This is a genomic window from Ancylobacter gelatini (assembly GCF_022601675.1).
Taxonomy (GTDB): domain Bacteria; phylum Pseudomonadota; class Alphaproteobacteria; order Rhizobiales; family Xanthobacteraceae; genus Ancylobacter; species Ancylobacter gelatini.
On the sequence record NZ_JAKVIL010000005.1, the window covers coordinates 1 to 113,769 of the forward strand.

General features: G+C 66.0%; 100 protein-coding genes, 2 tRNA genes and 3 pseudogenes (1 of these 105 only partly in view). 39 read left to right on the top strand and 66 right to left on the bottom strand.

What is annotated here, in order from left to right:
- The 8 genes from MKI84_RS10190 to MKI84_RS10225 all read right to left on the bottom strand — a co-directional run.
- On the bottom strand, positions 1 to 305 hold a 305-nt coding region (locus MKI84_RS10190; RefSeq protein WP_241619227.1), incomplete at its 3' end, for an NAD(P)-dependent oxidoreductase.
- Positions 306 to 352: 47 nt separating this feature from the next.
- Positions 353 to 1,138 (bottom strand): hydroxypyruvate isomerase, encoded by a 786-nt coding sequence (hyi, locus tag MKI84_RS10195; protein WP_241619229.1) that lies wholly within the window; start codon positions 1,136 to 1,138, stop codon positions 353 to 355.
- Positions 1,139 to 1,297: 159 nt separating this feature from the next.
- A complete protein-coding gene (locus MKI84_RS10200; protein ID WP_241619231.1) occupies positions 1,298 to 2,026 on the bottom strand; it encodes a transporter substrate-binding domain-containing protein in 729 nt (242 codons plus the stop codon).
- A gap of 52 nt (positions 2,027 to 2,078) precedes the next feature.
- Positions 2,079 to 3,212 (bottom strand): GntG family PLP-dependent aldolase, encoded by a 1,134-nt coding sequence (locus MKI84_RS10205; RefSeq protein WP_241619233.1) that lies wholly within the window; start codon positions 3,210 to 3,212, stop codon positions 2,079 to 2,081.
- Between the two features lie 59 nt (positions 3,213 to 3,271).
- Positions 3,272 to 4,978, bottom strand: a complete 1,707-nt coding sequence (locus MKI84_RS10210) for a GMC family oxidoreductase (protein ID WP_241619235.1) — start codon at positions 4,976 to 4,978, stop codon at positions 3,272 to 3,274.
- A gap of 4 nt (positions 4,979 to 4,982) precedes the next feature.
- A complete protein-coding gene (locus MKI84_RS10215) occupies positions 4,983 to 6,536 on the bottom strand; it encodes a hydantoinase B/oxoprolinase family protein (RefSeq protein ID WP_241619237.1) in 1,554 nt (517 codons plus the stop codon).
- A complete protein-coding gene (locus tag MKI84_RS10220) occupies positions 6,533 to 8,608 on the bottom strand; it encodes a hydantoinase/oxoprolinase family protein (protein WP_241619239.1) in 2,076 nt (691 codons plus the stop codon). The genes MKI84_RS10215 and MKI84_RS10220 overlap by 4 nt, the downstream gene beginning before the upstream one ends.
- 9 nt (positions 8,609 to 8,617) lie before the next feature.
- Positions 8,618 to 10,075: an NAD-dependent succinate-semialdehyde dehydrogenase gene (locus tag MKI84_RS10225; RefSeq protein WP_241619241.1), complete on the bottom strand. Its 1,458-nt coding sequence runs from the start codon at positions 10,073 to 10,075 to the stop codon at positions 8,618 to 8,620.
- Between the two features lie 171 nt (positions 10,076 to 10,246).
- On the opposite strand from MKI84_RS10225, the gene MKI84_RS10230 reads away from it, so the two are divergent.
- Complete coding sequence (locus tag MKI84_RS10230) at positions 10,247 to 11,113, top strand: GntR family transcriptional regulator (protein ID WP_241619243.1); 867 nt, start codon at positions 10,247 to 10,249, stop codon at positions 11,111 to 11,113.
- Between the two features lie 64 nt (positions 11,114 to 11,177).
- Here the strand turns inward: MKI84_RS10230 and MKI84_RS10235 are convergent, their stop codons facing one another.
- From MKI84_RS10235 to ccoN, 12 genes are all read right to left on the bottom strand, one after another.
- The gene (locus MKI84_RS10235) at positions 11,178 to 12,149 is read right to left on the bottom strand and encodes an ABC transporter substrate-binding protein (protein WP_241619245.1); all 972 of its coding nucleotides are present in this window, start codon (positions 12,147 to 12,149) and stop codon (positions 11,178 to 11,180) included.
- 17 nt (positions 12,150 to 12,166) lie between these two features.
- Positions 12,167 to 13,000: an ABC transporter permease gene (locus MKI84_RS10240; RefSeq protein WP_241619247.1), complete on the bottom strand. Its 834-nt coding sequence runs from the start codon at positions 12,998 to 13,000 to the stop codon at positions 12,167 to 12,169.
- Between the two features lie 5 nt (positions 13,001 to 13,005).
- Positions 13,006 to 13,791 (bottom strand): ABC transporter ATP-binding protein, encoded by a 786-nt coding sequence (locus tag MKI84_RS10245; RefSeq protein ID WP_241619249.1) that lies wholly within the window; start codon positions 13,789 to 13,791, stop codon positions 13,006 to 13,008.
- A gap of 318 nt (positions 13,792 to 14,109) precedes the next feature.
- Complete coding sequence (locus MKI84_RS10250; RefSeq protein WP_241619251.1) at positions 14,110 to 15,615, bottom strand: GGDEF domain-containing protein; 1,506 nt, start codon at positions 15,613 to 15,615, stop codon at positions 14,110 to 14,112.
- Positions 15,616 to 15,787: 172 nt separating this feature from the next.
- Positions 15,788 to 16,096, bottom strand: a complete 309-nt coding sequence (locus MKI84_RS10255) for a hypothetical protein (protein ID WP_241619253.1) — start codon at positions 16,094 to 16,096, stop codon at positions 15,788 to 15,790.
- 146 nt (positions 16,097 to 16,242) lie between these two features.
- Positions 16,243 to 16,389: a cbb3-type cytochrome oxidase assembly protein CcoS gene (gene ccoS, locus MKI84_RS10260; protein ID WP_342593625.1), complete on the bottom strand. Its 147-nt coding sequence runs from the start codon at positions 16,387 to 16,389 to the stop codon at positions 16,243 to 16,245.
- A complete protein-coding gene (locus MKI84_RS10265; protein WP_241619254.1) occupies positions 16,386 to 16,778 on the bottom strand; it encodes an HAD family hydrolase in 393 nt (130 codons plus the stop codon). Before MKI84_RS10265 ends, ccoS begins: the two co-directional genes overlap by 4 nt.
- Positions 16,775 to 17,608: a DUF2189 domain-containing protein gene (locus tag MKI84_RS10270; protein WP_241619257.1), complete on the bottom strand. Its 834-nt coding sequence runs from the start codon at positions 17,606 to 17,608 to the stop codon at positions 16,775 to 16,777. The genes MKI84_RS10265 and MKI84_RS10270 overlap by 4 nt, the downstream gene beginning before the upstream one ends.
- A gap of 225 nt (positions 17,609 to 17,833) precedes the next feature.
- Entirely contained in the window at positions 17,834 to 18,700 is an 867-nt protein-coding gene (gene ccoP, locus MKI84_RS10275; protein ID WP_241619259.1) for a cytochrome-c oxidase, cbb3-type subunit III, read from the bottom strand.
- A complete protein-coding gene (locus tag MKI84_RS10280; RefSeq protein WP_342593626.1) occupies positions 18,697 to 18,867 on the bottom strand; it encodes a cbb3-type cytochrome c oxidase subunit 3 in 171 nt (56 codons plus the stop codon). The genes ccoP and MKI84_RS10280 overlap by 4 nt, the downstream gene beginning before the upstream one ends.
- Positions 18,864 to 19,595, bottom strand: coding sequence for a cytochrome-c oxidase, cbb3-type subunit II (gene ccoO, locus MKI84_RS10285; protein WP_241619261.1), 732 nt, complete (start codon positions 19,593 to 19,595; stop codon positions 18,864 to 18,866). The genes MKI84_RS10280 and ccoO overlap by 4 nt, the downstream gene beginning before the upstream one ends.
- A 4-nt stretch (positions 19,596 to 19,599) precedes the next feature.
- The gene (ccoN, locus tag MKI84_RS10290; protein ID WP_241619263.1) at positions 19,600 to 21,255 is read right to left on the bottom strand and encodes a cytochrome-c oxidase, cbb3-type subunit I; all 1,656 of its coding nucleotides are present in this window, start codon (positions 21,253 to 21,255) and stop codon (positions 19,600 to 19,602) included.
- Positions 21,256 to 21,804: 549 nt separating this feature from the next.
- Here ccoN and MKI84_RS10295 point away from each other — a divergent pair.
- Positions 21,805 to 22,269 (top strand): RrF2 family transcriptional regulator, encoded by a 465-nt coding sequence (locus tag MKI84_RS10295; protein WP_241619264.1) that lies wholly within the window; start codon positions 21,805 to 21,807, stop codon positions 22,267 to 22,269.
- 23 nt (positions 22,270 to 22,292) lie between these two features.
- Here the strand turns inward: MKI84_RS10295 and hmpA are convergent, their stop codons facing one another.
- From hmpA to MKI84_RS10335, 8 genes are all read right to left on the bottom strand, one after another.
- Positions 22,293 to 23,507 carry an NO-inducible flavohemoprotein gene (gene hmpA, locus MKI84_RS10300; protein ID WP_241619265.1) on the bottom strand — a complete coding sequence of 405 codons (1,215 nt, stop codon included), beginning with the start codon at positions 23,505 to 23,507 and terminating at the stop codon, positions 22,293 to 22,295.
- 23 nt (positions 23,508 to 23,530) lie between these two features.
- Positions 23,531 to 24,214 (bottom strand): TehB-like domain-containing protein, encoded by a 684-nt coding sequence (locus MKI84_RS10305; RefSeq protein WP_241619266.1) that lies wholly within the window; start codon positions 24,212 to 24,214, stop codon positions 23,531 to 23,533.
- A gap of 318 nt (positions 24,215 to 24,532) precedes the next feature.
- Entirely contained in the window at positions 24,533 to 25,573 is a 1,041-nt protein-coding gene (locus MKI84_RS10310; RefSeq protein WP_241619267.1) for an FAD-binding oxidoreductase, read from the bottom strand.
- Positions 25,573 to 26,814, bottom strand: a complete 1,242-nt coding sequence (locus MKI84_RS10315; RefSeq protein WP_241619268.1) for an aromatic ring-hydroxylating oxygenase subunit alpha — start codon at positions 26,812 to 26,814, stop codon at positions 25,573 to 25,575. Before MKI84_RS10315 ends, MKI84_RS10310 begins: the two co-directional genes overlap by 1 nt.
- Before the next feature lie 35 nt (positions 26,815 to 26,849).
- On the bottom strand, positions 26,850 to 27,938 hold the full coding sequence (locus tag MKI84_RS10320; protein WP_241619269.1) for a GlxA family transcriptional regulator: 1,089 nt from the start codon (positions 27,936 to 27,938) through the stop codon (positions 26,850 to 26,852).
- Between the two features lie 45 nt (positions 27,939 to 27,983).
- Complete coding sequence (locus tag MKI84_RS10325) at positions 27,984 to 29,177, bottom strand: NAD(P)/FAD-dependent oxidoreductase (RefSeq protein WP_241619270.1); 1,194 nt, start codon at positions 29,175 to 29,177, stop codon at positions 27,984 to 27,986.
- Positions 29,164 to 30,753, bottom strand: a complete 1,590-nt coding sequence (locus MKI84_RS10330; RefSeq protein WP_241619271.1) for an FAD/NAD(P)-dependent oxidoreductase — start codon at positions 30,751 to 30,753, stop codon at positions 29,164 to 29,166. Before MKI84_RS10330 ends, MKI84_RS10325 begins: the two co-directional genes overlap by 14 nt.
- The gene (locus MKI84_RS10335; RefSeq protein WP_241619273.1) at positions 30,750 to 32,153 is read right to left on the bottom strand and encodes an MmgE/PrpD family protein; all 1,404 of its coding nucleotides are present in this window, start codon (positions 32,151 to 32,153) and stop codon (positions 30,750 to 30,752) included. The genes MKI84_RS10330 and MKI84_RS10335 overlap by 4 nt, the downstream gene beginning before the upstream one ends.
- Positions 32,154 to 32,453: 300 nt before the next feature.
- On the opposite strand from MKI84_RS10335, the gene MKI84_RS10340 reads away from it, so the two are divergent.
- The 4 genes from MKI84_RS10340 to MKI84_RS10355 are packed head-to-tail and all read left to right on the top strand — an operon-like array spanning position 32,454 to position 35,887.
- Positions 32,454 to 33,107 carry an ABC transporter permease gene (locus MKI84_RS10340; RefSeq protein WP_241619274.1) on the top strand — a complete coding sequence of 218 codons (654 nt, stop codon included), beginning with the start codon at positions 32,454 to 32,456 and terminating at the stop codon, positions 33,105 to 33,107.
- Between the two features lie 13 nt (positions 33,108 to 33,120).
- On the top strand, positions 33,121 to 34,227 hold the full coding sequence (locus tag MKI84_RS10345; RefSeq protein WP_241619275.1) for an ABC transporter ATP-binding protein: 1,107 nt from the start codon (positions 33,121 to 33,123) through the stop codon (positions 34,225 to 34,227).
- Positions 34,227 to 34,976, top strand: a complete 750-nt coding sequence (locus MKI84_RS10350; protein WP_241619277.1) for an ABC transporter permease — start codon at positions 34,227 to 34,229, stop codon at positions 34,974 to 34,976. Before MKI84_RS10345 ends, MKI84_RS10350 begins: the two co-directional genes overlap by 1 nt.
- A 23-nt stretch (positions 34,977 to 34,999) precedes the next feature.
- On the top strand, positions 35,000 to 35,887 hold the full coding sequence (locus MKI84_RS10355) for a glycine betaine ABC transporter substrate-binding protein (protein WP_241619279.1): 888 nt from the start codon (positions 35,000 to 35,002) through the stop codon (positions 35,885 to 35,887).
- A gap of 92 nt (positions 35,888 to 35,979) precedes the next feature.
- On the opposite strand, the gene MKI84_RS10360 is transcribed toward MKI84_RS10355, so the two are convergent.
- Positions 35,980 to 36,771, bottom strand: a complete 792-nt coding sequence (locus MKI84_RS10360) for a nitrilase-related carbon-nitrogen hydrolase (protein ID WP_241619281.1) — start codon at positions 36,769 to 36,771, stop codon at positions 35,980 to 35,982.
- A gap of 542 nt (positions 36,772 to 37,313) precedes the next feature.
- Here MKI84_RS10360 and MKI84_RS10365 point away from each other — a divergent pair.
- Both MKI84_RS10365 and MKI84_RS10370 read left to right on the top strand, forming a co-directional pair.
- Complete coding sequence (locus tag MKI84_RS10365; RefSeq protein WP_241619283.1) at positions 37,314 to 38,195, top strand: glycine betaine ABC transporter substrate-binding protein; 882 nt, start codon at positions 37,314 to 37,316, stop codon at positions 38,193 to 38,195.
- A gap of 13 nt (positions 38,196 to 38,208) precedes the next feature.
- Positions 38,209 to 39,564: an MmgE/PrpD family protein gene (locus MKI84_RS10370; protein WP_241619285.1), complete on the top strand. Its 1,356-nt coding sequence runs from the start codon at positions 38,209 to 38,211 to the stop codon at positions 39,562 to 39,564.
- A gap of 18 nt (positions 39,565 to 39,582) precedes the next feature.
- Here the strand turns inward: MKI84_RS10370 and MKI84_RS10375 are convergent, their stop codons facing one another.
- Positions 39,583 to 40,599: a GlxA family transcriptional regulator gene (locus MKI84_RS10375; protein ID WP_241619286.1), complete on the bottom strand. Its 1,017-nt coding sequence runs from the start codon at positions 40,597 to 40,599 to the stop codon at positions 39,583 to 39,585.
- Between the two features lie 403 nt (positions 40,600 to 41,002).
- Between MKI84_RS10375 and MKI84_RS10380 the strand changes: the two genes are divergently transcribed.
- The gene (locus MKI84_RS10380) at positions 41,003 to 41,824 is read left to right on the top strand and encodes a RibD family protein (protein WP_241619288.1); all 822 of its coding nucleotides are present in this window, start codon (positions 41,003 to 41,005) and stop codon (positions 41,822 to 41,824) included.
- Complete coding sequence (locus MKI84_RS10385; RefSeq protein ID WP_241619290.1) at positions 41,808 to 42,380, top strand: cytochrome b; 573 nt, start codon at positions 41,808 to 41,810, stop codon at positions 42,378 to 42,380. The genes MKI84_RS10380 and MKI84_RS10385 overlap by 17 nt, the downstream gene beginning before the upstream one ends.
- A 4-nt stretch (positions 42,381 to 42,384) precedes the next feature.
- Here the strand turns inward: MKI84_RS10385 and MKI84_RS10390 are convergent, their stop codons facing one another.
- Genes MKI84_RS10390 through MKI84_RS10405 form a run of 4 tightly spaced genes read right to left on the bottom strand, consistent with a single transcriptional unit; the run spans position 42,385 to position 45,661 of the window.
- On the bottom strand, positions 42,385 to 43,218 hold the full coding sequence (locus tag MKI84_RS10390) for a class I SAM-dependent methyltransferase (RefSeq protein ID WP_241619293.1): 834 nt from the start codon (positions 43,216 to 43,218) through the stop codon (positions 42,385 to 42,387).
- On the bottom strand, positions 43,215 to 44,261 hold the full coding sequence (locus tag MKI84_RS10395; protein ID WP_241619295.1) for a glycosyltransferase family 4 protein: 1,047 nt from the start codon (positions 44,259 to 44,261) through the stop codon (positions 43,215 to 43,217). The genes MKI84_RS10390 and MKI84_RS10395 overlap by 4 nt, the downstream gene beginning before the upstream one ends.
- The gene (locus MKI84_RS10400; protein ID WP_241619296.1) at positions 44,258 to 44,659 is read right to left on the bottom strand and encodes a 6-pyruvoyl trahydropterin synthase family protein; all 402 of its coding nucleotides are present in this window, start codon (positions 44,657 to 44,659) and stop codon (positions 44,258 to 44,260) included. Before MKI84_RS10400 ends, MKI84_RS10395 begins: the two co-directional genes overlap by 4 nt.
- 18 nt (positions 44,660 to 44,677) lie before the next feature.
- Entirely contained in the window at positions 44,678 to 45,661 is a 984-nt protein-coding gene (locus MKI84_RS10405; RefSeq protein WP_425353830.1) for a zinc-dependent alcohol dehydrogenase, read from the bottom strand.
- 157 nt (positions 45,662 to 45,818) lie between these two features.
- Between MKI84_RS10405 and mdoH (MKI84_RS10410) the strand changes: the two genes are divergently transcribed.
- Positions 45,819 to 47,600 (top strand): glucans biosynthesis glucosyltransferase MdoH, encoded by a 1,782-nt coding sequence (gene mdoH, locus MKI84_RS10410; protein WP_241619300.1) that lies wholly within the window; start codon positions 45,819 to 45,821, stop codon positions 47,598 to 47,600.
- Positions 47,601 to 47,704: 104 nt separating this feature from the next.
- On the opposite strand, the gene mdoH (MKI84_RS10415) is transcribed toward mdoH (MKI84_RS10410), so the two are convergent.
- Positions 47,705 to 49,843, bottom strand: coding sequence for a glucans biosynthesis glucosyltransferase MdoH (gene mdoH, locus MKI84_RS10415; protein ID WP_241619302.1), 2,139 nt, complete (start codon positions 49,841 to 49,843; stop codon positions 47,705 to 47,707).
- Positions 49,831 to 51,363, bottom strand: coding sequence for an OpgD/OpgG family glucan biosynthesis protein (locus MKI84_RS10420; protein WP_241619304.1), 1,533 nt, complete (start codon positions 51,361 to 51,363; stop codon positions 49,831 to 49,833). Before MKI84_RS10420 ends, mdoH (MKI84_RS10415) begins: the two co-directional genes overlap by 13 nt.
- A 657-nt stretch (positions 51,364 to 52,020) precedes the next feature.
- On the opposite strand from MKI84_RS10420, the gene MKI84_RS10425 reads away from it, so the two are divergent.
- The 4 genes from MKI84_RS10425 (at position 52,021) to MKI84_RS20660 (ending at position 54,201) form a co-directional block, all read left to right on the top strand.
- Complete coding sequence (locus MKI84_RS10425) at positions 52,021 to 52,320, top strand: hypothetical protein (protein WP_241619305.1); 300 nt, start codon at positions 52,021 to 52,023, stop codon at positions 52,318 to 52,320.
- Positions 52,321 to 52,562: 242 nt separating this feature from the next.
- On the top strand, positions 52,563 to 53,375 hold the full coding sequence (locus MKI84_RS10430) for a transglutaminase-like domain-containing protein (RefSeq protein WP_241619310.1): 813 nt from the start codon (positions 52,563 to 52,565) through the stop codon (positions 53,373 to 53,375).
- A gap of 278 nt (positions 53,376 to 53,653) precedes the next feature.
- Positions 53,654 to 53,866: a cold-shock protein gene (locus MKI84_RS10435; RefSeq protein WP_241619312.1), complete on the top strand. Its 213-nt coding sequence runs from the start codon at positions 53,654 to 53,656 to the stop codon at positions 53,864 to 53,866.
- A 206-nt stretch (positions 53,867 to 54,072) separates the two neighbouring features.
- Positions 54,073 to 54,201 (top strand): hypothetical protein, encoded by a 129-nt coding sequence (locus MKI84_RS20660; RefSeq protein ID WP_281063217.1) that lies wholly within the window; start codon positions 54,073 to 54,075, stop codon positions 54,199 to 54,201.
- 99 nt (positions 54,202 to 54,300) lie between these two features.
- On the opposite strand, the gene MKI84_RS10440 is transcribed toward MKI84_RS20660, so the two are convergent.
- Positions 54,301 to 54,984: a GntR family transcriptional regulator gene (locus tag MKI84_RS10440; RefSeq protein WP_241619314.1), complete on the bottom strand. Its 684-nt coding sequence runs from the start codon at positions 54,982 to 54,984 to the stop codon at positions 54,301 to 54,303.
- Positions 54,985 to 55,089: 105 nt separating this feature from the next.
- On the opposite strand from MKI84_RS10440, the gene MKI84_RS10445 reads away from it, so the two are divergent.
- From MKI84_RS10445 to MKI84_RS10460, 4 genes are all read left to right on the top strand, one after another.
- On the top strand, positions 55,090 to 55,665 hold the full coding sequence (locus tag MKI84_RS10445; RefSeq protein WP_241619316.1) for a TRAP transporter small permease: 576 nt from the start codon (positions 55,090 to 55,092) through the stop codon (positions 55,663 to 55,665).
- Positions 55,662 to 56,948 carry a TRAP transporter large permease gene (locus MKI84_RS10450; RefSeq protein ID WP_241619318.1) on the top strand — a complete coding sequence of 429 codons (1,287 nt, stop codon included), beginning with the start codon at positions 55,662 to 55,664 and terminating at the stop codon, positions 56,946 to 56,948. Before MKI84_RS10445 ends, MKI84_RS10450 begins: the two co-directional genes overlap by 4 nt.
- A 26-nt stretch (positions 56,949 to 56,974) precedes the next feature.
- Positions 56,975 to 58,123, top strand: a complete 1,149-nt coding sequence (locus tag MKI84_RS10455) for a mandelate racemase/muconate lactonizing enzyme family protein (protein ID WP_241619320.1) — start codon at positions 56,975 to 56,977, stop codon at positions 58,121 to 58,123.
- Positions 58,124 to 58,188: 65 nt separating this feature from the next.
- Positions 58,189 to 59,154 carry a TRAP transporter substrate-binding protein gene (locus MKI84_RS10460; RefSeq protein WP_241619321.1) on the top strand — a complete coding sequence of 322 codons (966 nt, stop codon included), beginning with the start codon at positions 58,189 to 58,191 and terminating at the stop codon, positions 59,152 to 59,154.
- Positions 59,155 to 59,279: 125 nt separating this feature from the next.
- On the opposite strand, the gene MKI84_RS10465 is transcribed toward MKI84_RS10460, so the two are convergent.
- The 5 genes from MKI84_RS10465 to MKI84_RS10485 form a co-directional block, all read right to left on the bottom strand.
- Positions 59,280 to 60,191, bottom strand: coding sequence for a LysR family transcriptional regulator (locus MKI84_RS10465; protein WP_241619323.1), 912 nt, complete (start codon positions 60,189 to 60,191; stop codon positions 59,280 to 59,282).
- A gap of 17 nt (positions 60,192 to 60,208) precedes the next feature.
- Positions 60,209 to 61,246, bottom strand: coding sequence for a YeiH family protein (locus tag MKI84_RS10470; RefSeq protein ID WP_241619325.1), 1,038 nt, complete (start codon positions 61,244 to 61,246; stop codon positions 60,209 to 60,211).
- A gap of 95 nt (positions 61,247 to 61,341) precedes the next feature.
- Positions 61,342 to 62,403, bottom strand: a complete 1,062-nt coding sequence (gene selD / locus MKI84_RS10475; RefSeq protein WP_241619326.1) for a selenide, water dikinase SelD — start codon at positions 62,401 to 62,403, stop codon at positions 61,342 to 61,344.
- A 99-nt stretch (positions 62,404 to 62,502) separates the two neighbouring features.
- On the bottom strand, positions 62,503 to 63,645 hold the full coding sequence (locus tag MKI84_RS10480) for a transglutaminase-like domain-containing protein (protein ID WP_241619328.1): 1,143 nt from the start codon (positions 63,643 to 63,645) through the stop codon (positions 62,503 to 62,505).
- Positions 63,642 to 64,217, bottom strand: a complete 576-nt coding sequence (locus MKI84_RS10485; RefSeq protein WP_241619330.1) for a TlpA disulfide reductase family protein — start codon at positions 64,215 to 64,217, stop codon at positions 63,642 to 63,644. The genes MKI84_RS10480 and MKI84_RS10485 overlap by 4 nt, the downstream gene beginning before the upstream one ends.
- A gap of 290 nt (positions 64,218 to 64,507) precedes the next feature.
- On the opposite strand from MKI84_RS10485, the gene fdnG reads away from it, so the two are divergent.
- The 7 genes and pseudogenes from fdnG to MKI84_RS10520 all read left to right on the top strand — a co-directional run bounded on the left by fdnG (position 64,508) and on the right by MKI84_RS10520 (position 73,877).
- Positions 64,508 to 67,594, top strand: coding sequence for a formate dehydrogenase-N subunit alpha (gene fdnG, locus MKI84_RS10490; RefSeq protein ID WP_241619332.1), 3,087 nt, complete (start codon positions 64,508 to 64,510; stop codon positions 67,592 to 67,594).
- A 12-nt stretch (positions 67,595 to 67,606) separates the two neighbouring features.
- On the top strand, positions 67,607 to 68,590 hold the full coding sequence (fdxH, locus tag MKI84_RS10495; protein WP_241619334.1) for a formate dehydrogenase subunit beta: 984 nt from the start codon (positions 67,607 to 67,609) through the stop codon (positions 68,588 to 68,590).
- Entirely contained in the window at positions 68,587 to 69,294 is a 708-nt protein-coding gene (locus MKI84_RS10500) for a formate dehydrogenase subunit gamma (RefSeq protein WP_241619336.1), read from the top strand. Before fdxH ends, MKI84_RS10500 begins: the two co-directional genes overlap by 4 nt.
- 123 nt (positions 69,295 to 69,417) lie before the next feature.
- On the top strand, positions 69,418 to 70,341 hold the full coding sequence (gene fdhE, locus MKI84_RS10505; RefSeq protein WP_241619338.1) for a formate dehydrogenase accessory protein FdhE: 924 nt from the start codon (positions 69,418 to 69,420) through the stop codon (positions 70,339 to 70,341).
- 12 nt (positions 70,342 to 70,353) lie between these two features.
- A complete protein-coding gene (gene selA, locus MKI84_RS10510; protein WP_241619341.1) occupies positions 70,354 to 71,784 on the top strand; it encodes an L-seryl-tRNA(Sec) selenium transferase in 1,431 nt (476 codons plus the stop codon).
- Positions 71,781 to 73,625 (top strand): annotated as a pseudogene (selB, locus tag MKI84_RS10515) (selenocysteine-specific translation elongation factor); the annotation flags it as partial. The gene selA and the pseudogene selB, both read left to right, overlap by 4 nt.
- 156 nt (positions 73,626 to 73,781) lie before the next feature.
- Positions 73,782 to 73,877: transfer RNA gene (locus MKI84_RS10520), tRNA-Sec, on the top strand.
- A 118-nt stretch (positions 73,878 to 73,995) separates the two neighbouring features.
- Here MKI84_RS10520 and MKI84_RS10525 read toward each other — a convergent pair.
- From MKI84_RS10525 to MKI84_RS10540, 4 genes and pseudogenes are all read right to left on the bottom strand, one after another.
- A pseudogene (locus MKI84_RS10525) lies at positions 73,996 to 74,634 on the bottom strand (endonuclease/exonuclease/phosphatase family protein); the annotation flags it as partial.
- A complete protein-coding gene (locus MKI84_RS10530) occupies positions 74,601 to 76,763 on the bottom strand; it encodes a VTT domain-containing protein (protein ID WP_241619343.1) in 2,163 nt (720 codons plus the stop codon). The pseudogene MKI84_RS10525 and the gene MKI84_RS10530, both read right to left, overlap by 34 nt.
- 183 nt (positions 76,764 to 76,946) lie before the next feature.
- Positions 76,947 to 77,171, bottom strand: coding sequence for a hypothetical protein (locus tag MKI84_RS10535; RefSeq protein ID WP_241619345.1), 225 nt, complete (start codon positions 77,169 to 77,171; stop codon positions 76,947 to 76,949).
- Positions 77,172 to 77,192: 21 nt separating this feature from the next.
- Positions 77,193 to 77,405, bottom strand: coding sequence for a hypothetical protein (locus tag MKI84_RS10540; protein WP_241619347.1), 213 nt, complete (start codon positions 77,403 to 77,405; stop codon positions 77,193 to 77,195).
- Between the two features lie 149 nt (positions 77,406 to 77,554).
- Here MKI84_RS10540 and MKI84_RS10545 point away from each other — a divergent pair, with 149 nt between their 5' ends.
- Together MKI84_RS10545 and MKI84_RS10550 are read left to right on the top strand one after the other, a co-directional pair.
- On the top strand, positions 77,555 to 78,415 hold the full coding sequence (locus MKI84_RS10545; RefSeq protein ID WP_241619349.1) for an SDR family oxidoreductase: 861 nt from the start codon (positions 77,555 to 77,557) through the stop codon (positions 78,413 to 78,415).
- Between the two features lie 47 nt (positions 78,416 to 78,462).
- A complete protein-coding gene (locus MKI84_RS10550; protein ID WP_241619350.1) occupies positions 78,463 to 78,702 on the top strand; it encodes a hypothetical protein in 240 nt (79 codons plus the stop codon).
- An 18-nt stretch (positions 78,703 to 78,720) separates the two neighbouring features.
- On the opposite strand, the gene MKI84_RS10555 is transcribed toward MKI84_RS10550, so the two are convergent.
- From MKI84_RS10555 to MKI84_RS10575, 5 genes are all read right to left on the bottom strand, one after another.
- Positions 78,721 to 81,420 (bottom strand): bifunctional diguanylate cyclase/phosphodiesterase, encoded by a 2,700-nt coding sequence (locus MKI84_RS10555; protein ID WP_241619352.1) that lies wholly within the window; start codon positions 81,418 to 81,420, stop codon positions 78,721 to 78,723.
- Positions 81,421 to 81,449: 29 nt separating this feature from the next.
- A complete protein-coding gene (locus tag MKI84_RS10560; RefSeq protein ID WP_241619354.1) occupies positions 81,450 to 82,553 on the bottom strand; it encodes a TRAP transporter substrate-binding protein in 1,104 nt (367 codons plus the stop codon).
- Between the two features lie 115 nt (positions 82,554 to 82,668).
- A complete protein-coding gene (locus MKI84_RS10565) occupies positions 82,669 to 83,835 on the bottom strand; it encodes an ABC transporter permease (protein WP_241619356.1) in 1,167 nt (388 codons plus the stop codon).
- A gap of 2 nt (positions 83,836 to 83,837) precedes the next feature.
- Positions 83,838 to 86,612, bottom strand: a complete 2,775-nt coding sequence (gene rbbA, locus MKI84_RS10570; protein WP_241619358.1) for a ribosome-associated ATPase/putative transporter RbbA — start codon at positions 86,610 to 86,612, stop codon at positions 83,838 to 83,840.
- Complete coding sequence (locus MKI84_RS10575; RefSeq protein ID WP_241619638.1) at positions 86,609 to 87,562, bottom strand: HlyD family secretion protein; 954 nt, start codon at positions 87,560 to 87,562, stop codon at positions 86,609 to 86,611. Before MKI84_RS10575 ends, rbbA begins: the two co-directional genes overlap by 4 nt.
- Positions 87,563 to 88,422: 860 nt before the next feature.
- Here MKI84_RS10575 and MKI84_RS10580 point away from each other — a divergent pair.
- From MKI84_RS10580 to MKI84_RS10615, 8 genes are all read left to right on the top strand, one after another.
- On the top strand, positions 88,423 to 89,385 hold the full coding sequence (locus tag MKI84_RS10580; protein WP_425353831.1) for a Bug family tripartite tricarboxylate transporter substrate binding protein: 963 nt from the start codon (positions 88,423 to 88,425) through the stop codon (positions 89,383 to 89,385).
- Between the two features lie 233 nt (positions 89,386 to 89,618).
- Positions 89,619 to 90,119 carry a tripartite tricarboxylate transporter TctB family protein gene (locus tag MKI84_RS10585; protein ID WP_241619362.1) on the top strand — a complete coding sequence of 167 codons (501 nt, stop codon included), beginning with the start codon at positions 89,619 to 89,621 and terminating at the stop codon, positions 90,117 to 90,119.
- Positions 90,120 to 90,166: 47 nt separating this feature from the next.
- Entirely contained in the window at positions 90,167 to 91,678 is a 1,512-nt protein-coding gene (locus MKI84_RS10590; protein WP_241619639.1) for a tripartite tricarboxylate transporter permease, read from the top strand.
- 304 nt (positions 91,679 to 91,982) lie between these two features.
- Entirely contained in the window at positions 91,983 to 92,708 is a 726-nt protein-coding gene (locus MKI84_RS10595) for a GntR family transcriptional regulator (protein WP_241619364.1), read from the top strand.
- A 295-nt stretch (positions 92,709 to 93,003) separates the two neighbouring features.
- Positions 93,004 to 93,474: a tellurite resistance TerB family protein gene (locus MKI84_RS10600; RefSeq protein ID WP_241619366.1), complete on the top strand. Its 471-nt coding sequence runs from the start codon at positions 93,004 to 93,006 to the stop codon at positions 93,472 to 93,474.
- 166 nt (positions 93,475 to 93,640) lie between these two features.
- On the top strand, positions 93,641 to 93,967 hold the full coding sequence (locus MKI84_RS10605; protein WP_241619368.1) for a hypothetical protein: 327 nt from the start codon (positions 93,641 to 93,643) through the stop codon (positions 93,965 to 93,967).
- 125 nt (positions 93,968 to 94,092) lie between these two features.
- Positions 94,093 to 94,182, top strand: a tRNA-Ser gene (locus MKI84_RS10610).
- A gap of 161 nt (positions 94,183 to 94,343) precedes the next feature.
- Positions 94,344 to 94,913, top strand: a complete 570-nt coding sequence (locus MKI84_RS10615; RefSeq protein ID WP_241619370.1) for a tyrosine-type recombinase/integrase — start codon at positions 94,344 to 94,346, stop codon at positions 94,911 to 94,913.
- 98 nt (positions 94,914 to 95,011) lie between these two features.
- Here the strand turns inward: MKI84_RS10615 and MKI84_RS10620 are convergent, their stop codons facing one another.
- The 3 genes from MKI84_RS10620 to MKI84_RS10630 all read right to left on the bottom strand — a co-directional run bounded on the left by MKI84_RS10620 (position 95,012) and on the right by MKI84_RS10630 (position 97,822).
- Positions 95,012 to 95,827 carry an oxidoreductase gene (locus MKI84_RS10620; RefSeq protein WP_241619372.1) on the bottom strand — a complete coding sequence of 272 codons (816 nt, stop codon included), beginning with the start codon at positions 95,825 to 95,827 and terminating at the stop codon, positions 95,012 to 95,014.
- Between the two features lie 113 nt (positions 95,828 to 95,940).
- Positions 95,941 to 96,942 (bottom strand): NADP-dependent oxidoreductase, encoded by a 1,002-nt coding sequence (locus MKI84_RS10625; protein WP_241619374.1) that lies wholly within the window; start codon positions 96,940 to 96,942, stop codon positions 95,941 to 95,943.
- Positions 96,943 to 97,033: 91 nt separating this feature from the next.
- Complete coding sequence (locus MKI84_RS10630) at positions 97,034 to 97,822, bottom strand: SDR family NAD(P)-dependent oxidoreductase (RefSeq protein ID WP_241619375.1); 789 nt, start codon at positions 97,820 to 97,822, stop codon at positions 97,034 to 97,036.
- A gap of 110 nt (positions 97,823 to 97,932) precedes the next feature.
- Here MKI84_RS10630 and MKI84_RS10635 point away from each other — a divergent pair, with 110 nt between their 5' ends.
- A complete protein-coding gene (locus tag MKI84_RS10635; protein WP_241619377.1) occupies positions 97,933 to 98,508 on the top strand; it encodes a TetR/AcrR family transcriptional regulator in 576 nt (191 codons plus the stop codon).
- Positions 98,509 to 98,578: 70 nt separating this feature from the next.
- Here MKI84_RS10635 and MKI84_RS10640 read toward each other — a convergent pair whose 3' ends face one another.
- From MKI84_RS10640 to MKI84_RS10670, 7 genes are read right to left on the bottom strand one after another with little or no spacing between them, the layout of a single operon-like run.
- Complete coding sequence (locus MKI84_RS10640) at positions 98,579 to 99,391, bottom strand: phosphate/phosphite/phosphonate ABC transporter substrate-binding protein (RefSeq protein ID WP_241619378.1); 813 nt, start codon at positions 99,389 to 99,391, stop codon at positions 98,579 to 98,581.
- Entirely contained in the window at positions 99,388 to 100,332 is a 945-nt protein-coding gene (locus tag MKI84_RS10645) for an ABC transporter ATP-binding protein (protein WP_241619380.1), read from the bottom strand. Before MKI84_RS10645 ends, MKI84_RS10640 begins: the two co-directional genes overlap by 4 nt.
- Positions 100,329 to 100,988 carry an ABC transporter permease gene (locus MKI84_RS10650; protein ID WP_425353826.1) on the bottom strand — a complete coding sequence of 220 codons (660 nt, stop codon included), beginning with the start codon at positions 100,986 to 100,988 and terminating at the stop codon, positions 100,329 to 100,331. The genes MKI84_RS10645 and MKI84_RS10650 overlap by 4 nt, the downstream gene beginning before the upstream one ends.
- Before the next feature lies 1 nt (position 100,989).
- Positions 100,990 to 101,613: an ABC transporter permease gene (locus MKI84_RS10655; protein WP_241619642.1), complete on the bottom strand. Its 624-nt coding sequence runs from the start codon at positions 101,611 to 101,613 to the stop codon at positions 100,990 to 100,992.
- Between the two features lie 2 nt (positions 101,614 to 101,615).
- Complete coding sequence (locus MKI84_RS10660) at positions 101,616 to 103,130, bottom strand: HAL/PAL/TAL family ammonia-lyase (protein ID WP_241619382.1); 1,515 nt, start codon at positions 103,128 to 103,130, stop codon at positions 101,616 to 101,618.
- A gap of 28 nt (positions 103,131 to 103,158) precedes the next feature.
- Positions 103,159 to 104,040 (bottom strand): glycine betaine ABC transporter substrate-binding protein, encoded by an 882-nt coding sequence (locus tag MKI84_RS10665; RefSeq protein ID WP_241619385.1) that lies wholly within the window; start codon positions 104,038 to 104,040, stop codon positions 103,159 to 103,161.
- Positions 104,041 to 104,087: 47 nt separating this feature from the next.
- Positions 104,088 to 105,092, bottom strand: a complete 1,005-nt coding sequence (locus tag MKI84_RS10670) for an ornithine cyclodeaminase family protein (protein WP_241619387.1) — start codon at positions 105,090 to 105,092, stop codon at positions 104,088 to 104,090.
- Between the two features lie 741 nt (positions 105,093 to 105,833).
- Between MKI84_RS10670 and MKI84_RS10675 the strand changes: the two genes are divergently transcribed.
- Complete coding sequence (locus tag MKI84_RS10675) at positions 105,834 to 107,024, top strand: LysR family transcriptional regulator (protein WP_241619389.1); 1,191 nt, start codon at positions 105,834 to 105,836, stop codon at positions 107,022 to 107,024.
- 205 nt (positions 107,025 to 107,229) lie between these two features.
- Here the strand turns inward: MKI84_RS10675 and MKI84_RS10680 are convergent.
- From MKI84_RS10680 to MKI84_RS10695, 4 genes and pseudogenes are all read right to left on the bottom strand, one after another.
- Positions 107,230 to 107,573, bottom strand: a pseudogene (locus tag MKI84_RS10680) (transposase domain-containing protein); the annotation flags it as partial.
- Between the two features lie 92 nt (positions 107,574 to 107,665).
- Complete coding sequence (locus MKI84_RS10685) at positions 107,666 to 108,922, bottom strand: cytochrome P450 (protein ID WP_241619390.1); 1,257 nt, start codon at positions 108,920 to 108,922, stop codon at positions 107,666 to 107,668.
- A gap of 96 nt (positions 108,923 to 109,018) precedes the next feature.
- Positions 109,019 to 109,783 carry a winged helix-turn-helix domain-containing protein gene (locus MKI84_RS10690; protein WP_241619392.1) on the bottom strand — a complete coding sequence of 255 codons (765 nt, stop codon included), beginning with the start codon at positions 109,781 to 109,783 and terminating at the stop codon, positions 109,019 to 109,021.
- A gap of 56 nt (positions 109,784 to 109,839) precedes the next feature.
- A complete protein-coding gene (locus tag MKI84_RS10695) occupies positions 109,840 to 111,453 on the bottom strand; it encodes a GMC family oxidoreductase (RefSeq protein WP_241619394.1) in 1,614 nt (537 codons plus the stop codon).
- Between the two features lie 124 nt (positions 111,454 to 111,577).
- Here MKI84_RS10695 and MKI84_RS10700 point away from each other — a divergent pair, with 124 nt between their 5' ends.
- Entirely contained in the window at positions 111,578 to 112,690 is a 1,113-nt protein-coding gene (locus MKI84_RS10700) for a GAF domain-containing protein (protein WP_241619396.1), read from the top strand.
- 334 nt (positions 112,691 to 113,024) lie between these two features.
- Here MKI84_RS10700 and MKI84_RS10705 read toward each other — a convergent pair whose 3' ends face one another.
- On the bottom strand, positions 113,025 to 113,769 hold the 3' portion of the coding sequence (locus MKI84_RS10705) for an alpha/beta fold hydrolase (protein ID WP_241619398.1). The gene runs 50 nt beyond the window's last position; the window shows 745 of its 795 coding nt (coding positions 51–795); its start codon lies beyond the right edge, outside the window — the gene reads right to left on this strand; it ends in the stop codon at positions 113,025 to 113,027.

A 113,769-nucleotide genomic window follows, 5' to 3' on the forward strand; every position in this document is an offset into this window, starting at 1 on the left:
TTGGTCTCCACCGGAGCGATCGAGGACATGTCCACGACGATCTTGCCCGCGCTCAGACCCGCCGCGATCCCGTTCTCGCCGAACAGCGCCGCGTTCACGTGGGGGGTATCCGGCACCATGGTGATGATGATGTCGGCATTCTTGGCCACTTCCGTGCCGTTGGCGCAGGCGACGCCGCCCTTGCCCGTGAGTTCCGCCGGGACCGGCTTCACGTCGTACAGATAAAGTTCATGACCCGCGTCGATCAGGTGCCCCGCCATCGGCGCACCCATGATACCCAGACCGACAAATCCAACCTTAGCCATTATCTTTTCCTCGTTTTCCCAGACGTTGTTTTCTTGGAAGCGACCGATCAGGCCGCGCCGGTGAGCGTCTTCAGCCAGCCGAGGCCGGCCGCGGTGTCGCCCTTCGGCTTGTACTCGCACCCGACCCAGCCGGCGTAGCCGATCGAATCGAGGTAGCGGAACAGGAATTCGTAATTGATCTCGCCGGTGCCGGGCTCGTTGCGGCCGGGATTGTCGGCGAGCTGGATATGCGCGATCTGGCCGAGATTGGCCTCGATGGTGCGGGCGAGGTCGCCCTCCATGATCTGCATGTGATAAATGTCGTACTGGATGAACAGATTATCCGAGCCGACCTCTTCGATGATCGCCTTGGCCTGCTTGGTGTAGTTCAGGAAGAAGCCGGGAATGTCGCGTGTGTTGATCGGCTCGATCAGCAGCTTGAGGCCGGCTTCCTTGATCTTCGGCGCGGCGAACTTGAGATTGTTCACGAAGGTGTTGTGCAGCACTTCGCGATCCGCCCCGGCGGGCACGATGCCGGCGAGGATGTTCACCTGCGGGCAGCCCAGCGCGGTCGCATAGGTGATCGCCTTGTCGACGCCGGCGCGGAATTCGTCCACGCGCTCGGGGAAGATCGCGATGCCGCGCTCCCCGGCACCCCAATTGCCGGCCGGCAGGTTGTGCAGCACCTGCTTCAGGCCGTGGGCCTTCAGCTTGGCGACGAGTTCCTCGACGGGGAAGTCATAGGGGAACAGATACTCGACACCGGCGAAGCCGGCCTCGGCGGCCTTCTCGAAGCGATCGAGAAAGGGCACCTCGTTGAAGAGCATGGTCAGATTGGCGGCGAAACGGGGCATGGACCGCTCCTGAAATGTGAGGACTTTCCTCGCTTGCCATTCATTCCACCGAACGCCGCCACCCACGAGAAAGCTGCACCGAAGGCGTCGCCCCCGACCCACGCACTGGATCGCTGGAAAGAAGACGTCGCGCGCGAAGCGGGCGACGTCTTCAGTCGCTCAGAGCGCTGCCGGCGGCGCAAGCAGCACGTCTGGATGGCCGCTGCGATCAAGCGACGCGCGGACGAAACCGCTCGACTTCAGCTCTTCAATCAGTTCCTCCACGAAGAGCGCCGCGCGCGCGCGACCGACGGGAAGGGCGATCACCTGATGGATTTCCATGAAGCGGCCGGGCAGCACCCACACGTCGCTATGAGTCGCCGCGTAACTGTTCAGGGCCTGCCGAATGCCGGCTACGGCCTCTGCCTCATTTGCCCGGAAGGTCGCGAAGGCATCGTCCACCGCGAGGAGTTCGGCGCTTTTCAGCGCTCGCGCGAGATACTGCGCATAGGCCGTCCCTTTGTTGGCGGCGATCCTGCGGGAGGCCTGATCGACATCGTCCGCCTGCGCGAGCGCGGATGGCGCGCCAACCAGATAGGCGCCCTCGATCAAGAAATAGGCTGGACTGAAGTTGAAATCGCTTGCGCGGGCCGGGTCGGAGGCCATGAAGGCAACGTCGCATTCGCCACTCTTAAGCGCCTCGACAACCTTGCCCGCGGCGTTGAACGCCACATACTCCACCTCCACGCCAAGCCGACGGCCTATTTCCGCGGCCAGATCGATACTGATGCCGCGGGGCGCTTCCGCCGTGCCCTGTGCGAGCAACGGATTGGCAAGATTGATGGCGGCACGCAGCCGCTTCTTCGGGGCGATCTCGGCACGCAGCGTGTCGTCTACACTGATAGACATGGGCTCTCCTTGTGGTGAGCCGTCCTGGGACGGAAATGACGTTGGGGGCGCGTCAGGAGGGAATGCCAGCCTCGCGCTCTAACACCCGACGGAAGCCCGCAACCACGGCGTGAGCGGCCTCATCGTCGATATGGCGGTGGGTCACCATACGCAGGCGAGTTTTGCCGTAGGAACGCACATCGATCTCAAAGGCGGCGAGGCGCGCGATCCATTCATGGACCGTCAGCGACGTGCAGGCGACATCGGCCATGACGATGTTGGTCTCCACCTCCGCCGGATCGACCAGGCGCGGATCCAGCGCGTGCAGGCCGCAGGCAATAATCTGCGCGCGGCGATGGTCGTCCACCAGCCGCTCGACCATTGAGGTAAGGGCAACAATGCCGGCTGCAGCGACTACGCCGCCCTGCCGCATCGCGCCACCGATCATCCTGCGGCACAGCCGCGCCCGCGCGACGAATTCGGCGGAGCCGCACACCATAGAGCCAAACGGCGCGCTCAGGCCCTTGGAGATGCAGAATGTCACACTGTCGGCGTGCTGCACGATCTCCGAAGCTGGCACGCCGAGCGACACTGCGGCATTGAACAGCCTGGCGCCGTCGATATGTAACGGCACGCTGGCGTCCCTCGTCATCGCCCGCAACTCGGCCATGTCACTCAGTGGCATAACCGTGCCGCCCGCGTTGTTGTGCGTCGTCTCGATGCAGACGAGCGCGGTCTTGAAGGAACTGCCTGTCGCACGCGGGCGCAGAAGGCTGTTCAACGCATCCAGAACAGGAAAGCCCCGACGCGCCGGGTAAAGCCGCGGCGCGAGACCGGCGACATGCACGGCACCCGACACTTCGCTGCGCATGAGATGCGCGTCCGGATCCACCAGAATCTCACCGCCACGCCCGGTATGTGCCAGCATGGAAACGAGGTTACCCATGGTGCCGCTGGTCACGAAGAGCCCAGCCTCGGTCCCCGTCATGCGCGCGGCCAGAGCTTCCAGCTCCACCACGGTCGGATCACGCTCGCGCATATCGTCACCGAGCGGAGCCTGCGTCATCGCCTCCAGCATCTTGGGCGTCGGCAGTGTGATGGTATCGCTTCGAAGATCGATCTTTAGCGTCCCCACCCCGATAGCGGACGGCGATGGGTTGGAGCGGAAGGCTCCCTCGTCAATCGTCCCTGTCATTTGCTTGTCCATGGGGTGATATCCGGTGTCTGGAAAAGTCGAATGAGATGCTTGATCTGCATCAGCCGAAATCAACTCGCGTTAGCCGCGCGCAGCACGTGATCTGCCACTTTCTCGCCAATCATCATCACCGGGACGTTGGTGTTAGCGCGGGGCACGAAGGGCATCACGGAGGTATCAGCCAGCCGAAGGCCGACAACGCCACGGACCCGGCATTCCGGATCGGTTACGGCCATCGGGTCGTCGTCGGAGCCCATGCGGCAGGTACAGGAGGCGTGCCAGGCACCGATGGCGCTGTCCTTGACCCAGCCCTCAAGCGCAGCATCATCGTTAAGCAGATCGGAAAGCCGCACACCTTGCGTGACAAGGCCATCGATCAGCTGTTTACGCAGAAATGGCAAGGTCTTCAGCAGAGTGGCCAGCGCCAGGGTTTGAGCATAGTTCCATGCGGTGACCTGCCCGACCCTACGGACCCGCTCGCTGTAGCTGGTGGGGAAAACGTAGTCGACAGTCTTCGCGATCTCGTTCTCGCGAAACAGTCCGGCAAGCAAATGCACGGTTTGCTTCATGCGGGCGAGGTCGCGTTCGTCGCTGAGGAGATTGAACTCGACCCGGGGCGAAGCCTCAAGCGCGCTGCCACTGAGCTTGACCGTGCCAGTGGAATAAGTCCGGTTCAGCCAGACCATCAGCGAGCCGAGATGCTTGCCGAGCGGATGCCAGCCCGCTCGGTTGATGCACACCATGTACATGTCCAGCGGATCGCATCCCGCAACCCCGGACGAATAGCGCATGGCAAGGAACATCTGCCGGCGCAATTCAGGGCTGATGCGCGCGTCCGGCTTGAGATGGCCGGTCATGGAGATCGCCGGATGGTCCTGAAGGTTTTCGCCCACCCCCGGAAGATCGACCACGGGCACCATTCCCTGCATGCGTAGATGCAGTGCCGGTCCGATGCCGGATTTCATCAGGAGCGCAGGCGTATGGATGGCGCCGCCGCAGACGATGGTCTCCCGCGCCAGGATGTCCTGCTCACCTGTCTCACGGCGAACCCGGGCACCAACGACCCGCGTGCCTTCGGTAAGCAGCTTCAGTGTCACCGTACACGGCCAGATGTGCAGATTGGGACGCCGACGAACCTCAGCGCTCAGATACCCGATCGCCGCCGACACCCGGCGGTTCTCCGCATTGGAGATCGCAATCGGAAATTGCTCTTCGCCAAAGGAGGCGTTCTGATCCTCCGCATAGGAGAAACCGCGCCGCGTCAGCGTCTCGGCAACGGCGCGCGTAAAGCCGGGCCACACATTGCGCGGCAGGCGGCGTATGCGGATCGGCCCGTCCTTGCCGTGCAACGGACCATCAAAATCGAGATCGGTTTCCAGCCGCCGGAAATAAGGCAGCACCTCGTCCCACGACCAGCCCTGCGCACCTAGTTGGGCCCATTCGTCGTAGTCGGCCGGGATGCCGCGATTTGCCATCATGCCGTTGATCGACGAGCCACCACCGACAAGGCGCGCCTGCTCATAGCGTCGCGGCGCCGGGCGATCCGGATCGCTATGCGGCACAGGCTGGAGATGGACCCGCAGATCCTGCCACGTGTAGAGCGGATTGTAATAGGCCTTGCCGGCGAGGCTATCGAGGATATCCGCCGGCTCGACACCAGGCGGATAGTCTGGCCCCGCCTCGACCAGCAACACCTGATGACGCCCGCTGGCCGAGAGCCGGTTGGCGAGCACACAGCCCGCCGATCCGGCCCCGATGATGATGAAGTCGTAATTCATCGCCTTACGCCCCAATGGGCCCATAGCCACCGCCGCCTGGTGTCTCCAGCCGCAGCACGGTTCCCGGTGCCAGCACGCTGACGAGGCGCGGGTCGAGCGGCGCGCCATCGGCCAGCATCACGCCAACCTGCCCCGGCTCGCCGCCCCGGGCACCGGGCGCGGGAAAGCTGGTGCGGTTCGCCATGAACGAGATGGTGACCGGGCTGTCGGCCGCGATGCGGAACTCGAAGATCTGGCCGTCGCCGCCGCGATGGGCGCCCGCCCCGCCGGTGCTGCGGCGGATTTCCTTGCGTAGCACCTTCACTGGGCAGCGCGACTCCAGAACCTCGATCGGGGTGTTGGCGAGATTGCTGGGAAAGCTCAGCGCCGGCAGGCCGTCGCGGTCGTGCAAGGCGCCCTGCCCACCGTTGAGGAAAAAGGTGGTGGCAAAGCCGCGCCCGTCATGCGTGCCGGCAAGCTGCACCGCCCAGAGCGGCGAACCGGGCGCGCCCTGCACCTGCTCGGGAAGCACCTCGGCCAGCGCGCCCATGATGAGTGGCGGCAGCAGATGCCCCGTCATCGCCCGCGCGCCGACCGATGCCGGGAAGCGCGGATTGAGGATCGAGCCAAGCGGCGCTGTAGTAGCGATCGACAGGAAGCTGCCGTCATTGTTGGGGATTTCGGGCGCGAGCAGACACTTCAGCGCATAGGCGGAATAGGCGAAGGTGTAAGCCGGCACGACGTTGATGGCCTGCGCCACCTGCGGCGAGGAGCCCTCATAGTCGATCGCGATTTCCTCGCCCCGCACCGTCAGGCGACATTTCAGGCGAATATCGCCCTCGCTACCCTCGATCAGCAGTTCGTTTTGATAGTCGCCATCCGGCAGCGCCTTGGTCGCAGCGCGCATCGCGGCATCCGCGCGCGCAAACATGATGGTGCCAAGGCGATCGAGATCCAGCTGTGTTTCGTCGAGGAAATCGATCAGGCGCTGGGCAAGTGAGCGATTGCAGCTCACCTGCGCCCAGATGTCGCCCATCACCTCGGCGTTCACGCGGACATTGTCCTCGATCAAGGTCACCAACGTGTCGTTGGTCACGCCATCGGTCACCAGTCTCGCGGGAGTGATGCGCAGCCCTTCCTCATAGACCTCACGATTGCTGGGCGAGCGCAGTCGTCCGCCAATGTCCGGCACATGCGCAACGCTGGCGGCAAAACCGACAAGCTTGCCCTGATGGAACACAGGCACAGCGATGTTCACATCCGGCAGATGTCCAGTGCCGAGCCAGGGATCATTAGTGATCATCACATCGCCGGGCTTGAAGCTGTCCGCACCGAACTTCGCGATGAAATGACGGACGGTCAGTGGCAACGTGCAGATGAACGAAGGGATGGAATAGCTCGACTGGGCCAGCAGTCGGCCCTGCGCATCCGTCAGCACCACCGCATAGTCGTTGCATTCGCGCACGATGGTGGAAAAAGCGGCGCGAACCAGATTGGCCGCCGCTTCGTCGACCATGCTGACGAGGCGGGTCCAGCAGATTTCCAGTGTGATCGGATCGATATCGCGGGGGGCGGTCACGCGTCTAGCTCCACGAGAATGGCACGGTCGGCGAGCACCCGCACCTGTGCGGGCAGCGGGATGGCGAGCGTGCTTTCACGCTCTTCGATGATGGCCGGGGCAGCGATGGCCGCGCCAGGCGGCAGCCGGTAGCGGTCATAGACCGGCACGTCGCCCATAACCCCGGTTTTCGGCAGATAGATCGAGCGCCAAGCCTTGGGCGCGACAATTTCACCAGCGTCCAGCGGCCAGTGGAAGCTGCCATGAGCCTCGCCACCCACCGCGATCACCCGCCAGGTCACGACCTCGGGACGAGCTGATGGCACCACGCCGCCAAATAGCGTGGCATAGCGACGGGTAAACAGCTCGACGAGTTCGCCGGCGAACTCGTCGCCTGGCAGTCGATAAGGCAGGCTCACCGGAATAGTGGTGCCTTGTCCGCCGAAGCGCATCTCCGCCACCACCGACCACTGACACGCCGCCGCGTCGCTGCCGGCCTGGGTGAGCTCGGCTTCGGCGTCCGCCCGCATCGCAGTCAAGCGCCGGCCGAGTTCCTCCCAATCCATGCCGGCGAGCGGCGAGATGCGCGACCAGGCGCGGTCCGCCCGGGCCGGCGCGGCAAGGAAACCGAGGCAGGAGCCGGCCCCCACCGCGATCGGGAACACGATACGGCTGACACCCAGGCGCTGCGCCACGGAGACGGCATGCAGCGGGCCGGCGCCGCCGGTCGCGACCAGCGTGAAGCTCCGGGGATCGTGCCCCTTCTCGGCGATGTGGACCCGCGCCGCTGCGGCCATGCTCTCATTGACGATATCGATGATGCCGGTCGCGGTCTGGAGGGCATTGAGGCCGATCCGCGCCCCGACATGAGCCAGCGCCTCGCGCGCCTTGCCGACATCGAGCGCCATCTCGCCGCCGAGGAAATTGGCGGGATCGAGATAGCCGAGCACCAGATCGGCATCGGTCACGGTCGGCTCGGTACCGCCATTGCCGTAGCAGGCGGGACCGGGCACCGAGCCGGCGCTTTCGGGACCGACCTTCAGCAGGCCGAGCGCGTTCACCGCCGCGATGCTGCCCCCGCCGGCGCCGATCTCGATCAGATCGATGCTGGGGATGAGGATCGGCAGTCCGCTGCCGCGCTTGAAACGGTGCACACGCGCCGTCTCGAAGGAATGGGCGACGCTCGGCTCGCCATCGATCACGACGCAGAGCTTGGCGGTGGTGCCTCCCATGTCGAAGGCCAGCACATTGCGCAGTCCCGCCGCTTTGCCGGCATGGGCCGCGCTGATGACGCCGCCCGCCGGCCCGGATTCCAGCAGTGCGATCGGCGTGTCCGCCGCCGCCGCCGCCGAGGTGAAGCCGCCGCTCGACACCATGATCAGAACCGGCGCGACAACGCCGAGCGCCTGCAGCCGGCCCTCCAGCTCGCGCAGATAGGTTTCGACTAACGGCTGGACATAGGCGTTCGCCGTGGCGGTGGTGGTGCGCTCATATTCGCGGATTTCACCCGCGACGTGGGAGGACACGCTGATGGCGATGTCGCTCCCGAGCCGCGCGCGCAGCCCCTGCGCCATCGCCACCTCGTGGCGGTCCGAGACGTTGGAGTGCAGGAACGCAATCGCGACGGACTGCGGGCGCAGCGCCCGCAGTTCGGCGGCGACGCGCTCAATCTCGGCCTGGACAAGCTCGGTATCGCTGGTGCCGTCGGCGGCCATGCGCTCGTTCGCGCCGAGCCGCAGTTCGGCAGGCACCAGCGGCGGCGGCAATTCGAGGTGCAGATCATAGAGATCGTAGCGCACCTCGCGCCCCATCTCGATGAGATCGGTCATGCCTGCCGTGGCCACCAGCGCGGTGCGCACGCCGCGCCGCTCGATCAGTGTGTTGGTGACGATGGTATTGCCATGGACGACGTCCACCACGTCCTCGGCCGAGGCGCCGGACTTCTCCAGCAGGTCGGCGATCACCCGGCTGACCGCGTCACCCGGGCTGGCCGGCGTGCTGAGGCTCTTGGCGATCCAGATCCGGCTGGTCTCGGTGTTCTCAATAACGCCATCGGTGAAGGTGCCACCGATGTCGACCGCAATGCGATACATGTCGATTTCCTAGATTCCGGCGAGGCAGACGTATTTGGTCTCGAGAAACTCTTCGATGCCGTAGCGCGAGCCCTCGCGGCCGACACCCGATTCCTTGCGCCCGCCGAGAGGGGCCACCTCCGATCCGACCACGCCCGCGTTGATGCCGACGACGCCGACCTCCAGCGCCTCGGCCACGCGCCAGACCTTCTGGATGTCGCGCCCGAACACATAGGCGGCGAGGCCGTAGCGGCTCTCATTGGAAAGGGCGATCACCTCCTCGACCTCCGAGAAGCGGTAGAGCGGCGCGACCGGCCCGAATGTTTCCTCGTCATCGAACGAGGTGCCGATGACGACCTCCGAAAGCACTGTCGGCTCGAAGAAGTTGCCAGTGCGCCCGTGTCGTTCCCCGCCACACAGCACCTGCGCGCCATGCTCGAACGCCACGCGGATATGCGCCTCGACCTTGGCGATCGCCGCCTCGTTGATCAGCGGCCCCTGCTCGACGCCCTCCTCCGCACCGTCGCCGATGCGCAGGTCCCTTGCCGCCTCGACCAGCCGCTGCGCGAAGGCATCGTAGATCGTCTCGTGAACGAAGATGCGGTTCGCCGCGACGCAGGCCTGCCCCATATTGCGGAACTTCGAGCGCACGACCTCGGCAACCGCATTGTCGAGATCGGCATCGGCCAGCACGATGAAGGGCGCGTTGCCGCCGAGCTCCAGGCTGACCTTCTTCACCGTGGACGCAGCCTGCGCCATCAGCCGCTTGCCGACCGCGGTGGAGCCGGTGAAGCTGACCACGCGAACATCCGGGTGTGTCGCGAGCTGCGTTCCGACGTCGGCCACATGTTCGCGGTCGCAGGTCACGAGCCCGAAAACGTCGGCCGGGATGCCGGCCTCGATCGCGAGGTTCACCAGCGCAACCGCCGACAACGGCGTGAAGTCGGACGGTTTGAGCACGACCGGACATCCTGCCGCCAGCGCGGTCGCGGCCTTGCGCGTCACCATGGCCGCGGGGAAGTTCCACGGCGTGATGAGGGCGGCAACGCCGGCCGGCTCCTTGAGCACGAAGGTGCGCCAGCCCTGCTGCGGCGAGGGGATGACGTCGCCATAGACGCGCTTGGCGTCCTCCGCACACCATTCGACGAAGCGTGCCGCAAAGCCGATCTCCCCGCGCGCCTCCGCCAGCGGCTTGCCCTGTTCGGCGGTCATGATCGCGGCGAGATCTTCCTGATGTTCGAGGATGAGGTCGTGCCAGCGCCGAAGCAGCCGGGCGCGCTCCTGCGCCAGCAGAGCGCGCCATGCGGGCCAGGCGGCATTGGCGCGCTCGATCGCGGCCGCCGCATGCCCACTATCCATGTTTGGCAGCGAGGCGAGCACGGCGCCGGAGGCCGGATTCTTGACCGTGAAACGCCGCGTCTCCCGAGCAATTCCACCCGCCCCGGCATAGGCCTTCTCATCAAGCAGCTCGCTGCGTGATAGCTTCATAAGCGACACTCCAATTTCGTATAATTTCATCATATTATACATTCATGTGTCAACCACCTTGTTTTCACAGGCCCGATTTTTATTATGTCTTTTGGATGAGACTGTTCTAAAATTGGAGCCATCGACGGTCGCATCTGGTTCAAAATGAGTGCAAACGACGAAGAGATCCGTTTGACCGCCAAACAAGCGGAACTCGCCGCGCGGATGGCGGGCTATCTTGTGGCGACGCGTTTCCCACCGGGCCAGCGGATCACGGAAGAGCAGTTGTGCAAGGAATTCCGCGTGTCGAGGTCCCCGGTGCGCGCGGTAATGCAGTTTCTCGCGACGCGCGGTTTTCTGAGCCAGGCGGAACGGGGCTATTTCATCCCGGACAAGATGCCGGAGTTCGGCGCCTCCAGCACGCTGATCCCCAAATCGCTCGACCAGCAGTTGCTCGACGGCATCGCACGGGACCGCGCCCGGAATCTGGTGCCCGAGCAGTTCACCGAGGCCGAATTCATGCGGCGCTACGACGTGCCGCGCTCGCAATTGCTGCGGGTGCTGAACCGGCTGTCGCTCGACGGCGTCGTCGAGCCGGCGCCGGGACATGGATGGTATTTCCTGCCGACGCTGAACAGCCCGGAGACGTACCGCGACAGCTACCGTTTCCGCATATTGATCGAGCCTCAGGCCTTGCTTGAACCGACCTTCGCCGCCAACAAGCCGTTGCTGCGGCAGATGCGCGAGGATCAGATGAGCATGGCCGCCTCGACCGATCCGCGCCAGCTCTATGAGCTCAATGCGTCCTTTCACGAGATGCTTGCGGGCTTCTCCCACAACTCGTTCATCATCGAGGCGGTGCGCCGTCACAGCCGGTTACGGCGCCTAAACGAGCAGCTCGTGCTGGATCGCGCACGAATCCGCAAACGCATCGGCGAGCATGTCGCCATCATCGACGCCGTGCTGGAAGATCAGCGCGAATGGGCCGCCTCGCTGCTGAAGCACCATCTGGAAATCGCCAGCCAGATCGCACCGGCCTTCGCCGCGCCCATCGATTAACCCAAAACCAAGGCCGGGCACACACCGAGGGTGCCCGGCCTTCACCTGCCACGACGTGCCTCACTCACTGCGGGGCCGTGAAATTCACCTTGTCGGGAGCCACGGAACGCAGCAGCTCGGGCTTCACGAATTGCTGCCAGTCCACCGGCTTGCGCAGCTTCTTGGCGGCTTCAAGCTGCTTCGCGCCGATCACCAGATTATCGATCGACTGCTGATCGAGGCGGACGTCGAAGCGGATCTTCTTCATCATGCCCGACAGCATTTCCTCGTCGAGCTTCAGAAACGAGGCGATGATCCGGGTCGCTTCCTCAGGCTTGTCATTGATCGCCGCCGTCGCCTCCACCAGCGACTTGGTGAAGCGCTTGGCCGCCTCGGGGTTAGCTTTCACCCAGCCGTCGTTCACGTAGAAATAGACGCGCCCTTCGATGACGCCTTCATTGTCGCGCAGGATCTTGGTGTCGGGGATCGCCGCGAGCCCCTTGGACACCCACGGCTCCCAGGCGCTGTAGGCATCGATGTCGCCGCGTTCGAGCGCGGCGATCATCTCCGGCGCGTCGACCTGGATGACGTCGTAGTCCTTGACGTTCAGGCCGAGCTTGTCGACAAGGGCGAGCCAGAAGATCTCGCTGCCGGTGCCGCGGGCAACGCCGATTCTCTTGCCCTTCAGGCTGTCCAGCGACTCAAGGTTCCTGCCCACAATGGCAAACCAGCGCTGCAGCGCGGCGCCCTCGGCGATGACCGACACGTTCGGGTCCAGCGTCGAGTTGAGGATGCCCGCCTGCTCGGCTCCGAAAGCTCCCTGCATCTGGTTCTGGATCAGCAGCCCGACCATGGCCGAACCGCTGGGGCCGGTCTTGAGATCGACGTCGAGATCGTTCTTTTTGAAGATACCCATCTTGTCGGCGACATAGAACGCCGAGAAGGCGGGATCGACGCCGGTGCCGATCGTCATCTTGTTGGTTTCCGCATGCGCGGAAGGTGCCGAGACCGCCCCCAACAGGAGTAGTGTCGCAACGATCTTCTTGAAGATCATCATCTTGTCCCCTCTTTGTTTTAGATGATGGGTGAGTAACGGCCGGCAAACTTGACGATGCCGAAGCGGAAGATGCGGTCGGTCACGAAACCGAGGAAGCACAGCGCCAGCAGGGACACGAAGATGTCCTCGACCTGCATGAACAGGCGGCCGTTCCAAAGCATCACGCCGAGCCCCGCGCTCGCCGCGACCATTTCCGCCGCCACGATCGTGGTGAAGGAGTTGGCCATCGCGATGCGCATGCCGGTCAGGATGTAGGGAACGGTTGCCGGCAGCGCGACATAGATGAAGCTCTGCCAGCGGCTGGCGCCCAGCATCTGCGCCGCACGGATCTTGTTGGGAGTGATCGAGGCGACGCCCGCCGCCGTATTGAGAATCACGATGAAGATCGTCGTGTAGATGATCAGGAAGATCTTCGAGTTCTCGCCGATGCCAAACCATATCACCGCTATGGTGATCATCGCGACCGACGGAATGAAGCGCAGCAGCTCGGTCCACGGCTCCACGATCTTGCGGACCGTGATGAAGGTGCCGATGGCGAGGCCGATGGCGACGCCGGCCACCGAGCCCAGCACGAAGCCGATCAGGATGCGCTGGAGGCTGATCGCCATGTTCTCGATCAGCGACCCATCGGCGATGAGCTCGATCGTGCGATGGAATACCGCCAGCGGCGGCGGAAACAGGGCTGATTTCAGAACATAAACCGCGAACACATGCCAGGCGAGGAACAGGCTCGCGAAGCCGATCACATAAGGCAAAAGACCGGAGAGCGCGGCGGCGATGCGCAGGCCGTCGATACGGGCCGGCTTGGCCGCGGCACGCGGATGCGAAGGAGTCGTGGAGGAACCGGCCATGTCGATCACCGCAAATCCGCGCGGCGGGATTTCTCAACCTCTTCCCGCACGATGGTATGGATGCGCTCATAGAGGCGCGTGTATTCGGGATTGGTGCGCGAGCGATCGCTACCGAGCGTGACGTCGAACTGCTCGCGCAGATGCGCCGACGGGCCGGCGGTCATCACGGCAATACGCGTACCGAGAATGATCGACTCATCGATATCGTGAGTGATGAAGACAACCGAGGTTCCGGTCTTCTCCCAGATGCGCCGCAGTTCGAACTGCATGACCTCGCGGGTCTGAGCGTCGAGAGCACCAAGCGGCTCGTCCATCAGCAGGATCTTTGGCTCACCGACCAGTGCTCGCGCGATTTGAATGCGCTGCTTCATGCCGCCAGACAACTCACTGGGGTAGCGATCCTTCGCCCGCATCAAGCCGACCATGTCGATATATTTCAGGGCGCGCTCACGACGTTCCGCTTTTGGAACGCTCTGTATTTTCAGCCCAAATTCGACGTTCTCTAGCGCGGTAAGCCACGAGTAAAGAGAATCGTCTCCCTGAAAAACGACAGCACGATCACGGCCGGGAGCGTCAATGGGACGACCGGCGAGCAACAGCTCGCCCCCGGTCGGCCGCTCAAAGCCGGCAAGCATGGTCAGCACCGTGCTTTTGCCGCAGCCGGAAGGGCCCAACAGACAACAAAACTCACCATTTTCGATGGAAAGATCAAGTCCTTCGATGGCGAAAAGCGGCGACCGCCCTCGCGTGACGAATGACTTCGACAGGTTCCTAATATCGATCAAGCTCATGAACTGCCCTTCTGGGAACACGGGCGCCGACAACGAAGTAAGCGTGCAGCAGCACACCCACTCCGCCGCTCGCTTGCAAGCGTTTACGATCGGTCATTGAATGAACAATATCATTAAATAATACATTGTCAAACAACCAATTCGCGTCGAGGGTCCAGAAAATGGTCTCGGATCAGGAAGGCGACGCGATGTGGCGACTGCTCGGCGACGTCGAAGGCGCGGCGAACTTCCTGCCGCTGAAATGGACACTCGACATGATGGACACGCCGTCGCACCGGACCGCGCGGGGTTCCAGCGAACGCGGGGCGGGCGGGCGCTTCAGGTGCCGGTGGCAGGGGCTAAGTCGAGCACGACATGACGGTCGCGGCCAGCCTGCTTGGCTTGGTACAGCGCCTTGTCGGCGGCGGCCATCAGAGCCGAGGCATCGTCTGGCGCCTGCGCGGCGACGGCGGCGCCGATGCTCACGGTCGGGGAGAGCACGCTGCCGGCGACGTCGAGGCGAAGGGCGCGCACGGCATCGCAAAGGCGATCCGCCAGCGTCTCGGTCGCGCCCTGTCCCGAGACGCCCAGCAGCACGCAGAACTCCTCGCCGCCAACCCGCCCGAACACGTCGCCCGCGCGCATATGGCCCCGCAGCGCGCAGGCGACCGCCCGCAGCACCTCGTCGCCGGCGGGGTGGCCATAGCTGTCGTTGACCGACTTGAAATGATCGATGTCGATCATCAAGGCAGCGACCGGCGCCTGCCGGGCGTGCAGCCCGGCGAGCAGGCCGGCGCCCTGCTGGAAGAAGCCGGTTCGGTTGAGAATACCGGTCAGATAGTCGGTTACGGCGAGCGACTGCAACCTGCCTAGCAGCTCGTTACGGGAGGCCATCACGCTGGCGACCACGAGCGGCGCCAGGGCGATCAGCATCACCCCGGTCCGCAGCGACAGTAGGTAATGCGTATCGTTGAGATCGAGGCCGATGGAGATGAGCCCTCGCGATACCGCGATCAGGGTCCAAGCAGTGAAGAGCAGCGCCAACAGCGCGTTGGCGAACATGCCGTAGGTCACGGCGGCCCACAGCAGTGCGGGGACGGGGAATGCGATAGCGCCCGGCCCGCCGACGAAGACGCTGGCCAGCCCCGACAGCAGCACGGCGAGGAAAGGCGCGAAGCGGCCTGGATCAACATCGACGCGCCGCATCCGCAGCGAGATGAGGCCCGCTGTTGGCTCGCGCGATAGCATCGGCAGGGTCAGCATCACCGGCAGGATGGCGACATAGTTGCCCAGCTCGGTTACAAACCAGAAGACGAAGCCGTCGATGTAAGGCTGGCCGAACAGGTGGTTGCCGATGACGGTGCCGACCGCGCCGCAGGCGACTGCACCGAACACCAGCGCCCCCACCATGATCGGTACGGAGAAAGGCCGGGACAGCGCGACATGCTCCGTCGGCACGCGCCGAAAGGCGAGGAGGCAGGCGGCTACGCTGATGAGGTTGGCGAAGGTGAGCAGCGCGGCCTTGTCCAGGGAACTGCCGGTGGCGATGTCTGCCGCCAGATAGCCGAGCACCGCGGCGGACCAGCCGCGCGGTCCGGCAAGCTCCGGTAGCCTTATGAAGAGACCCAGCAGTACCGCATTAGCCGGCCAGAAGGCGGCGAGATGGCCGCCCATGGGTCGGGTCAATATGCCGAACAGCGACCACAGCGCGACGATAAGGAAGACGAGGCCAACCCATCGCCAGCCAATGGCGCCGCGCGCCTCGCTCCCAGCCACGTAGCCCATCGCGCCCGTTTCCCGCTGCGCCCGCGAAACGCCGACCAGAGGGTGCCGGCGTCGATCCATGCAACCATCGTGGACTTCGGCGGTGCTGGCAAGCGGGGCATGGCCGATGAGGATGACGCCCCTGTGGCGGGCGAGCCCGTCGAGGCGGAGAGCGCTGCGGCGACCAGGGCGCGGGCGCGTGACAGGGCGGCATGTCCACGAGATCGCAGACTAGTGCCGGATTTCCGCACCTCTACACGGCCACTTCCAGGGAGTGTCGGCATCGGTGACTGCGCACCCCCGCAACCACTGATACCGACAAACCCGCAGCCTCGGCTGCGGGTTTTGTTGTTTTAGCGGCTTTCCCATGGCCTGTCGCGCCGTCCATTCGAGGGCGCAGCGCCGCGAACAGCGCGCCGCGATCATTGCCGGGCGTCAGCACGATCCGCTCGATCAGCAGCCGCAAAGCTTCCGCTGCCTGAGGCCTTTCTTCCGGCCTTTTCAGCGCGTGGGTCAGAGTCGCGACCTTGCTCGCAGAGATGACCGCGGCCCTCGCCAGCATGTCCGGAACGTCGTTGGGAACATCGACCGGGAGCGCTGAACGCTCCTTCGTTCCAGCTCAGGGGTGTTTTCCGGCCAAGCTGGCCGCCTGCGATCGCGTGATCGAGGTCATCGAACGGCTCTCCCGAGCAAGCCCTGCGGCGTGCGTCAATCCGGCCGGTCTTCATGGAACAGCACCCGCTCGGCGGCGCCGTCCACATCGTCATACTGGCCATCTCGCAGCGACCAGAGGAAGGCCGCGAGGCCGATACTCCCCATCAGAAATGCCGTGGGAATAAGATATGCCGCGCTCACAGCGCCATCTCCGCAACGGGCAAGGCCGCTTGCGACCGGCTGGCCGAACTCGGCACATCAACATGCTGCCGCAGGGCGTTCGCGACGACGAGAATGCGCCCCAGACGAAGCGCATCGAAACCGATACGCGCTTCCAGACCCTCACCCGGATGTTCTTGCACCTGCCCGGCATTGATGACCTGATCCTCTGTGCCCGGGATGGCCGCGATCGCCAGCGCATAGGGGTGGCGCGAATGGCGCGCCATCGCCGCAGCCACCGCGATTTCCGCCGGGTCGTCGGCCTGCGCGCAGACCAGACGAGCCTGGCCTGATGTCAGAGTGCCGGTCTTGTCGAACACGACGGCATCCACCTCCGCCAGCCGCTCCCGCGCACGGCGGTCCTTGATCATGATTCCAGCCTCGAACATGCACCGCCCGATATCGCCTCATGGCCGTACATGGCGCGACAAGCGTGCCAGGTCGCATGGCCGAGCAATGGAAACAGCACGATCAGTCCGAGAAACCCTGTCGCCACGCTGACGAGGAACAGCCCGACGACGACGGCGCCCCAACTCACCATGACGGGCAGCTGGCGCCAGACCATCGCCATGCTGCTGCCCATGGCGGTCAGGGCATCTGTCCTCTCGGTGAGTTGCATGGGCAGCGCGAAGACGCTGATGGCGAAGGAAAAGGCTGCGAAGAGTCCGCCCACCGCACTGCCTGCCACCAGCATCACCCAACCGGTCGGGGTGGTGAACAGCGTCGACACGGTGCGATCAAGCCCCGGAAAAGGCAGCAATCCGAAGAACAGCGCCCAAATCAGCACCGCCGCCCGCATCCAGGCCAGCATCAGCAGGCACAGCAGCGCACCGGCGAACAGGATCTGCCCGCCCGAGGCCGGCGCGACGAGGATCATCCCGAGGAGATTGACCGGCTCGCCGGCGGCGATGCGACGGCTCTTTTCATAAAGTCCCAGTGCCAGAAACGGCCCGACGATCAGAAAGCCGGCGGTGAGGGGGAACAGGACATAGTCGTAGCCGCGCTGAAACAGGCAGGCGACCAGAAGGAGCGAGCACAGCCAGACGAGTCCGCCATAGGCCAGGCTGCTGCCTGGCCCGGTGCGCAGATCGCGCCAGCCAGCGGCAAGCCAGCCCCACACCGCGACCGGCTCAACGCGGTACGTGCCATCACGCGCCTGGACGGACGAGGCCGCGCCAACGTTCGAAAGGTCGGCAGTCATGCTGGACATCCCTTACGGCTTTCCATCAGTGGGCCACGCAGACGGAGCGGGCCGCGGCATAGGCGCCGGGTCGCACCTCGCCCAGCCTGAGATGCGTGACGCATGCCGGTTGGGAAGCCGAGGCGATCGCGAACAGATGCCAGTTGGCGGCCGCCACGAGCACCACTATCCCGATGACCGCAGCCCCCATGAGCCAGCGCGCAAGGTGTCGCGGTTGGTGGCAATTCATGGCGCGTGTCTCCGCAGATCGACCAGATAAAGGGCGAGCACCCTGCGTTGCCAGAGTTGGAGCCGGCCATCCCAGCTCGGCATGTGACCCTGACGTCCCCGCCAGATGCTCTGCCGGATCGACGCGCTGTCGCCGCCATAGATCCATCGCGTATCGGTGAGGTCCGGCACCCCGATCTCCGAATTGCCGTTTCCGCCTTCGCCGTGGCAGGCGGCGCAGTTGGCGGCGAACAGCTCACGGCCCTTCGCGATGCGGTCCGTCGGCGCGATGGGCTGGGAGAGGCTGCGCACATAGGCCACGACGGCGTCGATCTGGGTGGCATCGAGGATGCCATCCCGCCCGAAAGCGGGCATCTGTGACGTCCTGCTGTCGGGATGATCGGAATTGATGCCGACCATGATGGTCTGGAAGAGCGCGTCCGTCGTGGCACCCCACAGCGGCGTTCCGCTGACAAGGCTGGGGAAACCGGGTCCTCCGCGGGCCTCCATGCCGTGGCACATGGCGCAATTGTCGGCAAAGAGGGTTCGCCCGGTCTCCCGGACCCTGGCCATGAGCGCGGCATCCTCCAGAACCGTCGCGGCATGGTCGACCTCAATCATCGACGTCCAAGATGCGCGTTGCTCGGCTGCGGCCTTTACCCTTGCAGTGACACTCGCCCTTTCATCCTGGTGCAGAAGGCCCTTGGTATAGGTGGTTCCGAGCGGCCAGGCCGGCATGAGCAGCCAATAGCCGACGCAGAAAAGCAGGAAGACGATCAGGAAAAAGTAGACCGGCTTCGGCACCGGCGTGTCGAGTTCGGTGAGGCCGTTCCATTCATGACCGGTGGTAAGACGGCCGGTTACCGGGTCCCGTTCGGGCTTCATGGCGTGTCCTCATGGATGAGGATGCTCCGCGCGGCCCGCTCGAACGTGGCCTTCCGGGACGGCCAGACGGCGTAGGCACAGGCCATGCACGCCATCGCGATCAGATAGAACAGCCCGATCGACTTGGCGAACCAGACGACATCCTCATGGGCGATGAACGACATCATGGCGGCCCCGCAATGCTCGATGCATAGGGCACGCGGGTCAGCCGCCCCAGAACCTGAAGGTAGGCGACAAGCGCATCCATCTCGGTCAGCCGCCCGGGCTCGCCGTCGAAACTGCTGATGGTCGTGTCGGCGCCGTAGCGGGCCTTTGCACCCTCGGCCTGAGACGAGTCCGGTGCTGCCTGCCCGAAGGCGTCGGCCTTGGCATTGGCGATCATCTCCTCGCTATAGGGCACCCCGACCGCACGCTGCGCGCGCAAATGGTCTGGCAGGCGCTCGGTCGGGAGTGCCTTCGCCGCAAGGAAGCGATAAGCGGGCATCACAGACTGGGGCACCACGGCGCGCGGGTCGGTGAGATGGGCAACATGCCAGTCGTCGGAATACTTCCCGCCGACGCGGGCGAGATCGGGCCCGGTGCGCTTGGAACCCCACAGCATCGGATGGTCGTACTTGGATTCCACCGCGAGCGAATACGGCCCGTAACGCTCCACTTCGTCACGCAGGGTGCGGATCATCTGCGAATGGCAGGCATAGCAGCCCTCGCGGATGTAGATATTGCGCCCGGCCAGCTCCAGCGGCGTGTAGAGCCGCATGTCGGGGGCGTCCTCGACCGTCTGGTGAATGGTGAACAGCGGGGCGATCTCAACCATGCCACCGACGCTCGCCGCCGCGATGATGCCGAGCGCGAGGGCGATGCTGCGCTGTTCGAGCCAGTCATGCAGCCTGAACATGGGCCTACTCCGCAGGCTGCATCGCGCCGACCGGCGGGCGCGGATCGGCGGTGACGGCGCTGTCGCCCGCGGACGAGGCCGGCGCGCGGGTCGCCGTCAGATAGATGTTCAGGCAGCCGAGCACCGCGCCCGCGAAGAAGCAGAGTCCGCCGACGGTGCGAGCGATGTAGTAAGGGCGCATGGCGACAAGCGAGTCGACAAAGCTGTAAGCCAGCGTGCCGCTCTCATTGTAGGTCCGCCACATCAAACCCTGGATGATGCCCGAGTTCCACATCGCGATGACGTAGATGAGGGTGCCAGCCAGAGCCAGCCAGAAATGCACCTCGACCAGCGCCGGCGAATACATGGCCCGGCGCTTCCAGATCCATGGCACCATGGCGTAGACCGAGCCAAAGCTGATCATGGCGACCCAGCCGAGCGCGCCGGCATGCACGTGACCGACCGTCCAGTCGGTATAATGCGACAGCGAGTTGACCGAGCGGATCGCGAGGAAGGAGCCCTCGAAAGTGGTCAGCCCGTAAAACACCGCCGCCACCATCATGAAACGCAGCGTCGCGTCATCGCGCACCTTGTGCCAGGCGCCATTCAGCGTGAGCAGGGCATTGGCTGCCGATCCCCATGAAGGCACAAGCAGGATGATCGAGAACGTCATCCCCAGCGTCTGCACCCATTGCGGCAGCGCCGTGTAGTGCAGATGGTGCGAACCCACCCACATATACATGAAGGTGATGCCCCAGAAGCTTATGATCGACAGACGATACGAGTAGATCGGCCGCCCCGCCCGCACCGGCAGGAAATAATACATCATGCCGAGGAAACCGGAGGTCAGGAAGAAGGCGACGGCATTGTGCCCGTACCACCACTCCGTCAGCGCATCCTGTACGCCGGAGAACAGGGGGTAACTCTTATCAGTGCCAAAGGACACAGGAACGGCGAGACCGTTGACGATGTGCAGCATCGCCACAACAAGGACGAAGGCGAGGTAGTACCAATTGGCAACGTAGATGTGCGGCTCCCTGCGGTGGGCAAGCGTCCGCAGATAGACGATAAAATAAGTGACCCAGACGACGAGAAGCCAGAGGTCGACATACCATTCCGGCTCGGCATATTCCTTGGACTGGGTAACGCCCATGGCATAGCCGGTGGTGGCGAGAACACAGAACAGATTATAGCCGAGGAGGACAAACCATGCTCCGAGTTGGTCCGGCAGCCGCGTGCGGCAGGTCCGCTGCATCACGTAGAACGACGTGGCAATGAGCGCATTGCCGCCGAATCCGAAGATGACGCCGGTCGTGTGGATCGGCCGGATGCGTCCGAAGCTCGCCCATTCCTGATCAAGGGTGAATTCCGGCCAGGCGAGCAGTGCCGCGACCCAGACCCCGAAACCCATGCCGGCAACAGCCCAGATCATGGCGAGAGCCACGCCGACCTTGCTGGGATCGTCGTAATATTCGCGAAGGCGCTCCGCGCGCGGCGGTGCGTCGAGATAGTGTCCCAGCAACCAGAAAGTGCCCGCAATGGCGCCGACGAGCACCAGCGCGCCATGGACACCGAACGGCCCGTTGCCGCCGGCAATGGCCATCGCAAGACCGACCAGCGCGATCGCCACCAGAATGATCAGCCCCGCGCGCCGCTCGCCGAGGGTCAACTGAGCGATCATTGCGGCGCATCCGCGCGACAGATGCGCAAACGCGATCCCAAAGGCATGGCATCCTCCCGTTCCGCCAGCGCGATACGCGTGGGGCGACGCATCGGCTTGTGGCACGAGGTAAAGGTGCCATCAGAACAAATGTCGGCTCAATCGAGCCGGAGGTCAGGGCACGGGCGCAGAAGGATATGCTTACCCATACTAGGGTTTAGGTTAGGGAAACTACGAACGCGCCAGCACTCATCGGCCCTCATCAGTCAGTTGATCATCTCGCGCGCAAGCAATGATTTGAGGTGATTGAACCGCCCCGGTTCTGTCTGGGGCCCTGCATCCTGAGACGATGGGGCCAAGACGGGCGAGTCGACGAACGGGTTTTCGCCGGAGGTGCGCGCGCAGCGGGAGCAGAGACCGTGCCCGATGTTCCCCTTCTTGACATGATCGAAGACGATGACGCTGTTCGCGAGGCCGCGATCTTGGCCGGCGGGGTCCCTCGCGGCACCGGGAATATGACCTTAAGGCCCCCAATATATATTTTCGCTCCGCCAAACCTGAAGCGCGACCATGAAACTCACCCAATTTTCCGACTTTGCGCTGCGCTTGCTGATGTTTGCCGCCGCGAACAAGGATCGGCTCATCACCATCGAGGAGACCGCCAGCTTCTACGGCGTGTCGCGCGCACATCTGATGAAGGTGGCGAACCAGTTGACCCGACACGGTTTCCTGAAGGCTGTGCGCGGGCGCAGCGGCGGCCTGATGCTCGCGCGCGAGGCACATGAGATCGGGCTCGGCGCCATCATTCGCGCCATGGAGCCCGACTTCGCGATCGTGGAGTGCTTCGGCGCCGGCAACCGCTGCCTCATCACGCCACGATGCCGCCTGAAGGGTGTGGTCGGCGAAGCCCTCGCGGCGTTTCTGTCCGTGTTCGACCGGCACACCCTCGCCGACATCATCCTGAACCCGGACGATTTCGGTCTTTCGAGCCTTCCATCACCGCCGCGAAAGACAAAACGGTCGGCGCGCGCCTGAACCGGCACGCGCCGACATCTGCGTCACGCTGCAAGCAATTCGTCGGCCGGGCCGAAGAACTCGTAGTGCACCCGATCCGGGGCGATCCCGGCGCGTGACAGATCGCGAACCAGAGCACGCAGGAAGGGCTTGGGACCGCACAGATAGAAATCGCTGGCCGTGAAGGGGGTGTTCCGCTCAAGCCAGTTCACGGAAATGAAGCCGTCATGATCATGGGAAAATCCGATTGCGTCGCTCGGCTTCGGTTCGCTGTAGAAGGTGGCGACCGATGTTCGGCCGTGCCGCTTTGCGAGCGAGCGGACGTGGCGGTCCATGGCATGGGTCGAGCTGTTCAGCGCGCCGTGCACATAGTGGGTCTCCACATCCGGATAGCTCGCGGCGATCGCCTCCAGCATGCTCACCATGGGCGTCAGGCCGACACCGGCCGAGAGCAGGACGACCGGCCGCGTGGGCTCATCCGGCAGGAAGAAATCGCCGGCTGGCGGGGTCGCGTCGAGCACGTCACCGATTTTGACATGGTCGTGCAGGAAGCGTGAGGCGCCCTGTCCTGCCGCCTCGCGCTTGACGGAGATGCGGTAGCGGAAATCATTGGGCGCGCAGGAGATCGAATAGTTCCGCTTGGCCTGCGCGCCGCCCGGCAGAGGAAGCCGGAAGGTCAGATACTGGCCCGGACGGTGGCGAATCACGGCGCCGCCATCGGCAGGTTCCAGCACGAAGGAGGACACGACCTCGCTCTCGGATGTCTTCTCCGCGACGCGGAAGCGCCGCCAGCCGTTCCATCCGCCCGCCCGCGCCTCGATGTCAGTGCGAATGTCACATTCGCGCTCCTTGAGCACCTCGGCGAGAAACCAGTAGGCCTCGCCCCAGGCGGCGAGGATTTCCGGCGTCGCGGCCTCGCCAAGCACGTCGGCAATCGCATCGAGCAAGGCCGTTGCGACATAGGGGTAATGCTCGGGAAGGATGTGATAGCCGATATGCTTGTGTGCGATCCGCTCGACCACCGGCGCGAGCGCTCCGAGATTGTCGATATTGCGCGCATAGGCGAGAATCGCTGCGGCCAGGGCATGAACCTGCGAGCCACCGTCGCCCTGATTGGCATGGTTGAACAGTTCGCGAATGGACGCGTCGCGGAACAGGCGGGCATACATCGCCCTGGTAATGGCCGGGCCATGAGCGGCCAGGGCGGGAACGGTTGCCTTAACGAGCGCGATAGTGCCCTGGCTGAGAGACGCCGGCATGGAATGCTCCTCTTGAATGGTCGTCAGGACGAAAGCCCAACCGGATCGCGGTCATAAAATTCGACCTGCAGGCGAAACGGTCCGATGAGGGAGAGATGATGGGGCTGCTCGGGCCGGATGAGGCCGGGGGTGGCGCTGTCCAGCGTTATGGACGTCCCGGTGGCGTCCGGGCAGTAGCTGATCGTGCCGTCGAGAATGCGGATGATCGCCCAGACGCCGGCCTTGGTCGCGTGATCACGCAGCAGCGCGGGTGGGATCGTGGTCTCGTCGAAGGCCGGCGATACACGATAGGGCTCCGGCCGGGCGTCGGCTTCCGGTCGGAAAAGCGGGGCAGGAACCGCCTTAGGCCCATGCATGGCGAGCGACAGCCGTTCGGCGATCCGCGCGGCCTTCACCTGCATCTGCCGGGCCACGGCGGGAGCGAGCATCTCGTCAGTGGTTTGCCGCCAGATCGCGAGCCACCGTTCGAACATGAAGGGACGGATCCCGGCGGCGTGCATGACATGCATGGCGACGGGATTACCCTTGTAGCGACCGCTGGTGAGCATGACCGACGACCAGAACTCCTCCAGCCGCACCAGATGCTCATCCCAGTCGGCGACGATCCCCTCGAAAACCGGGCCGAGGTGCCGATCCTGTCGGACACGCTGGTAGAACAGCGCCAACAGGCGCGCGATCACGGCATCGTCGAGTTCAGAGGATGGCATGACGCCCTCCAAAACATACATTCTGTGCATCTCTTTTAGATTGCTAAAAGATGCATTGAAAATACGTCTTTTAACCGAGGCGCAATTGTCGCACGCCAGTCAGGCCCCACCATCCTAAGGCTTCCGCTGCCTGAGGCGTCTCCCCCGGCCGATTCAGCGCGTTGGTCAGAGCCGCGACTTTGCTCGCATAGAGGACCGCGGCCCTTGCCAGCATGTCCGGCACGTCGTTGCGAACATCGACCAGCCGCGCTGAAAGTCCTTCTTCCGGGCCTCCAACGCGTCCATTTCAGCCTTCATGCTCTCGTCCTGACGTGACGATCAGGCCTTGGTGGTCACCTCGACATCGCCCGTCATGCGCGAGCAACAGGCGAGGATGTAGCCCTGCCCTTCCTCGCGTGAGGTGATGCCGCCCTTGTGGCTCATCTCGACCGAGCCCCCGAGCTTCTTCACCCGGCAGGTGCCACACATGCCTTCCTGGCAGCCTGTGGGAATGACGATGCCCCCCGCGCGCGCCGCCGCCAGGATCGTCGTGCCCGCCGCGACGGTAATGGCGCGGCCGTTGATGGTCAGGGTCGGGCCGTTTGCCTTCGCCTCGGCCGTGGTAATAACGGGAGGCGTGACCTCGGCGGCCTTCGCGGCGCCGAAGCTCTCGGTGTGGAAATGCGCCGCGTCGCCGCCTTCCGCGTCGAAGATGCGCCCGATCGCGCCCATGAAGCCGGCCGGGCCGCAGCAGAACACCTCGCGTCGGGCCAGATCGGGCACCATCACCGCCATCATCCGGCGGTCGATGACGCCGCGATAGCCGCTCCAGCTCTGTCCCGCCGGCACCGCGGCCACCACGGTGACGATGCGCAGATTTGGCATCTGGCTGTCGAGATCGGCCAGCTCCTGCACGAACAGCGCATCCTCGGGCGTGCGCGCGGCATGGATGAACACCACGTCAACGGTCTCGCCGCGATCCGCCAGCCAGCGCAGCATCGACATCATCGGCGTGATGCCGCTGCCACCGGAAATCAGCGCGAAGGATGGCGCATAGTGATGGGCGATGGAGAACTGGCCGACCGGGCCTAGCGCCTCGATCTCGATGCCGGGATGCAGCGCCTCGTGCATCCAGCGCGTGGCGTGGCCGTCCGGCGCCGCCTTCACCGTCAACTCGACCTCGGCCGGACGCGTCGGTGTCGAAGCGATGGTGAAGGTGCGCCATGCCGTCTCGTCCGGCAGCGGCAAAGCGAGCGTCAGCGCCTGTCCCGGCAGATGCTTGAGCGGGCGGCCCTCCACATCGCGGAACGCGAAGGTGACGACGTCGGCGGTTTCCTGCCGGCGCGCGACGCAGGCGAGGCGCAGATCGCGGGGCGGCATTATTCCGCCGCCACCCGCAGGCCCGGCGCGCCGGGCGGAAGATGCTCGCCCATCGTGGTCGTGTACCAACGATTGAAGTCGAGGATCATGAACTCGCCGGTCGGCGAATAGGGGCCGGGCTCATAGGCATCGGACTGCACGCCGAGGAAATTCTGCTCGGCCAGCACCTGATCCTGCTGGTTGGTGATCTGCCAGACTTCGGCCAGTCGGTTCACATCGTAATCCCAGCCCTCCACGGCATCCTCATGCACCAGCCAGGTGGTGCGGACTTCGGTCTCCATCGGGCCGCGCGGAATGACGCGGAAATGGATGATGTGGTCGGACAGGAAGTGATTCCAGTTGTTGGGCACATGGAACATGCGCACCGAGCCGAGATCGCGCTCGGTGAGATCACCCACCAGCTTCTTGCACGCCGGCTTGCCATCCATGGTCATGGAGGTCACGCCCTCGTTGAAGGGCAGCCGGATGCAGCGGAATTCGATGCCGCCATTGACCGGCTGGTGCGGCAGACCAAGGGCATCCCATTCATTGCCCTTGCGCTTCATCAGATCGCCGAACCAGTGGGTGCGCGTATCGTTCGGCAGCGCCGCCTCGACCAGCGAGACCAGCAGTTCCGGATGGTTGCCGGCGCAGTGGTAGCACTCGCGGTTGTTCTCGATGACGAGCTTCCAGTTCGCCTTCTCGATCAGCACCGATTCGAAGGCCACCTTGGTGCGGGCCGGCTGGTGCGGGATGATATAGGGCGAGACTGTCCGCTTGAAGTGCTCGAGGTCCGGCGGTTCCTTGGCGAGGCAGATATAGACGAGGCCGGCGACGTTGCAGACATGGACCGGCTTGAGCGAATAGCGCTTCGGGTCGAAATCATCGGGCATCTGCGTGGCGGCGAGCAGCGTGCCGTCGAGGTCGTAGGTCCACTGATGATAGGGGCACACCAGACGCCCGACCGAGCCCTTGTGCTCCTGGCAGATGCGCGAGCCGCGGTGGCGGCAGGTGTTGTGCCAGGCGGTTACCTCACCATTGTCGTCACGCACGATGATGATGGAGTTGCGGCCGAGTTCGAGGGTGAGATAGTCGCCGGGCTCCTTCACCTCGCACTCGTTGCAGGCGAACAGCCACTGCGTGCCGAAGATGGCCTTCATCTCCAGGTCGAAGACGTCCTGATCGTAATAGAGCGGCCCCGGCAGGCTGTAGCCTGCGCGGTACTGCGCCATCAGATCGGAGACTTTCTCAATCGCGCTCATCATCGGCTCCCGGCAATCGAAGCGCGATTATGGAGTTATTCCAGTTCGGACGCCGTGCCGAATGCGACAGCGGGTGACAGGGAGGCGACGTCGCCTCCCATGCCCTGACGGCGGCTGGCCTTCTCGCGCAATTCGCCCGGCCGCATGCCGAAGATGCGTTTGAACCACTGGCCGAGATGCGAGGTCGAGGCGAAGCCGACCGCGACCGCGATCTCAAGGATCGGCTGGTTGGTGTAGATCAGCAATTCGCGCGCACGGTCGACCCTGAGCGCGATGTAGTAACGCGCCGGCGTCATGCCGAGATGGCGGCCGAACAGCCGTTCGAGCTGGCGCGGGCTCAAATTTGCCGCCTCCGCCAGTTCGCCGACGCTGACGGGGCTTTCAAGATTCGCCTGCATGGTCTGGATCGTGCGCTGCAACGGCGCGGGCAGGCTGCCGACGCGGCGCAGCCGGCCGCCGCGCTGCTCGTCATTGGCGTCGCGGATGCGTTCATGGTGGAACTGGTTCGCGACGCGCTGGGCGAGATCGGGATCGTGCCGGTCGGCGATGATGTGCAGCATCATGTCCATCGCCGCCGTGCCGCCGGAGCAGGTGAGACGGTCGCGGTCGATCTCATAAATCTTGCCGGTGGCGATCACCTTGGGAAACGCCTCCTCGAAGGCGGCGGCGTTCTCCCAGTGGATGGTGCAGCGATAGCCGTCCAGGAGGCCGGCCTTGGCGACCAGATGGCTGCCGGTGGACAGCGAACCCACCGCCAGACCGCGCCGGGCCGCCTGCCGGAGCAGGGCGAGGTAGCGCTTCTCATCGACCGGGGCGATGCGCATGCCGCCGCAGACGAAGACCGCGTGCGCGCCCTCCAGCGCCTCCTCCACCGGCCGCGCCTGAAGCTCGATACCATTGGAGGCGGTGACCGGCGCGCCATCGATGCTGCACAGCCGCCAGCGGAACGCCTCGCGATCCAGGAGACGATTGGCCGAGCGCAATGGCTCGATCGCCGAGGACAGGCTCATCATCGACAGATTGTCGATGAGCAGGAAATTGAAGGTCAGCGGCTCCGCGACGCCATCATAGAACATGCCGGCACCCAACATGAAGGCGCCGCGAGGATTGCGCGAATACGTCACCAACGCAACAAATCCGACATGATGTTTGGTTCGCCTTCCCCGAGATCAGGAGGCCATCTGCATCGACTGCCAACCCTGAAGGGCCGCCCAGTCCGGTTCCAGATGGGTGAAGCGCGACAGGCGCAGCGTCGACAGATCGGCAAACCGACAGCTGCCGTCCGTCACCAGTTGCTGGATGGCATGGCCGCTCGCCGGCGACAGGCCGAAGCCGACGCCGGACAGCGTGGCCAGTGTCAGATTCTCCCAGCCATCGGGCCGGTCGATGACCGGGCGGCCGTCCGGCGTGTTCTCGATCAGACCGGCCCAGGAGCGGATGATCTTCACATGACCGGCGAGCGGCAGCAGCTCGGCGACGCGCTTGGCGATGTTCTGCATCAGCGGCGTCGAGGGACGGGCGCGGCCGGGGAACTCCTCGGTCTCGACCCATTCATGCGGTCCGCCGCCATAGGCGAGGTTGCCGCGCAGGGTCTGGCGGCCATAAAGGCCATTGCCATCGACGCCGCCGATCGGCATCAGCGGCAGCGCCTCGGTGACGATCATCTCGGCGCGGGCCACCTTCATCGGAATGTCGATGCCGAGCCGTGAGGCGAGACGGCCGGTCTGCGGACCCGCGGCCAGCACCAGATGGTCGCAACTGATGCGCCCCCGGTCGGTCTCGACCGCAACGACCTTGCCACCTGTGACCTCGAACCCAGTGACGCCGGTGTGCTGGATCACCCGGCCGCCAAGGTCCTGCAACGCCCAGGCATAGGCCTGCACGGTGCGGTGGGGATTGGCATGGCCGCCGAAGTGGTAGTAGTGGCCGGCAAAGACATTGTCGCCGGCGAGAGGCACCAGCTCGCGGACCTGCCGGGCGTCGATCTCGTCGATGCGGAAGCCCTGATGGCGGGCGTTCACCACCGCGCGGGTGTAGAGCGCGAGCTGCTTCTCGTTGAGCGCGATGCGAACGCGGTTGGGCTGGAACTCGGTAGGGTAGCCGAGCATCTCGTCCATCAGCGGCCAGAGCCGCTGCTCTTCCGCAAAGAGCGGCGAGTGATGGTGCGAGCAGCCGCCGCCATTGCGGCCCGAAGCCTCCCAGCCGACGATGCCCTTCTCGATGACGACGACGTCGACGCCATGGCGCGCCAGCCACCAGGCGGCGGAGAGCCCGGTGACGCCGCCACCGACCACGACGACCGAAGCACCCTTGGGTAATTCGGCGGTGCCGATGTGTTTCTCGGGGAGATCACTCGCTGGCATGAGGCTTTTCCACGGCAAGGCTGGCGACGGTGTATTCGGGATCGACATCCCAGAACGGCACCCACTGCCGGGGCATGCCGAACCAGGAATCCCACTGCTCCCCGAAAGCGGCGTCCTCGTTGCGCGGGGCGGCGGCAGCGAGGGGCAACGGGCGGACCGGAGCGCGATAGCCGGCGAGCGGCACTGAGGCGAGTGGTACGGCCGCCTGGAGCGCCAGCAGCGCCTGCACCTGCTCGCGGCAGCGGCGACCCTGACAGGGGCCCATGCCGGCGCGGGTCAGGCGCTTGATCTGGTCGGGGTTCGGCGGGCCGTCGCCGAGCAGGGCGGAAAGCGTGCGCTCGCGATTGTCCGCCGCCTGCCAGTCGAGATAGCGCGGCGGGCGGACTTCGAGGATCTCGCGCGCGGTGACCTCCTCGCACTGGCAGACATGCGGCTCGGCATCCGCTTCGATGATGCTGGCGTGCACCCAACCCTTGCGATAGCCGTCGATGTCGTAGGTCGGCGCTTCCGGCAGCGGGGCGGCGGCGGGCGTCTCGGCATTGAGGCCAAGCGCATGCGCGGCAACAGCGACGGCGCGCCGCGCCTCGGCTTCCGCGATGTCAGGGGTGCGGCTCTTGGCGGGCCAGATGCCGGCGCAATCGCCGACCGCCTGAACGACCTCGACGCTGGTCTGCCCGTCCTCATCGACGAGCGGCGTGAAGCCGCCGCGCTCGGGCTGGAAGGCCAGCGTGCAGCCGACCGCATCGATCAGATCGACCATCGGCACCGCGCCGATGCCGAGAATGACAAGATTGCAGGGAATTCGGCCGGAGGAGGTCACCGCCGCGCGGACACCTTCGAGATCGGTCTCGACCGATTTGACGACCTCGCCGAAGTGGATCTCGATGCCGGCGGCTCGCACCGCCGCGACCAGATCGGCCGGGCCGACCGGAGCGACATCGTGCTCAAGGATCGCCGCGATCTCGATGCCGCTGGCCTGAATGTCGAGCGCGACGAGCAGAGCCTCGGTGGTGGTTCCAAGCACGATGGCGCGCGTGCCGTCCAGCGCGCCGTAGCGCTTGGCGAGTTGCACCGCGGCGGTGGCGCCCATCACGCCAGGCTGTTCCCAGCCGGGAAAGGCAAGGCCCATGTCGCGGCGACCGGTGGCAACGATGGCGCGCTCGAAGCTGACGAGATGCGTGCCGTTCTCGTCATCGGCGAGGCCGGCGAGCGGAGAGGGCATCCAGCCGAGATTGGTGCCGTTGGCGTAGAGCCCCCAGCAGGCGGTGCCGAGGCGAACGTCGACGCCGAGCTCGAACGCCTCCGCGATGGCCGGCGCGCTTTCCAGCATCGCCTCCATCATGGCGTTGCGGTTGCGCGCGGCACCGCCGACCCGCCCACCGAAATGCAGCGGAACGCTCTCGCCCATGGTCTCGAACGGCACCGGGTTCTCGTCCACCAGCATGACCGACAGGCCGCGCTGCGCGCCGTCGATCGCTGCCGCCAGACCGGCCGGGCCGGCGCCGACCACGAGAAGCTGGGTGTGACCCTCGACGCTGAGCTTCTTGTCCGCGACGGAGCGGTGATCGATCGTCATGCCGCGTCTCCGATCGGTTCCAGCACCAGATCGGCCAGATCGGCGGCCGGCGCACCGGCACCCATGCCGGCAATCATGGTCTCGATCGCCTGGCGGCGATTGTCGCCAAGCTGGCCAGCGAGCGCCCGGTATTTGGCGGATATTTCCGCATCCGACTGTGGGTTCTCCGGTCCGCCATACGCCTTCGTCCATTCGGAGGTGAAGCGGCGGCCATCCCTGGTTCCCAGAGACACGACGGCGAAGCGTTCCGCCGGGAAGCGCGCGCAGATCTGCGGATCCTCGACGAGACGGATCGATGATGACAGGTCGAGCACTTCGGTATCGCGAAGGCCGGCGCCGGTGATTTCGTCGGCGCCGATACGCCCGCGCAGGATCATCGCCGCGAGCGGAAACGGCAGGCTGTATTGCGCTTCTTCCGTCGTGGCCGGGCGAGCCGAGTGCAGCCGCACCGCTTCGGCGAAGGTGCGCACCTCGACATCGGCGATGTCGGCGCCGGTGAGGCCGTGCTGGCTCATCAGGTCACGTGCCGCCTGCACCGCCGGCTGAGCCCAGCGGCAGACCGGGTAGGGCTTGAAGTACTGGTCGAGGATGTACCAGCGCGAGCCGAGATCGCCCCACAGCACCTGCTGCTCGGGAGCCTCCAGCGTCAGGGCCGGTGCGCCGGTGAAGCCGTCGGCGGCGAGATAGGCGGCGGAGACACCGACCAGCGCGCCCCAGCCGGAGCCGTCCTTCAGCATGGTCGGGTAGTCGATGCAGCGCATCATCTGGCTGCGCGGGCCATGATATTCGGCCGTGCCGAGTGCTTCGCGGGTCTGCGCCGGGGACAGCTTCATCAGGCGGGCACCGATCGCGGCGCAGGCCAGCGAGTTCCAGGCACCCGAGGTGTGGTAGTCGCAGGCGCTGGCGTGCAGCGCGATGCCGGCGCGGGTCGCGATCTCATAGCCGATGACGATCGAGGTCAGGACGTCCTGGTCATCGAGCGCCAGATCCTCGGCCTCCCAGAAAGCCAGCAGCGCCGGCAGGATGGCGACACCGGCATGGCCCTTGGTCAACGCGTGGCCGTCATGGGCATCGAAGGAATCGATCAGCGAGGCGCCGGCATAGGCGGCGCCGACCGGCGAGACGCGGCGGCCGTCGAAGATCATCCGTGCGCCACGCCCCTCGCCAGCCCCGAACTGCCGGGCGGCATGGTTGGTGACGATCCGCGCCAGATCGGTACGCCGGCCGCTCGCCGCCACGCCGATCAGATCGAGCAGGCAGCGCCGCGCCATGACCCTGACCGGCGCCGGCAGGTCGGAGTAACGCAGATCGTGAATGAAGTCCTGGACGTGCATGATGTCGCCTTCGTAGGGCCGGCCACTGTCCCGGGAATACCCCCCGACGGTGTCGAGCCGCAGCATGTCCCAATCCTTGCGCCGGAGCCCGGCCCGACACCCTCGACTTTGCGACCCGCACAATCAGAAAGGCGACATCCAACGACCGAAATCGTGGCGCAATGGGCACGAAGGACGGAATGGGCACCTTATCGAGGCATGCCCGATCGCCAGGCAGAAATCTTGTCGGAAATCCGCTGAATGTCGGATTCCTTTTCCTCCATGTCGAAAAGCCTTACCAAGGCGGGCTCCGGCCCGTGCATCAGTAGACACGTTCCAGCAAGGCTCTGGTGAAACGGGCCTTGATCCACAGCCGGGAAGCTCTCGTTGGAAACGCTGAATTTCGCCATAGCGAACTGGTCGCAGATCCTCGCCAGAGGCTGGGAGCACATCTCGCTGGTCGGCGTCGCGGTGAGCATCGCGGTGCTGACGGGCGTGCCGATCGGCATCCTGATCACCCAGAGCCGGGTGGCGGCCGACCGCGTGCTCTATGGCGCCGCGATCATCATGACCATCCCGTCCATCGCCTTCTTCGGTCTGCTGATCCCGGTGCTCTCCCCGATCGGGCAGGGCATCGGCTATCTGCCGGCGGTGATCGCGCTGATCTTCTATTCGCAGCTGCCGATCATCCGGAACACCTATGCCGCGATCATGAACATCGACCCGGCGTTGCGGGAGGCGGCGCGGGGCATGGGCATGACCGCGTTCCAGCGGCTGCGCGAGGTGGAGCTGCCGGTCGCGCTGCCGGTCATCATCAACGGGGTGCGCAATGCCGTGGTGCTGAACATCGCGATCGCCACCATCGCGACCTATATCGGCGCCGGCGGTCTCGGCGTGTTCATCTCGCGCGGCATCTCGCAGACCGATCCGCGCCAGCTCATCACCGGCGCTGTCGCCGTCAGCGTACTCGCCATCATCGCCGATCTCGGCCTTCTCCTGCTGCAGCGACGGCTCACCCCCGTCGGCCTGCGCCAATCCTGACGCGCGGGGCGACATGATCCGGCTCAAGAACCTCACCAAGATCTATGGCGGCACCACCGCGGTCGACAACGTGTCAATGGAGGTCGGCGCCGGCGAGGTGTGCGTGCTGCTCGGCCCTTCCGGCTGCGGCAAGACCACGACCATGAAGATGATCAATCGCCTGATCGAGCCTTCGGGCGGGCGCATCTTCATCGACGGCAAGGATGTGACCGAGGTGAACCCGGTCGAGCTGCGCCGCTCCATCGGCTATGTGATCCAGCAGATCGGCCTGTTCCCGAACAAGACGGTCGAGGACAATATCTGTGTCGTTCCCGATATGCTTGGCCATGACCGCAAGGCCTCGCGCAGGCGCGCCGCCGAGCTTCTGGAGATGGTCAATCTCGAACCGGCGGCCTATGCGAAGCGGTACCCCAAGGAGCTTTCCGGCGGCCAGCAGCAGCGCGTCGGCGTGATCCGTGCGCTGGCGGCCGATCCGCCGGTGCTGCTCATGGACGAACCGTTCGGCGCCATCGATCCGATCAACCGCGAGGTGATCCAGGACGAGTTCATGAAGCTGCAGGCGGCGATGAAGAAGACGGTGATCTTCGTCAGCCACGATATCGACGAGGCGGTGAAGATGGCCTCGCGCATCGCCATCTTCCGCTCCGGCCGGCTGGTTCAGTACGACACGCCCGACAATCTCCTCGCCCACCCGATCGACAGCTTCGTCGCCGATTTCGTCGGTCAGGATCGCACGCTGAAGCGCCTGCGGCTGATCGCGGTGCGTGAGGCGATGACGCCCAACCCGCCTTCCGTGGCGGCCGACGACAGCGTCGAAACGGCGATCTCCAGGATGGAAAGCCACGGCCACGCCTCGGTGGTGATGGTGGGCCCCCACGGCAAGGTGCTGGGCTTTGTGCGGCTGGAAGCCCTGCGCGGCAAGCGCGGCAAGGTTGGCGAGCATTATGAGAAGCTGACCAGCGTGGTGCGTTCCGACGACAATCTGCGCAACGCGGTCTCGCAGATGTTCTCCAACGACCAGTCCTGGCTCGCCTGCGTGGACGCGGACGGGCTCTATGAGGGCTACATTACCCAGCGCGGCATCACGCACCTGCTCGGTGCCACCTATCGGGACAAGTGATGACGGGGGCGCGCACCGCACATCCGATGGCTGCGCTGGCGAGCCTTTGGCGGCTTGTCGTGCTCGGCCTCGTGTTCCTGCTCGGCATCTGGGCGAGCGCGAGCGGCACGCTCACCGCGATGATGGCCTATCGCGAGGATATCGCCTTTCTGACGGTACAGCACCTCGAACTGGTGGCGATCTCCGGCGCGATCGCGATCGTCACCGGCATTCCGATCGGCATCCTGCTGGCGCGGCGCAGCCTCGGCATGTTCGGCCCGGTGTTGGCCCAGATCATCAATCTCGGCACCACCATCCCGACGCTCGCAATCCTCGCGCTGGCGATGACGGTGCTGGGGCTCGGCGCGCCGCCGGCGATCTTCGGCCTTGCCGTGCTGACGCTGCTGCCGGTGGTGCTGAACACCGTTTCCGGCCTGCGCTCCGTGCCGCCGGCGCTGATCGAAGCCGCGCGCGGCATGGGGATGACCCCGGCGCAGATCCTGTTTCAGGTGGAGATTCCGAACGCGCTGTTCGTGATGGCCGCGGGCATCCGCACCGCGCTCGCCATCAATGTCGGCACTGTGCCGCTGGCCTTCCTGATCGGCGGCGGCGGTCTTGGCGAACTGATCTTCACCGGCATCGACCTGATGGACACCGGTCTGCTGCTCGCGGGGGCGATCCCCACGGCGATGCTGGCGGTGATCGTCGATTTCGTCGCGGGGCAGCTTCAGTTCTGGCTGGTGCCGCGCGGCGTCAACCCCTTGAGATAAAAACACTTCCAGAGGAGAAGACCATGTCCATGCGTTTCCTGAAGCGTGCCGCCATCGCCGCCTTTCTTCTCGGAGCGGCCAGCGCGGCGAACGCCGCCACCATTGTGGTCGGCGGCAAGAACTACACCGAGCAGCAACTGATGTCGGAGATGACCGCCCAGCTTCTCAAGGCCAAGGGCTTTGACGTCGACAAGCGCGCCGGCCTCGGCACCGCGCCGCTGCGCCAGGCGCAGGAGAACGGCCAGATCGACGTGTACTGGGAGTACACCGGCACCTCGCTGATCACCTTCAACAAGATCACCGACAAGCTCGATGCCGCCGGCACCTATGCCAAGGTGAAGGAGCTCGACGCCGCCAAGGGCCTCGTATGGCTCGATCCGTCGAAAGCCAACAACACCTATGCCTTCGCCATGCGCGCGGCGGACGCCAAGGCCAAGAACATCGTTTCGCTCTCCGACCTGTCGGCCAAGATCAAGGGTGGCGACAAGCTGACCTTCGGCTCGAACGCCGAGTTCTATGCCCGCCCGGACGGCCTGAAGCCGCTCGAAGACACCTACGGCTTCAGCTTCGGCCGTGACTCGGTGAAGCGCATGGATACCGGCATCGTCTATCAGGCGCTGAAGGATGGTCAGGTCGATGTCGGCCTGGTGTTCGCCACTGACGGGCGCATCCCGGCCTTCGACTTCGTGGTGCTGAAGGACGACAAGGGCTACTTCCCGACCTATGCGATGACCCCGGTCATCCGCAAGCAGGTGCTCGACGCCAACCCGCAGCTCGCCGAGATCCTGAACGGGCTCTCCGCCAAGCTCGACGATGCAACCATGGCGAAGCTGAACGCCTCGATCGACGTCGACAAGAAGACGGTGGAAGAGGCTGCCGCCGGCTTCCTGAAGCAGCAGGGCCTGATCTGAGGTCTGCTCTCCAGCGCAACGCGCAGAGCTGAAACCAGAAATGGTCGGGCACAGCCCGGCCATTTGCATGTGTGGCAGTGTTCCGGCTCGCGTCAGCTCAGCCGGTAAATGTCCGGCCGGCGGTCCGCCAGATAGTTGTGGCCGGCGCGCCAGGCGTCGACGGTAGAGCGCTTCACTTCGGCAGCGATGATCGCGGCACCCTGATCGTCCGCCCCCGCCAGCACCGATCCATTCGGCGCGGTGATGCGGCTCATGCCGATGAAATCGAAGGTCGCGTCGCGGCCCACGACATTGGCATAGACGACGTGGCAGCCATTCTCATAGCCGCGCGCCGGCACCAGCACGTCCGGCACCACGCTGTAAGGCCGGCTGGTGGCGCTGATGACGATGAGCGTATCCGCGCCGCGCAGCACGAGATCGCGGGCGGCCTCGGCGAACTCCAGATCATAGCAGATCAGCAGGCCGAGCTTCAGCCCGCCCCACTCCATGACCGGCGAGGGCGTGCCGGGGGCGAAAAGGCTCTTCTCGTAAGGCCCCCAGAGATTCACCTTGCGATAATTGCCACGCACCGTCCCGTCCGGGCCGATGGCGATGGCGGAATTGTAGCGCGTGGCGCCCGCCTGCTCGGCATAGCCCGCGATCAGCCCCTTGCCCGAGCGCCGGGAAAGCTCGGCCACCTGACCGATGAACGCGGAATCCTGTTCAACCGCGAGGCGCTGCACGCGCCCGGCCTCGCCATAGCCGCACAAGGCAAGCTCCGGCAGCACGATGAGATCGGCCTCCGGTACGCTATCGATGGCGCGCTGCACCATGGCCAGCGCTTCGTCATGGCTCTCCGGCGGCGTAGCGGTCTGGGCCACCGCAATATGCAGACTGTCCTTCATGGTCGTTCCCTCAACGCAGAAGGCCGGGATCGGTCGACCCGGGCCCAATCAAACGCAAGCTCTGGAGAGCTGGCCTCACCCGCGGCCAGCCGGCAGCCGTCTTTCAGAACGATCCGGACGGTCTCTTGGTGGGACATGGCATCCTGTGAGGCCGTGGGCATGTTCGGTCCACTGATACACGCCAGGCTGCGTATCGAAGTGACCTATCCGACCTTGCGCATCAGATAGGCGACAGAGAACGGCGCAGCTCCGCATCATTTCCATGCAGAGATTTCCGGCACACAAAGGCACCTATGGGCAGCGCCGCATTGGGGCGGCCAGGTGCGATGAACGCGGCGCCCCGCGTCCAACCGCGAAGCTGCCGCCGCAGGCAGACACGGTAATGTCGATTTCTGCAAAATTGCTGTCGATAATTGATACTCGCCAGTGCGCGGCTCGACTTACGATACGTGAATACGTGCGTTAGCCCGACTTACCTGGGCGTAAATGGCCAAGCCATTAAAACTGCAAAGTAAAATTAAACCATTGCAATTGAGGGCTCCATGAACAAGATCGTTGGTGGTTTGGTGGCATTATGCGTTACGGCTATGCCGTTTCTCGCGAATGCCGAGGATGTCAAGATTGGCGCCAAGGGATTTACTGAGAATATATTGGCCGGCGAAATTACCCAGCAGTATCTCGCCTCCAAGGGCATCGGCGCAACGCTGACGTCAGGGCTCGGCAGCAACGTCGTCCGTCAAGGTCTCGTTTCGGGTCAGATGGACCTCTATTGGGAATATACCGGTCCTGCTCTCGTGAATTACCACAAGACCCCCGGAATCCCGCGGGCACAGATGCTTGCCAAGTTGAACGAGCTGGACGCGCCCAACGGGATCGAATGGCTCGACAGCTCGGACGTGAATGACACCTATGCCCTTGCGGTACGCCGTGAAACAGCCAAGGCAAAGGGGCTGCGCACGACCAGCGACCTGGCGGCGGCGGTCAGTCGGGGAGAGAAGATCACTTTCGGCTGCAACGCGGAATTCTACGGCCGCAAGGACGGGCTCATGCCCATGCAGGAAGCCTATGGCTTCTCCTTCCCGCGCGCGGACATCGTTCGCATGGATTCCGGCCTCGTCTATCAGGCGCTGCGCGACGGACAGGTTGATGTCGGTCTCGTGTTCTCGACCGACGGCCGCATCCCAGCCTTCGACTTCGTCCTTCTGGAAGACGACCGGCAGTACCACATCGCGCAGGTGATGACCCCGGTCGCCACCAAAGCGGCGCTGGAAGCCCACCCTCAGCTCAAGCCACTGCTGAAGGACATTTCCAGCCGGCTCAACGAGGAGGTCATGGCCAATCTCAACGCCCAGGTTGACGTCGAGAAGAAGACCATCCCCGAGGTCGCCAGCGAATTCCTGAAGTCCTCCGGCCTCGTCAACTGAGCACATAGCCATCATGCGTAAGCTTTCGCGTCGGGACGGCGACCTTCGCTCGTTCCTTTCGACGATCGAGACGGCGGATCTGTCCGAGGAGATCATGAACAAGGCGCGCTGGTGCCTTGTCGATCTGATCGCCACCGCCGTCGCCGGTTCCACCACGCCGCTGGCGGGGATACTCGTGCGCTATGTCGGTGATTTTCACGGCGTCGGCCTCAATGGCGGGCCAAGCTGCCGGCCGATGATCGGAGGCCCGCTTACCAACCCGGTGGGCGCTGCGCTGCTGGGCGGCATGGTGATCGACTCCATGGACGCCCATGATGGACACTCGCTCACCAAGGGACATGTCGGCTGCGCGGTACTTCCGTCGCTGCTGGCCGTCGCCGAAGCCGCCAGACCTGACCTCAAGGGGAGCACGTTCCTGCGCCTGCTGATCGCGGGCTACGAAATCGGCACGCGGGCGGGCATCGCCCTGCACAACAGCGCCCCGGAGTATCACTCGTCAGGGGCCTGGAATGCCGTCTGCTGTGCCGCGCTTGCGGGGCATCTGCTGGAGCTGGACGAAACGCGCTTCCAGCATGCCCTCGGCATTGCCGAGTATCACGGTCCGCGCAGCCAGCTGATGCGCGACGTCGACTATCCGACGATGGTCAAGGACGGTTCGGGCTGGGGAGCGATGGCCGGCGTCTCGGCGGCCTATCTCGCCTCGGAAGGTTTCACCGGCGCGCCGGCCGTGTCGGTCGTCGACGAGGATCTCGATGAGGTATGGAATGATCTGGGCCAGCGCTGGCGTATCCGGGAGCAATACACCAAGCCCTATCCCGTCTGCCGCTGGGCGCATGCCGGCATCGACGGTGTTCGTGAGCTCAAGGCCGCTCATGCGATTGAGCCTGACGATGTCGACGAGGTGATCGTTCACACCTTCCATGAGTCCACACGTCTGTTTCAAGGTATTCCGGAGACGACGGACCAGGCGCAGTACGGCACGTCGTTCCCGACGGCTGTTGCGCTCATTCATGGCGATGTGCTGCCCCAGCATGTCTTGGATGACGCGCTCGGCGATCCGCGAGTGCGCAGCCTCACGGAGCGGATCCGTTATGTCGAGGATGGCGAATATTCGCGGCTGTTTCCCGCGCGGCGCTTCGCTCGCGTCGAGATCAGGCTGAAGGACGGCTCAATCCATTCGTCAGCGCCGCGCGAGCCGCGTGGCGATCCGGACGCACCGTTGTCCGCCGCTGAACTGGAGCGCAAGTTCCTGCTCTATACGACGCCGGCATGGGGCGAAGAGCAGAGCCGCAACTGCCTGCGTTACCTCGGCCAGTTCGGCCGGCCGGGAACCACGGTGCGCGACCTTTTGGACGCGATCCGCCATTAACAGCGGCCGCACCGCCTCTCACACCCCTGTCCGGCTCGTCTTGCGATACTGAGACGGCAACTGGTCGTGGAAGTGCAGGAACCATCTGGAGAAATGCGCCACCGATCCGAACCCGGTGGCGACAGCGATCTCAACCAGCGGCTGCTCGGTATAGCTGAGCAGTTCGCGGGCGCGCTCGGTGCGCAGCATCAGGTAGTAGTGCATCGGCCGCAACGAGAGATGGGTCGTGAAAAGCCGTTCCATCTGTCGTTCACTGATACCCGCCTGATCGGCGATCTCGCGGATGGCCAGGGGATCTTCGATGTGTTCCTGCATGATGGTGGTGGCCCGCCGGATCACCGGAGGTTGGTAGGTCAGGTTGCGCTGCCGCCAGCCTGATTGCGGCTCGTTATGCGCCCTGATCTTCGCATGCTGGAACTGCGCGGCCACCTCATGGGCGATGTCCGAACCATACCGCAGCAGGATGATGTGCAGCATCATGTCCATCGCGGTGGTGCCACCCGAAGATGTCAGCCGGTCGCGGTCGATCTCGTAGACCGCTTCGGTCACGATCAGGCCTGGAAATTCCTCGCGCAGCGCCGGCAGGTTTTCCCAGTGGATCGTGCAGCGGTAGCCTGCGAGAAGGCCGGCGCGCGCGACCAGATGTGTGGCCGTCGACAGTGCGCCGATGGCGCGCTTGCGCCGGCTCGCATTGCGCAGGGCGCGAATGATCGGCCGCTCCTGCGCTGCGGTGAGGCGCGTGCCGCCGCACAACACGAGTGCATCTATGCGGTCCGTCGCCTCGTCAACCGCCCCGGCCTCAAGAACCAGATCATTCGACGCCATCACGGGCTGGCCGTCCGTGCTGCATGTGTACCAATCGAAGGCTTTGCGGCCAAGAAGCCGGTTGGCAACGCGGATCGGTTCGATCGCGGAGCTCAGGCTCATCATCGAGAAGCGCGGCGCCAGGAGGAAGCCGAAGCGCAAGGGTTCGTGATCCTTGTCGAGTAGCAAAGCACTCTCCCGCGGCGCGCCAATGCCGATCGGCGCGGTCACGCACAGCCTATACCGGCCAGTCCGGCGACAACGTTAGCGGCGCACCAAAACAAAAGCTACGATCCGGCAGGCCCTGCCAAACCCTGCTTTGACGAGCCCTCTGCGGCCTTCCTGATCGACAGAGAGCCGCACCACGCCGCCGGGCCATCGAGGCCGGGCCTTCCGCGCCGATCGGGAGAGCCGAATGCGGCGGCCGCTGCAACCATCGGGCGGCCGCGCTGTTGAAGAATGACCGGACGCCCCGCGCGGAGTTCGGCAATCGCACGCTCGACCGCCGTCTGGTCGCGGTCGCCAAACAGGCCTAGAATTCACGCAGGGGCGGTGTTCGGCGTGGGCATCAAAACGTGTCCACTCTTACGCGCCGCTTCAGAAACAAGTCGGATTCCATGACGAAATCTAGGACATGACCGTCGCGGATAAAGGGCGTCACACCACCTCGCACCCTGCGTTTATGCATGTATGGCCTCTCCTCGTCGAGCATCGGGCCGATGCGTTGGAGCACCGTTCCGTGTTGGCAGATCCCCTGACCGGCCTCTATGAGCCGCTGTTGCGGCATGCCGGTTCCCGGCCGCTGATCGTCGCGCAGATAGGCCAGTCGCTTGACGGACGCATCGCGACGCCGACCGGAAAATCGCGCTATATCAACGGGTCAGCCGGGCTCGACCACCTTCATCGGCTGCGGGCGCTGGTGGATGCCGTGGTGGTCGGCGTCGGCACGGTGTTGGCCGACGATCCTCAATTGACGACACGGCGCGTTGAAGGCCGCAGCCCGGCGCGGGTGGTGATCGACCGCAGCGGACGCACGGCGCGCGACGCCAAATGGCTCCGCCAGGACGGCTGTGAGCGGATCGTCTTCTCGGAGAACCCGGCCGGGTGGCCGGACGCCGTCGAGCGCATCGGGACGGAATGCGACCCGGACATCTTCGAGCCCGCCAAACTGATCGCGGCGCTCGCCGCACGCGGACATCACGTCATTCTGATCGAAGGTGGAGCCGCGACGGTTTCCCGCTTCATCGATGCCGGCATGGTGGACAGGCTCCATATCTGCCTGTCGCCGATGATCCTGGGGTCGGGTCGCGCTGCGCTCGATCTGCGGCCGATCGACAATCTCTGCGATGCGATACGGCCGCATGCCCGGCCCTATCTGTTGGATGACGGCAACGTCCTGTATGATTGCGACCTGCGCTGCGATGCAGGCGGAGAACCCCATGGCGACGCTCGATAGCTCGACCGAAAAGCAGGGCCCGGCCGCGCGCTACAGTTTCACCGCGCGTGCGCTGCACTGGCTGGTCGCCGCCTTCGTCATCTGCATGGTGCCGCTCGGCCTCTACATGGTCTCGCGGGGGGCGGCGACGAATTTCGATGCGCTGACGGGACGGCTTTACGACCTGCACAAGATCGCCGGTTTCACTGTGCTCTGGCTGATCGTGCTGCGCATCCTCGTGCGGATCACGCGCGGCGCACCGCCGCCGCTGGCAACGCTGACACCGCTGGAGCGTGTGGCCTCCACCGCCATGCATCACCTGCTCTATGTGCTGCTGCTGGTCGTGCCGTTATTGGGCTGGGCCGGGATTTCCGCCTATCCCGCGCTGAACATCTTCGGTCTTTTCGACCTGCCGGGCATCCTGCCGGCCGATGAGCCACTGGCGAACACCATCTTCAGCGTTCACGGACTATTGGCTCAGGGGCTCGGCATTCTGGCGCTGCTCCATATCGCGGCCGCGCTGCGGCATCGCTTCCTCAAGCATGATGGCGTGTTGCGGCGCATGTGGCCGCTCTGACCCGTCAGAACGTCGCGAAGATGTCCTGATGGCCGATCGTCACATCCGCGCCGGCGCGTCGCCCGGCCCATGCCGCGAAGGCCTCCGCCATGTCGGGCTCGATATCGCCGGCGGCTGTGGCGATGCCGGCGACGAGTGCGGCGGCGAGCGGCCGGTTGTCGGACCCCAGATGCCAGGGACTGTCTCCGACCCAATGACGATAGCCATGTCGGGACAAAAGTGAGGCGAACGCTTCGCTGCTGGCTGGACCGAGCGCCGGGCCAAAGCCCTTGTCGCGGCGCTGATGCCGGTTGAACGCCGCGACAATGCGCTGATCCAGCGATGTCTCCGGCTGCCAGCGCGCGATGCCGTCATAGTTCAGAACGGCATAGAGCGACACCCGCCGCTCGGCCGAGGCGGCAACGAGACGCTCCAGCCATTCCTCCGAGACGAGATCGAACAGCGCCGCCGCCGTGACCAGATCGGGAGCGATGTCGGCGAAATGCAGGTCGCGCCTCGTGAGGTCGGCACATTCGAAGCTGACGTGAATGTGGCGGCCGTTCTTGCCGAGCCGGATTCCGTCGTCGGCATTCTGCGCATGATCGGCCCAGCGGGCGAGGACGCGGCGCGCCTCATCGAGAAGCACGGGGTCGCCATCGACGAGATGCCAATGCTGGCGCGGCGCCAGCGAGGGCGCGAGCGCCCGCAGATTGGAACCGGTTCCGCAGCCGAGATCGACGAGGGTGAGCGACGCCCGCTCGGCAAAATACCGGCGAACCCTATCGGCGACCGCCGCGTTCCGGGCCGCGTGATCGACCGGCTCGCGCAGCTCCAGCCAGCCGGGATCGAAGCCGCTCATCGCGCAAGTCCCCCCATGGTGGCGGCAATGACAGCGGCGGTTTGCGACCATCGCGGCAGCGTGTGCGCCTGCTCCCAGGCCCTGTCCGCCATCGCGCGGCGAAGCTGCGGCTGGTCCAGCAAGTGCCCGATCGCTTCCGCAACGGCGCCGGCATCGCCCGGGGGTACCAGCAGCGCCGTGCCCGCCGGCAGCGTTTCGGGTATGGCGCCGGCATTTGTCGCGACCACCGGCAGGCCGCGAGCGACAGCCTCGATCAGCGCCATGCCGTATCCCTCATAGAGTGACGCGGAGACGAAGATGTCGGCCGCCTGAAACTCACCCTCCAGCGCGTTGCTGGTCATCGCGCCGGTCAGAACGATCCGATCCGCCAATCCGCGCGCCTCGATGAGGGTGCGCAGCGCGCGTGCCGCGCCGGCGTCACTGTCGGTGGCGCCGACGATGTGGCAGGTCCAGTCGCGGGCACGCAGCCCATGCAGCGCCTCGACGAGCACACCATGGGCCTTGCGCGGGATCACCGAGCCGACCGCGAGAATGCGCGGCGGCGTCGAGGTGCCCGTCGCGCGCGCGGCGGGCTCGGTGCCGGGAAGGGCGACGACGAGTTTTTCCGGGACCACCGCATAATCCTGCACCAGGATGCGCGCGGTCATCGGGCTGGTGACGATCACGGCCGACACCTCGGCGAGCGCGGCATATTCGCTGGCAAACAGTTGAGCCTGCTGCGCCGCGACGAGGCCGGTTTCCAATACCAGCGGATGATGGACCAGCGCAGCCAGCGGGCGCCGCAGCCCGCGCAGCAGCCCGGCCGGCAGCGCGCCGAGGCCAAGCCCATCGATCAGCACCGGCAGTCCCGGCGGCAGCGCGTGAAGCAGTTCCCCGCTCCGCGCGATCACCTCCGCCGAGGGAAACGGAAATCCATCGGGCAGCGCCAGATGCGCCGCATTGCCGCCAGCGCGCCGGCATTCCTCGATCACGCGGCGATCATAGATATAGCCGCCGGTGGGCCGGCCGAGGTCGCCCGGAATGGCGAAGACGAAATCCGTCAAACGACACCGCCCTCATAGGAGGCGCGCGCGAGGTCGGTCTCGTGCAGGGTCACCCGGATCCTCGCCAGTCCCCGGCCTTCATCGCCCAAGGCACCGTCACGGGCCGCGGCAGCGATCGCGTCGAAGATGTGCTTGGCGAGGAATTCGGTGGTGGTCAGATGGCCCGCGAACATCGGCAGAGCGTCGAGATTCTGGTAGGCGAGCGGCTTCAGCGTCTGCTTCAGCACCTCCAGCGCCGCCCCGATATCGACCACGACGTTCCTGTCCGTCAGGGTCTCGCGGAAGAAGGCGACGTCGACCACGAATGTCGCGCCATGCAGGCCCTGCGCCGGGCCGAAAAAGGCATCGGGAAGCGAATGGGCGATCATGATGCGATCACGGACTTCTACGCAGAACATCGCCGGTCTCCAGTTCTGTCAGTCATAGGTGAGTAGGATCGCCAGCGCGTCCGGCTCGTCATCGATGAGGTGCGGCAGCAGCGCCGGCGCCTGCGAAAACGCGACGCGGTGGGTGATGAGAGCATCGAAGCGTGCATCGGAGAGCAGCGAGACTGCCTTGGCAAGCCGGCGCGCATGCGGCCAGCGCGGCCGTCGCTCCGGTGAGACCGCGCCGACCTGCGAGCCGATCAGGCGCAGGCGCCGGCTGTGAAAGGGGCCGCCCAAGGCGACGGTCGTGGCGGCTTTGCCATACCAGCTCAGCTCGACGATCTTCGCCTCGAAGCCACCGGCGTTCAACGCGGTTTGCAGGCCGTCGGCGGTCGCGCTGGTGTGAAAGACGATGTCGGCCTCGCTGCCGATCTCGGCCGGCACGGCAAATCTTGCGCCGAACGCCGCCGCGAACCTCGCCCGCTCAGGTCGCACATCGACCAGCGTCACCTCGGCGCCGGGCAAGCCGGCCGCCAGCGCCGTCAACATCAGGCCGACCACGCCGCCGCCGACGACGGTGATCCGGTCGCCGGGGCCGGCACCGGCATCCCACATCGCGTTCAGTGCCGTTTCCATGTTCGCCGCCAGCGCGGCGCGCTCGGCCGGAATATCGTCGGGCACCATCACCGCGGCGGACGCTGGAATCCGATACACATCCTGATGCGGAAACAGCGCGAAAACCGTGCGCCCGATCAGTGCGGACGGCCCCGCCTCAACGAGACCGACGCTCTGATAGCCATAGTGCACGGGAAAGGGGAACTCGCCCCGCTGGAACGGGGCGCGCATGTTCTGGAATTCGCTCGCCGGGACTTGGCCGTGGAGAACGAGGCGCTCGCTGCCGCGGCTGACGCAGGAGGCGAGCGTCCGCACCGTCAGCATGTCGGCTTCCGGCTCCGCGAGTACGTCCGCCCGAATGTCGTAGCGCGCCGGCGCGATGCACCAGAGCGATCGTGATGTGCGGACAGGCGCGGGCATCGGGTCCTCGAACTCCCTTATCGCTCGGACCTTCCGGCCGCAAAGGGCAGACGACGATCTGCTCTCAACAACATGATCCGCCTCGACACATGGTTTCGTATAAACGATGTCGGGGTCCCCGCAAATTTCACGTTGTTCCCGCGCAGAGTCGATCGGCATGAGCCAGAGTGAAGAGTTTGTGGCAGGCCTGTCGCCGGCAGGCGTGGACGTAGCCGGGCTGACCCCAACCGGCACGCAATCATCGCGATTGCTGTTTCAACGGCGCGCCTTCGTGGCCACACTCAACGTGCTGACCTTCGCCGGTCTGGTTACGGCCTTCTCCCATTTGCTGGCGGTCGGCGGATGGACGCTTCTCGATATGCTGCTGCTCGCGGCGTTCTGCATATCGACGCCCTGGACCATCCTCGGTTTCTGGAATGCCCTGATCGGGCTCTGGCTGCTGCACGGCCCGGTGGACCCGCGCGAAGCGGTCTTCCCCTATGCCGGCCGCGCGGCGGAGGATGCGCCCCTCACGGCGCGCATCGCCATGCTGATGACCCTGCGCAATGAGGATCCGGCCCGCGCCATCGGCCGATTCCGTCTGATGCAGCAAGATCTCACGCGCAGCGGCGCGGGGGAACATTTCGCCTATTTCGTTCTCTCCGACACGACGCGCCCCGACATCGCCGCCGCGGAGGAAGCGCTGTTCGACGCCTGGCGATCCGAGGCGGGCGGGAGCGCTGAACTGCATTATCGCCGCCGCACAGAAGGCTCAGGCTACAAGGCCGGCAATGTCCGCGACTTTCTCGATCGCTGGGGTGACGATTTCGACCTGATGGTGGGCCTCGATGCCGACAGCTTACTCGGGGCGCCGAGCCTGTTGCGCATGGTGCGTATCGTTCAGGCCAACCCGATGCTTGGCATATTGCAGAGCCTCGTGGTCGGCATGCCCTCGCGCTCGGCCTTCGCGCGCATCTTCCAGTTCGGCATGCGTCACGGCATGCGCTCCTACACCATGGGCGCCTCATGGTGGGCGGGTGATTGCGGGCCTTACTGGGGGCATAACGCGGTCATCCGCGTCGCCCCCTTCAAGGCACATTGCCGCCTGCCGGTGCTTGCCGGCGATGGCCCGCTTTCCGGCCATATCCTTTCGCATGACCAGATCGAGGCGGTGCTGATGCGCCGGGCCGGCTACGAGGTTCGTGTGCTGCCGGAGGAGATCGAGAGTTTCGAGGAAAATCCGCCGCACCTGACCGAGTTCACCCGGCGTGACCTGCGCTGGTGCCAGGGCAACATGCAGTACTGGCGCCTGCTCGCCATGCCCGGCCTGAAGCCGATGAGCCGCTTTCAGATCGCCTGGGCCATCCTGATGTATCTCGGCGCCTTCGCCTGGGTCGCCTTCATGGCTCTGGCGGCGCTGAAGGTGTTCGATAGCGAAGCGTTCGACGAGCCGTTTCCCGCCGCGCTCGGCCTCGGCCTGTTCCTGACCACCTTCACCATGAGCCTGACGCCCAAGCTCGCGGGCCTCGTCGACGTGCTGCTCCGCCGCGACGAACGGCGGCGTTACGGCGGCGGCGGCGCGCTGCTGCGCGGGGCCCTGCTGGAATTCGTGTTTGGCGTGCTGCTCGGGCCGGTGGTCGCTTTCCGGGTCGCGGTATTCATGGTCGGCCTCGCCTGCGGCAAGACCGTCACCTGGGAGGCGCAGGCCCGCGACGCCGAACGTCTGTCATGGCGGACCGCCGCTGCCGGTCTGTGGCCCCAGTTTCTGTTCGGAATGCTGCTGGCGGCAATATTGTGGGCGTTTGCGCCGGGGGCGTTGATATGGGCGGCGCCCGTACTCATCGGCCTGCTGTTCGCCGTCCCGTTCGCCGTGCTGACGGCCGAGCCGGCGGTGGGGCGGTGGCTCGCCCGAAATGGCCATTGTGCGATCCCTGAAGAGGCCACGGGCCGGATCGGGTAAACCTCCGCGGGAATCTTTTGTCGTGCCGCATGCCCTCGCGATCCCCGGCACTTCCAGTGGCGGACCATGGCCGGCAAGTGCGGCCGGGGCTGCCAAGACCGCGATCAGGCCGCCTTCGAGAGCGCCAGCAGGCGATCGAGCGCCTTCGCGTCGCCCAGCGCAGCGGCTTTTTCTTTTGGGGTAAGCAGCTTGAGCGCGTCATCGAAGCTCGGCGCGTCGTGCAGCTTGGCGCGGGCCACCAGCCGTTCGGGCGAATAGTCGCCCGGCACGCGCTCGCCGCACGCCGGCAGCATGGCGCGATGCGCCTCCAGAAGCTTCGGGTCGGACGCCAGGCGGGCGACGGCCTCCGCGACGCCCGCGTGCCCACCCAGCTGCGCGGTCAACTCATTGGCGCGGGTCAGGACAGGGGGCGGGGCGCCCTGCTCCGGTGTCAGCAGCAGCAGCGGATCGCCGCGACGCGGCCGCGCGGTCCAGATCACCAGCGGCACGGCCAGCACGAGCCCGAGGATCACCGGCGTCATCCATAGGAAAAGCGGCCATGAAATCGCCCAGGCGGCAAGGCCGAGCGCGACGCCAAGCAGCGTATGCGGCGCGAAATGGCGCAAGGTCTGGCCCACCGCCACGCTGCCATCATCACGGCGCTGCGGGTTCCAGCCGCCATCACGGCCGGCAAGGATGCCGATCACCGCGGAAGACTGCGTCACCATCATCACCGGCGCCGCAAGGCCGGAAATCAACGTTTCGGCGAGCACGCCGGCAAGTGCGCGCAGGCCGCCGCCGAAGCCGCGCCGGGCCTCGGCATCGAACAGCATCAGCCCATAGGCCAGGAGTTTCGGCAACAGCAGGATCGCCATGGTGCCGACGAACACCCAGGCGGCCCGGACGGGATCCTGCGCGGGCCAACTGGGGAACAGGGCGTATTCCGAGGGGAAATAATCCGGCGGCACGAACCGCGCCTGAAGCGCGGTGAGCAGGCCGGCGAGCAGCATGACCAGCCAGAGCGGCGCGGTGACGTAGGAGCCGATCCCTGTCAGCAGATGCAGGCGGCTGACGAAATGCAGCCCCCGGCTCGGCAGCACGGCGGCATGCTGGAGGTTGCCCTGGCACCAGCGGCGATCACGGGTGGCGAGGTCCGTGAGCGAGGGCGGGCCTTCCTCATAGGAGCCCGCCAGCCACGGCACCATGTGCACCGCCCAGCCGCCGCGCCGGATCAGTGCCGCCTCGACGAAATCGTGGCTGAGAATATGCCCGCCGAACGGCTTGCGCCCCTTGAGATGCGGCAAGCCGGCGCATGAGGCGAAGGCTTCCGTGCGGATGATGGCGTTGTGGCCCCAGTAATTGCTCTCCGAGCCGTGCCACCAAGCGAGCCCCTGCGCCAGCAGCGGGCCGTAGAGCCGGCCGGCGAATTGTTGCAGCCGGGCGAACAGCGTGCGGCCGCCGACGATGACGGGCAGCGTCTGGATCAGCCCGACCTGCGGGTTCCGCTCCATGGCGCCGGCGATGCGCACGACGCAATCGCCGGTCATCACGCTGTCGGCGTCGAGCACCAGCATCGCCTCGTAACGGGCGCCGAAACGCGTCACCCATTCCCCGACATTGCCGGCCTTGCGATCGATATTCCTGGCGCGGCGGCGGTAGAAGATGCGCGAATGCCCGCCGGTGCGCTCGCGAAGCGCGAGGAAGCTCGCCTCCTCGGCGATCCAGACATCCGCGTCGGTGGTATCGGAGAGGATGAAGAAGTCGAACGCCTCGATGGCGCCGGTCTGCTCGATCGATTCATAGGTCGCCTGCAACCCGGCGAATACACGGGTGGGCGATTCATTATAGGTCGGCATCAGCAGCGCCGTGCGCCGGGTCAGCTCGGGCAGCGGCGCGGCGGTGTCGATGCCGAGCGGCGTGCCGCGCCGTCCGATCATCGCGAAGACGCCGCCCATCGCATTGGTGAAGGAGAAGCCGATCCAGGCGAACAGAATCACGAACAGCGCGAGCACGATGGCTTCCAGCACCGTCAGCCCGCCGACCGACAGCACCAGATACATCTGATAGGCCGCGACCATGGTAAGCGCCGCCGCCCCGCCGATGACGAAGGCGCGCCGCGCGATCAGACCGGAGGGAAGCGTTCGGCGCGTCTCGGGCCGGTGCGCGAGCGACTGCACCGGCATGGCGAGCGGAGCGTCCTCCGGCAGCGCCGGGAACACCTGCGCCGGCGCCAGCCCGGCCACGCGCTCCCTTACGAGGTCCATCGGTAGGCCCATGTCTCGCTGAGCCGCTCATCGCCGCGCCAGAGTTGGGCGCTGAGTTCGGAGAGGTCCACCCCCTTGGGCTCGAAGGAGAACGACAGCCGCCAGCCGCCAATATCGGGATTGGGCTGAAGCACGACATTGGAAATGGTGCCCGCATTGGCGGTGACGCGCGGATCGAGGCCGTCGGCCGCAATGCCCTTTATCTTCTCGCCGATGAGATCGAGCACGAACAGCCGGCGTGCGTCGGTTCCGCCGACGCGGGTCGCGCCGAAGCGGGCGACGGGATCGCGGTCCGGCGTGTCCCACGTCCAATGCAGGCGGTAGGTATAATTATACTCGCGCCCCTTGCGCAGCGGCTCCTTCGGGCGCCAGAAGGCGACGATGTTATCGTGCACCTCCTCGGCCGTCGGAATCTCGATGAGGTGGACGGCACCCTCGCCCCAGTCCGAGATCGGCTCGACCCAGACGCTCGGACGCTTCTCGTAGCGCGCTTCGAGGTCCTGATAGTCGAAGAAGGAACGCTGGCGCTGCATCAGGCCGAAACCGCGCACATTATTGTTGTGGAACGACGATATCTGCAGGCGCAACGGGTTGGTCAGCGGGCGCCAGATGCGCTCGCCCTGGCCGGTGATGATGGCAAGACCCTGCGCGTCACCGACCATGGGGCGGAAATCATCGATGTCGTTGCGGTCGTTCGGGCCGAACATGAACATCGAGGTCAGCGAGGCAAGCCCCGCCTGATCGACGTCGGCGCGCGGATAGAGCGTCATCTCCACCGTCATGACGGTGGCATCGCCCGGCCGAATCGTGAAGCGGTGCACGGCGGACGCGCTCGGACTGTCCAGCAGGCCGTGGATCACGATGGAGTCCGCGCCGGCGCGCGGCTGTTCGATCCAGAACGCCTTGAAGACAGGAAACTCCTCGCCGCCGGAATCCCCGGTCTTGATGGACAGCCCGCGCGCGGAGGTGCCGTAGACCTGGTTCTTGCCGATGGCGCGGAAATAGCTGGCGCCCTGGAACACCGCGATCTCGTCGAAATAATCCGCCCGGTTGATCGGGCCATGCAGCCGGAAACCGGAAAAGCCGAGATCGAGCTTGGGATCGGGCGGCTGCAGGCCGTGCTCGAAGCGGAACAGGTCCGGCGTATAGGGCACCTTGCGCGACTGCCCGTCCGCGACGACGGAGATATCCACCTTGTCGCGAAACAGAAAGCCACGGTGCAGGAACTGCATCTCGAAGGGCAGGCCCTCGCCGCGCCAGAGCGAGCGATCGGTGTTGAAGCGGATGTTGCGGTAGTCGTCATAGCTCAGCTTGTCGAGCGAGCTCGGGAGCTGCTGGTCGCTTCTGGCGTAAGGCTTCGCGGCCAGATCCTTCGCGATCTGGCGCACGGTCTGCGCATCGAAGGGCAGCGCGTCGGCCTGTCCGCTCGCCACGGTCGAGAGCAGCGAGAAGAACGGCAATGAGGTCGCGGCAAGCCCGGGAAGCAGCGCCCCTGCGATGAGCACCTGTCGACGATGCATTGTCACCTCTTGTCTCGCAACTGTCGCGCGTGTTGCACTGCGTTGCCTCACTAAGCCATGAGGGATGCCGAGGTTCCCGCGCCGTCGCGGCTGTGACGATTTCGAGCAGGCGTGTGATCACCGAAAGAGGGTTGGCATCCGCGCGGATCGCCGCCCGGCAGGACCCGCTGGCGCATTGCGGCCCTGCATCGGCTGAGCGCGCGCTGCGAAGAAAACCCGATCGGTGTTGGAAAATAATCGTCCAGATTTCTCGTGGTCGCGCGCTGTCTTTATCGGGCGTTCTATTTTGTCACCCTGAGACGATCGGCGTATTTTTGTCGTCTCCATGCGCCCGACTTGCTTGATATGCCATTGACGCGTATAGATTCGATCCGTTGATTTGATACGATGGGCGTTCAACACATCACGGACGTCGACACGCCCTGTGTCGTCTGATGTCGACTCAGCGTGTTTTCGACCATGATTGCATGGCGCCCTTGGGCGTTCGTGCCACCCTGTACGCCCGCGGAGCGCCCCGCTGGGCTGCTCCTGAACCGGAGCAGCCATTTCGCGGTGTTCGAGGCGGATTGGAGCGTATGGCCGGCCCTGCGCCCAGCGCGTCGCCGGAGCAAACCGCCGCCGACCGCCCTGCCGCCCCCAGAAGGACAATTTGTTCGCATGACCGCCATTCCGCATTCACAGCGCATCGCCGAGCCTGCCCGCCGAGAGGGCGCGCCCCACCAGTTCAAGGTGGGGCAGACCGTCCGGCTGCGCGGCGGCTACACCAGCTTCACCTCGCGTTGCGGCGACATCTACCGCATTACCGGGACCCTGCCGCCGATCGGGAATTCACCTCAATACCGCATCCGCAACGAGGGCGAGCAGTATGAGCGCGTGACCACCGAGGACAGCCTCGAAGCGATGGACACCGCCGGACCGGGCGAAGGCTCGACCCTGCTCACACGCACCTTCGGCTAGGTCTGACCACCGGCGTCGTCCAATGCCATCGCGCGCGCCGCGCCCGGGGGAGACCGGAGCGGGGCACGCCATGCGGAGCCTCGCGGCGGCGCGTCGCGGGCGTGACTGACGTTGGGTTTTGACGGCACGCCGTTCAGCCGTCATCATGACGTCGCAAGGCCTTCGCACAGGGGCGTCGCACCTCTTCCGTCCTACCCGTCGCCGATGTTCGGCCGGCGGCTCGATGCTCCCGGGAACCCTTTATGCTGATCCGCTACGGCTATGAGATTACGCTGACCTGTCAGCAGCCGACCGCTCTCGTCTGTCTTCTCGCCGTCCATGAGGATCGCGCCGCCGATATCCGGGCGCCGGAAACCGTCTTCACCATGCCGGTGGTTCCGACATCGACCTATCACGACCTGTTCGGCAATCGCTGCCGCCGTCTGGTGGCGCCGGCGGGCGACCTCACCATATGGGGCGACGCGACGATCGAGGATGACGGGCTGCTCGACCGGCAATTTCCCGCCGCCCGCGAAGTCCCGGTCGCCGAACTACCCGATGACTGCCTCGTCTATCTGATGGGCAGCCGCTATTGCGAGACCGACCGGCTGAGCCAGGTCGCCTGGGACCTGTTCGGCGCGATGGCGCCCGGCTGGGGCCGCGTGCAGGCGATCTGCGATTTCGTCAATCAGCATATCCGCTTCGACTACATGCAGGCCCGTTCGACGCGGACCGCCTATGAGGCCTATCACGAGCAGATCGGCGTCTGCCGGGACTTTGCCCATCTGGCCGTCGCGTTCTGCCGCTGCCTCAATATTCCGGCACGCTACGTGAATGGCCATCTCGGCGATATCGGCGTCCCCGTGGTGGACCCGATGGATTTCAGCGCCTGGATGGAGGTCTTCCTCGATGGCGCCTGGCACACTTTCGACCCGCGCAACAACATTCCGCGCATCGGCCGGATCGTGGTCGCGCGCGGCCGCGACGCCGCCGACATACCGCTGGTCAACTCGTTCGGTCCCCACGTGCTGAAATCTTTCCGGGTCTGGACCTACGAGGTCGATGCGGTCACCTGAACCGCCTGCAACATGCGGCCCGAGGGGACCACGTTCCCCACGTGGCGCTCCGGCGAGTCCGGAAGCGTTGAAATCGCCGGATTTCGGCTTAGAAAACGCGCTGTCCTTGCAATATCGCCGACAACGGTACATACTGAATCGGTCGATAAACGGCGATGTGAACATGAATTTCGCGGTTTTATTACCGCGTCGTCACGTTCTTTTTCCTGAAAATGCGATTTCGACGGCCTGCGTTCATCGCGGGCAAGCCAGAATTACACTCAAAGAAGGGGTCTCCCATGGCCACGGGAACCGTCAAATGGTTCAACGCCCAGAAGGGTTTTGGATTTATCGCGCCGGATGATGGCGGCAGCGACGCGTTCGTTCATATCAGCGCGGTCGAACGCGCCGGAATGAGCGACCTGCGCGAAGGTCAGAAGCTGAGCTTCGAGCTCGTTACCGACCAGCGCAGCGGCAAGATGTCCGCAAGCAATCTCCAGGCGCTGAGCTGACAGCCCGGCCTCGGCGGCGGCGCCTCGCGCGCTCCGCCGCAGTGCCCGTCGCCTGAACCGGCCGCGCCCGCTGATGCGGGCAAGACCGGGCGGGGACATGGAAGCGGTAGCAGACACCCATGTGTCTTTCCGCCCCGCGCCTTTCCGAAGGCGCGGGGCTTTGTTTTTTCCGCCGCGCCTACCAGCACGCTCACGAGGAGACGACCATGGCCAAGGGACAGATGCGCAGCAACCGGGAAACGAAGAAGCCGAAGAAGATCAAGGAGCCCGCCGCGGCTGCGAGCCTTGCCAAGGGCCAGCCGGTCTCGCTCGCCTTCCAGAAGAAGAAGGGCTGAAGCCCGCCCGCCGATGGGAGCGCCTCCGATCGGGCACGCGCCCATCGGCGCGCCCTCGTTCGCCGGCTACGTTCCAGCGGCGGCATATAGCTAGCCGGTTCAGCCCGGTATCGCCGCCCGCTCGAGATGGGCGATGATCTCCTCGCCGCTGCGCACCGCATGGGCGCGGAACGCCGCTTCCGCCGCGTCGGCATCGCCCGCCAGCAAAGGCGCGATCAACGAGTGATGACGGTCGCGCACCGCCTCGGTGGTCTTGGCCAGCATATTCGAGGACGCGATGTAGAGCCGGAGCTGGTTGGCGATCAGCCCGTATTGCTCCCGCAGGCGCCGGTGCCCGGATAGTCCGACAATGGCCTGATGCAGCGCCATGTCGGCCTCGACCAGATCGACCTCCCCGCCTTCCTCCGCCGCCTGCGCGAGGTGGTCATACGCGCTCATGACGATCGCGCGGCCGGCATCATCGATGCTCTGCGCCACCAGCCGTCCCGCCAGCGCCTCCAGGCTTGAGCGCAGGGTCGAAAGCTCCCACGCATCCTGGACGGTGAGGGTCAGCACGTCCCAGCCGCTATAGGGACGCTGGATCACCAGTCCTTCCGCCACCAGCCGGTGCAGCGCCGCCCGTACCGTGCCGCGCGAAAGCATGAACTGCTCGGCGAGCTTGGCCTCGGTCAGCCGCGCCCCCGGCGCGATCAGCCCCGAGAGAATCGCCCGACGCAAGCTGTCCGCCGCCGCGCGGTCGAGGCTCTGGCGCTTGGGGGGCTCCAGCGACGTGATTCCGCTCATTTATCGATCCCTGGGTGACGCAAAAATCGGCTTGACCAAATTCATATCGCAGAGTGCAATCTCGTCAATTGTTAACAATCAACCATTCACGGAAAGGATCGTGGCGTGGCTGCAGCGACCCCACACAGCGTGACCGGCAAAGGGCCGCGCACCGGCCCGCCCGGCCGCCTCCGGCAGGCCGATGCGGGTGTGCTGTACGTCAATCGATGGCTGATGATCCTCATTCTCGGCGCGATGGCGGTGATGGTGTTCACCAGCGTCATGCTGCGCTATCTCGGCAGCGGCGCGCTGGTCTGGGCGGAGGAACTCAGCCGCTACGCCATGATCTGGCTGGCCTTCGTCGGCATCGGACCGGTGCTGCGGGTTGGCGGCCACGTCGCGGTCGATTCGCTGACCGAACTGCTGCCGCCCGCATCGCGCCGCGCGCTGCGACTGGTGGTGGTCGCGCTCATGGCCGCCACCTGCCTGTGGGTCGCTGCCGCCGGATGGGCCTATGTCGCCCGCTCCTGGAACCAGACGACGCCGGTGCTCGGCCTTCCCTTCGCGGTGGTGGCGCTCGCCGCCCCGGCCGGCTTCGTGCTCGCGCTCTGGCATCTCGCCATGGTGGCCGTCGGCTTCGTACGAGACGGATCATACGAGCCCTCCGACGATCTCGATCCCGAAAAGGCGGCCGCGTCGTGATCTCGCTGGTGATGTTCGTCGCGCTGAGCGGCTTCCTGGTCATCGGCGTGCCGATCGGCTTCGCGCTGACCCTGGCGACGCTGGCGGCAACCCATTCGGGCGATCTCACCGCGATCATCGTCGCGCAGAAAATGGTGGCGGGGCTCGACAGCTTCCCGCTGATGGCGATCCCGTTCTTCCTGCTGGCGGCGGAGCTGATGTCGAGCGGCTCGCTGGCGGAGGTGCTGCTGCGCTTCGCGGCGCTGTTCGTCGGGCACAAGCGCGGCGGGCTCGGCTACACCAACATCCTCACCATCACCTTCTTCTCCGGCATCAGCGGCTCGGCGGTCGCCGACGCGGCCGGCCCCGGCGCGCTGCTGATCCGCATGATGGGCCGCTCCGGCTACCCCTACCCCTACGCCGCCGCGCTCACCGCCGGCGCCTCGCTGGTCGGACCGATCATCCCGCCCTCGATCATCATGATTCTCTACGCGCTCCAGGACGATGCGGTCTCGGTTCCCCGCCTCTTCGTCGCCGGGGTGGTGCCGGGGCTGCTGATCTCCGGGGCGCTGCTCGCCTATAATGGCTATGTCAGCCGCCGCCGGAATTTCCGCGACGATGGCGTTCCTCCCACGCTGAAGCAGGCACTGGCCGCAACATGGCGCGCCATTCCCGCGCTGGTGCTGCCCACCCTCATCGTGGTCGGCGTGCACAGCGGCGCCTTCACCCCGACCGAGGCGTCGGTGATCGCGGTGTTCTACGCCTTCATCTGCGGCATGTTCGTCTACCGCACGCTGACCTTCGCGATGCTCCCCGACATCCTCGCCCGTTCCGCCTTCATGACGGCGGCGGTGCTGCTGATCATCTCGGCGTCCATGGCGTTTGCCTGGCTGCTCACCTTCGCGCAGGTGCCGCAGATGATGACGCAGTGGATCGGCTCGCTCGGCCTCTCCCCGCTCGCCTTCCTGCTGGCGGTCAACGTGTTCCTGCTGATCTTCGGCATCTTCATCGAGCCGCTGCCCGGCGTGCTGGTGCTGGCGCCGATCCTCGCGCCGATGGCGGCCGCGCTCGGCATCGACCCGACCCATTTCGCCATCGTGGTCATCGTCAATCTCAATCTCGGCATGATCACGCCACCTGTGGGCAGCCTGCTGGCCGTCACCGGCATGGTCGCCAAGGTGAAGATGTCGGAGCTGAACCGCGAGATCTATCCGCTGCTGGGCCTGCAACTCGTGGTGCTGCTCGCCCTCACCCTCATTCCGTTCCTGACCCTCGCTTTGCCGGACGCCCTCGGCACGCGATGACCCGACGCCGACCTACGGAGACAGCCGTGACACTCTCGCCGACCCTCACCCTCGACCGCCCATGCGACAGCGCGGCGGGCCGCATCGTCAAGGCCGAGTGCCTGCTCGTCTCGGTTCCGTTCCAGAGCGACGCCACGCCGGTCTGGGCCTTCACCAGCGCGCCGAAGAACAATTTCGACACGCTGTTCGTGCGGATCGAGACCGATACCGGGCTCGTCGGCTGGGGCGAGGCGTTCTCGCGCAACGAGGACGTCTCGCTGCGCAGCCTGATCGAAACCCGCCTGTTCCCGCTGATCCTCGGCGAGGAGGCGGGCGCCATCTCGAAGCTCAAGTTCAAGCTGGAATTCGGGATGCAGAATTTCGGGCGCGTCGGCCCGACCATGTACGGCATCTCGGCCATCGACATCGCGCTGTGGGACATTGCCGGCAAGGCCTCCCGCCGGCCGCTGGTGGATCTCATCGGCGGCTCCTTCGCCGACGAGATCGAGGTCTATGCCAGCCTGCTGCGCTACGGCACGCAGCAGGGCGTCGCGCGGGCGACGCGGCGCGCCATCGACGAGGGGTACCGCCACATCAAGCTGCACGAGACCACCTATCCCGAGATCGCAGCCGCCTGCGAGGCCGCCGGCAGCGACGCGCAGGTGATGCTCGACGTGAACTGCCCGTGGTCGGTCAGCGAGGCGCTCGCCATGGATGCACGGCTCGCCGGCCTCGGACTCACGTGGCTTGAGGAGCCCATCTGGCCGCCGGACAATTATCGCGGCCTCGCCCGGGTGCGCGCGACCGGCCGCCACCGCATCGCGGCCGGCGAGAATGCCGGCTCGCTGCATGATTTCGTCGCCATGGCCGATGCCGGCGCCATCGACATCGCCCAGCCCGACGTCGCCAAGACCGGCGGGGTCAGCGAGCTGATGAAGATCGCCGCCTTCTGCGAGGCCAGCGCCATCGAGTTCGTGCCGCATTGCGCGCTGTTCGGCCCGGGTCAGGTGGCGACGCTGCACCTCTGCGGTTCGCAGCGCTCGGTGCCGATGCTGGAGCGGCTCTATTGCGACTTCGAGGCTGAAATCTATGCCGGCGCCACCCTGCCGGTGAATGGACGGCTGCCGGTGCCGCGTGCAGCCGGCCTCGGCATCGAACCCGACCCCGACATTCTGGACCGTTACCGCGTGGCCTGATCGGCCCGCATGTCCCTGGTTTCCCCGCTGCCCTTCACACCCCTGCCTAACCCCGGAGATCGTTCATGAAGACCTGGCTTATCGGCGCCGCGATGCTCGCGGCCGCGGCGAGTTCGGCCGACGCGCAGACCACCACGCTCAAATATGCCTTCGTCAATCCCATGAGCAGCCATTTCGGCGTGGCCGCGACCGCGTTCAAGGAATCGGTGGAGAAGGATTCCGGCGGTCGGCTCAAGGTCGAGATCTTCCCCGGCGGCGCGCTCGGCGGCGAACGCGAGATCATCGAGAGCGTGCAGCTCGGTACGATCGACATGGCGATGACCAGCACCTCGGTGGTCGGCAATTTCGTGCCGGACGTGCTGGTGTTCGACATTCCGTTCCTGTTCCGCGACACCGCCCATGCCCGCGCCGTCGTCGACGGCCCGGTCGGGCAGGACATCCTCAAGAAGTTCGAGGCGCAGAACCTGATCGGCCTCGGCTATGGGGAGAACGGCTTTCGCCACCTCACCAACAACAAGCGGGCGGTGAACCAGCCGGCCGACATGTCGGGCATGTCGATCCGCACCATGGAAAACCCGATTCACATCCAGGCCTTCAGCCAGCTCGGCGCCCGCCCGACCCCGATCGCCTGGCCCGAGCTCTACGCCGCGCTCCAGCAGGGCGTGGTGGATGGCGAGGAGAACCCGCTTTCGAACATCATCACCGCCAAGTTCTTCCAGGTGCAGAAATATCTGGCTCTGACCGGCCATGTCTACGCGCCGACCGCGATCCTGATGTCGCCGGCGACCTGGAACAAGCTCAGCGACGAGGACAAGGCGATCGTGAAGGCCGGCATCGCCAAGGCGATCGCGGCCCAGCGCGCCGAGGTGGAGAAGCTGGAAGCGACCGGCGTCGAGACGCTGCGCAAGGCCGGCATGGAGGTCAACGAGGTGGACAAGAGCCAGTTCTCGGCCCTGCTCGCCCCCGCCTATGCCGACTTCGGCAAGCGCTTCGGCCAGCAGACGCTGGACGCGATCCGCGACACCCAATGAGCCGCCACACCGGGTGAGCCGGGATACCACCCGGCCCGCTCCCGCGCGGGCGCGCGCCCTCCCCCGCGAGGCCGACCCGGCCGGCACCGACCTCCCGCGACGAGGAAGGTGCCGGCCTTGTCGCCTCAGCGTTGCGCCGGCCCACTCTCCTCCTCATGCGCCTTCCGCGCGAGATCGAGAAAGGCCTGCGCGGCCCGCGTCACGTAGCGCTCGCGGTGGTGGAGAGCGAGAAACTGGCGCGACGGCATCTCGAAGCCGATCAGCGCCATGGTCCCGCCGCGGATCGCGCTGTCCACCACGCGCCGCGAGATCACGGTCGCCCCGCTTCCCGCTTCCACCGCCGCCCGGATCGCCTCATTGGAGGGATATTCCAGCACCACGTTCAACTCGCCCGGCTTGAGCCCCAGCCCGGCGAGGTGCTCCTCGAAGATCGCGCGCGTGCCCGAGCCCGGTTCGCGCAGCACCCACGGGCCCGCGCACAGATCCGCCGGCGCGCGCGGCGGGCGCCAGGTCCAGGGATGCACCACCGGCGCCACCAGCACCATCTCGTCCTCGGCCACCGGCACCGCCGCCAGCAGCGGGTCCTCGATCCGTCCCTCGATGATGCCGAGATCGGCCTCGCCCTGCTGCACGCGGGCGCGCACGAAATCGGTATTGCCGATGTCCAGCCTCAATTCGATGCCCGGATATAGCGTCCGGTAGCGCTGAAGGATTCCCGGCAGCCAGTAATTGGCCACGGTCTGGCTGCCGGCGAGCGCCAGCCGGCCGCGCGCGAGGCCGGACAGGTCGACCAGCGCCCGCTCGGCGGCGGCGACCTGCGCCAGCACCGCGCGCGCCTCGACCAGCAGCAGCCGCCCCGCCTCGGTGAGCTGGATGCGCCGCCCCACCCGGTCGAACAGCCGCGTGGCATGGGCGCTCTCCAGCGCCGCGATCGCCGCGCTGGTGGCGGACTGGGTGAGATTGAGCGCCAGCGCCGCCTTCGTCAGGTGCTCGCGCTCGGCGACGGCGACGAAGATGCGCAACTGCTCAAGGGTCATGGCGCAGCACGAATGCCTCAGCTGGTGATCTTGACCAGCATTAGGCTGAACAGGGCGATAAAGGCAAAGGCGGCGAGGCCGAGAAGGAACGGCCGGGGCCCCTTGGCGCGCAGCTTGGCGATGTCGGTTTCCAGCCCCATGGCGGCCAGCGCCATCGACAGCAGGAAGGTGGTGAGCCACACCAGCGCGGCCTTCGCCTCCGCCGGAATGGTCACGACGCTGTTCACGCCGATCATGGCGATAAAGCCCAGCACGAACCACGGCACCGGCGGCTTCGCGCTCGCCGCCCCCTTCCCGCCATGGCGCAGGCGCCGGCTGGCCAGCGCGCCGAGCACCAGCACCACCGGCGCCAGCAGCATCACCCGGGACAGCTTGGCGATGGTGCCGAACTCACCCGCGGCCTGCCCGTCCTGATAGGCGGCGGCGACCACCTGCGCGATCTCATGGATCGAAGCGCCGGCCCACAGCCCGTAGGCGTGCGCATCGAGGCCGAGCGCAGCCGGCAGCAGCGGATAGAGGAACATGGCGAGCGAGCCGAACACGGTGACGCAGGCCACCGCATAGGCGACATCCTCATCCGGCGCGCGGGTGACGGTGTTCGTCGCGATCACCGCCGAGGCGCCGCAGATCGAGGTGCCGGCGGCGATCAGCTCGGCGAGCTTGGCCTCGACGCCCATCAGCCGGCCGAGCTGCACGGTGAAGGTGAAGGTGGCGACCAGCGTCAGCGCGATCACCGCGAAACCGGAGGCTCCGACCTCGACGATCTGTGCGGCGGTGAGCTGGAGCCCGAGCAGGATGATCGCGGCGCGCAGGATGCGGCGCAGCGAGAACACCACGCCGGCTTTCGCCCGCGCCGGGGTGCCGATCAGATTGTGGAAGCCGATACCGATGACGATGGCGAGGATCATCGGGCTCAGCATCGAGAGGCCCGGCACCTGGCGCAGCCCGAAGGCGGCCGCCGCGATGGCGCCGGTCAGCAGCAGGCCCGGCCACAGCCCAAATCCCGGCGACGCGGCGGTGCGGCGCGGATGAACCGTCTGCGACGATGCGGCCATGAATGCCTCCCTCGGTGATGACGGAGACATGACACGCGGATTATCGTTCGATCCAACTCATTATTTGATATGGTTCGTTCGATTATGACGAACGATCACGCCACCGCCACCCCCGGCGCGCCCGCGACCGCCCGGCCGATGATCGACGCCCGCGCGAAGCCGGCGGCGTGGATGTCAGCCAGCAGGCGGTCGGCCGCATCGGGGGCGCAGGACACCAGCAGCCCACCCGAGGTCTGCGGGTCAGTGAGCAGATGCCGCTGCCAGTCGGGCATGCCATCCGGCAGCGTCACCGCCTCGCCATAGCTCGCCCAGTTGCGATGCGAGGCGCCGGTGACGAAGCCCTGCTGCGCCAGTATCGCCGCCTCGGTCAGGAACGGCAGCCGGTCCGCCGCAATCTCCAGCGCGACGCCCGAGCCGCGCGCCATTTCCAGCCCATGGCCGAGAATGCCGAAGCCGGTGACATCGGTAACCGCATGCACCGCCGCCGCCGCACCCAGCATCGTGCCGATGCGGTTCAGCGTGGTCATCGAGGCGATCATCTCCTCATAGGCCGGGGCCGGCAGTTGCTCCTTCTTGAAGGCGGCGGAATAGACGCCGACGCCGAGCGCCTTGGTGAGGATCAACGCGTCGCCCGGCCGGGCGCTGCTGTTCCGGCGGATATTCTCGGGCCGCGCGGTGCCGATCACCGCCAGCCCATAGATCGGCTCGGGCGAATCGATGGAGTGCCCGCCCGCGACCGGAATTCCCGCCTCGGCGGCGATCGAGGCGCCGCCCTTCAGAATCTCGCGCACCATCGCGGTTTCCAGCTTGCCGAGCGGCATGCCGAGAATGGCCAGCGCCAGCAGCGGCTTGCCGCCCATGGCGTAGACATCGGAAATCGCGTTGGTCGCCGCGATGCGGCCGAACTGGAACGGGTCGTCCACCATCGGCATGAAGAAGTCGGTGGTGGCGATCAGGCAGGTGTCGTCGTCGAGCTGCCACACCGCCGCATCGTCGCTGCTCTCGGTGCCGACCAGCAACTGCGCGAACGGCCCCGCGGCCGGCTGCTCGGCCAGCAACTCGCGCAGCACCGACGGCGCCAGCTTGCAGCCGCATCCCCCGCCATGGGCGAGCGAGGTCAGGCGGAACGGGGGGGTCTGGGTCGGCTTGTCGAGCATGGCTCACTCCTGAAGGGCGCTGCGCGCGCCCCTGACGAATAAAACTGCGTCATGGCGGGATCCGCCCGGCCATGACGCGGGACGACACGGCGCCGTCCGTTAGGCCGTGATCTCGCTGGCCTTGATCGAATAGGTGAACAGGTCCGGGTCCAGGCAGTCATGGCGCAGCCCGGCCACTTCCGCCTGCGGGTACATCAGGAAGCCGAGCTTCGGGCCCGAGGACCCCGGCAGCGCGATGTCATGGCCGTCATTATAGGCGAGCCAATTGCCCTCCCACGCGCCGAACAGCGCCTTGCGGGCCGCCACCACCTTGGCGTCGTCGAGCGCGTTCTTGCCCGGCGGCTCCTCCAGCACGACCTTGCGCACATCGGCGGGGTCGACGGCGGTCCAGCCGAAGCCGTCGAGCCAGACCTCGGCGCGGCAGTGCTGGGCCTTGCTCACGGTCGGCGAATTGGCGCCGAGGCTCTTATAGCCGAAGGCGGAGGGCGCCACGCGCAGTCCGTAGACGTCACGGGCGGGGATGCCGGCGGCGCGGGCCAGCCCGACATAGAGCGCGTTGAGGTCGGCACATTTGCCGCCGAGATTGCCGGAGGCCAGCAGCGCGGCGATGTCGCCGGTGCCGCAACCACGCGTCGCGGCGTTGCGATAGGTGTTGTCGACCACCCATTCATAGATGGCGCGCGCCTTCTCGACGTCAGTGGTCTTGCCGGCGACGATCTTGTCGGCGGTCGCCTTCACGATGCCGTCGGTCGGAATCAGGTCGGTGGCGGCAAGGAACAGCGCCCGGTCGTCGGCGCTGAGCGGGGCGATGGTGGCGGGCTTGCTGAAATCGGTGGCGCGGTCGCGCGTCGCGAATGTCGAGGTGATCTCCACCACCGGCGCCGCCTCGCCCTCCTTCCACACCACATGAAGCATCTGCGCGCCGTAATGCGGGTCCTTCACGATCTCGGCGGTCGCGGCATTGGTGGTCCAGCTGCTGCCGGCGGGCTTGAACCAGTCGTCGCCGGTGAAGGCCGGCAGCGGAATCCATGCCTGCGCCGGGCCGGCCTTGCCCTCCACAGGGGCCACGTCGAGACGGGTCACCACCTGGAAATTGCGCCAGTCACCGGGTTTTGGCGCGAACACGGCGCCCGCTGAGGCCACGACGGCCGGCGTCGCCGCCTGCGCGAGCGCGTGGCCGGGAAGGGTGGCGACGGCGGCAAGCCCGACGCCCGCTTTCAGAAAATCGCGACGGCTGGTCATTGGGTGCTCCCATTGTCTGTTTGGAGGGCCGGAAGGGCGGGCAGCGCCGCAGCGCTCTCCGCCTCGTCCGCTTGCAATATGTCGAGGATGGCCTCGGCCTCGGGCCGGTCCCAGTCGATCGGGATGTCGGCGACGAGGCGCAGCCGGTGCGTGGCGTCCAGCAGGAAGGTCGTGGGGAACACCCCGACCTGCCATGCCTTCATGGCGGCCCGCTCGGCGTCGAGCAGCACCGGGAACGGCACCGGCTGCTTCTCGAAGAAACGACGTACGCGGATCTCCACCTCGCCGACATCGACGGCGAGGATGGCGACGGCAGGTGCGGATGGGCGTTTGGAAAAGCGTTCGGACAGTCGCGAAAGCCCGGCCATCTCCTCGCGGCAGGGCTCGCACCACGTCGCAAAAAAGTGAACCAGCACCACCTGGCCTTGCAGTGCAGCAAGGCTTTGCGGCCCGTGATGCAGCGAGGGCAGGTCGATCGGCGGCACGTCCGCCCCCGGCTCCAGCCGCGCCGGTTCAGCGGCCACGGCGCCGCGCCCCGGCGCGAACAACGCCAGAACACTCAGGAAAGCCATGAGAAATCGCAAATAGGGGCCCCGGCACGCGGGAGCGTCTGGCGCGAGCACGGCACGATCCTGAATCGCCGGGCCGCCCCCGTCAATCGGCCGAACGATCAGGCAGCCGCAACCACGCCGCCAATGCTGCGTCGCAACAATTGAACATGTTGGATTCGCACGATTATTTGCGTCCTACCTATACCTAGGTTGGTTTGACATTGGACTAGCTAAAAAATAGGCTCGAACCATCGAATATCCCTATCGGCCGACGGTATTCATCGGCCACGCCATGAGGGAGGGCCTTTCACATGAATATGGAGCTCTCGCGCCGCGCGTTCCTGAGAACGTCGGGTGCGGGTCTTGCCGGAACGACGCTGGGAGCCATGGGCTTCGGCGAGGCGGAGGCGGCCACCGCCGCCTATATCAAGCCGTTCCATCTGGCGAACACGACCGAAACCCGAAACACCTGCACCTATTGCTCGGTGGCCTGCGGCATCATCATCTATTCCAAGGGCGACCTGAAGAAGGGTGAGAAGGCCGAGATCGTCCATATCGAGGGCGATGCCGACCACCCGACCAATCGCGGCACGCTGTGCCCGAAGGGCGCCGCGCTCCGCGACATCGTGCACTCGGCCCAGCGCCTGCAGTATCCGATGCTGCGCAAGGCCGGCTCCGACAGCTTCGAGCGGATTTCGTGGGATGTGGCGCTCGACAAGATCGCCCGCGCCATGAAGGACGATCGCGACGCCAACTTCATCGCGAAGAACGCGGACGGCACGACCGTCAACCGCTGGCTGAGCACCGGCTTCCTCGCCGCCTCCGCCACGACGAACGAGACCGCCTTCGCCACCTACAAGGTGGTGCGCTCCACAGGTATGCTGGCATTCGATAACCAGGCACGCGTCTGACACGGCCCGACGGTGGCGAGTCTCGCCCCAACATTCGGCCGCGGTGCAATGACGAATTCCTGGACGGATATCAAGAATACCGACCTCGTCATCATCATGGGCGGCAATGCCGCCGAAGCGCATCCGTGCGGATTCAAATGGGTCACCGAGGCGAAAGCCAACCGTGGCGCCAAGCTGATCGTCGTCGACCCGCGCTATAACCGGTCGGCGGCGGTGGCGGACTTCTACGCGCCGATCCGTCAGGGCTCGGACATCGCCTTCCTGCTCGGCGTCATCAACCAGTGCATCCAGAACGACAAGGTGCAGTGGGACTATGTGAAGGCCTTCACCAACGCCACCTATCTGGTCAAGGACGGCTTCGCCTACAGCGATGGCCTGTTCACCGGCTATGACGAGAGCAAGCGCGACTACAACCGAGACGAGTGGGAATACCAGATCGGCGAGGACGGCTATGTCCTCACCGACGACACGCTGACCAATCCACGCTGCGTGTGGAACCTGCTGAAGCAGCACGTCGCGGTCTACACGCCCGAGATGGTCGAACGCATCTGCGGCACGCCGAAGGACAAGTTCCTGAAGGTGGCGCAGATGATGGGCGAGTGCTCGGCGCCGGACAAGGTGATGACCTCGATGTACGCCCTGGGCTGGACCCAGCATTCCAAGGGCGCGCAGAACATCCGCTGCATGGCGATGATCCAGCTCATACTGGGCAATGTCGGCATGCGCGGCGGCGGCGTGAACGCGCTGCGCGGCCATTCCAACATCCAGGGGCTGACCGATATCGGGCTGATGAGCAACCTCATCCCCGGCTATCTGAACATCCCGACGGACAAGGAAACCGACTTCGCGACCTATATGTCGACGCGCGCCTTCAAGCCGCTGCGGCCGAACCAGATGAGCTACTGGCAGAACTACAAGAAGTTCTTCGTCAGCTTCATGAAGTCCATGTACGGCCCGGCGGCGACGCCTGAGAACGACTGGGCCTACGACTACCTGCCCAAGCTCGACGTGTCCGGCTACGACGTGCTGCGCGCGTTCGAGATGATGAAGCAGGGGAAGATGAACCTCTACTTCTGCCAGGGTTTCAACCCGCTTCAGGCCTTCCCCAACAAGGCCAAGCTGGCCGAGGCGCTGGGCAAGCTGAAGCTGCTCGTCATCATGGACCCGCTGGAGACCGAAACCGCCCGGTTCTGGGAGGATCACGGCGTCTTCAACAAGGCCGATCCGTCCGCGGTGAAGACCGAGGTGATCCAGCTTCCCACGACCTGCTTTGCCGAGGACGAGGGCGCGCTGGTCAATTCCGGCCGCTGGCTGCAATGGCACTGGGCGGCGGGCACGCCTCCGGGCGAAGCCAAGCATGACGCCTGGATCATGGCGCAGATCCACCTGCGCCTGAAGGAGCTGTACCGCACGGAAGGCGGCACCTTCCCCGACCCGATCGTCAATCTCAACTGGCCCTATGCCGATCCGGGCGAACCGACCCCGGAAGAGCTGGCCAAGGAGATGAACGGCTCGGCGCTGGTCGACGTGTTCGATCCCAACGACCCGACCAAGAAGGTGCTGGAAGCCGGCAAGCAGCTCTCCGGCTTCGGCCAGATGCGCGACGACGGCACCACCGCCGGCGGCTGCTGGATCTTCTCCGGCTCCTGGACCGAGGCGGGCAACATGATGGCGCGCCGGGACAATTCCGACCCGGGCGACACCGGCGCCTTCCTCAAATGGTCCTTCGCCTGGCCGGCCAACCGGCGCATCCTCTACAACCGCGCCTCGTGCGACCTCGACGGCAAGCCGTGGGACTCCTCACGCAAGCTGATCGAATGGGACGGGGCGAAATGGTCGGGCTATGACGTCCCCGACATCGCGCCGACGGCAAATCCGCGCGATGTCGGGCCGTTCATCATGAACCCGGAAGGCTCGGGCCGCCTCTTCGTGCGCAAGATGATGCGCGACGGGCCGTTCCCCGCGCATTACGAGCCGTTCGAAAGCCCGGTGGCCAACGTGGTCGCGCCGAAGGTGCGCGGCAACCCGGTGGCACGCGTGTTCCCGGACGACTGGAAGCAGTTCGCCGACATCGGCGATCCAGCCTTCCCCTATGCCGGCACCTCCTACCGTCTCACCGAGCATTTCCACTACTGGACCAAGAACAACCATGTGAACGCGGTCCTGCAGCCGGAGCAGTTCGTCGAGATTTCCGAGGAACTGGCGAAGGAGAAGGGCATCACGCTCGGCGGCTGGGTACGGGTGTGGTCGAAGCGCGGCGAGATCTACGCCAAGGCGGTGGTCACCAAGCGCATCAAGCCGATGACGATCGACGGCAAGACCGTCCACATCGTCGGCGTGCCGATCCACTGGGGCTTCGTCGGCGCTGCCCGCAAGGGCTTCCCGGCGAATGTGCTCACCCCCTTCGTGGGCGACGCCAATATCGAGACGCCGGAGTTCAAGGCGTTCATGGTCAATATCGAGCCCTCGACCGGGCCGGTGGCATAGGGAGCAGGCGCGATGTTTCCTCCTATCCCGAACCCCACTTTGCCCCCTCCCGAACCGAAATTCGGCGAGAAGGACATCATGCGGCGGTCGGCGTCCAATGTGACGCCGCCAGCCGAGCGCCTGACGGAAGTCGCCAAGCTGATCGATGTCACCAAGTGCATCGGCTGCAAGGCCTGCCAGGCGGCCTGCCTCGAATGGAACAACCTCACCGAGGAGGTCGGCTTCAACCACGGGGTCTATGAGAACCCCATGGACCTGACGCCCGACACCTTCACCCTGATGCGGTTCACCGAATGGGTGAACCCGGAGACCGAGAACCTCGAATGGCTGATCCGCAAGGATGGCTGCATGCATTGCGAGGATCCGGGCTGCCTGAAGGCCTGCCCCTCGCCGGGCGCGATCGTGCAGTATTCCAACGGCATCGTGGACTTCCAGCACGAGAACTGCATCGGCTGCGGCTACTGCATCAAGGGTTGCCCGTTCGACATCCCGCGCATCTCCAAGGTCGACCACACCGCCTATAAGTGCACGCTGTGCTCCGACCGCGTGGCGGTGGGCCAGGGCCCGGCCTGCCAGAAGGCGTGCCCGACCCAGGCCATCGTGTTCGGCACCAAGGACGAGATGAAGGACTGGGCGGATTTTCGCATCAAGGACCTGAAGTCGCGCGGCTTCGAGAATGCCGGCCTCTATGACCCGCAGGGCGTGGGCGGCACCCATGTGATGTATGTGCTGCACCATGCCGACAAGCCGTCGATCTATGCCGGCCTGCCGGACAACCCGCGCATCTCGCCGATCGTCGAGACCTGGAAGGGCGTGACCAAATATCTGGGCCTCGCGGTGATGGGCTTCGCCGCCGCCGCGGGCGCGCTGCACTATTTCGTCGCCGGCCCGAACAAGGTCACGGAAGAGGATGAGGAGAACGCCGAGAAGCTGACCGAGGGCAAGGCGCCGCCACCCCCGGCCGACCCCACGCAGAGTCAGGGACACGCGCCATGACCCTCCATGACCCGGTGGCGGGAGTTGCTCCCGCTGATGTCGAGACCGGCGACGCCGTGCATCCCGGCCCGCCGGTGACGGTGGACCGCTACACGCTCGGCGCGCGGATCAATCACTGGATCACCGCCATCAGCCTGGTGCTGCTGGCGCTGTCCGGCCTCGCGCTGTTCACGCCCAGCCTGTTCTTCCTCACCGGCCTGTTTGGCGGCGGGCAGATGACGCGCATCCTGCATCCGTGGATCGGCGTCGTGCTGTTCTGCTCCTTCGCCATCCTGTTCGTGCGCTTCTTCAAGGCCAACCTGCCGGCGCGCGAGGACGTGACCTGGGTGGCGCATTCGGCCGATCTTCTGGCCGGGCGCGAGGAGAAGATGCCCGAGGTCGGCAAGTACAATGCCGGCCAGAAGGGCGTGTTCTGGGCGATGTCGGCGCTGATCCTGATCCTGATCGCCTCCGGCATCGTGATGTGGGACCAGTATTTCTTCGACCTGACCACCATCGAGCAGAAGCGCATCGCCATATTGGTGCACTCGATAACGGCGGTGGTGATCATCTGCGTCTGGATCGTCCACGTTTACGCGGCGATCTGGGTCAAGGGCACCATCGGCGCCATGACGCGCGGCCGGGTCACCGGCGGCTGGGCCTGGCGCCATCACCGCAAATGGCTGCGCGAATTGGTGCGCCGGCCCGGCGCGCCCGCCGAATAGACGGCCGCGCCGGCCTTCACCGCCCCGCAGGGGGCTTGATGCGGCGGCGCTCGGTGTCCAATTGGCACAGGAGCGCCGTCCTCTTTCGACAACCACGTGGCCCGTGTGGTTCGTGAGGTAATGATGCCGTCCCATCCCCGCGCCTTCTCCCTCCCCGAGGCCGATCCGACCGCGATCGGCAATGTCTCGACCCCGCCCTTCGCGGTCCTGCCCGATCCCTCGCACCTGTTCGCGACGCGCGCGGCGCGGCTGCGGGCCTATGCCGGGGTGAGCCCGGCGGCGGATTATCTCAATTTCGTCGCCGGTCTCGTCGAGGCGCAGCACGCCATTCTCCCCGGCCTGCCCGAGCCCGAGCGCCCGGATTTCGAGACGCTGGAGCGCGCGGCGGCCTATGGCATGCCCCCGCTCGACCGCGCTCGCTTCACCCTCGACGCGGCGGCCGAGACCACGCTGGACCGCCTGTTCGATGCCGCGGCGGCCGTCGCCATGCCCGAGCCCGCCGCACGCGCCCTGGAAAGGGTGCGCGCCGGGACCGACCGCGCCGCCATGGTCGCGGACGTGCTGTCGTCCTCGCTGCCGATGGAAAGCCTTGCCGAGCATGTCTTCATCGCCGCCGGGCTTCAGGTGCATTTCGCCCGCCTCGCCGCCGGCCTCGATCCCCGGGCGCTGGTCCCGGTGGGTGATGGGCTGTGCCCGTGCTGCGGCGGCCCGCCAGTCGCCTCGCTGATCGTGGAGTGGCCCAACGCCCATGGCAGCCGGTTCTGCGCCTGCGGCCTGTGCGCCACGCTCTGGCACTATGTGCGCATCCGCTGCACCTCCTGCGGCTCGACCAAGGGCATCGGCTATCAGGAAGTCGAAGGCGGTCCCGGCACGGTGAAGGCCGAGACCTGCGACGAGTGCCGCACCTATGTGAAGGTGATGTACCAAAACAAGGACACCGGCATCGAGCCGCTGGCCGATGATGTCGGCTCGCTCGGGCTCGACATGATGATGCAGAACGGGCCGTATAAGCGCGCCGCCTTCAACCCCTTCCTCATCGGCTATTGAGAGGCACGCGCGATGGCGGACCTCTCCTCGCCCCCGGAGAACCTCAAGGCCCGGCTGCGCGACTTGCCGGCGGTCGATGTGGTGCTGAGAACTCCCTGCGCCGCGCTGCTGGTCGAGCACCATGGCCGCCCGGCCGCCACCGGGGCGGTGCGCAGCGCGCTTGAGGCCGCGCGTAGCGGCCTCCTCGACGGCTCGGCCCTCGCCCTGCCCACGGCCGACCATCTCGCCAGCCACGCCCAGGCGCTGCTGGAGCACGCCGCGCGATCGAGCCTGCGCCCGGTGTTCAACCTCACCGGCACGGTGCTGCACACCAATCTCGGCCGCGCCCTGCTGGCGGAAGAGGCGGTGGCGGCGGCGAGCGACGCCATGCGCGCCGCGGTTTCGCTGGAGTTCGACCTCGATACCGGCAAGCGCGGCGAGCGCGACGACCATGTGCGCGAGCTGCTGATCGAACTGACCGGCGCGGAAGACGCCACCGTGGTCAACAACAACGCGGCCGCCGTGCTTCTGGTGCTGAACACCCTTGGCGCCGGACGCGAGGCCGTCGTTTCGCGCGGCGAGCTGATCGAAATCGGCGGCGCCTTCCGCATGCCGGACATCATGAAGCGCGCCGGTGTGACGCTGGTCGAGATCGGCACCACCAACCGCACCCACCCGAAGGACTATGAGGGCGCGATCACACCCGAGACCGGGCTGGTGTTGAAGGTTCACACCTCGAATTACCGCATTGAGGGCTTCACCAAGGAGGTGCCGGCCCGCGAGCTCTCCGCCATCGCCCGCGCGCGGGGCGTGCCGCTGGTCAACGACCTCGGCTCCGGCACGCTGATCGACCTCACCCGCTTCGGCCTCGGCCATGAGCCGACCGTGCGCGACTGCGTGAATGAGGGCGCGGATATCGTCACCTTCTCCGGCGACAAGCTGCTGGGCGGACCGCAGACCGGCTTCATCGTCGGGAGCAGGGACCTCATCGCCGCGATCAACAAGAACCCGATGAAGCGCGCGCTGCGGGTCGACAAGATCCGCCTCGCCGCGCTCGCCGCGACGCTCAAGCTCTATCGCGACCCCGACCGGCTCGCCGCAAAGCTGCCGACGCTGCGCCTTCTCGCCCGCACGCGCGACGACATTTATGCGCAGGCGCTGGCGCTGCGGGAAAAGCTGGCGCCGCTTTTTGCCCCCGGCTTCACCGTCGCGCTCATTGACTGCGCCAGCCAGATCGGCTCCGGCGCACTGCCGCTGGAAACACTGCCGAGCGCGGGGCTCGCCCTTCGCCCGAACGAGGGCCGCTCCAGCGGCGCACTGAACGCGCTGGCCGGCGCCCTGCGCGAACTCCCCGTGCCAGTGATAGGGCGCATCGAGGACGGTGCGCTGGTGCTCGACCTGCGCTGCCTTGAGGACGAGGCCGCCTTCCTCGCCAGCCTGAACGCGCTGGCGGTGCCGTCATGATCATCGGCACCGCCGGCCATATCGACCACGGCAAGACCGCGCTGGTCGGCGCACTGACCGGCGTCGATACCGACCGGCTGAAGGAGGAGAAGGCGCGCGGCATCTCCATCGATCTCGGCTTTGCCTATCTGCCGAGCGAGGCCGGCACGCTCGGCTTCATCGACGTGCCCGGCCATGAGCGGCTGATCCACACCATGCTGGCCGGCGCCAGCGGCATCGACCTCGCGCTATTGATCGTCGCCGCCGATGACGGCGTGATGCCGCAGACCCGCGAGCATCTGGCGCTGCTCGACCTGCTCGGCATTTCGCGCGGCGTCGTGGCACTCACCAAGGCCGATCTCGTCGACGAGACCCGCCGCGCCGATGTCACCGCCGAAATCGCCGATCTGCTGGCCGGCACCTCGCTGGAAGGAGCGCCGATCCTTGCCGTTTCCGCCATCACCGGCGAGGGCGTCGAGGCGCTGCGCATGCGCCTCATCGAGGAGGCCCGCGCCTTCGCCGCCCGCGCCGCCAATGGCGGTTTCCGCCTCGCGGTCGACCGCTGTTTCACCCTCTCCGGTGCCGGCACCGTGGTCACCGGCACCGTATTGTCCGGGCAGGTCGCGGTTGGCGATCAGCTCACCATCAGCCCTTCCGGGCTTGCGGCACGGGTGCGCTCGATCCACGCCCAGAACCGCAAGGCCGAGACCGGCCGCGCCGGCGACCGCTGCGCGTTGAACCTCGCCGGCGACGCCATCTCGCATGACGCAATCGCGCGCGGCGACGTGGTGCTGACGCCCGCGCTCCATGCCCCAACATCGCGCATCGACGCCACGCTGCGCGTGCTGGCGAGCGAGCCCAAACCTCTCGGGCAATGGTTCCCGGTGCGTTTCCATCACGGCTCGGCGGAAGTCGGCGCCCGGCTGGTGCCGCTCTCCGGCGACACGCTGGCTCCCGGCGAGGACGGGCAGGTGCAGATCGTGCTCGAACGGCCGATCGCGGCTGCCGTCGGCGATCGCTATGTGGTGCGCGACACATCGGCCCGGCGCACCATTGGCGGCGGGCGGCTACTCGACCTGCGGGCACCGGCCCGCAAGCGAAGGCTCCCCGCCCGCCTCGCCCAGCTCGCGGCGATGACCGCGAGCGCTCCCGACGAGGCCATCGCCAATCTGCTGGCAATCGAGCCGTGGCACATCGACCTGGCGACCTTCGTCCGCGATCGCGCGCTCGGCGAGAACGACGCGGGGGTGCTGGCCCGGCGTCTGGCGCTGGTGACGTTCGCGGCCGGCGGCGCGTTGACCGCGCTCACCGCCGCACGCTGGACGCTGTTTTCCGACGCGCTGCTCGCCGAACTCGCCCGGTTCCACGAGGCGAATCCGGACCTCGCCGGCATCGGTGTCGAGAAATTGCGCCTGTCGCTCACCCCCGCCCTGCCCAAGGCGGCCTTCGCCGAAGCACTGAAGCGGCTGGCCGGCGGAAACCAGCTTGCGCTGGAAGGCGCGTGGGTGCGCCTCGCCGACCACGAAGTGCGCCTCGGCCGCGATGACGAGCTGCTCTGGGAGGCGATCGCGCCCAGGCTCGGCGGGGCCGAACGCTTCCGCCCCCCGCGCGTGCGCGATCTTGCCGGCGCGCTTGGCGAGCCGGAAGCCGATATCCGGCGGCTGATGAAGCTGCTGGGCCGCATGGGCAAGGTCGACGAGGTGGCGCATGACCATTTCTTCCTGCGCGGCACCGTCACCGAAATGGTGAGCGTGGCACGGAACCTTGGAGCGGCGAGCGCGGGCGGCCAGTTTGCCGTCGCCGCCTTTCGCGACCACATCGAGCATGGCGAGCACGCGGTCGGCCGCAAGGTCGCGGTGCAGATCCTCGAATTCCTCGACCGGCACGGCGTCACGCTGCGCCGGGGCGACCTGCGGCGGATCAACCATCACCGGCTGGACCTGTTCGGCGCAATCGACGAGATTGGGCGCGGGGTGGAAACGCCCGAAACAGCGACGAACGACGTGCCATCGACTTCTGGAGGAGAAGCGTCCCTGGTGGGGCGTCCGGGCTTCAAACCCGGGAAGGGCCGCGAGCCGGTCCTTGGTGGGTTCGACTCCCACTCTCTTCCGCCATCACCTGACCCGCCGTGCTGACCATGCCGGCCAGCGAAATGTCGGCGATCACCGGCAGATGGTCCGAGCACGCCCTCGCGGCCGGATCGGTCCACGACGCCAGCAGCGGCGCGGTGCTGTAGACGCGGTCCAGTCGCAGCATCGGGCGCCACGCGGGGAAGCTGCGCAGCCGCGTGCGCTCGGCAAAGGCGGCTGCGAGACTCTTGCGCACCGGCCGCCAGGGGAACCAGTCGTTGAAATCACCCATCATCAGCGACAGGTCGTCGTCCCGCCCCGCCGCCGCGATCTCAACCAGCCGGCGCGCCTGCATCCAGCGCTCCGCGATGGCGAGGCCGAGATGCACCGCCACCACGTGACAGCTACGATCCCCGATCCACACCCGCGCCTCGATGGCCGAGCGCGGCTCGCGCCGGCGGTGTGACATGTCGTGTATGGCGATGTCGGTCAGCGGCCAGCGACTATAGAGGGCATGGCCATAGTCGCCGTCCGGCCCGACGATGGTGGCCGCACGCGCCAGATGACCGCCACCGCCGGCCAGCCCCGCCAGCGGCGCGAGGCATTCCGGCGTTCGGCCGCGGGTGTCGATCTCCTGCAGGGCGAGTATATCCGGCTCATGGCGCGCGACGAGGTCGCATACCCGCCCGAGATCGAAACGCCGGTCGGGCCCGATGCCGCCATGGACGTTCCAGCTCATCACGCGCAGCTTTGCCGGCAGTGGCTCGCTCATGCGACCGGACGGTAGCGCGCGATAAGCCATTGCAGGCCGATGCCCATCACCACCCAAAGCAGCACGAACAGCGCCAGCAGCGCGATTCCGCCCGCCGATGGGTCGGTGAAGAGGTCTGCAAGCTGCTGGCCGAGCGCCGACATCACCAATATGCCGGGCGTCAGTCCGACCGCGGTGCCGACAATATAGTCGAAGAAGCGCAGGCCCGACGCGCCCGCGACCAGATTGACGAAGGTGAACGGGGCCAGCGGCACCACGCGCACCGCCGCCACCGCCATCACGCCCCGGCTAAGGAGGGCACGGCGGATGCGGTTGGTGCGCGGCCCGATCACCCGGCGCAGCGGCCCGGCGCCGAGATAGCGCCCGGCGCCATAGGTCGCGGTTGCGCTGGCCAGCGCGCCGGCCATGGCCAGCATCGCCCCGGTCCACCCGCCGAATACGGCGATGGTCGCGAACACCAGCAGCGTGATGGGAAACACCACGCATTCCGCGATCAGGAACAGGGCGATCACGGCCAGCGGCGCCCAGGGCCGCTCGGAAATGGCGTCGATCGACTGCACGATGCGATCGGTCTGGCCGAGCGGCGACATCTGCCACACCAGCGCGAGCAGCAGCAGCACCACAAGTGCAAGACCCGCCTTGAGGATCAAGCCCCTGTTGATGCCGCCCATCGGCACGGTGCGTTCGCCATCGTCGTCAAAGGGCTCCGGCGGATCGGCCACGGCATCGAGCGAAGCGTCGCTCGCGACAATCCCGCTCGAAGCGTCATCGACCCGGCGCAGGCCGCGCCCGCGACTGTCGATCCTGCCGTCCAGCCGTTCCAGCATCGAACCTCCCTCGTTCCAGAGACGCGCAATGTCCGCCACCGGCACACCGCTGTGCTCGGCAAGCAGCCGGTCGCGCACCCGCGCTATGCCGGCACGCTCCGCCTCGTCCTGCGCCGCGATCACCAGATCGCATTCACTGTCGAGACCCATGGAGCGGTTGCACAGATTGGCGGAGCCCACGCGCAGCACCTCATCGTCGATGATCGTGACCTTGGAGTGGACCATCACGTCCTCCTCCGTCCCGTCGGCGCAGCCCTGCGGAGAGAGCAGGCGCACCCGGTCGTGAACCCCGGCGGTTTCGAGAATGGCCATGAAGCGCAGCCGCCCGCCGATCATCACCCGGCGCTCGACCCAGCCTTCGTAATCGCGCGGCACCACGATCACCGCTTCCAGCTCCGGCCGCTCGGCCATGCGCCGCGCCAGGGCTTCGGCCGTGCCGGCATGGGTGACGAACTGATTCTCGATATAGACTAGCCGCTCGGCGCGCCCGACCATCTCCTCGAACAGGCGCACCACCTCGGTTACCGGCGCCTCGCGGCCATGGGCCGGCAGGGTACGGGCGACGCCGATCGTCACGGCGCGGAAGTCCGGCTCCAGCCCCGCCGGCCAGCGGCTCGGCACATGGCCGCGCCGCACTACGCGGGGCGGGCGAATCTGTTCACAGGCCGCCCGCCGCCAGCGCTGGCGCGCCAGTTCGGCCAGCGCACGCGCCGCCTCGCCGTCTACCGCCATCTGCACGTCGTGAAACGGCGGATAGACCACGCCGGCCGGATCGGCCCGCCGTGTGTCGCCGGGGAGATGCTCGTCGGTGTCCCAGCGCCGGATGGTGAGATCGAGCCCGCCCGAGAAGGCGAGCGTGTCGTCGATCACCACCAGCTTCTGGTGATGTGACGCGCCGATCGGCAGCACGTCGTCGAGGCAGATTTCGATCTGCGCCGGCGTGCGCCAGAGAAAGGAGACGATCGGCGCCAATTCGCGCTGTAGCGCGAACACCATGGAATAGTCCCACAGCAGCAGCCGGATGCGCAGCCGCGGCCGCCGTTTCACCAAGGCGGAGAGAAACGCGCCGAGAGTCTCCGGGAGCCCGTCGTCGCAGGAGCCGGAGGGGCCGACGAGACGGGTGCGGCTGTCAATGTCCCAGCCGACGATCATGATGGAATGTTCGGCGGCCAGCATCGCCTGACGCAGCGCGCCGAAATAGGCGGCGGCGTCGATCAGCACCGCCGCGCGCTCGGCCTCGGCCAGCCGCCAGACGGTGCGGCCCGGGACCAGAAGCGAATCGGCGATCTCGTCTCGGCGGGGGCGTTGGGTCGTCGAGGTACGGTCGAGCAAGGTGGCTGGTTTCCTGTGCGATGTCGCGCAACAACGCGCTGCGCCGCAAAAAGATCGCCCGGCACGTGTGTTTTCATGCACACGGCATACATGGTCGATGGGGCGTGAACGCCTCAGGAGCGCCTTGCGGAAGCGGATATCGGGGCGCGCCAATGGACGGCCCCGCGACCGTTGATCGCGCGATCAGATCGGCGGCACCGCTGGCGGCACCATCGGCTCCCGCGCCGGCAGATCGATCGGCATCGGTGCCGGCTCGTCGGCCGGCTCATCAATGTCGGGGCGAATGTCCGGGTCCTGGTCCGGCGGCGTCACCGGGTCCTGAACCACCGGATCGGGGAGTTGCTCGGGATCGCGATTAGGGCTGCCGGGCCCCTCGCCGGGCGTGCGCGGACCGTTGAAGCTGTGCATGGCCATGTTCGTCCTGCCCCCTTAGCGCCGTTCGGGATCGATGTTCGGCTCCGGCAAAGGCGGGGCCGGCGAGGGATCGCCAATGTTTGGCGGCACCGGATCAGTGATGATCGGCACCTCGGGATCGTGAACCGGGGCAGGCACGGGATCATGCACCGGCGCTGGAGCCGGCGGGGGCGAAGGCTGGGGATTGGGGGTGGGGTTCGGGGTCGGGATCGGCTCGTTCGCGGTCATGACGGACCTCCTTGTTCCCGTCGACAACGATCGACGGGCCCGCTTGTTCACATCGGCCGTGCTTTTGCCGGCGCCGGAACCGGATCCACGCCGCGGTGTTGCCCCTGACAGCCATTCACGCCCCCTCACCTCGCAGGAAAGGCTCAGACATGCTCCGCGACTATCCCGCTCCCCCATTTGCCGAGCAGCCCCAGCCCATGCCGGGGCAGACGGCCGACATGAACCCGCGCCCCGATCATGGCGAGGAGAGCTACAAGGGCTCCCGCCGCCTTGAGGGGATGAAGGCAATCATCACCGGCGCCGACAGCGGCATCGGCCGGGCGGTTGCCCTCGCCTATGCCCGCGAGGGCGCCGACGTGCTGATCTCCTATCTTGAGGAGACCGACGATGCGCTGGCGACCTGCGAGCTGGTGCAGAAGGCCGGCCAGCGCGCCGTTCTGGTGCCCGGCGACATTCAGAGCCCCGCCCATTGCCGCAAGATCGTGGACACCGCGCTCGCGGAACTGGGCGCCATCGACATCTTGGTCAACAACGCGGCCCATCAGGCGAGCTTCGCGGAGATCGCCGACATCAGCGAGGAGGAATGGGAGCTCACCTTCAAGGTGAACGTCCATGCCATGTTCTACCTGACCCGCGCGGCGGTGCCGCACATGAAGCCGGGCAGCGCGATCATCAACACCGCCTCGATCAATTCCGACAAGCCCAACCCGGCCCTGCTGGCCTATGCCACCACCAAGGGCGCAATCCAGAACTTCACCGCCGGGCTGGCGCAACTCCTCGCGGAGAAGGGCATCCGCGCCAATGCCGTGGCGCCGGGGCCGATCTGGACCCCGCTGATCCCCTCCACGCTGCCGCCGGAAAAGGTGTCGCATTTCGGCGAACAGGTGCCGATGAAGCGGCCCGGACAGCCCGCCGAACTCGCCACCGCCTATGTGATGCTGGCCGACCCGCTGTCGAGCTATGTCTCGGGCGCCACCATCGCCGTCACCGGCGGCGGGCCGATGCTTTAGGCCGCCCGATCACAACCCCTGCCATCAACCTTTGCAAGGAGACCACCATGGTCCGCGACCCGCGCCTGCTCGACCAGAACCCCGTCGTCATCGATCCTGCCGATGTCGATGCCGTGCTCGATGACAAGCCGACCCCGCCCGGCAACCCGCTCAAGCCGCCGCTGGACGAGGTGAGCCATACCGACCCCAGGCCGCGCGAGGAGGCCGCGCATGCCGCCAAGGCGGTGCGCACCGTCGACGGCTCGAAGGACGGCACGCCGCTGAAACCCGACGATCCGCGCCGCTGAGCGCGGGCCTCGCGCGGTTCAGGAGGGCGCGATGGACGGCGCGGGTCCGACATAGAGGCGCTCGGCCGCCTTCGCGATCGCCAGCGCCTCGTGGAACGGCATCGGCCGGCCCACAAGAAAACCCTGCGCCTCGGTGCAGCCGGCGCGGCGGGCGGCCTCAAGCTGCTGCGGCGTCTCGATGCCCTCCGCCGTGGTGGTCATGCCGAGCCGCAATGCCAGCGCGGCGATCGCCTCGACAATGGCGGCGCTGTCAGCTCGTACCGTCATGTCCCGCACGAAGGAACGGTCGATCTTGATCTTGTCGAGCGGGAACAGGTGCAGGTGGCTGAGGCTGGAATAGCCGGTGCCGAAATCGTCCAGCACGATCCGCGCCCCCAGCGCGCGCAGGTGGCGCAGCGCTTCCAGATTACGCTGGTTATGGGCGAGAAGGGCGGTCTCGGTGATTTCGAGTTCCAGCCGTCCGGCCTCGATATGGGCCTCGCGCAGCGCGGTGCTGATGGTGGCGACGATGTTGCCGCTGGCGAATTCGATGGGTGACAGGTTGACGGCGACCTTCAGCGGGTGTGGCAGCCGCGTGAGGTCGGCGCAGGCCTGTCGCAGCACCCAGGCGTCGATATCCACGATGAGCCGCGTTTCCTCGGCCAGCGGAATGAACGCCGCCGGGCTGACCGTACCACGCTCCGGATGGCGCCAGCGCAACAGCGCCTCGAATCCGCAGAGCTGGCCGGACACCACCTCGTAGATCGGCTGGTAGGCGAGTTCGAACTGCTTGGCGGCCAGTGCCCGGCGCAAATCCGCCTCCAGCTCCAGCCGCGCGCGCAGGCGCTCATCCATGTCCGGCGCGAACACGCAGAAGGCGCTGCGACCCTTGGCCTTGGCCTGGTACAGCGCGAGGTCCGCCTGCTTCAACAGGTCGTCGGCATCGGCGCTGCCGGCCACGGCAATGCCGATGCTGGCGCTGATCGAGATGGTGTGGCCGAGCACATTATAGGGCTCGCTCAGGCTTTCGATGATGTGCGCGCTCAGCAACTCCGCCTCGTCGGGCTGCTGGCGCGCCACGCAGATCACCGCGAACTCGTCACCGCCGAGCCGGGCGACCCGCGTGGAATCCCTCACACAGGCATCCAGCCGCTTGGCAACGGAACGCAGCAGCGCATCGCCAACCGGATGACCGAGCGTGTCGTTCACATCCTTGAAGCGATCGAGATCGAGATAGAGCAAGGCGAGCGGGACACCGCGGTCGCCGGCAAGCTGCAGCGCCTCCTCGATGCGTTCACGGAACAGGATGCGGTTGGGCAGTCCCGTCAAATCGTCATGATGGGCGAGGAAGCGGATTTCGGTCTCGCGCTCGATCAGCGCGGCATTCTGGCGGCGCGCCTCGCCGGCGGCCTCATTGGCACGGGCATTGGCCTCTGCGAGCTCAGCCAGCGTCGTCCTCAATGTGGTGATGTCGGTGCGGATCGCCACGATGCCGCCATCGGCGGTGCGCCGCTCCTTCATCAACACCCATCGTCCATCGGCGAGCCGTCGCTCGATCGAGCCCGCGCCCTGGCGATGCCACCCCACGATTTCGGCGACCCCCGCGTCGACGTCGGCCCCCTCGATGCTGTATTGGCCGCGTTCCGCGCCATGGCGCACCAGTTCCTCGAAGCTGACGCCGGGCGTGAGGATATCGGCGCTGATGGCATAGAGATCCCGGTAGCGCTGGTTGCAGGTCACCAGCCGGTCCTGCTCGTCCCACATCGCAAACCCATCGGACATGGCGTCGATCGCGTTGACGAGCACGCTGGCAGCGCGGGCCCGCTCCGCCAGCGAGCGTTCGCGCTGGGCGAGCGCGACCAGCAGCGCGAAGGCAAACGCACAGATCAGCAGCGCGCCGATGCCCACGGCCGTCAGCGTCCGATCGCGGTCCCGGTACCAGTCGGCCAGCAGGGTGCGGAGGTCGGCGGCCATGACGATGCGGATGTCTCCATAAAGCGAGACCCGGCCGACAACGAGTTGCTCCCCCGTGGCACCTTCGCCCTGCACCAGCACGGCCTTGCCATTGGCGGGGCTGGTGCCGAGCGGGGTCGGTCGAATCTGCCCGGTCTGCATCTCGTCATGGGGCAGCGCGGCGATCAGCCGGCCGTCGGGCCCCTCCAGAAACATCTTCACATTCGGCTGGATACCGGTTTCGGCCAGCAGCTCCATCAGCGTGCGCAACGGCACTTCGGCGATCGGGATCACGCCGTTCCAGTCCGGCACCGTGCGGGTGACATAGATCACCCAATCGCCGGCGATGGTGTTGCGAACCGGGCCGACCAGCCCGGTCGGGTCGCGGCCCAGCAGGCTGACGTCGATCGGCAGCACGCGCCCGGCGCTCCGCCCGCGCGCCGTGGCGAGGATCATGCCCTGCGCATCGACCAGAAGCAGGTCGCGATAGGCTAGCGTCTGAAAGTTCAGGCCGCGCAGCAACTGGTCCGCAACCACGGAGGAGTAAGGCGTGGCCCTCGCGGCCGCGAACAGCGTCGGCAGGCTGGCCAGCGCGCCGTGCACCTGGAGCAACTGGCGGTTCAAGGCGTTCTCCACCGCCTGCGCCGAGCGCTCAAGGGATGATTGCGCGCCCAGAAGCGCGGCACGCTCCCCGCGCTCGACCAGGACGGCGACGCCGGCGGCCAGCACGATGAGAATGATGGCCGTACCCGCAAAAATGGAGAGCTTCAGACGGTGCCAGATCATCGATCGCCATCGCCGGTCTTGGACACGTCTCACTCCCCCCCGAGGATGATGCCGTGGGCCGGGGCGAGATAGCGGTTCCAGGCGGTCTTGCAGCTCTCGCCGCAGCGCTCGATCCAGCGCGGCAGCACGACTTCCCGAATCAGGCGGCTGCGCCGCGCCTCGTCCGCGGCGGAGGTGACCAGCTTCATGTGGCCGGGCGCCGGGCCACTGCACGAGCCCTCGCCGGTATTGCAGGCCAGTCCGCGCTCGGTGTCGGCTTCGGCCTGCAGCCAGATTCGCGCCTCCAGATCGTCTACCCCTTCGCGGATGATGCGCTGCAGCTCCGGCGCCAGCGCGTTCCAGGAGGCGAGATTGACGCCGAAGAACGACAGGCCCCAGCTCAGCGCCATGGCATGAACATGCGTGGTCACGCCCGGCAACCCGATCTCGAAGCCGCTCAGCGTGCCGGTGATGGCACAATCGGCGACGTCGGACTCGAGGGCCCGCACGATCTCGGCGAAGGGCACGATGACCGGCACCGCGCCGAGCGCCGCCATCAGCTCCGACTGGCTGACCGAGGAGGTGCGCACCCGGCGGCCCGCCAGATCGTCGAGCCCGGCGAAGCTGTCCTTGCAGTACAAGACCTGCGCCGGATAGGTGTAGACGCCCAGCAGCTCGATGCCATAGCGCTGGAGCAGGATCTCCTTCAGGCGCGCGCGAAACGCACCGACCGTCACGCGCAGCGTCGCCATGTCGGGATTGAGCACCGGCAGGTCCGGTGCGTTCAGCTCCGGCTCGTCGCCTGAAATCAGGCTCAGCAGCACCGTGCCGAACGGCACCACGCCAAGCCGCATCAGCTGGAGCATCTCCTGGCCGCGCAGCCCACCGCCGTCGAAGGGGCGGATGGTCGCGGTGATCCGCCCGCCGGAGCGCTCGGTGATCTCACGCTCCCAGAATGGTCTCTCGAATTGCGTGAACTGGGTCACGGCGGCGAGGCCGCCGACGATGGACAGCTTCACCGTGTCCGTGGGCTCATGGCGCGCCTGTCCGGCACCCGCGCCGGCCGCCAACACCGTGATGATGACGAACATCCGCGCCAGGAGCCCTCGCCCTGCGCCGTCCATCACCATCCGAAAGACAAGCCCCGCAGCCATGTCTTTGCCTTCACGCAACCGTAAGCTGGCGAATGATAGGCGCTATCGGGCAGTCGCGAAACAGCTAAACAAGGCGCGACCGCTTCCTCGCACAGCCCGCGCTCAGGCCGGCACGTCAGGCGCCGAAGATCACCCTACGGAACCGCGAGAGGGCGTAGGCGAAATACACCGCGCCGATCGCCGCCACCGCCAGCAGCGGCGTCCACACGGTCTCGATCCCGGCGCCGCGATAGAGCACCCCCTGCGCGAAGGCGACGAAATGGGGCGTCGGGCTGATGAACTGCATGGTGTATTGCAGCCAGACCGGCATGCTCTCCATCGGGGTCGACGATCCCGACAGCAATTGCATGATCACCAGCACGGGGATCGCCAGCAGGCCGAACTGGCCCATGGTGGTCGCCAGCGTGCCGAGCATGATGCCGAGCGAGGCGACGGAGAAGGCATAGAGCCCTGCACCGGCGAGGAACAGGGTCAGCGAGCCGGCGATCGGCACGCCGAGCCCCCAGCCCACCACGACCACAAGCGACAGCCCGGCGGCCAGAAGGATGACGAGGCTGGAGGCGGCGATCTTGGCCAGCATGATCTCCGCGGGCACGACCGGCATCACCAGCAGATGCTCCACAGTGCCTTGCTCGCGCTCGCGAATCAGCGCCGCGCCGGTGAGGATCACGGTCAGCATGGTGATCGAATTGATCACCTGCATCACCGAGGTGAACCATGCCGAGGTCAGGTTCGGATTGAACCGCGCCCGGATCACCACGTTCACCGGCGACGCTGTGGCCGCCTCGCGCCGCGCGGCGAAATCGCCGACTTCCTGCGCGATGATCGACTGGAGGTAGACCGCGCCATTACCGGCCTGCGTCATCGCGGTCGCGTCGACATTGACCTGCAGCGAGGGCTGGCGCTCGGCGAGCACGTCGGACTGGAAGTTCGGCGGAATTTCGACCACGAACACCAGCCGCCCGGCATCCATCTCGGCGTCGATCCGGTCGGGCGCGATCAGCTCGGCAGTCTTGAACAGCGGCGGGTTCAGCGCATTGAGGATCTGGCGCGACAGGTCGGAGCGGTCCTCGTCGACGATGCCGACGGTGAGGTTGTTGGCCTCGGTCGAGGCGCCGGAGGCCACGGTGTAGACCGAGACGCTGAACGTATAGGCCACGAGGAACAGCATCACCGGGTCGGCGCGAATGCCGCGCAGCTCCTTGATCACCAGCCGGTAGATGTTGGCCAGATGCGTGCGCAGCCCCTGCCGCCGCGTCCGCCCCCCTCCCATTTCCGCCATGGTCACGCCTCCTGCTTGCGCAGCAGGAGCCGCGCGAGGACGAGGAAGAGAAGGAAGAAGCCCGCCAGCGCGACCAGGTTGGGCCACAGCTCGGCAAAGCCTAGCGATTTTGTGAAAGTGCCGACCGCGATCGGCTGGTACCAAGCCGGCGGGAAGCTGATGCCCAGCAGCCGTGCCCCGCCCGACAGCGAGGCGACCGGCACCATAAGCCCGGAGAAATTCACCGCCGGCACGATGGAGAGGATCGAGGTGGCGAACACCGCCGCGACCTGGGTGCGGGTGAAGGTGGAAACCAGCTGCCCGAAGCCGGTGGTCGCCATCACATAGAGCACCGTGCCCACCAGCAGCATCGTGATCGAGCCCTTGATCGGCACGTCGAACAGCAGCAGCGCCAGCAGCACCAGCAGCACGAAGCCGATCAGCGCGACCGCGATATAGGGAAGCTGCTTGCCGAGCAGGAACTCCAGCCGGGTCACCGGCGTCGCACGGAAATTGGCGATCGAGCCGGTCTCCTTCTCGCGCACCACCGAGATCGCCGACATGATGGCCGGGATTAGGATCAGCATCAGCATGATCACGCTCGGCACCATGGCGTTCACGCTCTTGAAGGACTGGTTGTAGCGGAACCGGGTCTCGATATTGATCACATTCAGGCTCGCCGCCGCGCTGGGGCCGCCGCGCCGGGTCGCGAGGTCGCGGGCATATTGCGTAGCAAGGCCCGTGACATAGCCCTTGGCGGTCTCGGCCCGGAACGGCATGGCGCCGTCGAGCCACACCGCGACCTCGGGCGTGCGCCCTCCCAGCAGGTCGCGGCCGAAGCCGGGGGGAATCTCGATCACGATCTGGGTGGTCCCGCTGCGCAGCCGATCGTCCATCTCGGCGGCGCTGGCGATCGATGGCTGCCGGCTGAAATAGCGCGAGCTGGCGAACGCCTCGGTGAGTTCCCGGCTTTCCGGCGAGCGGTCCTGGTCGTAGGCGGCGAAGCGCAGATTCTCGACATCGAAGGAAATGCCGAAGCCGAAGGCGACCATCAGGATCATCGGGCCGAGAAAGGCGAAGGCGAGGCGGATCGGGTCGCGCAGCAGTTCCAGTGTCTCGCGCCGCGCATAGGCCCAGAGCCGGCGCGGATCGAAGCGCCGCACCGGCGGAATCGGCGCCGCCGGTGCCGCCGATTCCGCCGATTCCGGCGGGGGTGGCACCGCCGCCACGCGCTCGATGCCCGCCGCCTGCGCGAGATAGTGGATGAAGGTATCCTCCAGCGAGGTGCCGCCATGGGCGGCGACCAGTTCCTGCGGCGTGCCGACCGCCAGCACGCGCCCGGCATGCATCAGGGAGATGCGGTCGCAGCGCTCCGCCTCGTTCATGAAATGGGTCGACAGGAAGATCGTCACGCCGTCGTCGCGCGACAGGTCGATCAGCGTGCGCCAGAACGAATCGCGCGCGATCGGATCGACGCCGGAGGTCGGCTCGTCGAGGATCAGCATGGCGGGCCGGTGCAGCACCGCCACCGCCAGCTGGAGCCGCTGGCGGAGGCCGAGCGGCAGGCTCTCCGGGCGGGCGTCCATCACGTCGGCGAGGTCGAAGCGCTCGGCAAGCTCGGCGATGCGCCCGGGAATGTCGCCGGAAGGCAGGTGGTAGAGATGGGCGTGCAGCTCCAGATTCTGCCGCACCGTGAGTTCGCCATAGAGCGAGAACGCCTGGCTCATGTAGCCGACATTGCGCCGTGTCTCCATGTCGTCCGTGCCCATCGGCGCGCCGAACAGCCTGGCCCAGCCCTCGGTCGCCGGCAAAAGGCCGGTCAGCATCTTCATGGTGGTCGACTTGCCGCAGCCATTGGAGCCGAGAAAGCCGAAGATCTCGCCGCGCGCGATGCGCAGGCTCACATGATCCACCGCGACGAAATTACCGAACCGCCGGGTCAGCCCCTCCGCCTCGATCGCCGGAACGCCGTCGTCGTTTCCGGCGCGCGGGCGCACCTCGACCTTGCGGTGACGCGCGCGCTTCTCCTCCGGCAGCAGCGCGATGAACGCGGATTCGAGGTCGCGCTCGCCGGTGCGCGCCAGCAGCTCGGCCGTGGTGCCGCTGGCGATCACCCGGCCATCATCCATCGCCACCAGCGCATCGAAGCGCTGCGCCTCGTCCATATAGGCGGTGGCGACGATCACGCTCATCTGCGGACGCCGGGCACGGATGGTGTTGATGAGGTCCCAGAACTGGCCGCGCGACAGCGGGTCGACGCCGGTGGTCGGCTCGTCGAGGATCAGCAGGTCCGGATCGTGGATCAGCGCGCAGCACAGCGAGAGCTTCTGCTTCATGCCGCCGGAGAGCTTCCCCGCCGGCCGGTCCTCGAACGGATCGAGCGCGGTCGCCTTCAGCAACTCGTCGATGCGGGCGCGGCGCTCGCCCTCTGCCTGGCCGAACAGGCGGGCGTGGAAGTCGATGTTCTCGAACACGCTGAGCGTGGGATAGAGGTTGCGCCCCAGCCCCTGCGGCATGTAGGCGATGCGCCCGCCCTGCGCGGTGCGGTGCGCCTTGTCCGCCATGTCGCCGCCCAGCACATGGACCGTGCCGTGCTGGATGACGCGCACCCCGGCGATCAGCGCCAGCAGGGTCGACTTGCCGACGCCATCCGGCCCGATCACGCCGATCATCCGGCGCGGGGGAATGTCGAGGCTCACCTCGTCCAGCGCGACAGTGCGGCCATAGCGATGCGACACCCCGGCAAGCCGGGCGACCGGCGGCTCCGGCCGGGAAGCGACCGCGCGGTCCCCGGTCATTGCGGCAGGTTCACCGCCAGCTCGGCCGGCCAGGCGACATCCGGGCGCACCCGCACGAAGCCCATGCCGCGCACGCCGGTTTTTACATAGGAATGGTACTTGTTGAGCACCTGCGGATCGATCTGCAGCTTGACGCGGAACATCAGCTTCTCGCGCTCCTCGGCGGTCTCCACGCTCTTGGGCGTGAACTGGGCGTCGGCCGCCACGAAGCCGATGGTGGCGGGCACCACATATTGCGGCGCCGGATCAAGCACGAGCCGCGCCTCGTCGCCGAGCGCCAGCAGCCCGGCCTGGGCGGCCGGCAGGTAGATGGTCATGTAGACATCGCCGAGGTCGAGCAGGGTCAGCACGCGCTGGCCGGCCGCCACCACCTCGCCGCCGCGCGCGAGCTGGTACTGCACGCGCCCGCTGCGCGGGGCCACCAGCGTCAGATCGACGAGGATCGCCTCGATGCGGTCGACCTCGGCATCGGCATTCTTGATCGCGAACTCCGCCTGCTCGCGCTGCGCCTCGGCGACCTTCAGCGCGGCTTCGGCGATTTCCGCCTTGGCGACGCGCTGGTCGTAGATCTGGCTGGAGAGGTAGCCGTTCTCGACCAACTGCTTGCCGCGCTGGAGTTCGTTCGCGGTGAGGGTGACGTCGCTCCGGCGCTGCACGATCAGCGCCTCGGCCTCGGCGAGGCCCTGCTTGGCCTCGAGCACCTGCGCCTGCGCGCCGCGAAGCTGCGCCTCATATTCCGGCGCCGAGATGCGGGCGACCACCTGTCCGGCGGTCACCTCGTCGCCCTCCTTCACCAGCACCTCGGAGAGGCGGCCGGCATATTTGGCGGAAATGTCGATCTGGGTCGCTTCGATGCGGCCGTTCGACTTCACGATGCCCTCGGGCAGCGTGTTGCCGCGCAGCCGGTCGATCAGGCTGCGGATCGCCGACTGGGCCTGCACGCGCGCCATGCCGGGCCACAGAGCGCCGGACCAATCGCCCTGCCCCGGCAGGAGGCCGACACCGGCGACGATCGCGAGCAACAGGACGAGGGGACGGGCGGCGCGCATGAACTTCTCCGGCTGCGAAACGGACAGTGCGGGTGACCTATACCCGAGAACCGCACCCGCCCACGCGACACAGATCAAAGCCTCGACCGCAGCCTGTCCCAAAACCGGGTCGGGTCGCAACGCCTGTTTTCGGCGTGCCGACCCCCAGCGGACGCGGATGCGCGGACCGCCTCGCCGGCCGCGATTCCCGCCGGGCGGCCATGCTGCATCGCAGCAATAAGGCGCAAAAACGGAGAGGGCGCGGGCAAAATCGGGCGACGTCACACGTTATGAAGTATTATTCGTGCATAACCCAGAGAGAGCTGCGACAAGCTGTCCATACCGCGCCTCTGGTGGCACCCTGGTCACGCGGCCCCGCACCGGTCAACACCCTGTTATGAAACCCATTGCTCTTCAATGGCTTACATAATACGGCATCTGCCGCATTTTATTAATTATAATGTATACCAAAATTGGAATACCAAATACGTAATAACAGTGAAGAGTAATATAGGCTTACCTTGCGACGCACCATTCGACTTTCGAATTAACACTTGGCTTTGACGAATTCTTGGTACAACTTATTCCACGGAATATCCGGCGGAGAGACACAACAAAGACTGCCGGTTATCGAGGCTCCGCAGCGTGTCCAACACACGGTCCGGCGCCCAATCAAAATGCCGACATTCAAGATCGGCTGTTCGCCAGAACCCCTTTGGGAAGGAAAACGCCAAATGAAATACGTCTCCACTTTCGGCCTTGGTGCCCTGACGGCCCTCGGCATGACGGCCATGTCGATGCTGCCGGCCAGCGCCGCCTGGGAGCCGACCAAGCCGGTCGAGTTCATTGTCCCCGCCGGCACCGGCGGCGGCGCCGACCAGATGGCCCGCACGCTTCAGGGCATCATTGCCAAGCACAATCTGATGTCGACGCAGCTCGTCGTCATCAACAAGTCCGGTGGTGCCGGCGGCGAGGGCTTCCTCGACGTCAAGAGCAACAAGGGCAACCCGCACAAGATCGTCATCACGCTCTCGAACCTGTTCACCACCCCGCTCGCCACCGGCATTCCCTTCAACTGGAAGGACCTGACCCCGGTCGCGATGCTGGCGCTGGACGAGTTCGTGCTGTGGGTGAACGCCCAGGAGCCCTACAAGACCGCGCAGGAATATGAGGCCGCGATCAAGGCCGCGCCGGACAACACCTTCAAGATGGGCGGCACCGGCTCCAAGCAGGAAGATCAGATCATCACCGTCGCCGTCGAGAAGGCGCTCGGCAAGAAGATGACCTACATCCCCTATAAGGGCGGTGGCGAGGTCGCGGTGCAGCTGGTCGGCGGTCACATCAATTCGAGCGTGAACAACCCGATCGAGGCCGTCTCGCAGTGGCGCGGCGACAAGCTGCGTCCGCTCTGCGTGTTCGACTCCAAGCCCCTGCCCTACACCGACAAGATCCTCGGCGACCTGTCCTGGTCCTCGGTCCCGACCTGCAAGTCGGCCGGCCTCGACGTCGAATATCTCATGCTGCGCGGCATCTTCATGCCCCCGGGCGTGAGCGAGGAGCAGGTCGCCTACTTCGTCGAGCTGTTCAAGAAGGTTCGCGAGACCCCGGAATGGAAGCAGCTCATGAAGGACGGTGCGTTCAACCAGACCTTCATGTCCGGCGACGAGTTCAAGGCGTGGCTCGACCAGTCCGAAGCCACCCACAAGGGCCTGATGCAGGAAGCCGGCTTCATCGCCGGCAACTGATAAAGACGATGGCGTGAGCCCGAGCACGGCCGGCCCGCAAGGCCGGCCGTGCGATCCCCAAGCGGATCACGGCCGGCGCAGCGCAATAGCGAGGACTTCTTAGGGTCCCCGCCGGTCGCCCCCTGGGCGAGACAATAACAAACAGACATTCAACGGGCTCGCGGCAGACGCTCCGTCGACGGACAGCACTCCGTCGACCGGCTCGTTGCGCGGATTTTTCGGAGACAAACGTGATGGAACAGGCTCACCACGGAGCCGAAACGGGACCCAAGCAGCGCTCAGTGGAAATGGGCACTGCGCTGTTGACCCTGCTCTTCGGCCTTATCGTCGTTTATGGAAGCGTCATCGTCGGCTTTGGATGGAGTTCGGACGGCCCGCAGGCCGGCTTCTTCCCCTTCTATGTCGGCCTCATCATCTGCGGCTGCAGCATCATCAACTTCGTGCAGGGCGTTCGCGAGAACCCCGAGCCGCTGTTCGCCGAGTACGGCCAGCTCCGTCAGGTGCTGAAGGTCCTGATCCCGGCCTGCATCTATGTGGCGCTGGTGCCGTTCCTCGGCATCTACCTGCCGTCGGTGCTGCTGATCGTGCTCTTCATGATCTGGCTGGGCCATTACGGCTGGCCGCTGTCGCTGGCCGTCGCCTTTGGCGTCCCGGCCTTCTTCTACATCACGCTTGAGCGCTGGTTCCTGATTCCGCTCCCGAAGGGGCCGATCGAGGCCATGCTCGGACTCTGATCAGGCTCGCACAAGAAGGCCTCCCAAGGGGATAAGCGCCCATGAATATGATTGCTGAGAATTTCACCCTCCTCTACCACGGCTTCGGCATCGCCTCCGATCCGTTCAACATCCTTCTGATGGCCATCGGCATCCTGCTGGGCGTCATCATCGGCGTGCTGCCGGGCCTCGGCGGCGCCAACGGCGTCGCCATCCTGCTGCCGCTCACCTTCTCCATGTCGCCGACCTCGGCGATCATCCTCCTGACCTGCATCTACTGGGGCGCGCTGTTCGGCGGCGCCATCACCTCGGTGCTGTTCAACATCCCGGGCGAGCCGTGGTCGGTGGCCACGACCTTCGACGGCCATCCCATGGCGCGGTCGGGACGCGCGGGCGAAGCCCTGACGGCGGCGTTCACCTCGTCCTTCGTCGGCGCGTTCTTCGCGATCGTCATGATCACGCTGATCGCCCCGCTGGTCGCCCAGTTCGCGCTGCAATTCGGTCCAGCCGAGAAGTTCGCGGTGTACTTCCTCGCCTTCGCCTCCTTCGTGGGCATGAGCAAGGAACCGCCGGCCAAGACCGTTGTCTCCATGATGATCGGCTTTGCGCTCGCCGCGGTCGGCCTCGACATGGTGACCGGCCAGCTGCGCCTGACCTTCGGCGTCACCGAACTGCTCAACGGCTTCGACTTCCTCATCGCGGTCATCGGTCTGTTCGGCATCGGCGAGATCCTGCTCACGATGGAAGAAGGCCTGGAGTTCCGCGGCAAGGCGGCGAAGATCGACCCGAAGGTGGTGTGGAAGACCTGGAAGACGCTGCCGCGCTACTGGATGACGTCGCTGCGCTCCTGCATCATCGGCTGCTGGATGGGCATCACCCCCGCCGGCGCGACCCCTGCCTCGTTCATGGCCTACGGCATTGCCAAGCGCGTGTCGAAGAACGGCAAGAACTTCGGCAATGGCGAGATCGAGGGCGTCGTCGCCCCCGAGACCGCCGCCCACGCCGCCGGCACCGCCGCCATGCTCCCCATGCTGGCGCTCGGCGTCCCCGGTTCGCCGACCGCCGCGGTTCTGCTCGGCGGCCTGCTGATCTGGGGTCTTCAGCCCGGCCCGATGCTGTTCGTCGAACAGGGCGAGTTCGTGTGGGGCCTCATCGCCTCCATGTATCTCGGCAACATCGTCGGCCTCATCCTGGTGCTGACCACGGTTCCGCTGTTCGCCTCGATCCTGCGCATCCCCTTCTCGATCATCGCCCCGGTGATCCTGGTGATCTGTGCGATCGGCGCCTACACCGTGAACAACAACGTGTTCGACGTGCTGATGATGATGGTGTTCGGTGTCCTCGGCTACCTGCTGAAGAAGACCAACTACCCGCTCGCCCCGCTGGTGCTGGCCATCGTGCTCGGCGATAGCGCCGAGGAAGCCTTCCGCCAGTCCCTGCTTGGCTCGGGTGGCTCGCTCTCGGTGTTCTGGTCGAACGGCCTGGTGTCTTCGATCATGGGCCTCGGCGTCATCGCCGCCATCTGGCCGCTGATCGGCATGGCGCTCAACAAGCTGAAGGCCTCGCCCCAGCCGGCCTGATCGCCACTGACGTGAAATGGGCCCGCCGCGTCCCCCGACGCGGCGGGCTTTCGAACCGACCGGAGTTGCCGCAAGGGAACTTATGTCGGTGCCCATGCGAAGAGCGGCAATGGCCGCTCCCCGCCGGCTCCCTCGTTCCCCCCGGAGAGCGGAGATCGGGCACAACGGGCGCCTTCCGCAGCGCAACACGCCCCCAAGAAGGCGGCGCGCAGGCGGCAGTCGTCACCGCACGGGACGGGGAACGGGAGGCAACGCCAATGACCCAGACTTCAGCTTCGACGTCCACTCTCGGGACGCGGGCATCATGATGAGCTTCGAGCCCACTACACGCCGCATCGGCAGCGGCGCCGCCAAGCTCTCCGTGGCCCCGCTCGAGGACACCTCGACCTTCAAGAACCGCGCCTACAGCGCGCTCAAGGAGGTCATCGTATCGCTCAACATCTACGATCAGCCGCATGAGGTGCGGCTGGACGAACGCCAGCTCGCCCAGAGCCTCGGCGTGAGCCGCACCCCGGTCCGCGAGGCCATGGCGCAGCTCGAACGCGAGGGCTTCGTCCACTCGGTGCCGCGCCGCGGCATCTATGTGGTGCGCAAGACCAAGCGCGAGGTCATCGAGATGATCCAGGTGTGGGCGGCGCTGGAAAGCCTCGCCGCGCGGCTGATCACGCTCCATGCCTCGAATGAGGAGATCGCGATGCTCCGCCAGATGTTCGCGACCTTCGAGGACGGCGCGCCCCACGCCAAGCTCGACGAATATTCCGAAGTGAACATCCAGTTCCACCAGGCCATCATCGCGATGGGCGGCAACGGCATCCTCGAAAACCTCGCCGAGAACCTGTTCACGCATATGCGCATGATCCGTCGCAAGACGATCGGCGAGGAGAACCGGGCGGACCGCTCGATCCAGGACCATCTGGCCATCATCCAGGCGCTGGAGGCCCGGCAGACCGACGCGGCCGAGGTTCTGGTGCGCAACCACGCGCTCGGCCTTGCCGAGCACGTCTCGCGCTACGCCGACTATCTCGAATAGACCGGACGTGACACCCGCCGGCACAGCCTTGGCCGGAGCTCTCCCCGGCCTGCGACCGACCTCTCCCCCGGCGGGTTCCTCGACCCCGCCGGGCTTTTTTTTGTGCCGCCGGCGGGCGTGGCGGGCCGGCATGTGTGGCCCCGCTGCACCGACCTCGCCCCATGCGCGCGAGCGGCACGCGCAAGCGTTGCGCCGCCCGGTCTCTTCGGTTACCCACGAGACAGGGCCGGTGCGCACCTAGCGCCATCCCTCCCCCGTTCGCCCCGTCGTCTTGCCGCTGGAGAATCGCGCCGGCATGCTGCGCAGTTTGACCGACTTCATCGCCGAGATTGCCGGCGGCGGCCGCGAGACCGCCTTCGCCGAGAATGACTACCGGCTCGCGGCGGCCGCCCTGCTGGTCCATGTGGTGACCATTGACGGGGTGATCGGCTCCGACGAGATGGCCAAGCTCCGCCGCCTGCTGAGCTACCGTTTCAGCCTCTCGGAGGACGACGCGGAAACCCTGCTGGAAGCCGCCATCGCCCGCGACGCCGAGGCGGTCGACCTCTATGCCTTCACCAGCGTGCTGAACCGCGCGCTGGACGAGGAGGGCCGCAAGCGTATCGTCGAGATGATGTTCGAGGTCGCCTATGCCGATGGCGGGCTGACCGAGTTCGAGGACAATCTGGTCTGGCGCGCCGCCGAACTGCTCAACATCACCTCGCGCGACCGGGTGCAGATCCGCAAGAACGTCCGCGACGCCTCCGAGAACGGCGGGGCGGAGTAGCGCCGGCTGCCGGCGCCGGGCCGGCCGGATGACGGATTTGGGGACGCCCACCGCGCCAGAGCGCGCTGCCGGGCGGCCGCCGGGCGATGAACTTTCGCGCGCGACGCGCGTTGAACCCGCTCCAGAACAGAGGCCGGCGCCGCCGGCTTTGCAGAGCGAGGTCACGATGGACAGGAACCGCATCACCGGCACCGCCCGGCAGATGGGCAGCCGCCTCAAGAGCGTTGCCAGCCACGCCGGAAACGACGCAGCCACCCGCGCCGAGAGCGCCTATGACGACGCGCTGGAAGCCGGCGTGCGGGTGCTGGAGCAGGCGCGCGGGCGCGCGCTGCATCTGGCGGACGACACGCTCGACAGCGGCCAGCGGCTCTACGGCCACGGCATGCGCGCGCTGACGCGTCAGGCTAGCGCGCATCCGGTGGCGCTGATCGTGGCGGCGGGCGTCGCCGGAGCCGCCCTCGCGCTGCTGTTCGCCGCGCCGCGCCGCCGCTGAGCGCGGCAAAGGGATGTGGACCCCGGCACGCTTTGCGGCGCCGGGGTCGGCGGGGTACTTGTGCCGGACGCCCGCCTCGGCTATTGAGCGCCTCACTCTCGGGCGATTGACCATCGCCCTCGCGTGGAGAGGTGCCAGAGTGGTCGATTGGGACGGTCTCGAAAACCGTTGTGCGTGCAAGCGTACCGTGGGTTCGAATCCCACCCTCTCCGCCATCGCCCTTTGCCCTCGCGGGCTTCCCCATGCACGTGGCTTGTAAACGCAAGGGTTTTCGGCAAGTGCCCGTGCACTGCCTTGCATCCTTTTGCGCCCCAAGGGCCGGCAATTCCCGGGTATAAACCGGGTACGGGATCGGGGTGACCGGGTATCGGGTGACATGGCGGCTGCGCAGGGACTGAGCCATGCGAAGATTCGCAAGGCGGCAGCGGGCGAGAGGCCCTACAAGCTGACGGACGCGGGCGGACTTAATCTCCATGTGCTGCGGACCGGCACAAGAATCTGGCGGATGCGCTACGAGATCGCCGGTCGGGAGAAGCGGCTCACCCTCGACCCCTATCCCGACATGAGCCTTGCCGCCGCACGGGAGGCCGGCGCGGAGGCGCGCAAGCTGCTGCGGCAGGGGTGCGCCGGAGGCGGCGCGCTTCGAGGCTCCGGCTCGCGAGTGGCATGCGCTCTCCAAGCGCACTGGAGCGACACCCACGCTCAAGACGTGCTGCTCTCGCTGGAGCGCGACGTGTTCGCCGCGATCGGCGCGAAGGATGTGCGCGAGATCACGCCGGCGGACGCGCAGGCGGTGCTGCGCGCGATCGAGGCGCGGCCGGCGATCGAGACCGCCAAGCGGGTGCGCCAGCGGATAAGCGCGGTGTTCGTGTTCGCGATCGGCAGCGGGTTGGCGACGCAGGACCCGGCACCCGTCCTTCCAAGGTCGAACGTCACCCTGTTCTAACCGGAGTTCCTGCATGCTTCAGCACGTTTGGCTTCGCGCCCGGTTCTGGTCCCCCTTCAGTATGACCAGTACAACGCAGGCGACTGGCCTCAGCTGCCTCAGCGTGGCAGGCCGAATTGCTGACGCAGCGCCTTGTCGAACAGCCGCGCCGGCATCAAGCGGCGCAGCAGGCTGACCTGTTTCGCCACGTTGCCGACCGGGTAACGCAGTCTGTGGCGGGATGTGGTGGCCGCCCGCAACACTGCTTCCGCTACCTCTTCCGGCGTGACCGCCTTCGGCAGCGACTTCCCGATGAAGTCATGCACCCAGGCGCGGCCGCCATCATATTCCTGCTTCTTGGCGTCGGGCTCCAGCGCGCTCTGGTCGAAATTGCCGGTCACCGTTCCGGGCTCGATCAGGGCGACGCGGACATTGAAGGCGCGGACCTCGTGATCGAGCGACTCGGAATATCCCTCAACGGCGAACTTGCTTCCGGCATAATGGGCCGAATACGGCGCGGGGATGAACCCGAGCGCGCTGCTGAGATTGATGATGCGGCCCTGCCCGCGGTCCCGCATCGACGGCAACACCGCATTGATGACCCGGACAACGCCGAACAGATTGACATCGTAGAGGCGCTGAACCTGCGCGGTCGAGGATTCCTCGGCGCCCCCGAACATGCCGACGCCGGCATTGTTGACGAGAACATCGATGCGCCCCGTGCGTGCGAGCACCTGCGACACGAGGGTGGCGACGGAATCGTCATCCGTCACGTCGCAAGCCAGCATGGTGACCTGGCTCGAGGCGGTTCCGCCCGGTTTGCGGCTCGTGCCGAAGACGGTGAAGCCGGCCCGCGCCAGGGCTTCGGCGCTCGCACGGCCGATGCCGGACGACGCCCCTGTCACAAGAGCGGTTTTCGGAGAGTGTGAGGACATAGCTGCTGATCCGATTTGCCGAACGAGGGAACGGGTCCGCCATCGCGGCCCAAATAGTTGCCGCCGGCCGGCGCCGCGGGGCCGGCCATGCGTCAGGGTTTGAGATGCCGCCGTCACTTCAGCCGGACGACGACCTTGCCTTTGGACCGTCCCGTGTCGAGATAGGCCAAGGCCTCGTTGGTGGCTTTGAACGGGAAGACCCGGTCCATGATCGGGCGAATGGCACCGGCCTCGATCAGCGCCGTGATCTGGCTCAACTGCCCGCCATCCGCCCGCATGAACAGGAAGGAATAGGCGAGCCCCCGGCCTTTCGCCTTCCGGCGAATGCCGAAGCTGAGAAGGCGCATGAGCTGCCGCAGTCCCCAGTTCAGCCCCTTCTGTCGGGCGAAATCGGCGTCCGGCGGGCCGGAGATGGAGATCAGCTTCCCGCCGGGCTTCAGCACGCGCAGGGACTTCTGAAGCGTGTCGCCGCCGAGGCTGTTCAGGACGACATCGTAACCCGACAGGACTTTCTCGAAGTCCTGCGTCTTGTAGTCGATCACCACATCGGCGCCGAGGCTTCGGACCAGATCGACATTGGCGGTGCTGGTGGTCGTCGCGACAGTCGCGCCGAGATGCTTGGCCAGCTGGATGGCAAATGTGCCGACACCGCCGGAGCCTGCATGGATCAGGATCTTCTGCCCCTTGCGCAGACCGGCGCGCTCCACCAGCGCCTGCCAGGCGGTGAGCCCGACCAGGGGAATGGACGCCGCCTCCTCCATGGTCAGGTTCTTCGGCTTCAGCGCGAGATCGGCCTCATGGACGGCAATCCGCTCCGCGAGGGTTCCGACCCGGCCATCGCGCGGACGGGCATAGACCTCGTCGCCCACCTCGAAACGGCGAACCCTCGAGCCGACCCGCGCGACCACGCCGGCCATGTCATGTCCCAGCACGAAGGGCGGGCGATAGGGAAGGAGCGGCTTGAAGGCACCATCGCGGATCTTGGAATCCAGAGGGTTCAGGCCGGCGGCATGAATGTCGACCAGGACATCTTCATCCCCCAATTCCGGCTCCGGCCTATCGCCAAAGCGCAGGGCGCCGCTCTTCTTGTATTTGTCGAGGATGAAGGCCTTCATTTTGGTGTTCTTTCTGGTTTCCTGCGGATGGCGCGCCGCCGGTCGAAGGGCGGGACTGTTGCCGGCGAACCGGGCCGCGGCGGGCAAAGGCTCAGTCGGCCGTCCGGTAGCGCGCGGCGGCATGTTCCTGGCGGGTGTTCGGCAGCATGGCCTGACGCGCAGCCTGGAAGGCGTTCCACTGCTCCACATCGGGCAGCGGCGGGATGGTAACGGCCTCGCGGCGGTCGAAGCCGGTCATGGCCGCGTCAACGAGTTCGTCGACGCTCATCACCCCCGACATGGCGTTGACGTCCGCCCCGGCGTGGCCCCAGATTTCGGTGCGTGTGGCGGCGGGAAGCACCGCCTGGACATAGACACCCTTCGGGCCAAGCTCGAGGCTGAGCCCCTGCGACAGGAACAGCGCGAAAGCCTTGGTGGCGCCATAGACCGTCATGGCGAATTCCGGCGCCAGCCCGACCACCGAGCCGATGTTGACGATAGCGCCCGCGCCGGCCTGTGCCAGCCGCGGCGCGATGGCACTGGCCAGCCGCAGGACGGCGGTGGTGTTGAGGGCGAGCAGCCGCGCCACATCCTCGGTGCTCTGCTCGATGAAGCTGCCGCCAATGGCGGTGCCGGCATTGTTGATGAGGATACCGATGCGTGCGTCCTCGCGCAGCCGGGTCTCGACGGCAGCGAGGTCGGCGGGCTGCGTGAGATCCGCCACGATGATGTCGATCGCCACGCCGGTCTCGTCGCGCAGGCGCGCCGCTAACGCCTCCATTCGCGCCGTGTTGCGGGCAACCAGCACCAGATCATGCCCACGGCGGGCGAAACGCTCGGCATAAGCCACGCCGATGCCGGTCGAGGCGCCGGTGATAAGAACGGAGGGTTGTGCGGCCATGGGTTGCTCTCTCTTCCATTCGCGCTCATATACATGACGATCATCATGATTAAATCTAAATATGACAATCATCATGTACCTGTCAATCATGGGCGCCGGAGGATTCTGAAATGAAGGTCAGCCGCGAGCAGATGGCGGAGAACCGCCGCCGTATCCTCGACGCTGCCAGCTCGCTGTTTCGCGACAGGGGGTTTGACGCCGTCAGCGTCGCCGAGGTGATGAAAGCCGCCGGGCTCACCCATGGTGGCTTCTATGGGCATTTCAGTTCCAAGGATGATCTGGTCGCACAGACGCTGGTCCACGCCCTCGCGGTGGACGCCGGCGGGGACATCGGAATCCGCGCCTATCTCGAGGCCTATCTGTCGCCGCGTCATCGCGACAACCCGGCCGCGGGCTGCCCCACGGCGGGCCTTGCCGCCGCCATACGTCACCAGACCCCGGCCGCACGCGAGGCGATGACGGAAGGGTTTCGCACGCAGATCGCCCGTCTCGAGACGGCGCTCCCGGCGGTGCATCCGGCAGACGGGCGTCAGGCAGCGATTGGAAGCTGGGCGGCGATGGTCGGGGCGGTCATACTCGCCCGTGCCATCGATGACCCAGCTCTTTCCGACGAAATCTTGGAGCAGACCCGGGCCTGGATCGAGGCGGGGATCGAGGAGGGGATCGAGGAGGGGTCAGCCCCATAATCCGAGGCCCGCGAACGGAATTTGTATCCTACCCGCAGCTAGCGGCGGGCATCACCGCCAACCCGTGGAGTCATCGCGGTGCTTCATATCGGGCTGCAAGTGCCTCCGCTTCCCAGGCGCTGAGAAGATCATACGAAGACTCAGAGACCGGGCAAAAACCTCTGAGGAGCAAGCGCTCCCGGATTGTCGCAAGCTCCGACGCCTCTTCCACGGCCAGAAAGGCCGTGCGCAGCGCCTCTATTACCTGCCGCGGGCAGGAGCGCGACGCGACAAGAAATGGGATCGGGGCCGGTGCCGTGGTCGCGACGACGCGCAGTCCGTGGGCGGGATCGTCCGGTGCGGCGCGCATGAGGTCGAACGCATAGGAATCGAGCGGGCCGGCATCGATCGCGCCGGACAGGAGCGCTGCGACCACACCGCGCGGCGTGTGCAGCGGACCGATGCTTTCCGCATAGAGCGCAGGCCGGCTCAAAGAGCGATAGCCGAGCAGATGATGGCGCGGGGCATTGAAGCCGGACTGCGATTCCTCCAGCGTGTAGCCGATGCGATGGCCGAACGTATCCTCCAGCGTCCGAAAGGGACTGTCGGCTCGCACGACGATATCGGTCATGTAGCGCGGGGCGCCGTCATAACGCGCCGGCGCCGGCACGGGGCAGACGATCGGCGCCGGCTTCGGATCGGCCCGCAACCAGGGTCGGCCGCACATGAACGCGGCCCCCAGATCGGAGCGCGTCCAGAGCGCCGTCATCGGCAGGCTCGTGGGATGCTGGATCGTCTCCAGATCGACGCCGCTCTTCCGAGCGACCCAGGCAAAAAGCTCGGTCCATGCGGCCGAGGCATCGGCAGTTACCGCATACATGCGGGCATTGGCCACCCAGCTCATGCCGCGGCATCCGCTCCGTCGAGAATGGCGTCGCGGGTGACATGACCGAGGACGGCGCCGTCGGCACCGCGCACGTTCACGCTGCGCGCACCGGAGCCGATCAGGCGCGCCAGCGCTTCGCGCACCGAAGCGCCGCTGGCGATCGTCGGCGCATCCGCGACGGAACCAGGTCGCATCAGCGCATCGACGCCGCGCAGGCTCAGGCGCTTGAGCGCGCGGTCCGGGCCCACGAAGGCCTCGACGAAGGCATCCGCGGGCGCTGCGAGGATCTCGTCCGGCGTGGCGTATTGGATGAGCCGCCCCTCGCGCATGATGGCGACGCGGTCGCCCATCTTCATCGCCTCGTCGAGATCATGCGTGACCATGACGATGGTCTTGCGCACGCGTTTGAGGATTTCCTTGAATTCGTCCTGTAGCCGCTCGCGCGCGATCGGGTCGATCGCACCGAAGGGCTCGTCCATCAACATGACCGGCGGGTCGGCGGCCAAAGCGCGCGCCACGCCGACACGCTGGCGCTGTCCGCCTGAAAGGCGATGCGGCATCACGCTTCGGAAGCGCTCCGGCTCGAGCCCGACCAGTGCCAGGAGTTCGTCGATGCGCTTCTCGATCTTCGCCCGCGACCAGCCCAGCAGGTGCGGCACCGTGCCGATGTTCTCCGCCACCGTCATGTGCGGGAACAGGCCGATCTGCTGGATGACATAGCCGATGCGGCGCCGCAGCGTCACGGGGTCGAGCCCGGTGACGTCCTGCCCCTCGATGAAGATGCGGCCCGCGCTGGGCTCGACCATGCGGTTGATCATCCGCATCGTGGTTGTCTTGCCGCAGCCCGAAGGGCCGATGAGCGCGGTCGTCGTTCCCTCCGGCATCTCGATGGTCACATCGTCCACCGAGGGCTTGCCGACGGCGCCGAAACGCTTGGTAATGCCTTCCAGTCTGATCACCGCGTATCGCCTCCCTCGCGCACGTTCCTGAGCAGGCGCCGCTCCGCAAAACCGAGCAGGATCTCGACGCCCATCGCCAGGATGGCGATCGGCACCGCGCCCGCGAGCAGGCGCTGCTGGTCCATGACCGCGATCCCCGACGTGATGAAATCTCCGAGGCCGCCGCCGCCGATGAAGGAGGCAAGTGTCGCCCCCGATATCACCTGGATGGCCGCCGTCCGCATGCCCGCGAAGATCGCCGGGGCGGCCAGCGGAATCTGGATCTTGCGCAGGATCTGACCGCGCGTCATGCCCATGCCCGCAGCCGCGTCGACGAGATCGGCATCCACTTCCCGAAGGCCGATATAGGTGTTGAGCAGGATCGGCGGCAGCGCCAGCACCACCAGCGCCACGACGGACGGCACGAGGCCAATGCCGAGCAGCGGCAGGGCTGCGGCGAGGATCGCAAGGCTTGGGATGGTGCGGAGCATGTTGATGATATTGATGACGAATGCGGCCAGCCGCTCACTCCCCAGAACGGAGATGGCGAGCGGAATGCCGATCGCCAACCCGAGACCGAGCGACCAGATGCTCATCTCCGCATGCTGGATCAACGCTGTCCGCATCAAGTCCCAATGGGCGGCGACCCAGGAGAAGGTTCCGGCGATCAGCGACATCTCAGCCCACCCGTCCAGGACGCAGGCGCCGCTCGAGGCGCGTCAGGGCGAAATCGGCACTGACCGCCATGGCAGAGGCGAGCAGACCGCCGGTCAGGATCTTCTCGGGATAGCGCTGGTCGATGCCGGCGAAGATGATCGTGCCGAGCCCGCCGGCATTGATATAGGCCGCGACCGTCGCGATGCCGATGACGGTGATGGTGGCGATGCGGACACCGGAGACGATGAGCGGCATCGCCAGCGGCAATTCGATCCTCAGCAGGCGCCGCCATGGATCGTAGCCCATGCCCGTCGCCGCATCGAGCACCTCGGGCGGCACCGACCTGATGCCGAGCGCCACGTTGCGTACGAGGGCCAGCAGACAATACGACACAAGCCCGACGATCGCCGGCTTGAATCCGAGCCCGAGGAAGGGGATGAGCAGCGCGAACAGCGCCAGGCTCGGAATCACGAAGATGGCGCCGGTCAGAAAGACCACGACGGCATAGACCGCCGGCCGGCGCGCGCTGTAGACGCCCAGAACCAGCGATATGGCCAGCGCGATCGCTACCGAGACGAGGACGAGCGTTACATGCTCCAGTAGCGCCTGGGCGATCTCGGGCAGATGTGTGGGGACCCAGCGCAGCATCACGTCGTCTCCTCGCCGATCCCGTCAAGGACATCAAACACACCGGCCGCGATCATCGCGTCCAGCGCTTCGATATCGGGCGTCGCAGGCCTGTCCTCGGTCAGCATCGCGACAGCGCTCCGCACGGCGGCCTGAATGCCGGCCGTGCCACGGCCGAGTGCGATGCCATCCCGAAGATCGACGGCCTGAGCGGCGACCATCAGTTCCACGGCGATCAGCAGCCGCAGCCGGGCGACGATATCGGCGGTCTTCTCCACCACCGCCGTCGCCATGGTGGCATAGTCCTCGACGCGGTCGGCGACGGGCAGGATGAAAACGGGCATCGGATTGGCCCGGTGCTGGATCTCCGCGACCAGCGCCGCGACCGTCTTCTGCACCGTGGCATAACCGTTGCTGCCGTTCTGGATCGGGCTGAGAAAGCGCGGAAGATCGCTGGAGGCCGGCGACATCAGTTTCATGACCCTCTCGCCGACCATGGCCGCGACCCGGGCGAGGGCAAGGCCAAGCATCTCGAGGACGAGGGTCAGATGGGTGGTGTCGAAATTGGCGTTCGGCAGGGAGCGCCCCTCGGCGAAGATCGCCGGGTTGTCGTCGCTGCTGTTGATCTCGGCCTCGACGATATCGCGGGCGGAATCCAGCGCGGCAACCGCCGCCCCCATGACGGGCGCTATGCAGCGGAAACTCAACGGATCCTGCAGGCGGCGGGCCGCGCCTGGCTGGATGAGGGCGCCGCCCTCGAACAGGGCGCGCATTGCGGCCGCCACCACCCCCTGGCCCTGCAGGGGCCGCAGAGCCAGCGCGGCTTCCGACAGCGGATCCAGCGAGCAGCGATAGGCTTCGAAGGAGAGGGCGCCGGCCGCGACAGCGGCCGAAAGCACCCGCCGTGCATCGGCGACGCAGAGCACCGCAAGACCGACCGACGCGGCATTGGAGGACACCAGCGCGAGGCCGTCCTTGCCGACGAGACGGAGGGGGGACAGACCCGCGCGTTCCAGAGCTAGGGCCCCCGGTACGATTTCCCCTTCCATGGACGCGAAACCCCGCCCGATCAGGACAGCTGCGATCGCCGCCAGCGGCGCGAGGTCACCTTCCCCGATCGAGCCCGTCATCGGTACGACCGGTTGCACGTCGCGTTCGATCAGCCCGGCAAGACCGTGCGCTGTCGCGAGACTCGCGCCGGAATAGCCCCGGGCGAGCCGGGCGGCCCGCGTCGTCATGATGGCGCGTACCTCCCGGCGCGAACCGGCCCGGCCGACGCCGACGCAACGCGCCAATGGCACGCGCATCTGCACGTCGTCATCCGCCCGCAACGCCGTATCGACGGCGGCGCCTAGCCCGGTCGTAACGCCGTAGATGCGTTCGCCCGCGGCGCTGAGCAGGGCAAGCGCGCTTGCCGAGGCCTCGATACCGGCCTCAGTTGCTTTGGAGAACGCGATAGTGCGCTGACCATCGGCAACGGCGACGATATCGCCGATGGTGAGGCGGGCTATCCCGAGCGTGACGATGGGCTTCATGGCGACGGTCCGCATGACGCTCTGGTGCTTACTTGATCACGCCCTTTTCCTTAAGAAACGCCATGGCGACGTCCTTCGGCTCCTCGCGGTCCTTTTCGACGCGCGCGTTGAGCTGGCGCATCGTGTCGTTGTCCAGCAGCGGGGAGAGCGCGTCGAGCGTTGCGGCGATCTTCGGATTGGCCGCAAGCGTATCCTGCCTGATGACGGGCGCGACGTAGTAGGGCGGGAACAGGTGCTTGTCGTCCTCGAGAGCGACCAGATTGCCGTCGGCGATCTGCCAATCGGTCGCGAAGCCGTTCGCCACGTCGATCTGCTCGGCGGCGAGCGCATCATAGCGCAGACCAAGCTTGGCGAATTGCTTGAACTCCTTGAACACCGCACCATAGGTGGCCTTGAGGCCGGGCAGCCCATCCGCCCGATCGCTGAACTCGGGCCCGGCGCCCAGGACCAGCGTGGGAGCGGCCTTGCCGAGGTCGCTCAGCGTCTTGAGGTTATGAGCCGCCGCCGTTTCCGGCCGGACCAGCAGAGCGTAGCCGTTATTGATCGCATCAGGCTTCAGCCATGTGACCTTGAAGTTACTCTCATAGAAGTCCTTGACCTCCTTGTAGACGGCATCCGGATCGCTCTGGACCTTGCCCTTCACGACAGAGATCAGCGCGGTGCCGGTATATTCCGGGTAGAGGTCGATCTCGCCAGTGGTCAGCGCCTGATGGGCGATGAGCGTTCCACCGAGATTGATCTTTCGCACCACCTTGAGGCCGGCATTCTCAAGCGCTGCCGCGTAGATTTCGGCGAGCACATATTGTTCGGTGAAGTTCTTGCTGCCGACCTTGACCGTCTGCGCAACAGCCGGGCTGGCGAGACCAGCGAGAACAACGGCGCCGGCCAGCGCCTTGAAAACCTTGAACATGGTTGTACCCCTCTGGTTTTTGGATTCGTAGGGTTGACGGTATTCGCTCAGGCGTATCTCAGGCGTTGTCCGATGTTCAGCGCCCTTGCCTTCTCCAGCATGGCGTGCCCCAACGCGATGTCCGACGATGACAGGCCGCGATGCCAGAACAGGTTTGTTTCATTGTCATCGGTGCGTCCGGGCTTCAGCCCGGCGACGATCTGCCCGAGTTCGGCGTGGAGCGTCTCCAATGTCACCTTGCCCTCGTCGACATGTCGGCGAAGCGCGCCGAAGGGGCGGCCCGGTTGGCACTGTCCCCAGTCGTCGACGACAACCTTATCCATGATGTCTGTGAGATCGATCTCCAGTGCGCTCATCGTGCCGTAAGGAACCACGAAGGCCCCCTTCTTCACCCAGCTGGTCTTGAACAGCGGCGTCGGTTCGGGCAGGCGGCTCGCCTCCACCATGATGTCGGCGCCCTTTAGGCAATCTTCCCAGTTGTCCGTCACGATGATCTTCTTGCCGAGGTCCTGTTCCAGCCGTGCGGCAAAGGCTTCGCGGCTCTCGGGGCGGCGCGAATGGACACGGATCTCGTCGAAGTCGAACAGATGATCCAGCAGCCGCACGTTCCAGTAAGACGTGCCGCGTGCGCCGACATGGCCCAGGATTTTGCTGTCCTTGCGCGCCAGATGCTTGGCGCCGAGCGCGGTGACCGCGCCGGTGCGCATGTCCGTGATCGCCGTCGCGTCGATGATGGCCTGTGGCATGCCGGTCCGCGGGTTGAACAGGTTCAACACCGCCATTTCGGAGGGTAGGCCCACCTTGTAGTTGTCGACGAAATCACCGACCACCTTCACGCCGGCGCAGTCGAGTGGCTTCACATAGCCGCGCAGGACGTTGAAATGGCCCTTGTCGGAGCTCTCGGGAACCAGGTGAACCCTGGGTTCGATCACCGTTTCGCCTCGCCCTTGGGCGGCCAGCGCACCGGACACGGCGTCAAGGATCTCGTCGTTGGTCAGTTCCAATGCCTTGGTATCCAGGGCATTGATGTAGTCGATCCAGATTTCCTGCATTTTTGTCTTCCTGGATTTCAATGCGAACGAAGGTTGCGCCCGTTGCTTTGTCGGGCGGGTCGTCCGGCAGGGAGAACGGCATACGCTTCGCGCAACCGGGCACTGCCGACGAAGCCGGGGTCGGATACCACGCTGATATTGACGGATCCCCCCGGTCAGGAGGCGTCGTCGGCCAGCCTCCCGTCGCGCAGCCGAGCGGCTGCCTCGCGGGCAGTTCTGATACGCACCGGTTCCCCGGAAGATCTTCTTATAGGAGCAGCCAAACATAGCTTCCGACGGCTGAGAAGGCCCCTATGACCCTATTTCAGGGTGTACATATTTTGGGATATGCTAGAATCTTCATATTGGCATATGATGTTTAACATCTTGAACTGGGTCTTCATGAATCTTCAAATATCATCTGATACTTAGCGGACGTCTCCAAACGTCGTGACCTCACCCGTGCTGATGTCGGGTGTCGAAATCAGGTCCGCGGCACGCCAGCGATTTCCGCTGTTTGCGACGGGGCGAAGAGGCCCTCCGGTTCAGCGGACGGAGCAGCGCGTCAAGCGCCTCTGCCGCAATTGCTATGGTGAACCGATGAGATTCTCGGCCAACTCCAAGATAGGTTGGCAGCTCCCGATCTACTGCTTGAACTATCGCGCGTGCCCAACCATCCGCTGAACGGTGCGCGTTTCCGTGTTCTCTTGTTCTCGTTGAGGTTGGCAATTCTTGGCAACATAGGCGCTGACAGGTCTCGAAATGGATACCTCGACCCTTCTGATCGTCCATCGGGTGATGAGCGAACGGAGCATCCGGGGCACGGCCCGGGTAATGAGGAAGCCGGTTTCAAGTATTGCCGCCGCGATCGATCGACTGGAAAGCCAGATCTCTGTGCCACTTGTGCAGAAAGCTGGGACGAGCGTTGTCCTGACCCTTGAGGCCGAGAGACTTTCTCCTGTCATCAAGCAGCTCGCCGAGCATGTCCAGGATATCATGGCCATCGGCAACCGTAGCAGGCAGGACGTCTCGCTGAGCCTCAGCGCTTTAGCCCGCCTTGCACATGTCGCCGAAACCGGCAGCATCCGCGGGGCAGCCAAGTCGCTCGGGTTGGGCCAACCCCAGCTTGCCCGCCAGATCGCACATGTTGAAGCGACGCTCGGCTGTCGCCTGTTCAATCGCCGGGTGGATGGCTCGACGACGACAGAGGCGGGAAAGCGGCTGGTAAGGTCGACCCGTGCCATCGAGGCGATCTGGAACGAACTGGCTCATGCGGCGGCCGGCCGCTCCCGCCGAAGTGCCGCGACCATCCGGCTCGGCTCGATCAGTCCAATAGGCCATGACAGCTTTGTTGCCACGCTGCTCGCCTCGCTCGTCGCGGCCTGGATGAACGACAAGCCCCGCCAACCCCTGTTGGTGGCCAATACGACCACCGAAGGACTCATCGCCGGCCTGAAGAGCGGCACCTACGATGCGGTGCTCCTGAACAGCGTCACCGTCCCAAGGGATTTCGACGGTTATCTGATCGCACGATCGCCGTTGTCGCTTGTCGGTCAGTCGCACGTTATCAAACCGGGCGAAGGGCGGGATGCCTTGGCCAGGATCGTGCTTGGCTCTCCTATCGCCGTCCCAAGCCCGAGGAGTGGGCTACGTCAGATCATCAATCGCCTGCTGGCGGATACGCTCACGGAGGGCGAGATGGACAGGCTGAAGGTGATCGAGCTCGATTCGATGCCCGTCGTCCTCAATCTGGTCCTGCACCACGGTGCCGTTTCGGTGCTGCCGTCGGAATCGGTAGCCCGGATGAGCAGCGACCTGCGCCAGATCCCACTGCCCTCAGAACTAGCCCTGCCATATTGGCTTGTCTGCCGGAAGAATGAGAGCGGACGCCAGACCGCCAACGCCCTGCTGACCGTGCTTGCGGGTTTGGGTTATGGCGACGACGCGACGTAGCGCCTGAGCGTACGGCGGCGCGATCGGACTGTGAGTCCCGACAGCCCAGCGCGCCGCCCCGATGGTTCGGAAAAAACGATTAGCGCGATCTTCCATTGCTGCAGAAGGCTTCGCCCGCTGCAGGTTTGTGGGTAGCTGGATAAGTCATCCAACGGGACTGGGGAGAGAAATGCAACGGAGCGGAAATACAATGTAACCGTTGTCTTCAGGCCGCGTGGCTGAAGACCGGCTGTGCGGGATAGGCCCCTGGCATGAGGTCGTCGATTCGGCTGTTGGGGTGGCCGTTGACGATGCGGGTGATGACGTCTGCGAGGTAGGCTTCGGGATCGATGCGGTTGAGCTTGCAGGTCTCGACCAGCGAAGCGATGACGGCCCAGTGTTGATGATCGGTCTGCTCTTCTCCTGGCGCGCGGCCCGGCGCTCATCCGGGGTTCGTCCACGGATCGGAGCCTCGACGCGATAGAGCTCGGCGATGCGTTGCAGGGCTTCACTGGCGATCTGCGCTGGGCCGGCCTGGGCGAGCTCGTAAAAGCGGCGCCGAAATCGAGCACTGGCGCCGTGGTCTCGTCGGGGCGTTGTTGCGGGATCGATTAAGCCGTCTCGCACGTGTCGAAGGCACTGCGTCGCAGGTGGCGCAGTGATTAGGCTGCTAAGCGTTCACGGATGCGGACCATGAGTTCGGTATAGCCGTGCCCGAAGGTGGACGAGGTCGTGACCGGCGCCTGGACCACTTCGATGCGCGGGATGCGCCGCAGGATCTCCTCCCAGAGAATCTTCAGCTGTAGATCGGCCGCGCGTGCACCTATGCACCGGTGAACTCCCGCGCCGAAGGAAAGATGACGCCGTGCATTGGGCCGCTCGATCCGGAAGTCGTCGCCGCGCTCGAACACGTCCTCGTCCCGGTTCGCCGAGATGTACCAGAGGATGACCTTGTCGCCTTTGCGGATTTGCTGCCCGCGAAGGGTCACGTCGCGCATGGCCGTGCGGCGCATATGGGCGACGGGCGTCTGCCAGCGCAGAACCTCGGGCGTGAGGGCGGTCAACAGCTCGGGATGAGCTTTCAGCTTCTCGCGTTCTTCTGGAAAGCGATCGAAGGCGACGACGCTGCCGCTGATCGCGTTCCGGCTGGTGTCATTGCCGCCGACGATCAGCAGCACGAGGTTTCCGTGGAGTTCCGCGCGCGACATGGCGCGCGTTTCGGGGCCCGAGGCCAGCATGGAGAGCAGGTCGTCTCCCTGCGGGTTTTTCAGCCGTTCCTCCCAGATGGCGTCGAAGGCCGAGAAGCATTCCTGCATCACTTTCAGCTTGTCGTTGATCGTCGGGAAAGCCGCGCTGCCGGGGAGCGAAACCATCGCGTTCGACCAGCGGATCAGGTCGCGCGACCGCTCCCGCGGGAAGCCGAGCAGCGAGGCCAGCGTGCGCGCCGTCAACTCGATGGAGACCTTGTCCACCCAGTCGAAAGGTTCGCCGACCGGCAGTTCGCCCACAATCTCTGCCGACCAGTCACGAAGCCGCTGCGCGAGGTACTGCAGGCGCTCGGGAGAAAATGCCGGCGCGACAGCCTTTCGTTGCGCCGCGTGTCGGGGCGGGTCCATCGCGATGAAAGAGGGCAGGAACTGAGGGTCATCGGGACGCGACGTGATCGTGATGCCGCCATTGGCGTGCTCCGAAGAGAAGGTGTCCGGATCGAGTTCGATCGCCTCGATGTCGCTATGCTTGGTGATCGACCAGTAGGACCCGAACAGCCCGTCGGCGCAGTGGTGAACAGGCGCCTCCCGTCGCAGTCTTTCAAAGCAGCGGAACACTCGGCCGGTTTGAAAAAGCTCCGGTCGCGCGACGTCCAGTTTGTGCAGCGCGCAAGCCGCCTCGCTTGCAATGCTGTTGATGCTGGTACTCATAAGGTACTCCATGTTGCTGGAGCACCGATAAGCGGCCTGTTCGTCGATATGGCTTCAGCGAGATGGAGAATTACGACGGATGAAACATGCACGTCGCTAGAACAAGGGCTCGACCTCCGCATCCAGCAGGTAGCCCACGCCCCTCTCGGTGCGGATCGGCTGCGGCGCGCTGGCGTTCGGCTGAAGCTTCCGTCGCAATCTGAGCACCTGCCCGTCGATGCTCCGGTCGAAGATGTCCTCATGTGGGCGAGTGGCCCGCATGAGCTGCACACGGGTGAGCACCTGACGCGGTGCCTCCAGAAAGGTGCATAACAACGCATATTCATTGCGCGTGAGGTCGACGACGCGGCCGGGCGGATCGGTGAGCGTTCGGGTGCGGCGCCGAAGCTCCCAACCAATGAAGCGCCAGCCACCCGAGCGGTTCTCGGCATCGAAGAAGCGAGAGCGTCCGATGCGACGCAGAATAGCGCGGCCGCGGGCCAGCAATTCGCGCGGACTGAGCGGGGCGGCGAGGACGTCGTCGGCGCCCAGCTCCAGCCCGACGACACAGTCGATCTCGTCCTGCCGGTTTCGGGTGATCATGATGATGGGAAGCTCAGACACCGCCCGCACGCGGCGAAGCGCCTCGAAGCCATCGCCGGGGTCAAGCTGTGCGTCGAGAACCAGAAGGTTGAACCGCTCGGACTGGAGCCGCCCCACCGCCGGCACGCGGTCCGCGCCGACGACGCGGCATCCGTGCTCCCGCAAATAGGTCGTGACATGGCAACGCAGGGTATGGTCCGACGTCACCATCATCACATTCAGGCCACGGAACGGCTCGGGATGGTCGAGCCTTTCGAGCGAAGCGGAATCATGCAGCACGGATCGATCTCGCGGCATCGCCGGGGCGCCTCGTACCGGCGGCCCCGGCAGGCAACTCACAGGTGGTGGGTCTGACGGATTGCCTTGGCGGCGCGCTCTCCGATGATGGCGCAGGGTGCCTGCGTGTTTCCGGTTGTGACGCGCGGCATGATGGAGGCGTCGGCAATGCGCAGTCCTTTGACGCCGTAGACCTCGAGAGTACCGTCGACGACCGACATCGCGTCGCGTCCCATCTTGGCTGTGCAGCTCTGGTGCCAGTAGGTGACGGCTGAGTCGCGGATGAACTGCTTCATCGACTCGCCCTTCAATGGCCCCGGAAGGACCTCGCCGCTTACCAGCGGCCCAAAGGCCTGTGCGTTCCCAAGCTCGCGGCAGAGCTCGACGCAGGCGATTGCGGCGTCCATGTCCTCCGGCGCCGACATCATGTTGGCGTCGATCTCGATGCCGGACGAGGGATCGGATCCGGTCAGGCGCAGCCGCCCTCGGCTCGCGGGGCGGGCAAGTCCGGCGAACATCGTCCAGCCATGACCGGGCACGCCGCGCGCCGCGGTACGCTCGCTCGGCACCGGGAATTCCACCTGGCAGAACAGCAGGTCCGGCGATTCGAGCTCCGGACGCGTCTTCCAGTAAAGCTTGGCCTCGTTTCCGGTATTGCGCGGCGCGATCGGCTCGCGCGTGCCCCAGATGCAGCAGAAAGCGACGTGGTCCTGAAGATTGCCGCCGACCCCGGGCAGATGCTCGATAACGGGGATGCCGAACCGCTCAAGCTCGGAGCGATCCCCGATCCCCGAATGCATCAGCACCTTTGGTGTGTGCATCGCGCCAAGCGAAAGGATCACCTCGGAGGTGGCGCCGATAGTCAAGAGGTTGCCATCGCGAAGCGCCTCGACCCCGACGGCGCGCCGACCCACGAACAGCACCCGGCGGACCGTCGTGCCAGTCAGAACCGTGAGGTTGGGCCGGTCCATAAACGGGTAGGTGTAGGCGCGGAACAGCGAGTTGCGCCGACCGTCCTTGACCAGCATGTCGGTGATAGCGGCCCCGCCGGCGCCCTCCATCATTGCGCCGTTGGGATGATCGTAGCGGGGAATGCCGATCTCGGTCGCTGCGTCGAGCATTGCGAGCGCGATGGGGCTGGGGTCCTGCGCGGGCTGCACCCATACCGGGCCCGAGGTTCCGCGGTATTGCGGGTCCGGCTTGCCCTGCCAGTTCTCGATCCGGCGATAGGTATCGAGCACGGCGTCATAGCCCCAGGAATCGTCACCGCTTTCCTTGGCGAAGAAGTCCCAGTCGCTGCGATGGCCGCGGGCCCAGACCATGACGTTGATGCTGGATCCGCCGCCGAGTCCCTTGCCCATCGACATCGGCAGGGTCCGGCCATCGAGATGCGGGTTCGGGGTTGCCTGGAAGCCCCAGTCGCGCTCGCTGCCCAGATTGAGTGGCCACATGGAAGGGTTGCGGACGCTCTCGGCATCATCGTCGCCGCCCGCCTCCACGAGGAGGACCTGCAACGCCGGGTTCTCGGCCAGCCGCCGCGCCACGACCGAGCCGGAGGAGCCGGCGCCGCAGACGATGAAATCATAGCGCCGCTGGAGCTTCGAACGCAGCCGCTGCTGATTGTCGGCGGCGGTCACGGCGAAGTCTGCGGCTTCGGTGTGCTGGGACGTCATTCCAATTCCTCCTGATGTGCGGGAGGTGAAGTATCAAATTTATCATTTCTATCAAATATGACTTTGTGCTAATATCCTGTTTGTGGGTTATGACCCGTGCCGCTCAAGCTCTATTGGGAACGCGATGATCGACGCAGAGAAGGACATCCTCACCACCGCCGATACGGCTCGGCTGCTCGGTGTGTCGGTGCGTACGGCGCAGTTGCTCATCGAGGGCGGCACGATTTCGTCATGGAAGACGCCGGGCGGGCATCGCAGGGTCTATCGCGCCGATGTCATGGCTTTGATCGACAATAAGGGCGCGACCTCCGAGGTGCTCCGCGCGTCCGCAGCCATCGTGGTCATCGCATCAGCTGAGCGTCTGGCGACCTATCGCAGGCTTCTGGACCAGGTGCCGGAATGCGCGGCCGAGCTGTTCGACGATGTCATGTCCGCGATGGTCATGATCGGCGCCTTGAAGCCGCATACCGTGCTCATTGATCTGACTGGCGCCGACGATCACCACCTCCCGCTTCTGGAGAGTCTCGCCGGCAATGCGCAACTTCTGCACAGCCGCATCGTGGCGGTCGGCGACCCACCCGGGCTGCAACTGCCCTCGCGGGTCACGCTCCTGCGCGAACCGGCCGAAGCGGTGGCGACCCTGCGCGGATGGCTCTCGGACGACGAGGTCACTGCCATGGCTCAGGAGGGCCTGGCGTTCCCGATTGCGCTCAACGAGCGGCAACGGCTGGTCGCGCTGGAGCGCACGGGCCTGTTGGATACGCCGCCCGAAGAAGCGTTCGACCGGCTCACCTGGCTCGCCGCCCAGAGTCTGGAGGCACCGATCGCCCTGATGACGCTGCTGACGCCGACGCGGCAATGGTTCAAGTCGCGGATCGGGCTTGAACTGCCCGAGACGCCGCGGAGCTGGGCCTTCTGCAACCACACCATCCTGCAGAAGAAGGTGTTCTCCGTCTCTGACCTCTCCAGCGATCCGCGTTTTGCCGACAACCCCGCCGTGGCCGGGGAGCCCGGATTCCGCTTCTATGCGGGCGCGCCGATTCTGGACGGCAACGGCTTTGTCGTCGGCTCACTGTGCGTCATCGACAGGAAGCCGCGCGACTTGAGCGAGCGCGAGGCGCACGCGATCGAGGCGCTTGCCGCGCTCGCCTCCGATGAAGTCCGTCTGCGGGCGGTCGATCGCCAGTTGCGCCAGACCTTGCAGGCACGCGAGCGCGGCACCGGCAGCAGAAGCTGAGACCGCATGCGGGAAGCGCGCGGGCTATGGCTCATAGCTTTCACTCGCCCGCGCGCTGGCAATGTCGAGGACAAGGCGTCCGGCCAATTCGTTGAAGGCGGAAACCGCGTGCCGGAATGGCGCGTGAGATGGCAGCGGGCGCGCCACGGATGGCCGAAGGAGATCCCGTCGATGGCCGTGGCCCAGCAGGTCGAAGGCGATCAGCCGGCACGCGTCCCTCAACGGGCTGTCCACCTGCCGCGCGAAACAGCCCGGCTGGTGGAGTTGCCGTGCGATGTGGGCACGAGCGTTTACCTCATCGGCTCGCGAGGGCCCGGCGACAACGAGGACGCCCTCACTGCGCCTTGGCGCTGACCGACCGGGCCGCCTCGTCGATGACGTCGGCGACGACCTTGGGCTGTGTCATGAAGACCGCATGGCTTGCGGGGACCTCGGTGATCTTCGCCCCGATGCGCTTGGCCATGTGCTGCAGCATGCGCTGGTCGAAGGCTTTGTCGTCGGTGGCGATCACAGCCCAGCTCGGATTGCTGCGCCAGGCGGCTTCGGTGAGCTTTGTCCCGAAGACGGACATGGCGATCGGCACCTGCGAGTCGCGCATGAAAGCGGCGTCGGAATCGCTCGCATCGGCGGCAAAGCCGGCCTTGAAGTTCTCCGCCTTCACATAGCCGAAACCGTCGTTGCCGACGTCCAGCACAAATTCCGGCGGGGTGGTGAACCCGTCATATTGCTGGGCCGTGGTCTCGCCCTTGTCGGGGGACAGGGCTGAAACATAGACGAGGCCGGACACCTTCGGATCAACGCCCGCCTCGGTGATCACCGTCCCGCCCCAGCTGTGCCCCACGAGGATCGCCGGGCCCTCCTGCCGGGCCAGCGCCCGCTTGGTCGCCGTGACGTCGTCGGCAAGCGAGGTCAGCGGGTTTTGCACGATGGTGACCCGATAGCCGCGCTGGGTCAGCTGGTCATAGACGCCGCGCCAGCCCGAGCCGTCGGCAAAGGCGCCGTGCACGAGTACGACATTCTTAACAGCCTGCGCTTCCGGGATCCGATCAGCTGAATGGGCGAGTGTCGCCGACGCAAGA

What these genes read in the sequence shown, in the direction of transcription:
- hyi (WP_241619229.1), bottom strand. Translation starts at nt 1,138, where the DNA reads ATGCCCCGTTTCGCCGCCAATCTGACCATGCTCTTCAACGAGGTGCCC.
- MKI84_RS10200 (WP_241619231.1), bottom strand. Translation starts at nt 2,026, where the DNA reads ATGTCTATCAGTGTAGACGACACGCTGCGTGCCGAGATCGCCCCGAAG.
- MKI84_RS10205 (WP_241619233.1), bottom strand. Translation starts at nt 3,212, where the DNA reads ATGGACAAGCAAATGACAGGGACGATTGACGAGGGAGCCTTCCGCTCC.
- MKI84_RS10210 (WP_241619235.1), bottom strand. Translation starts at nt 4,978, where the DNA reads ATGAATTACGACTTCATCATCATCGGGGCCGGATCGGCGGGCTGTGTG.
- MKI84_RS10220 (WP_241619239.1), bottom strand. Translation starts at nt 8,608, where the DNA reads ATGTATCGCATTGCGGTCGACATCGGTGGCACCTTCACCGATGGCGTT.
- MKI84_RS10225 (WP_241619241.1), bottom strand. Translation starts at nt 10,075, where the DNA reads ATGAAGCTATCACGCAGCGAGCTGCTTGATGAGAAGGCCTATGCCGGG.
- MKI84_RS10235 (WP_241619245.1), bottom strand. Translation starts at nt 12,149, where the DNA reads ATGATGATCTTCAAGAAGATCGTTGCGACACTACTCCTGTTGGGGGCG.
- MKI84_RS10240 (WP_241619247.1), bottom strand. Translation starts at nt 13,000, where the DNA reads ATGGCCGGTTCCTCCACGACTCCTTCGCATCCGCGTGCCGCGGCCAAG.
- MKI84_RS10245 (WP_241619249.1), bottom strand. Translation starts at nt 13,791, where the DNA reads ATGAGCTTGATCGATATTAGGAACCTGTCGAAGTCATTCGTCACGCGA.
- MKI84_RS10250 (WP_241619251.1), bottom strand. Translation starts at nt 15,615, where the DNA reads ATGGATCGACGCCGGCACCCTCTGGTCGGCGTTTCGCGGGCGCAGCGG.
- MKI84_RS10255 (WP_241619253.1), bottom strand. Translation starts at nt 16,096, where the DNA reads ATGCTGGCGAGGGCCGCGGTCATCTCTGCGAGCAAGGTCGCGACTCTG.
- MKI84_RS10265 (WP_241619254.1), bottom strand. Translation starts at nt 16,778, where the DNA reads ATGATCAAGGACCGCCGTGCGCGGGAGCGGCTGGCGGAGGTGGATGCC.
- MKI84_RS10270 (WP_241619257.1), bottom strand. Translation starts at nt 17,608, where the DNA reads ATGACTGCCGACCTTTCGAACGTTGGCGCGGCCTCGTCCGTCCAGGCG.
- ccoP (WP_241619259.1), bottom strand. Translation starts at nt 18,700, where the DNA reads ATGAAGCCCGAACGGGACCCGGTAACCGGCCGTCTTACCACCGGTCAT.
- MKI84_RS10280 (WP_342593626.1), bottom strand. Translation starts at nt 18,867, where the DNA reads ATGATGTCGTTCATCGCCCATGAGGATGTCGTCTGGTTCGCCAAGTCG.
- ccoO (WP_241619261.1), bottom strand. Translation starts at nt 19,595, where the DNA reads ATGTTCAGGCTGCATGACTGGCTCGAACAGCGCAGCATCGCCCTCGCG.
- ccoN (WP_241619263.1), bottom strand. Translation starts at nt 21,255, where the DNA reads ATGATCGCTCAGTTGACCCTCGGCGAGCGGCGCGCGGGGCTGATCATT.
- MKI84_RS10295 (WP_241619264.1), top strand. Translation starts at nt 21,805, where the DNA reads ATGAAACTCACCCAATTTTCCGACTTTGCGCTGCGCTTGCTGATGTTT.
- hmpA (WP_241619265.1), bottom strand. Translation starts at nt 23,507, where the DNA reads ATGCCGGCGTCTCTCAGCCAGGGCACTATCGCGCTCGTTAAGGCAACC.
- MKI84_RS10305 (WP_241619266.1), bottom strand. Translation starts at nt 24,214, where the DNA reads ATGCCATCCTCTGAACTCGACGATGCCGTGATCGCGCGCCTGTTGGCG.
- MKI84_RS10310 (WP_241619267.1), bottom strand. Translation starts at nt 25,573, where the DNA reads ATGCCGCCCCGCGATCTGCGCCTCGCCTGCGTCGCGCGCCGGCAGGAA.
- MKI84_RS10315 (WP_241619268.1), bottom strand. Translation starts at nt 26,814, where the DNA reads ATGAGCGCGATTGAGAAAGTCTCCGATCTGATGGCGCAGTACCGCGCA.
- MKI84_RS10325 (WP_241619270.1), bottom strand. Translation starts at nt 29,177, where the DNA reads ATGCCAGCGAGTGATCTCCCCGAGAAACACATCGGCACCGCCGAATTA.
- MKI84_RS10330 (WP_241619271.1), bottom strand. Translation starts at nt 30,753, where the DNA reads ATGACGATCGATCACCGCTCCGTCGCGGACAAGAAGCTCAGCGTCGAG.
- MKI84_RS10335 (WP_241619273.1), bottom strand. Translation starts at nt 32,153, where the DNA reads ATGCTGCGGCTCGACACCGTCGGGGGGTATTCCCGGGACAGTGGCCGG.
- MKI84_RS10345 (WP_241619275.1), top strand. Translation starts at nt 33,121, where the DNA reads ATGATCCGGCTCAAGAACCTCACCAAGATCTATGGCGGCACCACCGCG.
- MKI84_RS10350 (WP_241619277.1), top strand. Translation starts at nt 34,227, where the DNA reads ATGACGGGGGCGCGCACCGCACATCCGATGGCTGCGCTGGCGAGCCTT.
- MKI84_RS10355 (WP_241619279.1), top strand. Translation starts at nt 35,000, where the DNA reads ATGTCCATGCGTTTCCTGAAGCGTGCCGCCATCGCCGCCTTTCTTCTC.
- MKI84_RS10360 (WP_241619281.1), bottom strand. Translation starts at nt 36,771, where the DNA reads ATGAAGGACAGTCTGCATATTGCGGTGGCCCAGACCGCTACGCCGCCG.
- MKI84_RS10365 (WP_241619283.1), top strand. Translation starts at nt 37,314, where the DNA reads ATGAACAAGATCGTTGGTGGTTTGGTGGCATTATGCGTTACGGCTATG.
- MKI84_RS10370 (WP_241619285.1), top strand. Translation starts at nt 38,209, where the DNA reads ATGCGTAAGCTTTCGCGTCGGGACGGCGACCTTCGCTCGTTCCTTTCG.
- MKI84_RS10380 (WP_241619288.1), top strand. Translation starts at nt 41,003, where the DNA reads ATGACCGTCGCGGATAAAGGGCGTCACACCACCTCGCACCCTGCGTTT.
- MKI84_RS10385 (WP_241619290.1), top strand. Translation starts at nt 41,808, where the DNA reads ATGGCGACGCTCGATAGCTCGACCGAAAAGCAGGGCCCGGCCGCGCGC.
- MKI84_RS10390 (WP_241619293.1), bottom strand. Translation starts at nt 43,218, where the DNA reads ATGAGCGGCTTCGATCCCGGCTGGCTGGAGCTGCGCGAGCCGGTCGAT.
- MKI84_RS10400 (WP_241619296.1), bottom strand. Translation starts at nt 44,659, where the DNA reads ATGTTCTGCGTAGAAGTCCGTGATCGCATCATGATCGCCCATTCGCTT.
- MKI84_RS10405 (WP_425353830.1), bottom strand. Translation starts at nt 45,661, where the DNA reads ATGCCCGCGCCTGTCCGCACATCACGATCGCTCTGGTGCATCGCGCCG.
- mdoH (WP_241619300.1), top strand. Translation starts at nt 45,819, where the DNA reads ATGAGCCAGAGTGAAGAGTTTGTGGCAGGCCTGTCGCCGGCAGGCGTG.
- mdoH (WP_241619302.1), bottom strand. Translation starts at nt 49,843, where the DNA reads ATGGACCTCGTAAGGGAGCGCGTGGCCGGGCTGGCGCCGGCGCAGGTG.
- MKI84_RS10420 (WP_241619304.1), bottom strand. Translation starts at nt 51,363, where the DNA reads ATGCATCGTCGACAGGTGCTCATCGCAGGGGCGCTGCTTCCCGGGCTT.
- MKI84_RS10425 (WP_241619305.1), top strand. Translation starts at nt 52,021, where the DNA reads ATGACCGCCATTCCGCATTCACAGCGCATCGCCGAGCCTGCCCGCCGA.
- MKI84_RS10430 (WP_241619310.1), top strand. Translation starts at nt 52,563, where the DNA reads ATGCTGATCCGCTACGGCTATGAGATTACGCTGACCTGTCAGCAGCCG.
- MKI84_RS10435 (WP_241619312.1), top strand. Translation starts at nt 53,654, where the DNA reads ATGGCCACGGGAACCGTCAAATGGTTCAACGCCCAGAAGGGTTTTGGA.
- MKI84_RS20660 (WP_281063217.1), top strand. Translation starts at nt 54,073, where the DNA reads ATGGCCAAGGGACAGATGCGCAGCAACCGGGAAACGAAGAAGCCGAAG.
- MKI84_RS10440 (WP_241619314.1), bottom strand. Translation starts at nt 54,984, where the DNA reads ATGAGCGGAATCACGTCGCTGGAGCCCCCCAAGCGCCAGAGCCTCGAC.
- MKI84_RS10460 (WP_241619321.1), top strand. Translation starts at nt 58,189, where the DNA reads ATGAAGACCTGGCTTATCGGCGCCGCGATGCTCGCGGCCGCGGCGAGT.
- MKI84_RS10465 (WP_241619323.1), bottom strand. Translation starts at nt 60,191, where the DNA reads ATGACCCTTGAGCAGTTGCGCATCTTCGTCGCCGTCGCCGAGCGCGAG.
- MKI84_RS10470 (WP_241619325.1), bottom strand. Translation starts at nt 61,246, where the DNA reads ATGGCCGCATCGTCGCAGACGGTTCATCCGCGCCGCACCGCCGCGTCG.
- selD (WP_241619326.1), bottom strand. Translation starts at nt 62,403, where the DNA reads ATGCTCGACAAGCCGACCCAGACCCCCCCGTTCCGCCTGACCTCGCTC.
- MKI84_RS10480 (WP_241619328.1), bottom strand. Translation starts at nt 63,645, where the DNA reads ATGACCAGCCGTCGCGATTTTCTGAAAGCGGGCGTCGGGCTTGCCGCC.
- MKI84_RS10485 (WP_241619330.1), bottom strand. Translation starts at nt 64,217, where the DNA reads ATGGCTTTCCTGAGTGTTCTGGCGTTGTTCGCGCCGGGGCGCGGCGCC.
- fdxH (WP_241619334.1), top strand. Translation starts at nt 67,607, where the DNA reads ATGTTTCCTCCTATCCCGAACCCCACTTTGCCCCCTCCCGAACCGAAA.
- MKI84_RS10500 (WP_241619336.1), top strand. Translation starts at nt 68,587, where the DNA reads ATGACCCTCCATGACCCGGTGGCGGGAGTTGCTCCCGCTGATGTCGAG.
- fdhE (WP_241619338.1), top strand. Translation starts at nt 69,418, where the DNA reads ATGCCGTCCCATCCCCGCGCCTTCTCCCTCCCCGAGGCCGATCCGACC.
- selA (WP_241619341.1), top strand. Translation starts at nt 70,354, where the DNA reads ATGGCGGACCTCTCCTCGCCCCCGGAGAACCTCAAGGCCCGGCTGCGC.
- MKI84_RS10535 (WP_241619345.1), bottom strand. Translation starts at nt 77,171, where the DNA reads ATGCACAGCTTCAACGGTCCGCGCACGCCCGGCGAGGGGCCCGGCAGC.
- MKI84_RS10540 (WP_241619347.1), bottom strand. Translation starts at nt 77,405, where the DNA reads ATGACCGCGAACGAGCCGATCCCGACCCCGAACCCCACCCCCAATCCC.
- MKI84_RS10545 (WP_241619349.1), top strand. Translation starts at nt 77,555, where the DNA reads ATGCTCCGCGACTATCCCGCTCCCCCATTTGCCGAGCAGCCCCAGCCC.
- MKI84_RS10550 (WP_241619350.1), top strand. Translation starts at nt 78,463, where the DNA reads ATGGTCCGCGACCCGCGCCTGCTCGACCAGAACCCCGTCGTCATCGAT.
- MKI84_RS10555 (WP_241619352.1), bottom strand. Translation starts at nt 81,420, where the DNA reads ATGATCTGGCACCGTCTGAAGCTCTCCATTTTTGCGGGTACGGCCATC.
- MKI84_RS10560 (WP_241619354.1), bottom strand. Translation starts at nt 82,553, where the DNA reads ATGGCTGCGGGGCTTGTCTTTCGGATGGTGATGGACGGCGCAGGGCGA.
- MKI84_RS10565 (WP_241619356.1), bottom strand. Translation starts at nt 83,835, where the DNA reads ATGGCGGAAATGGGAGGGGGGCGGACGCGGCGGCAGGGGCTGCGCACG.
- rbbA (WP_241619358.1), bottom strand. Translation starts at nt 86,612, where the DNA reads ATGACCGGGGACCGCGCGGTCGCTTCCCGGCCGGAGCCGCCGGTCGCC.
- MKI84_RS10575 (WP_241619638.1), bottom strand. Translation starts at nt 87,562, where the DNA reads ATGGCGCGCGTGCAGGCCCAGTCGGCGATCCGCAGCCTGATCGACCGG.
- MKI84_RS10580 (WP_425353831.1), top strand. Translation starts at nt 88,423, where the DNA reads ATGACGGCCATGTCGATGCTGCCGGCCAGCGCCGCCTGGGAGCCGACC.
- MKI84_RS10585 (WP_241619362.1), top strand. Translation starts at nt 89,619, where the DNA reads ATGGAACAGGCTCACCACGGAGCCGAAACGGGACCCAAGCAGCGCTCA.
- MKI84_RS10590 (WP_241619639.1), top strand. Translation starts at nt 90,167, where the DNA reads ATGATTGCTGAGAATTTCACCCTCCTCTACCACGGCTTCGGCATCGCC.
- MKI84_RS10595 (WP_241619364.1), top strand. Translation starts at nt 91,983, where the DNA reads ATGATGAGCTTCGAGCCCACTACACGCCGCATCGGCAGCGGCGCCGCC.
- MKI84_RS10600 (WP_241619366.1), top strand. Translation starts at nt 93,004, where the DNA reads ATGCTGCGCAGTTTGACCGACTTCATCGCCGAGATTGCCGGCGGCGGC.
- MKI84_RS10605 (WP_241619368.1), top strand. Translation starts at nt 93,641, where the DNA reads ATGGACAGGAACCGCATCACCGGCACCGCCCGGCAGATGGGCAGCCGC.
- MKI84_RS10615 (WP_241619370.1), top strand. Translation starts at nt 94,344, where the DNA reads ATGGCGGCTGCGCAGGGACTGAGCCATGCGAAGATTCGCAAGGCGGCA.
- MKI84_RS10620 (WP_241619372.1), bottom strand. Translation starts at nt 95,827, where the DNA reads ATGTCCTCACACTCTCCGAAAACCGCTCTTGTGACAGGGGCGTCGTCC.
- MKI84_RS10625 (WP_241619374.1), bottom strand. Translation starts at nt 96,942, where the DNA reads ATGAAGGCCTTCATCCTCGACAAATACAAGAAGAGCGGCGCCCTGCGC.
- MKI84_RS10630 (WP_241619375.1), bottom strand. Translation starts at nt 97,822, where the DNA reads ATGGCCGCACAACCCTCCGTTCTTATCACCGGCGCCTCGACCGGCATC.
- MKI84_RS10635 (WP_241619377.1), top strand. Translation starts at nt 97,933, where the DNA reads ATGAAGGTCAGCCGCGAGCAGATGGCGGAGAACCGCCGCCGTATCCTC.
- MKI84_RS10640 (WP_241619378.1), bottom strand. Translation starts at nt 99,391, where the DNA reads ATGAGCTGGGTGGCCAATGCCCGCATGTATGCGGTAACTGCCGATGCC.
- MKI84_RS10650 (WP_425353826.1), bottom strand. Translation starts at nt 100,988, where the DNA reads ATGTCGCTGATCGCCGGAACCTTCTCCTGGGTCGCCGCCCATTGGGAC.
- MKI84_RS10660 (WP_241619382.1), bottom strand. Translation starts at nt 103,130, where the DNA reads ATGAAGCCCATCGTCACGCTCGGGATAGCCCGCCTCACCATCGGCGAT.
- MKI84_RS10665 (WP_241619385.1), bottom strand. Translation starts at nt 104,040, where the DNA reads ATGTTCAAGGTTTTCAAGGCGCTGGCCGGCGCCGTTGTTCTCGCTGGT.
- MKI84_RS10670 (WP_241619387.1), bottom strand. Translation starts at nt 105,092, where the DNA reads ATGCAGGAAATCTGGATCGACTACATCAATGCCCTGGATACCAAGGCA.
- MKI84_RS10675 (WP_241619389.1), top strand. Translation starts at nt 105,834, where the DNA reads ATGGATACCTCGACCCTTCTGATCGTCCATCGGGTGATGAGCGAACGG.
- MKI84_RS10685 (WP_241619390.1), bottom strand. Translation starts at nt 108,922, where the DNA reads ATGAGTACCAGCATCAACAGCATTGCAAGCGAGGCGGCTTGCGCGCTG.
- MKI84_RS10695 (WP_241619394.1), bottom strand. Translation starts at nt 111,453, where the DNA reads ATGACGTCCCAGCACACCGAAGCCGCAGACTTCGCCGTGACCGCCGCC.
- MKI84_RS10700 (WP_241619396.1), top strand. Translation starts at nt 111,578, where the DNA reads ATGATCGACGCAGAGAAGGACATCCTCACCACCGCCGATACGGCTCGG.